The 104,804-nt window shown below is 71.4% G+C and carries 95 protein-coding genes, 7 tRNA genes and 1 other RNA gene (1 of these 103 cut by a window edge); 58 read left to right on the top strand and 45 right to left on the bottom strand.

What is annotated here, in order from left to right; genetic code table 11:
* On the bottom strand, nt 1-787 hold a 787-nt coding region (locus BM288_RS14025; RefSeq protein WP_177220401.1), incomplete at its 3' end, for a DUF222 domain-containing protein.
* Nucleotides 788-905: 118 nt separating this feature from the next.
* Here BM288_RS14025 and BM288_RS14020 point away from each other — a divergent pair.
* Nucleotides 906-978 (top strand) — tRNA-Asn (locus BM288_RS14020).
* A gap of 64 nt (nt 979-1,042) precedes the next feature.
* On the opposite strand, the gene BM288_RS14525 is transcribed toward BM288_RS14020, so the two are convergent.
* Both BM288_RS14525 and def read right to left on the bottom strand, forming a co-directional pair.
* Complete coding sequence (locus BM288_RS14525) at nt 1,043-1,201, bottom strand: hypothetical protein (protein ID WP_177220400.1); 159 nt, start codon at nt 1,199-1,201, stop codon at nt 1,043-1,045.
* Nucleotides 1,201-1,764: a peptide deformylase gene (def, locus tag BM288_RS14015; RefSeq protein WP_092919775.1), complete on the bottom strand. Its 564-nt coding sequence runs from the start codon at nt 1,762-1,764 to the stop codon at nt 1,201-1,203. Before def ends, BM288_RS14525 begins: the two co-directional genes overlap by 1 nt.
* 42 nt (nt 1,765-1,806) lie before the next feature.
* On the opposite strand from def, the gene BM288_RS14010 reads away from it, so the two are divergent.
* The 4 genes from BM288_RS14010 to BM288_RS13995 all read left to right on the top strand — a co-directional run bounded on the left by BM288_RS14010 (nt 1,807) and on the right by BM288_RS13995 (nt 4,901).
* Nucleotides 1,807-2,748 carry a DMT family transporter gene (locus tag BM288_RS14010; RefSeq protein WP_177220399.1) on the top strand — a complete coding sequence of 314 codons (942 nt, stop codon included), beginning with the start codon at nt 1,807-1,809 and terminating at the stop codon, nt 2,746-2,748.
* The gene (locus BM288_RS14005; protein ID WP_092919774.1) at nt 2,741-3,940 is read left to right on the top strand and encodes a glycosyltransferase; all 1,200 of its coding nucleotides are present in this window, start codon (nt 2,741-2,743) and stop codon (nt 3,938-3,940) included. Before BM288_RS14010 ends, BM288_RS14005 begins: the two co-directional genes overlap by 8 nt.
* A gap of 26 nt (nt 3,941-3,966) precedes the next feature.
* Nucleotides 3,967-4,040: transfer RNA gene (locus BM288_RS14000), tRNA-Ile, on the top strand.
* 36 nt (nt 4,041-4,076) lie between these two features.
* Nucleotides 4,077-4,901, top strand: coding sequence for a phosphatase PAP2 family protein (locus tag BM288_RS13995; RefSeq protein WP_092919773.1), 825 nt, complete (start codon nt 4,077-4,079; stop codon nt 4,899-4,901).
* Nucleotides 4,902-5,007: 106 nt separating this feature from the next.
* Here BM288_RS13995 and BM288_RS13990 read toward each other — a convergent pair whose 3' ends face one another.
* Nucleotides 5,008-6,192 carry a low temperature requirement protein A gene (locus BM288_RS13990; protein WP_177220398.1) on the bottom strand — a complete coding sequence of 395 codons (1,185 nt, stop codon included), beginning with the start codon at nt 6,190-6,192 and terminating at the stop codon, nt 5,008-5,010.
* Between the two features lie 75 nt (nt 6,193-6,267).
* On the opposite strand from BM288_RS13990, the gene BM288_RS13985 reads away from it, so the two are divergent.
* Nucleotides 6,268-7,350: an alanine racemase gene (locus BM288_RS13985; RefSeq protein WP_092919771.1), complete on the top strand. Its 1,083-nt coding sequence runs from the start codon at nt 6,268-6,270 to the stop codon at nt 7,348-7,350.
* A 37-nt stretch (nt 7,351-7,387) separates the two neighbouring features.
* Here the strand turns inward: BM288_RS13985 and BM288_RS13980 are convergent, their stop codons facing one another.
* Nucleotides 7,388-8,212, bottom strand: a complete 825-nt coding sequence (locus BM288_RS13980; protein WP_092919770.1) for an LLM class flavin-dependent oxidoreductase — start codon at nt 8,210-8,212, stop codon at nt 7,388-7,390.
* Nucleotides 8,213-8,277: 65 nt separating this feature from the next.
* On the opposite strand from BM288_RS13980, the gene BM288_RS13975 reads away from it, so the two are divergent.
* Both BM288_RS13975 and BM288_RS13970 read left to right on the top strand, forming a co-directional pair.
* Nucleotides 8,278-9,102, top strand: a complete 825-nt coding sequence (locus BM288_RS13975) for a DUF1684 domain-containing protein (protein WP_092919769.1) — start codon at nt 8,278-8,280, stop codon at nt 9,100-9,102.
* Nucleotides 9,103-9,196: 94 nt separating this feature from the next.
* Entirely contained in the window at nt 9,197-9,724 is a 528-nt protein-coding gene (locus BM288_RS13970; protein WP_092919768.1) for a DUF3145 family protein, read from the top strand.
* A 65-nt stretch (nt 9,725-9,789) separates the two neighbouring features.
* Here BM288_RS13970 and BM288_RS13965 read toward each other — a convergent pair whose 3' ends face one another.
* From BM288_RS13965 to aceE, 6 genes are all read right to left on the bottom strand, one after another.
* The gene (locus BM288_RS13965; protein WP_092919767.1) at nt 9,790-11,025 is read right to left on the bottom strand and encodes a beta-ketoacyl-[acyl-carrier-protein] synthase family protein; all 1,236 of its coding nucleotides are present in this window, start codon (nt 11,023-11,025) and stop codon (nt 9,790-9,792) included.
* Nucleotides 11,026-11,092: 67 nt separating this feature from the next.
* On the bottom strand, nt 11,093-11,341 hold the full coding sequence (locus BM288_RS13960) for an acyl carrier protein (protein WP_072313678.1): 249 nt from the start codon (nt 11,339-11,341) through the stop codon (nt 11,093-11,095).
* A gap of 36 nt (nt 11,342-11,377) precedes the next feature.
* Nucleotides 11,378-12,373, bottom strand: a complete 996-nt coding sequence (locus BM288_RS13955; RefSeq protein WP_092919766.1) for a beta-ketoacyl-ACP synthase III — start codon at nt 12,371-12,373, stop codon at nt 11,378-11,380.
* Nucleotides 12,370-13,290: an ACP S-malonyltransferase gene (locus BM288_RS13950; RefSeq protein ID WP_092919765.1), complete on the bottom strand. Its 921-nt coding sequence runs from the start codon at nt 13,288-13,290 to the stop codon at nt 12,370-12,372. Before BM288_RS13950 ends, BM288_RS13955 begins: the two co-directional genes overlap by 4 nt.
* A 5-nt stretch (nt 13,291-13,295) precedes the next feature.
* Nucleotides 13,296-14,477 carry a PucR family transcriptional regulator gene (locus BM288_RS13945; protein WP_318255595.1) on the bottom strand — a complete coding sequence of 394 codons (1,182 nt, stop codon included), beginning with the start codon at nt 14,475-14,477 and terminating at the stop codon, nt 13,296-13,298.
* An 85-nt stretch (nt 14,478-14,562) separates the two neighbouring features.
* Nucleotides 14,563-17,280 carry a pyruvate dehydrogenase (acetyl-transferring), homodimeric type gene (gene aceE / locus BM288_RS13940; RefSeq protein ID WP_092919761.1) on the bottom strand — a complete coding sequence of 906 codons (2,718 nt, stop codon included), beginning with the start codon at nt 17,278-17,280 and terminating at the stop codon, nt 14,563-14,565.
* 149 nt (nt 17,281-17,429) lie between these two features.
* Here aceE and BM288_RS13935 point away from each other — a divergent pair, with 149 nt between their 5' ends.
* Nucleotides 17,430-17,888, top strand: a complete 459-nt coding sequence (locus BM288_RS13935) for a peroxiredoxin (RefSeq protein WP_092919759.1) — start codon at nt 17,430-17,432, stop codon at nt 17,886-17,888.
* An 18-nt stretch (nt 17,889-17,906) separates the two neighbouring features.
* On the opposite strand, the gene BM288_RS13930 is transcribed toward BM288_RS13935, so the two are convergent.
* A tRNA-Val gene (locus tag BM288_RS13930) sits at nt 17,907-17,982 on the bottom strand.
* Between the two features lie 56 nt (nt 17,983-18,038).
* Here BM288_RS13930 and BM288_RS13925 point away from each other — a divergent pair.
* The 4 genes from BM288_RS13925 (at nt 18,039) to rnpB (ending at nt 21,159) form a co-directional block, all read left to right on the top strand.
* Nucleotides 18,039-18,875, top strand: a complete 837-nt coding sequence (locus tag BM288_RS13925; protein WP_092919757.1) for a Nif3-like dinuclear metal center hexameric protein — start codon at nt 18,039-18,041, stop codon at nt 18,873-18,875.
* The gene (locus BM288_RS13920) at nt 18,866-19,606 is read left to right on the top strand and encodes a zinc ribbon domain-containing protein (RefSeq protein WP_092919755.1); all 741 of its coding nucleotides are present in this window, start codon (nt 18,866-18,868) and stop codon (nt 19,604-19,606) included. The genes BM288_RS13925 and BM288_RS13920 overlap by 10 nt, the downstream gene beginning before the upstream one ends.
* Nucleotides 19,607-19,669: 63 nt before the next feature.
* Nucleotides 19,670-20,761 (top strand): GNAT family N-acetyltransferase, encoded by a 1,092-nt coding sequence (locus tag BM288_RS13915; protein ID WP_092919753.1) that lies wholly within the window; start codon nt 19,670-19,672, stop codon nt 20,759-20,761.
* 34 nt (nt 20,762-20,795) lie between these two features.
* Nucleotides 20,796-21,159, top strand: an RNA gene (gene rnpB, locus BM288_RS13910) — RNase P RNA component class A.
* Between the two features lie 60 nt (nt 21,160-21,219).
* Here the strand turns inward: rnpB and BM288_RS13905 are convergent.
* From BM288_RS13905 to map, 5 genes are all read right to left on the bottom strand, one after another.
* The gene (locus BM288_RS13905) at nt 21,220-23,196 is read right to left on the bottom strand and encodes a PTS fructose transporter subunit IIABC (protein ID WP_092919751.1); all 1,977 of its coding nucleotides are present in this window, start codon (nt 23,194-23,196) and stop codon (nt 21,220-21,222) included.
* Nucleotides 23,196-24,191: a 1-phosphofructokinase family hexose kinase gene (locus tag BM288_RS13900; protein ID WP_092919749.1), complete on the bottom strand. Its 996-nt coding sequence runs from the start codon at nt 24,189-24,191 to the stop codon at nt 23,196-23,198. The genes BM288_RS13905 and BM288_RS13900 overlap by 1 nt, the downstream gene beginning before the upstream one ends.
* Entirely contained in the window at nt 24,188-24,973 is a 786-nt protein-coding gene (locus tag BM288_RS13895; protein ID WP_092919747.1) for a DeoR/GlpR family DNA-binding transcription regulator, read from the bottom strand. Before BM288_RS13895 ends, BM288_RS13900 begins: the two co-directional genes overlap by 4 nt.
* A gap of 118 nt (nt 24,974-25,091) precedes the next feature.
* Nucleotides 25,092-25,847: a polyphosphate--glucose phosphotransferase gene (gene ppgK, locus BM288_RS13890; protein ID WP_092919745.1), complete on the bottom strand. Its 756-nt coding sequence runs from the start codon at nt 25,845-25,847 to the stop codon at nt 25,092-25,094.
* Between the two features lie 46 nt (nt 25,848-25,893).
* Nucleotides 25,894-26,763 carry a type I methionyl aminopeptidase gene (gene map / locus BM288_RS13885; RefSeq protein ID WP_092919743.1) on the bottom strand — a complete coding sequence of 290 codons (870 nt, stop codon included), beginning with the start codon at nt 26,761-26,763 and terminating at the stop codon, nt 25,894-25,896.
* A 98-nt stretch (nt 26,764-26,861) separates the two neighbouring features.
* Between map and BM288_RS13880 the strand changes: the two genes are divergently transcribed.
* Nucleotides 26,862-27,056: a hypothetical protein gene (locus BM288_RS13880; RefSeq protein ID WP_092919741.1), complete on the top strand. Its 195-nt coding sequence runs from the start codon at nt 26,862-26,864 to the stop codon at nt 27,054-27,056.
* 16 nt (nt 27,057-27,072) lie between these two features.
* Entirely contained in the window at nt 27,073-27,219 is a 147-nt protein-coding gene (locus BM288_RS14520) for a hypothetical protein (RefSeq protein ID WP_177220397.1), read from the top strand.
* Nucleotides 27,220-27,229: 10 nt separating this feature from the next.
* Here the strand turns inward: BM288_RS14520 and BM288_RS13875 are convergent, their stop codons facing one another.
* Nucleotides 27,230-27,751: a DUF1697 domain-containing protein gene (locus tag BM288_RS13875; RefSeq protein ID WP_177220396.1), complete on the bottom strand. Its 522-nt coding sequence runs from the start codon at nt 27,749-27,751 to the stop codon at nt 27,230-27,232.
* A 16-nt stretch (nt 27,752-27,767) separates the two neighbouring features.
* The gene (panB, locus tag BM288_RS13870) at nt 27,768-28,649 is read right to left on the bottom strand and encodes a 3-methyl-2-oxobutanoate hydroxymethyltransferase (RefSeq protein ID WP_092919737.1); all 882 of its coding nucleotides are present in this window, start codon (nt 28,647-28,649) and stop codon (nt 27,768-27,770) included.
* Between the two features lie 97 nt (nt 28,650-28,746).
* On the opposite strand from panB, the gene BM288_RS13865 reads away from it, so the two are divergent.
* Both BM288_RS13865 and BM288_RS13860 read left to right on the top strand, forming a co-directional pair.
* Nucleotides 28,747-30,078, top strand: a complete 1,332-nt coding sequence (locus BM288_RS13865; protein ID WP_092919735.1) for a glutamine synthetase family protein — start codon at nt 28,747-28,749, stop codon at nt 30,076-30,078.
* A 3-nt stretch (nt 30,079-30,081) separates the two neighbouring features.
* A complete protein-coding gene (locus BM288_RS13860; RefSeq protein ID WP_092919733.1) occupies nt 30,082-33,042 on the top strand; it encodes a bifunctional [glutamine synthetase] adenylyltransferase/[glutamine synthetase]-adenylyl-L-tyrosine phosphorylase in 2,961 nt (986 codons plus the stop codon).
* Nucleotides 33,043-33,168: 126 nt separating this feature from the next.
* Here BM288_RS13860 and glnA read toward each other — a convergent pair whose 3' ends face one another.
* Together glnA and BM288_RS13850 are read right to left on the bottom strand one after the other, a co-directional pair.
* Complete coding sequence (gene glnA, locus BM288_RS13855; protein ID WP_092919731.1) at nt 33,169-34,593, bottom strand: type I glutamate--ammonia ligase; 1,425 nt, start codon at nt 34,591-34,593, stop codon at nt 33,169-33,171.
* A gap of 109 nt (nt 34,594-34,702) precedes the next feature.
* Nucleotides 34,703-35,392 carry a DUF4191 domain-containing protein gene (locus BM288_RS13850; protein WP_092919729.1) on the bottom strand — a complete coding sequence of 230 codons (690 nt, stop codon included), beginning with the start codon at nt 35,390-35,392 and terminating at the stop codon, nt 34,703-34,705.
* A gap of 108 nt (nt 35,393-35,500) precedes the next feature.
* Here BM288_RS13850 and BM288_RS13845 point away from each other — a divergent pair, with 108 nt between their 5' ends.
* On the top strand, nt 35,501-36,838 hold the full coding sequence (locus BM288_RS13845) for a protein kinase family protein (protein ID WP_143103116.1): 1,338 nt from the start codon (nt 35,501-35,503) through the stop codon (nt 36,836-36,838).
* Here BM288_RS13845 and sucB read toward each other — a convergent pair.
* The 3 genes from sucB to BM288_RS13830 all read right to left on the bottom strand — a co-directional run bounded on the left by sucB (nt 36,835) and on the right by BM288_RS13830 (nt 41,729).
* Nucleotides 36,835-38,778: a 2-oxoglutarate dehydrogenase, E2 component, dihydrolipoamide succinyltransferase gene (gene sucB, locus BM288_RS13840; RefSeq protein ID WP_092919725.1), complete on the bottom strand. Its 1,944-nt coding sequence runs from the start codon at nt 38,776-38,778 to the stop codon at nt 36,835-36,837. The two genes, BM288_RS13845 and sucB, sit on opposite strands and share 4 nt — an antisense overlap.
* Nucleotides 38,779-38,800: 22 nt before the next feature.
* Nucleotides 38,801-40,174, bottom strand: a complete 1,374-nt coding sequence (lpdA, locus tag BM288_RS13835; RefSeq protein ID WP_092919723.1) for a dihydrolipoyl dehydrogenase — start codon at nt 40,172-40,174, stop codon at nt 38,801-38,803.
* 103 nt (nt 40,175-40,277) lie between these two features.
* The gene (locus BM288_RS13830; RefSeq protein WP_092919721.1) at nt 40,278-41,729 is read right to left on the bottom strand and encodes a leucyl aminopeptidase; all 1,452 of its coding nucleotides are present in this window, start codon (nt 41,727-41,729) and stop codon (nt 40,278-40,280) included.
* A gap of 45 nt (nt 41,730-41,774) precedes the next feature.
* Here BM288_RS13830 and BM288_RS13825 point away from each other — a divergent pair, with 45 nt between their 5' ends.
* From BM288_RS13825 to BM288_RS13815, 3 genes are all read left to right on the top strand, one after another.
* A complete protein-coding gene (locus tag BM288_RS13825; protein ID WP_092919719.1) occupies nt 41,775-42,695 on the top strand; it encodes a PAC2 family protein in 921 nt (306 codons plus the stop codon).
* Complete coding sequence (locus BM288_RS13820; RefSeq protein ID WP_092919717.1) at nt 42,692-44,020, top strand: MFS transporter; 1,329 nt, start codon at nt 42,692-42,694, stop codon at nt 44,018-44,020. The genes BM288_RS13825 and BM288_RS13820 overlap by 4 nt, the downstream gene beginning before the upstream one ends.
* A gap of 166 nt (nt 44,021-44,186) precedes the next feature.
* On the top strand, nt 44,187-45,713 hold the full coding sequence (locus BM288_RS13815; RefSeq protein WP_092919715.1) for an RNA polymerase sigma factor: 1,527 nt from the start codon (nt 44,187-44,189) through the stop codon (nt 45,711-45,713).
* A gap of 126 nt (nt 45,714-45,839) precedes the next feature.
* Here the strand turns inward: BM288_RS13815 and BM288_RS13810 are convergent, their stop codons facing one another.
* Nucleotides 45,840-46,061, bottom strand: coding sequence for a DUF7455 domain-containing protein (locus tag BM288_RS13810; protein ID WP_092919713.1), 222 nt, complete (start codon nt 46,059-46,061; stop codon nt 45,840-45,842).
* Between the two features lie 229 nt (nt 46,062-46,290).
* Here BM288_RS13810 and BM288_RS13805 point away from each other — a divergent pair, with 229 nt between their 5' ends.
* Complete coding sequence (locus BM288_RS13805; protein WP_092919711.1) at nt 46,291-48,384, top strand: DNA gyrase/topoisomerase IV subunit B; 2,094 nt, start codon at nt 46,291-46,293, stop codon at nt 48,382-48,384.
* Between the two features lie 149 nt (nt 48,385-48,533).
* On the opposite strand, the gene BM288_RS13800 is transcribed toward BM288_RS13805, so the two are convergent.
* A complete protein-coding gene (locus BM288_RS13800) occupies nt 48,534-50,984 on the bottom strand; it encodes a DNA gyrase/topoisomerase IV subunit A (RefSeq protein WP_092919709.1) in 2,451 nt (816 codons plus the stop codon).
* Between the two features lie 11 nt (nt 50,985-50,995).
* Between BM288_RS13800 and BM288_RS13795 the strand changes: the two genes are divergently transcribed.
* Entirely contained in the window at nt 50,996-52,093 is a 1,098-nt protein-coding gene (locus BM288_RS13795; protein ID WP_092919707.1) for an alkaline phosphatase family protein, read from the top strand.
* Nucleotides 52,094-52,278: 185 nt separating this feature from the next.
* Nucleotides 52,279-54,186, top strand: a complete 1,908-nt coding sequence (locus tag BM288_RS13790; RefSeq protein WP_092919705.1) for a hypothetical protein — start codon at nt 52,279-52,281, stop codon at nt 54,184-54,186.
* 242 nt (nt 54,187-54,428) lie between these two features.
* Here BM288_RS13790 and BM288_RS13785 read toward each other — a convergent pair whose 3' ends face one another.
* From BM288_RS13785 to sepH, 4 genes are all read right to left on the bottom strand, one after another.
* Nucleotides 54,429-55,550 carry an alcohol dehydrogenase catalytic domain-containing protein gene (locus BM288_RS13785; protein WP_092919703.1) on the bottom strand — a complete coding sequence of 374 codons (1,122 nt, stop codon included), beginning with the start codon at nt 55,548-55,550 and terminating at the stop codon, nt 54,429-54,431.
* On the bottom strand, nt 55,550-56,464 hold the full coding sequence (locus tag BM288_RS13780; RefSeq protein WP_092919702.1) for an NAD(P)-dependent oxidoreductase: 915 nt from the start codon (nt 56,462-56,464) through the stop codon (nt 55,550-55,552). The genes BM288_RS13785 and BM288_RS13780 overlap by 1 nt, the downstream gene beginning before the upstream one ends.
* Before the next feature lie 106 nt (nt 56,465-56,570).
* Complete coding sequence (locus tag BM288_RS13775) at nt 56,571-57,938, bottom strand: MFS transporter (protein WP_092919700.1); 1,368 nt, start codon at nt 57,936-57,938, stop codon at nt 56,571-56,573.
* Between the two features lie 137 nt (nt 57,939-58,075).
* The gene (gene sepH / locus BM288_RS13770; RefSeq protein WP_092919698.1) at nt 58,076-59,302 is read right to left on the bottom strand and encodes a septation protein SepH; all 1,227 of its coding nucleotides are present in this window, start codon (nt 59,300-59,302) and stop codon (nt 58,076-58,078) included.
* 233 nt (nt 59,303-59,535) lie between these two features.
* Between sepH and BM288_RS13765 the strand changes: the two genes are divergently transcribed.
* Nucleotides 59,536-59,823, top strand: coding sequence for a DUF4193 domain-containing protein (locus tag BM288_RS13765; RefSeq protein ID WP_092919696.1), 288 nt, complete (start codon nt 59,536-59,538; stop codon nt 59,821-59,823).
* Nucleotides 59,824-59,872: 49 nt separating this feature from the next.
* Here the strand turns inward: BM288_RS13765 and BM288_RS13760 are convergent, their stop codons facing one another.
* Complete coding sequence (locus BM288_RS13760) at nt 59,873-60,328, bottom strand: DUF3093 domain-containing protein (RefSeq protein WP_092919694.1); 456 nt, start codon at nt 60,326-60,328, stop codon at nt 59,873-59,875.
* Between the two features lie 69 nt (nt 60,329-60,397).
* Here BM288_RS13760 and dut point away from each other — a divergent pair, with 69 nt between their 5' ends.
* The 7 genes from dut (at nt 60,398) to dxs (ending at nt 70,241) form a co-directional block, all read left to right on the top strand.
* Nucleotides 60,398-60,850 (top strand): dUTP diphosphatase, encoded by a 453-nt coding sequence (gene dut / locus BM288_RS13755; RefSeq protein ID WP_092919692.1) that lies wholly within the window; start codon nt 60,398-60,400, stop codon nt 60,848-60,850.
* Nucleotides 60,847-61,443: a DUF3710 domain-containing protein gene (locus tag BM288_RS13750; RefSeq protein ID WP_092919690.1), complete on the top strand. Its 597-nt coding sequence runs from the start codon at nt 60,847-60,849 to the stop codon at nt 61,441-61,443. Before dut ends, BM288_RS13750 begins: the two co-directional genes overlap by 4 nt.
* Nucleotides 61,440-62,249: a DUF3159 domain-containing protein gene (locus BM288_RS13745; protein WP_092919688.1), complete on the top strand. Its 810-nt coding sequence runs from the start codon at nt 61,440-61,442 to the stop codon at nt 62,247-62,249. Before BM288_RS13750 ends, BM288_RS13745 begins: the two co-directional genes overlap by 4 nt.
* A 108-nt stretch (nt 62,250-62,357) precedes the next feature.
* Entirely contained in the window at nt 62,358-65,174 is a 2,817-nt protein-coding gene (locus tag BM288_RS13740; RefSeq protein WP_092919686.1) for an aconitate hydratase, read from the top strand.
* Nucleotides 65,175-65,283: 109 nt separating this feature from the next.
* Nucleotides 65,284-66,921 carry a helix-turn-helix domain-containing protein gene (locus tag BM288_RS13735; RefSeq protein ID WP_092919684.1) on the top strand — a complete coding sequence of 546 codons (1,638 nt, stop codon included), beginning with the start codon at nt 65,284-65,286 and terminating at the stop codon, nt 66,919-66,921.
* A 153-nt stretch (nt 66,922-67,074) separates the two neighbouring features.
* The gene (locus BM288_RS13730) at nt 67,075-68,211 is read left to right on the top strand and encodes a class I SAM-dependent methyltransferase (protein WP_092919682.1); all 1,137 of its coding nucleotides are present in this window, start codon (nt 67,075-67,077) and stop codon (nt 68,209-68,211) included.
* Nucleotides 68,212-68,276: 65 nt separating this feature from the next.
* Complete coding sequence (gene dxs / locus BM288_RS13725; protein WP_092919869.1) at nt 68,277-70,241, top strand: 1-deoxy-D-xylulose-5-phosphate synthase; 1,965 nt, start codon at nt 68,277-68,279, stop codon at nt 70,239-70,241.
* 6 nt (nt 70,242-70,247) lie between these two features.
* On the opposite strand, the gene BM288_RS13720 is transcribed toward dxs, so the two are convergent.
* Nucleotides 70,248-71,009 carry a GntR family transcriptional regulator gene (locus tag BM288_RS13720; protein ID WP_092919680.1) on the bottom strand — a complete coding sequence of 254 codons (762 nt, stop codon included), beginning with the start codon at nt 71,007-71,009 and terminating at the stop codon, nt 70,248-70,250.
* 224 nt (nt 71,010-71,233) lie between these two features.
* Here BM288_RS13720 and BM288_RS13715 point away from each other — a divergent pair, with 224 nt between their 5' ends.
* The 6 genes from BM288_RS13715 (at nt 71,234) to BM288_RS13690 (ending at nt 75,608) form a co-directional block, all read left to right on the top strand.
* Nucleotides 71,234-72,157: a transporter substrate-binding domain-containing protein gene (locus BM288_RS13715; RefSeq protein ID WP_092919678.1), complete on the top strand. Its 924-nt coding sequence runs from the start codon at nt 71,234-71,236 to the stop codon at nt 72,155-72,157.
* Between the two features lie 10 nt (nt 72,158-72,167).
* Nucleotides 72,168-72,887 (top strand): ectoine/hydroxyectoine ABC transporter permease subunit EhuC, encoded by a 720-nt coding sequence (gene ehuC / locus BM288_RS13710; protein ID WP_092919677.1) that lies wholly within the window; start codon nt 72,168-72,170, stop codon nt 72,885-72,887.
* Entirely contained in the window at nt 72,884-73,531 is a 648-nt protein-coding gene (gene ehuD, locus BM288_RS13705) for an ectoine/hydroxyectoine ABC transporter permease subunit EhuD (protein ID WP_092919675.1), read from the top strand. The genes ehuC and ehuD overlap by 4 nt, the downstream gene beginning before the upstream one ends.
* Complete coding sequence (gene ehuA, locus BM288_RS13700) at nt 73,515-74,312, top strand: ectoine/hydroxyectoine ABC transporter ATP-binding protein EhuA (RefSeq protein WP_092919673.1); 798 nt, start codon at nt 73,515-73,517, stop codon at nt 74,310-74,312. Before ehuD ends, ehuA begins: the two co-directional genes overlap by 17 nt.
* Nucleotides 74,313-74,385: 73 nt before the next feature.
* Complete coding sequence (locus BM288_RS13695) at nt 74,386-74,817, top strand: hypothetical protein (RefSeq protein ID WP_092919671.1); 432 nt, start codon at nt 74,386-74,388, stop codon at nt 74,815-74,817.
* A complete protein-coding gene (locus BM288_RS13690; protein ID WP_092919669.1) occupies nt 74,814-75,608 on the top strand; it encodes an ADP-dependent NAD(P)H-hydrate dehydratase in 795 nt (264 codons plus the stop codon). The genes BM288_RS13695 and BM288_RS13690 overlap by 4 nt, the downstream gene beginning before the upstream one ends.
* On the opposite strand, the gene BM288_RS13685 is transcribed toward BM288_RS13690, so the two are convergent.
* The 5 genes from BM288_RS13685 to BM288_RS13665 all read right to left on the bottom strand — a co-directional run bounded on the left by BM288_RS13685 (nt 75,598) and on the right by BM288_RS13665 (nt 82,385).
* Nucleotides 75,598-77,103: a DUF7059 domain-containing protein gene (locus tag BM288_RS13685; RefSeq protein WP_318255592.1), complete on the bottom strand. Its 1,506-nt coding sequence runs from the start codon at nt 77,101-77,103 to the stop codon at nt 75,598-75,600. The genes BM288_RS13690 and BM288_RS13685 overlap by 11 nt on opposite strands.
* Nucleotides 77,104-77,122: 19 nt before the next feature.
* Entirely contained in the window at nt 77,123-79,264 is a 2,142-nt protein-coding gene (locus tag BM288_RS13680; protein WP_092919667.1) for a 3-hydroxyacyl-CoA dehydrogenase NAD-binding domain-containing protein, read from the bottom strand.
* On the bottom strand, nt 79,264-80,469 hold the full coding sequence (locus BM288_RS13675) for a thiolase family protein (protein ID WP_318255604.1): 1,206 nt from the start codon (nt 80,467-80,469) through the stop codon (nt 79,264-79,266). The genes BM288_RS13680 and BM288_RS13675 overlap by 1 nt, the downstream gene beginning before the upstream one ends.
* Before the next feature lie 73 nt (nt 80,470-80,542).
* On the bottom strand, nt 80,543-81,796 hold the full coding sequence (locus BM288_RS13670) for a ribonuclease D (protein WP_404799726.1): 1,254 nt from the start codon (nt 81,794-81,796) through the stop codon (nt 80,543-80,545).
* Nucleotides 81,789-82,385, bottom strand: a complete 597-nt coding sequence (locus BM288_RS13665) for a DUF3000 domain-containing protein (protein ID WP_092919665.1) — start codon at nt 82,383-82,385, stop codon at nt 81,789-81,791. Before BM288_RS13665 ends, BM288_RS13670 begins: the two co-directional genes overlap by 8 nt.
* A gap of 22 nt (nt 82,386-82,407) precedes the next feature.
* On the opposite strand from BM288_RS13665, the gene BM288_RS13660 reads away from it, so the two are divergent.
* Nucleotides 82,408-83,586, top strand: a complete 1,179-nt coding sequence (locus tag BM288_RS13660) for an alpha/beta hydrolase family protein (protein WP_092919663.1) — start codon at nt 82,408-82,410, stop codon at nt 83,584-83,586.
* Nucleotides 83,587-83,647: 61 nt separating this feature from the next.
* Here BM288_RS13660 and BM288_RS13655 read toward each other — a convergent pair whose 3' ends face one another.
* Both BM288_RS13655 and BM288_RS13650 read right to left on the bottom strand, forming a co-directional pair.
* A complete protein-coding gene (locus BM288_RS13655) occupies nt 83,648-84,073 on the bottom strand; it encodes a SufE family protein (protein ID WP_092919660.1) in 426 nt (141 codons plus the stop codon).
* Nucleotides 84,070-84,960, bottom strand: coding sequence for a sulfurtransferase (locus BM288_RS13650; RefSeq protein ID WP_092919658.1), 891 nt, complete (start codon nt 84,958-84,960; stop codon nt 84,070-84,072). Before BM288_RS13650 ends, BM288_RS13655 begins: the two co-directional genes overlap by 4 nt.
* Nucleotides 84,961-85,080: 120 nt before the next feature.
* Here BM288_RS13650 and zapE point away from each other — a divergent pair, with 120 nt between their 5' ends.
* Nucleotides 85,081-86,085 (top strand): cell division protein ZapE, encoded by a 1,005-nt coding sequence (gene zapE / locus BM288_RS13645; RefSeq protein WP_092919656.1) that lies wholly within the window; start codon nt 85,081-85,083, stop codon nt 86,083-86,085.
* Here zapE and BM288_RS13640 read toward each other — a convergent pair whose 3' ends face one another.
* Nucleotides 86,086-87,294 (bottom strand): Na+/H+ antiporter NhaA, encoded by a 1,209-nt coding sequence (locus BM288_RS13640; protein WP_318255591.1) that lies wholly within the window; start codon nt 87,292-87,294, stop codon nt 86,086-86,088.
* A gap of 170 nt (nt 87,295-87,464) precedes the next feature.
* Between BM288_RS13640 and BM288_RS13635 the strand changes: the two genes are divergently transcribed.
* A complete protein-coding gene (locus BM288_RS13635) occupies nt 87,465-88,691 on the top strand; it encodes an ammonium transporter (protein WP_092919654.1) in 1,227 nt (408 codons plus the stop codon).
* 60 nt (nt 88,692-88,751) lie between these two features.
* Here the strand turns inward: BM288_RS13635 and BM288_RS13630 are convergent, their stop codons facing one another.
* Nucleotides 88,752-89,429 (bottom strand): SDR family NAD(P)-dependent oxidoreductase, encoded by a 678-nt coding sequence (locus BM288_RS13630; protein ID WP_092919652.1) that lies wholly within the window; start codon nt 89,427-89,429, stop codon nt 88,752-88,754.
* Nucleotides 89,430-89,485: 56 nt separating this feature from the next.
* Between BM288_RS13630 and BM288_RS13625 the strand changes: the two genes are divergently transcribed.
* On the top strand, nt 89,486-89,953 hold the full coding sequence (locus BM288_RS13625) for a hypothetical protein (protein WP_092919650.1): 468 nt from the start codon (nt 89,486-89,488) through the stop codon (nt 89,951-89,953).
* Between the two features lie 505 nt (nt 89,954-90,458).
* Here the strand turns inward: BM288_RS13625 and BM288_RS13615 are convergent.
* Nucleotides 90,459-90,531: transfer RNA gene (locus BM288_RS13615), tRNA-Val, on the bottom strand.
* A 146-nt stretch (nt 90,532-90,677) separates the two neighbouring features.
* On the opposite strand from BM288_RS13615, the gene BM288_RS13610 reads away from it, so the two are divergent.
* From BM288_RS13610 to BM288_RS13600, 3 genes are all read left to right on the top strand, one after another.
* Nucleotides 90,678-90,749: transfer RNA gene (locus BM288_RS13610), tRNA-Gly, on the top strand.
* 38 nt (nt 90,750-90,787) lie between these two features.
* Nucleotides 90,788-90,858: transfer RNA gene (locus BM288_RS13605), tRNA-Cys, on the top strand.
* A 14-nt stretch (nt 90,859-90,872) separates the two neighbouring features.
* Nucleotides 90,873-90,947 (top strand) — tRNA-Val (locus BM288_RS13600).
* A 61-nt stretch (nt 90,948-91,008) separates the two neighbouring features.
* On the opposite strand, the gene BM288_RS13595 is transcribed toward BM288_RS13600, so the two are convergent.
* Both BM288_RS13595 and BM288_RS13590 read right to left on the bottom strand, forming a co-directional pair.
* A complete protein-coding gene (locus BM288_RS13595; RefSeq protein ID WP_143103114.1) occupies nt 91,009-91,611 on the bottom strand; it encodes a hypothetical protein in 603 nt (200 codons plus the stop codon).
* Between the two features lie 51 nt (nt 91,612-91,662).
* Nucleotides 91,663-92,016, bottom strand: a complete 354-nt coding sequence (locus tag BM288_RS13590) for a hypothetical protein (protein ID WP_177220395.1) — start codon at nt 92,014-92,016, stop codon at nt 91,663-91,665.
* A 249-nt stretch (nt 92,017-92,265) separates the two neighbouring features.
* On the opposite strand from BM288_RS13590, the gene BM288_RS13585 reads away from it, so the two are divergent.
* The 9 genes from BM288_RS13585 to ruvC all read left to right on the top strand — a co-directional run bounded on the left by BM288_RS13585 (nt 92,266) and on the right by ruvC (nt 101,068).
* Complete coding sequence (locus tag BM288_RS13585; protein WP_092919859.1) at nt 92,266-93,720, top strand: protein adenylyltransferase SelO; 1,455 nt, start codon at nt 92,266-92,268, stop codon at nt 93,718-93,720.
* A gap of 138 nt (nt 93,721-93,858) precedes the next feature.
* Complete coding sequence (gene thrS / locus BM288_RS13580; RefSeq protein WP_318255602.1) at nt 93,859-95,784, top strand: threonine--tRNA ligase; 1,926 nt, start codon at nt 93,859-93,861, stop codon at nt 95,782-95,784.
* Between the two features lie 152 nt (nt 95,785-95,936).
* Complete coding sequence (locus BM288_RS13575; protein WP_092919857.1) at nt 95,937-96,455, top strand: HIT family protein; 519 nt, start codon at nt 95,937-95,939, stop codon at nt 96,453-96,455.
* Nucleotides 96,456-96,490: 35 nt separating this feature from the next.
* Nucleotides 96,491-97,381, top strand: coding sequence for a pyridoxal 5'-phosphate synthase lyase subunit PdxS (gene pdxS, locus BM288_RS13570; protein WP_092919640.1), 891 nt, complete (start codon nt 96,491-96,493; stop codon nt 97,379-97,381).
* Nucleotides 97,381-98,004, top strand: a complete 624-nt coding sequence (gene pdxT, locus BM288_RS13565; RefSeq protein ID WP_092919638.1) for a pyridoxal 5'-phosphate synthase glutaminase subunit PdxT — start codon at nt 97,381-97,383, stop codon at nt 98,002-98,004. Before pdxS ends, pdxT begins: the two co-directional genes overlap by 1 nt.
* Before the next feature lie 15 nt (nt 98,005-98,019).
* Nucleotides 98,020-98,955 carry a DMT family transporter gene (locus tag BM288_RS13560; RefSeq protein ID WP_092919636.1) on the top strand — a complete coding sequence of 312 codons (936 nt, stop codon included), beginning with the start codon at nt 98,020-98,022 and terminating at the stop codon, nt 98,953-98,955.
* A 91-nt stretch (nt 98,956-99,046) separates the two neighbouring features.
* A complete protein-coding gene (locus tag BM288_RS13555; protein ID WP_092919634.1) occupies nt 99,047-99,682 on the top strand; it encodes a hypothetical protein in 636 nt (211 codons plus the stop codon).
* Nucleotides 99,683-99,717: 35 nt separating this feature from the next.
* Nucleotides 99,718-100,485 (top strand): YebC/PmpR family DNA-binding transcriptional regulator, encoded by a 768-nt coding sequence (locus tag BM288_RS13550; protein WP_092919632.1) that lies wholly within the window; start codon nt 99,718-99,720, stop codon nt 100,483-100,485.
* A 4-nt stretch (nt 100,486-100,489) separates the two neighbouring features.
* Complete coding sequence (gene ruvC / locus BM288_RS13545; RefSeq protein WP_092919630.1) at nt 100,490-101,068, top strand: crossover junction endodeoxyribonuclease RuvC; 579 nt, start codon at nt 100,490-100,492, stop codon at nt 101,066-101,068.
* A 7-nt stretch (nt 101,069-101,075) separates the two neighbouring features.
* Here the strand turns inward: ruvC and BM288_RS13540 are convergent, their stop codons facing one another.
* On the bottom strand, nt 101,076-101,264 hold the full coding sequence (locus BM288_RS13540; RefSeq protein WP_143103113.1) for a hypothetical protein: 189 nt from the start codon (nt 101,262-101,264) through the stop codon (nt 101,076-101,078).
* Between the two features lie 108 nt (nt 101,265-101,372).
* Here BM288_RS13540 and ruvA point away from each other — a divergent pair, with 108 nt between their 5' ends.
* The 4 genes from ruvA to secD form a co-directional block, all read left to right on the top strand.
* A complete protein-coding gene (ruvA, locus tag BM288_RS13535) occupies nt 101,373-101,969 on the top strand; it encodes a Holliday junction branch migration protein RuvA (protein ID WP_092919626.1) in 597 nt (198 codons plus the stop codon).
* Complete coding sequence (gene ruvB / locus BM288_RS13530) at nt 101,966-102,994, top strand: Holliday junction branch migration DNA helicase RuvB (RefSeq protein ID WP_092919624.1); 1,029 nt, start codon at nt 101,966-101,968, stop codon at nt 102,992-102,994. The genes ruvA and ruvB overlap by 4 nt, the downstream gene beginning before the upstream one ends.
* Before the next feature lie 63 nt (nt 102,995-103,057).
* Complete coding sequence (locus BM288_RS13525; RefSeq protein WP_092919622.1) at nt 103,058-103,435, top strand: preprotein translocase subunit YajC; 378 nt, start codon at nt 103,058-103,060, stop codon at nt 103,433-103,435.
* Between the two features lie 3 nt (nt 103,436-103,438).
* Nucleotides 103,439-104,804, top strand: partial view of a protein translocase subunit SecD gene (gene secD / locus BM288_RS13520; protein WP_092919620.1) — the 5' portion only. It continues 302 nt past the right edge of the window; 1,366 of the gene's 1,668 nt are visible here — the first part of the coding sequence; it begins with the start codon at nt 103,439-103,441; its stop codon lies beyond the right edge, outside the window.

Here is a 104,804-nt window from a genome sequence, read left to right as displayed (position 1 = left end):
CCTCGCAGTCCTCGCCGCACCCGTCGCTGCAGCCGTCGTGGCCGTCGGTGCGGAAGGCGACCTTCACGCGCGGTCCCGACGTGGCATCGAGCACCGACTTCAGCAGCGAGCCGTCCTCGGCGGTGAAGTCGCCGCGGCAGGACCAGCCGCCATGCGCGGCCCGCCAGATGCGGAACGACCGCTCGGTGCGCTGCCGCTCGTCCGCCGGCAGCACCCCGTCCGGATCGATCGCCGCCACGTAGAGGCGCGCCTGATCGGCCAGCCGCTCGGGCACCAGCGGGAAGTCGGCATCGGTGGCGGCATCGACCAGCAGGCCCTCCGCCCACGCCAGCCGCTCCAGATCCGCACGGGGCGCCGCCGGCTCCAAGGTGCCGACGATCACGCGCGCCTGCGGGAGCGAGAGCGCCCCGTCATCGAGCGCGGCCGCCACCCGCGGATACTTGACCGCGATCTCGCCGCCGGTGAGCGACATCCCCTGGCTCGTCATCGCCGCCAACGAGAGCAACTGGTGCGCATCCCGGGTATGGATGCCGAACGACTGCGCGACCGCCTCCTTCGCGCTCCGACGCCCCATCGCGCGACAGATCTGCTGATCGGCCGGGCCCTTCGAGCGCTCATCGATCAGGCCCGCAAGCCGCACCTGCAGCGCATCCACGATCCGGGAGAGCGCTGCCGTGCCCTCCAGCACATCCTCGACCTCGACAACCGGCGCGGCCGCGAGCGAATCGATGCGATCGAGCACGGCACGCGCGGCTTCCACCGCTGCGCCCACCTGCTGCTCGGTCATCATCGACTCCGTCCGTTGCGACGAGAGTAGATGCGGCCACTGACATTGGACGCCGAGAGCCGCTCGATGTGACCCCGGCCCGTGAGTGATGCTACGATTGACGTCGCTCCTGCAGCGATCCTCGATAGCTCAATTGGCAGAGCAGCCGGCTGTTAACCGGCAGGTTGATGGTTCGAGTCCATCTCGGGGAGCGACCGGCCCTCACCCCTCGGGGTGGGGGCCTTTCCCATCCGCCGACCTGCCGACAAGCGTGCGCTACTCGCCGCCGTCCTCGAAGGCATCCGAACCACCCGCAGAGGGCTCGTAGATGGCTGCCTGTGGAGTGCCGGAGCCGACCGAGCCGACGAACGACTCGAACAGCTCGTGCGCGATCTTGACGTCGATGGACGTGCCGTCTAGGGAATCACCCGGCATCAGTCCTCGAGGTCGTCGACGCCCGGCATCCAGGACAGCCCGGGCACGCCCCACTTGTTCTTCTTGACCGCCTTCTGCACGCCCTTCGTGCCGAACGCATCCAGCCGGTCCGCGTAGAGGACGCCGTCCAGGTGGTCGTACTCATGCTGCAGGATGCGCGCGAGCCAGCCTGAGGCTTCGAGCTCGTAGTGCTCGCCGTGCTCGTCCTGTGCCCGCAGGATCGCCCGATCGCTGCGCTTGAGGGCGAAGCGCTCGCCCGGGATGGAGAGGCAGCCCTCCTCGTCCTCCTCGTCGGGGATCCCGAGCGGCGGGGGAGAGACCCACAGCTGCGGGTTTGCGGCCACCCCGCGCGTTCGCGTGCCTTCCGCATCCGTCCAGTCGTAGACGAACAGGCGCCGGCCGATGCCGATCTGGGGCGCTGCCAGGCCCACACCGGGCGCAGCCTCCATGGTCTCGAACATGTCGGCGACAAGGGTCGCGAGCTCGGCGTCGAACGCGACGACGGGCTCGGCGGCCTGGTGCAGCACGGGCTCACCGGTGATGCAGATGGGCAGAACAGTCATGTCCTCCAGGGTATCGATGACCGTGCAGAGTACTGTCTTCAAGTGCTCTTCACCGCGCTCGACGACCTGGCTGCTGAGATCTCTCTCACGCCGCTCCAGGCCCTCGGGATCCCGGTCGCCATCGTCGGCGCCATCTTCCTCTCGGTGGGCACGCAGTTCCAGCACCGCGGCGTCGGCCACTTCGAGGGCGGTGACCAGCGCGGCGCCCAGCTGGGCGGTTCAGCGGTGCTGCGGCTGCTGCGCAACCCGGCATGGGTGATCGGCACGCTGCTGCTGGGTCTCGCGATCGTCCTGCAGCTCGGAGCCCTCGCCCTCGCGCCGCTGATCGTCGTGCAGCCGCTCGGCGCCGTCGCGCTGGTCGTGACGGCCATCCTCAACTCGCGCCTCGCGAACATCCGGCTCGACCACCGCACGATCCGAGCGATCGTGACCTGCCTGGTCGGCATCGGCCTCTTCGTCACCGTCGCCGCGATCTTCGCGGTGGAGCGGCCGATCCAGGATCGTCAGCTGCTGACGGTCCTGTCGCTGCTGGTGGTGGCGCTGGTGGGGCTCGGCATCGTGTGGTGGATCTACCGCAGCCGGGCGAACGCCGTCTTCTACATCGTCTCCGCCGGGGTGCTCTACGGCTTCGTCGTGACGCTCTCGAAGATCGTGATCAACCGTATCATCTCCGGCAACTTCGACTGGCTGACGATCGTCTGCGGCGCAGCTCTGCTGGTCGCGATGCTGGTCGGCAGCTACGCCGTGCAGCTCGCACACGCCTCCGGCCCGCCCGATCTCGTCATCGCCGGCCTCACCGTGGTCGACCCGCTCGTGGCGGTCCTCATCGGCGTGACCGTGCTCGGCGAGGCCGCTGAGACGCCGCCATGGGCGATCATGGTGTTCGCCGCCGCCGGGGCACTCGCCGTCTGGGGCGTCCTCCAGCTCGCCAGGCACCACCCACAGATCCGGACGCTCGAGTCGTCCGAGGAGAACAATGACTGATCGCCCCCTGCGCATCCTGATCGCCACCGACACCTTCGCGCCCGACGTGAACGGGGCGGCGAAGTTCACCACCCGGCTCGCGGCCAGGCTGACCAAGCGCGGGCACGAGGTGCACGTGGTGGCGTCGTCCCTCGGCAGGGGCAAGCACGGCACCCGCGTCGAAGAGCATGAGGGTCAGCGCTTCAGCGTGCACCGCCTGCGGTCGATGCTCTACCCGGGCCACGAATGGCTGCGCTTCGCGCATCCCTGGCGGATGTTCGCGAACGCCGCGTCGCTCCTCGACGCGCTCCGGCCGGATGTCGTGCACTTCCAGTCGCACATCATCCTCGGCCGCGCCTTCTCGAGCGAGGCGAAGAAGCGTGGCATCCGCGTCGTCGGCACCAACCACCTCATGTTCGAGAACCTCATGGATCACTCGAACATCCCCGCCTTCCTGCAGCATCAGACGGTCGACCGGCTGTGGCAGGACGCCGCGACCGTGCTGAGTCGCTGCGACGTCGTCACGACGCCGACGCGGCGCAGCGCCGACTACCTCGAGCTGAAGACCGGGCTGCGCGACGTGCACGCGATCTCGTGCGGCCTGCCCGGCGACGAGTACAGCCCGAACCCGGAGCGCCAACGCGGTCGCATCGTGTTCGTCGGCCGCGTCACGAGCGAGAAGCGGCTCGAGACGCTCGTGCACGCCGTCGCCCAGCTGCCGCAGGATCTGCCGTGGCACCTCGACATCGTCGGCGGCGGCGACCAGATCGACGAGCTCGGAGCGCAGGCGCGCAAGCTGCACGTCGCCGACCGGGTGACGCTGACGGGCTTCGTCTCCGACGAGGAGCTGCGCCAGCGGCTGCGCTCCGCCGAGGTGTTCGCGATGCCGTCGACGGCAGAGCTGCAGTCGATCGCGACCATGGAGGCGATGGCGACCGGTCTGCCCGTGGTGGCCGCCGACGCCATGGCGCTGCCGCACCTGGTCACCGATGGCGTCAACGGCTGGCTCTTCCGGCCCGACGACGCGGCCGACCTCGCCGAGAAGCTCGAGCGCATCCTGCGCCTGAGCGATGAGCAGTACGCGCTGTATCAGCAGCACAGCCTGCAGATGGTCGCACCGCACGACATCGAGGCGACCATCACCGCGTTCGAGCGCATCTACCGCGGCGAGCACGTCGCTGATCCCGACACGCGCGTCGAGATCGCGGACTAGGCTCGATTCCCGGGCCGAAGGCCCACGGGGCGGTAGCTCAGCTGGTTAGAGCAGCGGACTCATAATCCGTCGGTCACGGGTTCAAGTCCCGTCCGCCCTACACATCTGCTTCATGGTCACGAGAGCGGGAAGACCAATGCCAAGCGATCGGACGCAGCCCGTGCACGGGCCCGCCGGCGAGCGCCAGCAGGACACCAGCGTCGGCTCGGTCGAGCTGACCCACTGGCGCAGCCGGCTCGGCCACCGCATGGCGCAGCTCGCGAAGTGGCTCGGCGAGGTCGTCACGCCCTACGGCACGCTGCTCATCACGCTCGCGGTCGGCGCGGCGATCGCCTTCGGCCTCAGCCTGCTGGCCGTCGAGGTCTACGACGCGGTCACCGACGAGGACGGCATCGCAGGCATCGACCGGCCGGTGCTCGACGCCATCCTCACCATCCGAAGCCCGGGGGCGGATGCGTTCATCACCGCGTTCACGGATCTCGCGGGCACCGTGGGCATGCCGCTCGTCGCGGTCGCGGCGCTCGTCATCCTCAGCATCCGTCGTCGCTCGTGGACGCCGACGGTGCTGATCGTCGCGACCGGCGCCGGCTCGCTGCTGATGACGGTCGCTGGCAAGCTGCTCATCGGCCGCGACCGCCCGCCGATCATCGATGCCGTGCCGCCCTACGAGGTCTCCGCCTCGTTCCCCAGCGGCCACACGCTCAACGCGGCGGCGATCCTGGGCGTCATCGCTTACCTGCTCATCCTCCGCCGGCTCACGACCTGGTCGCGGGTGCTCATCGTCGTGGTCGCCGTGGTGGCATCGCTGCTCGTGGCGGCCAGCCGCGTCTACCTCGGCCACCACTGGGTGACGGATGTGGTGGCCGGCTGGGCGCTCGGCGCGGCCTGGCTCGCACTGGTCATCACCGCGCATCGGCTCTACCTCACGTCGCGGCTCCGGCACGACCAGGCAGCCGCCTGAGCCGTCTCGGCTGCCGCTGCGCGGCACGTCCGCGCGGGTGCGCTCGGCTGCCGTGCGCGGAGCCGCCGGGTGCGCTCAGCCGCCGCTGCGGCGCCGCCAGGTGCCCTCAGCCGCCGCTGCGGCGCCGGCGACTGATGCGCTGCACGGTCTCCATGGCCGCCACGCCCACCAGCACGAGCGTCGCCGCAGCGCTCGTGCCGAGCGAGGTGAGCAGCGGTGACACGCAGCCGACGGCGATGAGCGCGAGCACGCCCACCGCCTGCGGGATGATCCAGCGGCGCTCGAGCAGCCGCCGGAACCAGCACGTGCCCACGAGGAACAGCAGCGGGCCTCCGACCACCGCGACGACCGCCGAGACGCTCTGCTCGTCGGGATGCGCCAGCACCTCCTTGTCGCCCACGCTGACGAGCACGATGCCGCCGATCACGAGCAGATGCACGTAGGTGTAGGCCGTGCGCGCGAGGCGCCCGGGCGCCTCCGAGGCGTCCATCGCCTCCGCGCCGATGCGCTCGCCGTGATCGAAGTAGATCCACCAGAGCGCGGCCGCGGTGCAGAACGCCAGCAGCATCGCGATGACCGCCTGCGGTGTGATCTCGAGGTCGACGAAGGCGAAGCCGGTCACCAGCAGCCCCTCGCCGAGCGCGATCAGCACGAACAGCGCCGAGCGCTCGGCGATGTGCGCGCCGGAGAGGTCCCAGCGGCCCATCTCGACCCGGCCCATCCGCGGCACCGGGAACCCGAGCCTGGTGCCCAGCAGCTCGATGCCGAGCGCGGCGGCCCACAGCGGCAGCTGGGCGGCCAGCGGCAGCAGCGCCCCGACGATCCAGAGCGCGCCGCCGGCCGCCGTCCAGACGAGCACGCGGGTGAAGTCCAGCGCCACCTCGCGATCCTCCCGCCGGGTCGCGAGCACGATGAAGCCCGTACGCCCGAGCTGCATGACGACGTACGCCGCGGCGAACACCCAAGCCCGCTCGCCGAAGGAATCGGCGATCGACACGCTCATCACGAGCGCCACCAGCGCGATCGCGATGACCGCGCCGCGCACCGGCAGCCTGATCGGGTCGAGCCAGTTGGTCACCCAGGTGGTCGCGACCCAGGCCCACCACAGCGCCGTCACCATGATGGTGCCCTCGAGCGCGCCCAGCGGGGTCTGGTGCTCGTAGAGATAGGCGGAGAGCTGGGTGAGCGCGAAGACGAAGACGAGGTCGAAGAACAGCTCGACGTAGGTCACGCGATCGGAGCGCGATGCGTCCGCGGGCCGGAGCAGGGCGTAGCGCGCGTCTGCGGTCATGCCAGATGATCGCACGTGCTGCGACATCGCCGCCGCACGGAGTGGCGCGCGCCGTACGCGGCCTAGCATCGAGCCATGGCTCTCAGCACGCCCTTCCTGGCGATCGACCTCGAGCGCATGCAGGCGAACATCGCTCGCGTCGCCGAGGCGGCCACCGCGCGCGGCATCGCGCTGCGCCCGCACGCGAAGACGCACAAGACGATCGAGATCGGGCGGATGCAGGTGGCGGCCGGCGCGCACGGCCTCACGGTGGCGACGGTGGGGGAGGCCGAGGTCTTCGCCGCGGCCGGGCTCGACGACCTGTGCATCGCCTACCCGCTCTGGATCGACGCGGACAAGGCCGCCAGGCTCAGCGCGCTCGCCGCGCGCGGTGCGGCGATCTCGGTCGGCGTCGACTCGCTCGAGGGCGTCGTCCGGCTTGTCCACGCGGGCCTCGCCGGCCGCGTCTCGGCGCGCGTGGAGGTCGATGCCGGCCATCACCGCTCCGGATGCGCTCCGGCAGCAGCAGGGGAAGTCGCCTCGGCCGCGGTGCAGGCGGGCGTCGACGTCGAGGGGGTCTTCTCGTTCCCCGGCCACGCCTACGCGCCCGAGGCGCGCGAGCGCGCGGCCCGCGACGAGGCGGATGCGCTCACGCGAGCTGCGGCGTCGCTGCGCGATGCCGGCGTCGAGCCGATGGTGATCTCCGGCGGGTCGACCCCCAGCCTCGCCGCTGCCCTCGAGATCGACTCACCGGTGAACGAGCTGCGCCCGGGCGTGACCGTCTTCGGCGACGCGCAGCAGTGGGAGCTCGGCTCAGCGCAGCCCGAGGAGATCGCCCTCACGTGCCATGCCACCGTCGTCTCGCACGCGGGCGGGCGGCTGGTGCTGGACGCCGGCTCGAAGGTGCTCGGCCCGGATCGCGCCACCTGGGCGAGCGGCCACGGGCGCTTGCTCGATCACCCCGAGGCGCGCGTCGTGCAGCTGAGCGAGCACCATGCGGTCGTCGAGCTGCCGAGCGGATCCCGTGCGCTGCCGGCGCTCGGCAGCGTTGTGCGCGTCGTGCCGAACCACGTCTGCATCGCGGTCAACATGGTCGACGAGCTGGTCGTCTACGACCGCGGCGACGACCGCGAGCCCGCGGCGCGCTGGCGGGTGGCGGCGCGCGGGCGCAACGCCTAGGCAGCAGGTGTCTCGGGCGCCCGCGGCAGCGAGCGGCTCAGGCGACCGCGGCGCCGATCGTCTCGGCGAGCCGCAGGATCCCGTCGCCGGCGTCGATCCGCCCGTCGCGGTCCATGGCGATCAGCCCCAGGCTCGTCACGCCCAGCGCACCGTACTCGGCCGCGAGCCGCGCGATCTCTGACGGCGACGCATCCGCCTGCACGCTCGCGAACAGCACGATCGCGTAGGGCAGGTCGAGACCGATCGCCGCGCGGGCCTCGCGCACGGTCGCGATCGCGGCCCTCGTCACCTCGAGCTGCTCCTCCGGTGCCGCGTCGCTCGTCAGCAGCACGCCGTCGCCGAGCTCGCCCGCGAGTGCCAGCGTCTTCGGCTTGACGCCGCCGATCAGCAGCGGCGGCACCTCGTGCGGCGGCCAGCGCAGCTGCACGCGATTGAGGTGCACGTAGCGGCCGTCGACGCTCAGCTCGTCGCCCGCGAGCAGCGTGCGCAGCGCGGTGGCGTGCTCGGTGAGCAGCGTGAGCGGCGATGCCTCGCGCACGCCGGCCTGCGCCATCCACTCGAGCACGCCGTGGCCGATGCCCGGCAGCAGCCTGCCGGGGAACATGCGCGCGATCGTGGCGATCTCCATCGCGGTCAGTGCGACGTTGCGCAGCGGCACCGGCAGCAGGCCGATGCCCACCCGGATGCGCTCGGTCGCGGCGAGCACGGCGGCCGCTGTCGAGGTGCCCGACTGCCCGAAGCAGTCCTCCCAGAGCCAGAGCTCGCCGACGCCGGCGGCATCGGCGGCGCGGGCGACATCGAGGAATCGCTCCGGCGCCTGATCGGGCGGGAGGACGAGGCCGAGGGCGGGGGAGGTCTGCATGGCACGACCGTACGCGAGGCCCCTGACGGCCGCTCCCACCCGGTGGTCCTCGGTAGACTCGGGGCATGATCGACTCTGCCGTGACCGCTCCCGCCGACGCCGCCATCGCGCAGCATGAGGCCTTCCGCCGCAAGCGCGACCAGAGCGTGCGCGCGCCCCAGGGGGCGCTCGCGCTGACGACCACCGCGTGGGTCTCGGAGGCCACCGAGGTCGAGGGTGTCGCGGGCAGCTGGGCGCCCTCGCCGACGGGCGACGGCCTGCAGGTGACGGCGGATGCGTCAGCCGAGATCGTCGTCGACGGCGAGACCGTCGACGGCACGGTGAGCGTCTACGCGCAGGAGTCGATGACGCCCAGCACGGTGCGCTTCGACGAGCGCCGCACGGCCTTCGTGATCGGCCCCGACTTCAAGGGCCGCTTCGCGCTGCGCGTGTGGGATGCGGAGGCGGCGACCGAGCGCGGCTTCGAGCAGATCACCGCCTTCGACTTCGATCCGGCGTGGCACGTGCAGGGCACCTACGAGCCGGTCGAGGGCGGCGTCGACTTCGAGTACGGCAAGTCGCAGGGCGGGTCGCTGCGCCGAGCGACGTCGCCCGGCACGATCCGCTTCGAGCACGAGGGCGAGCAGGTCGAGCTCGTCGCGCTGCCCGACGGCGACAGCCTGCAGATCGTCTTCGCCGACGCGACGACGGGCGAGGAGACCTACGACGTGGGGCGCTTCCTGTTCGTGCGCCCGCGGCACGACGGCACGGTCGACCTCGACTTCAACCGAGCCATCGTGCCGCCGTGCGCGATGAGCGACCAGTACAACTGCCCGCTGCCGCCGGCCGGCAACCGGCTCGCCTTCCCGATCCGCGCGGGGGAGCAGCGGCCGGTCTTTACAGGCGAATGACAGGCTTGTCACTCCCGCACGCCATGTGAGACACTCAGGGCGTCTCGAGCCCGGTTCGACCGATGGGGAAGTCGCATCGAACGAGGGAGAGACGATGACTGCTGCGAACACGCTCAGGCGACGCTCCGCCACCACCGCGGGGGTCGCCTGGATCCACGCGTCCCCGCGCGCGATGCGCACGCATCTGGAGTGGGCGATCGGCCAGGCCGTCGGCGACGCGCTGCGCTTCATCTGGCAGCCGCAGCCGGTCGAGCCGGGCATGGAGCGCACCGAGGTGCACTGGAGCGGCCCCGTCGGCACCGGTGCCGCGATCGCCTCCGCCCTCGCGGGCTGGCGCGACGTGCGGTTCGAGGTGACCGAGGATCCGACGCCCGGCAGCAACGGCATGCGCTGGATGCACACGCCGCGGCTCGGCATCAGCGCCCAGCGCATCGACGCCGCAGGCTCTCTCGTGGTGCCGGAGGAGCGCCTCCGCGGCGCCATCGAGGCCGCAGGGCCCGATGCCCGCGCGCTGCTCGCGGCGCTCGACGACGCCATGGGCGGCGCCTGGGATCGCGAGCTGGAGTCCTACCGGCACGCCTCCGACGGCTCGCCCGTCATCGCGCTGCACCGCGTCGGCTGACGCCGCCCCCCCCAGACCGCTGAGGCCCCCGCTGCGTACAGCGGGGGCCTCGGCTACGTGTCGGCTCAGACCGAGCGGATCGCCACCACCGCGTTGTGGCCGCCGAACCCGAACGAGTTCGACACGGCCAGCTGCGGTCCCTCGCCCAGCGGGATGGGGGTGCCGGAGATGCGCAGCGGCGCCTCCGGGTCCTGCTCGGTCACGTTGATGGTCGGGGGAGCGCTGCGCTCGTGCAGCGCGAGCACGGTGAAGGCCGCCTCGAGCGCACCCGTGCCGCCCAGCAGGTGGCCGTGCGCCGCCTTCGTCGCCGAGACCGGGATCTCGCTGATGCGGTCGCCGAAGATGCGGTGCAGCGCGCGCACCTCTGCCACGTCGCCGACGGGCGTGGAGGTGGCGTGCGCGTTGATGTGCGTGACGTCGTCGGCGCTGGCCTCCGCGTGCTCGAGCGCCAGCTGCACGGCACGGCTGGCGCCCAGGCCCTCTGGCTCTGGCGCGGTGATGTGGTGCGAGTCGGCGGTGACGCCGCCGCCGGCGAGCTCCGCGTAGATGCGGGCGCCGCGGGCGAGCGCGTGCTCCTCGGTCTCGAGCACGAGCGCGGCCGCGCCCTCGCCCATGACGAAGCCGTCGCGGGTGACGTCATAGGGGCGGGATGCGGTGGCCGGGTCGTCGTTGCGGCGCGAGAGCGCCTGCATGGACGAGAAGGAGGCGAGCGTGATGGGGTGGATCGCCGACTCGCTGCCGCCCGCGATCACGACGTCGGCGAGCCCCGCCTGCAGGTGCTCGAAGGCGTTCACGAGCGCCTCGGTGCTGGAGGCGCAGGCGGAGGCGACGGTGCGCGCGTAGGCGCGCGCCTGGAAGTGCATGGAGATGGCCGCGGATGGGCCGTTCGGCATCAGCATCGGCACGGTCATGGGCAGCACGCGGCGCGGGCCCTTCTCGCGCAGCGTGTCCCAGGCGTCGAGCAGGGTCCAGAGACCGCCGATGCCGGTGGAGAAGTCGACGCCGAGGCGCTCGGACGGCAGCTCGGGGGAGCCCGCGTCGGCGAACGCCTCCTTGGCCGCCACCAGCGCGAACTGGCTCGAGGGGTCGAGCCGCTTGGCCACCGGCCGCTCGAGCACCGTGTCGGGGCGCACCCTCGCCTGCGCGGCGAACGTCACCGGCAGCTCGTACTGCGCGACCCAGTCGTGCTCGAGCGTGCGCGCGCCGGACTCGCCGGCCAGCAGCGCCTCCCAGCTCTCGCGCATGGTGCCGCCCAGCGGCGACGACGCGCCCAGGCCGGTGATGACGATCTTCTTCGTCATGACTCTCCTCGCAGATGCCGCGTGCGGCCGGTCGCCCGGCCGCACGCGCGTTCGATGAACGTGGGGCTCAGGCCTGTGCGCCCGTGATGTAGTCGACGGCGTCCTGCACGGTCTTGAGGTTCTTGACCTCGTCGTCGGGGATCTTGACGTCGAACTTCTCCTCGGCGTTCACGACGATCGTCATCATCGAGATCGAGTCGATGTCGAGGTCGTCGGTGAACGACTTCTCGAGCTGCACGTTCTCGGTCGCGATGCCGGTCTCGTCGTTCACGAGGTCGGCGAGTCCGGCGAGGACCTCGTCCTTGGTGAATGCCATGGGGTGTCTCCTTCTGATGGATTGGACGGGTTGAGTCTAGGGGAGCACGACGACCTGGGCGCCGTACACGAGCCCGGCGCCGAACCCGATCTGCAGCGCGAGGCCACCCGAGAGCTCGGGCTGCTCCTCGAGCAGGCGGTGCATCGCGAGCGGGATCGAGGCGGCGGATGTGTTGCCCGTCGTCTCGATGTCGCGCGCGATCGCGACGGTGTCCGGCAGCTTCAGCTGCTTGGCGAACTCGTCGATGATGCGCATGTTGGCCTGGTGGGGGATGAAGGCGGCCAGGTCGCCCGGCTCGATGCCGGCGGCGTCGAGCGCCTCGCGGGCCTTCTTCGCCATCTCCCACACGGCCCAGCGGAAGACCGTCGGGCCGTCCTGCCGCAGCGTCGGCCAGGGCGCGCCGTCGCGCATGGAACCGAGCGTGTTGGTCATCCTGATGGTCTCCCAGTGGGAGCCGTCCGAGCCCCACACGGAGGGGCTGATGCCGGGCTCGTCCGCGGCGCCGACCACGACCGCGCCCGCGCCGTCGCCGAGCAGGAAGCTGATCGAGCGGTCGGTCGGGTCGACCACCTCCGAGAGCTTCTCGACGCCGACCACGAGCACGTGCTCGGCCATGCCGCTGCGCACGAGCGCGTCCGCCTGCGCGACGCCGTAGGCGTAGCCGGCGCACGCGGCCGAGATGTCGAAGGCGGGGGCAGGCGTGGCGCCGACGCGCTCGGTGAGCAGCGCCGCCATGGACGGCGTCTGCACCGTGTTGCTGATGGTCGAGACGATCACCGCGTCGAGCTGCGAGCCGTCGATGCCGGCGCGCTCGATGGCCTCCTTCGCGGCCCGCTCGGCGAGGTCGACCGCCTCGCTGCCGTCCGAGACGCGAGCGCGCGTGGCGATGCCGGTGCGCTGCCGGATCCACTCATCGGAGGAGTCGATCGGGCCGACGAGCTCGTCGTTGGGCACCAGGCGGTCGCCGCGCGCGGCACCCACCGAGAGGATGCGCGATCCGGCTCGAGTGGGAAGGCTCTTCAACGTCGTCATGCTGCCGCTCCGCTCTCCAGCAGCGCGACGGCTGCCTCCAGGTCGTCAGGGGTCGTGATGCCGACGGCGGGCACGCCGCGCAGGCCGCGCTTGGCGAGGCCGGTGAGCGCGCCGGCGGGCGCGAGCTCGACGATGCCGGTCACGCCGGCCTCGGCGAAACCGGCCATGCACAGGTCCCACCGCACGGGGCTCGAGACCTGGCCGACGATCAGCTCGAGGAACTCGGTGCCGGATGCGACCACGCCGCCGTCCCGGTTCGTCCAGAGCGTCGTGGTCGGGTCGGTCGTCGCCGTGGCGGCGGCCTGCGCGCGGAAGCGCTCGACGGCGGGCACCATGTAGTCGGTGTGGAAGGCTCCGGCGGTCTGCAGCGGGATGACGCGTGCGCGCTCGGGCGGAGCCTCGGCCAGCGCGGCGAGCGCGTCCAGCGCGCCGGCGACGACGATCTGGCCGCCGCCGTTGTAGTTCGCCGGCTGCAGGCCCAGCTCGGCCAGCCGCGCCTCGAGCGCCGCCTCATCGGCCCCGAGCACGGCGGCCATGCCCGTCGGGGTCTTGGCTGCCGCATCCGCCATCGCACGAGCGCGCTCGCCGACGAGCGCCATGGCATCCTCGGGCAGCAGCACGCCGGCGGCGACCGCGGCGGTGATCTCGCCCACCGAGTGCCCCGCGAAGCCGCTCGCGAGCGCTGCGCGGTCGCCGAGCGCGTCGAGCGTCAGGATGCCGGCGGCGACGATGAGCGGCTGCGCGACGAGCGTGTCGCGGATGGTGTCGGCGTCGGAGACGGTGCCGTGCTCCACCAGGTCGACGCCGGCGGCCTCGCTGAGCGAGCGGAGACGCTCCGGCACGCCGGGCAGCTCCAGCCAGGGAGCGAGGAAGCCGGGCTTCTGGGAACCCTGGCCGGGCGCGACGATGACGATCACGGGTCTCATCCTGCCACCGGGCCCTTGCCGCGCGGGGCATGACGGGTCGGCTGCGGCTGCCGCTGGGTGCGGTCGCGCGTGGCGTCCTGGACGGAGCCGAGGATGATCGCGGTGTGCAGCGCGAGGGCCTCGCGGGCGCCGGTGGCGTCCCAGCCGATGATCTCGCTGATGCGCTTGAGGCGGTAGCGCACCGTGTTCGGGTGCACGAACAGCTCGCGGGCCGTCGCCTCGAGCGAGCGGCCGGTGTCGAGGTAGCAGGCGAGCGTCGCGAGCAGGTCACTCGAGTGGTCGCGCAGCGGCTGGTAGATGCCGCGCACCAGATCGGTGCGGGCAAGCGGGTCGCCGGCCAGCGCACGCTCGGGCAGCAGGTCGTCGGCGCGCACCGGGCGCGGCGTGCGGCGCCACGCGTCAGCGACGGCGAAGCCCGCCAGCGCGGCCCTCGCGCTGCGCGCCGCCTCCACGACGCTGGGCACCGGCGGGCCGAGCACCAGGTGCCCCTCGCCGAAGCCCTCGGCGAGCTGCGCGGCGATGGCGAGGAAGTCGATCGGCTCGTGCTCGGGCGCCTCCGCGACCGGCTCGTCGGTGCTCGGCGCGGCCCGGCCGATCACGACCACCAGCCGGGTGCCCTGCACTCCGATCAGCACGTCGCATCCGGCATGCCTCGCCTTGCGGCGGATGACGTCGACGTCGACGGTGCGCGGCGCAAGGCCGACCAGCACGGCGCACTCGCCGCGCCCGTGCCAGCCGAGCGCGGCCGAGCGGCTGGGCAGCTCGTCGTCGTGCTCGCCGGTGAGGATGGAGTCGACCACGAGGGCCTCGAGCCGCGCATCCCACAGGCCGCGGGACTCGGCCGCGCGCGCGTAGACGTCGGCCGCGGCGAACGCGATCTCGCGCGAGTAGCGCAGGATCGGCTCGCGCATGGCGGGATCGGCGTCGCCGATGCGCTCCTCGAACACCGCCACGGTCGTGCGGATCAGCTGCAGCGTCTGCTGCAGGCTCACGCTGCGCAGCAGCTCCCTGGGCGCGGCCGCGAAGACATCCGCCGCGATCCAGGGCTGCGCCTCGGGATCCTCGTGCCAGGCGATGAATGAGGTGATGCCCGACTGCGCCACCAGGCCCACCGCGCTGCGCCGCGAGGGCGGCATCGTGCGGTACCAGGGGAGCCGGTCATCCAGCGCCCGGGTCACCTGAGTCGACAGGTCGCCGGAGATGCGCCGCAGCCACGCGAGCTGCTGCGGCTTCAGCTCCTCCTGCTCAGCCAGCGCCGGACCCCTACGCGTCGCCGCCGCCGGTGCCCGACTGGCCCGCGTTCACGTCGTGCAGGCTGTACTTGTCGATCGCCTGCATCACCATGCCCAGCGGCACCTTGCCCTGCTGCGCGAGCGCGTCGAGGGCGCGCACGACCACCGAGTGACTGTCGATGGTGAAGAACCGGCGGGCGGCCGAGCGCGTGTCGGAGAAGCCGAAGCCATCGGCGCCGAGCGTCGCGTAGTCGCCGGGCACCCACTCGCGGATCTGGTCCGGGACGGCGCGCATGTAGTCGGTCGTGGCCACGAACGGGCCCTCGGCCTCGGACAGGCGCTGCGTGACGTACGGCACCTTGGCGGGCTCCTGCGGGTTGAGGAAGTTGTGCTCGTCGGCGGCCAGGCCGTCGCGCCTCAGCTCGCTCCAGGAGGTGACCGACCAGATGTCGGCCGAGACGCCCCAGTCGCTGCCGAGCAGCTCCTGCGCGTGGTGCAGCCACGGCAGCGCGACGCCCGAGCCGAGCAGCTGCACCTTGAGCGGGTGGTGATCGCTGGTCGAGACGCGGTGGATGCCGCGCTGGATGCCCTCGACATCGACGTTCTCCGGCTCGGCCGGGTGCACGATCGGCTCGTTGTAGACCGTCATGTAGACGATGACGTTCTCCGGGCTCTCGCCGTACATGCGCTCGAGGCTGTGCTGCACCAGGTGCGCGATCTCGTAGCCGTAGGCCGGGTCGTACGCCAGCACGGACGGGTTGGTCGAGGCGAGCAGCGGCGAGTGGCCGTCGGCGTGCTGCAGCCCCTCACCCGTGAGCGTCGTGCGACCAGCGGTGGCACCGATGAGGAAGCCGCGCGTCATCTGGTCGGCGGCCGCCCAGATGGAGTCGCCGGTGCGCTGGAAGCCGAACATCGAGTAGAAGACGTAGATCGGGATGAGCGGCTCGCCGTGCGTCGAGTACGACGTGCCGGCGGCGGTGAACGCCGCGACCGCGCCTGCCTCGTTGATGCCGACGTGCACGATCTGGCCGTCGGGCGCCTCCCGGTACTTCAGCAGCAGGTCGCGGTCGACCGAGGTGTAGTTCTGGCCCTTGGGGTTGTAGATCTTCGCCGTCGGGAAGAACGCGTCGATGCCGAAGGTGCGCGCCTCGTCGGGGATGATCGGCACGATGCGCTCGCCCCAGCCCTTGTCGCGCAGCAGATCCTTGAGCAGCCGGACGAACGCCATGGTGGTGGCGATCTCCTGCTTGCCGGAGCCCTTCTTGGGCATCTCGTAGGACTTGTCCCCCGGCAGCGGGATGATCGTGTGCTTCGCCCTGCGCTCGGGCGTGAAGCCGCCCAGCTCGCGGCGGCGCTCGAGCATGTACTCGATCTCGGGCGAGTCGGCGCCGGGTTGGAAGTACGGCGGTCGGTACGGGTCGGCCTCGAGCTGCTTGTCGGAGATGTCGAGCTGCATCGAGTCACGGAACGACTTCAGGTCGTCGAGCGTGAGCTTCTTCATCTGGTGGGTCGCGTTGCGGCCCTCGAAGCTCTTGCCCAGCCCGTAGCCCTTGACGGTCTTCGCGATGATGACGGTCGGCTGGCCCTTGTGCTCGGTCGCGGCCTTGTACGCCGCGTAGACCTTGCGATAGTCGTGGCCGCCGCGCTTCAGCGCCCAGATCTCGTTGTCGCTCAGGTGCTTGACCATCTCGAGCGTGCGGGGGTCGCGGCCGAAGAAGTGCTCGCGGACGAACAGCCCGGATTCCGCCTTGTAGGTCTGGTAGTCGCCGTCGGGCGTGGCGTTCATGAGGTCGCGGAGCGCGCCCTCGTGGTCGTTCGCCAGCAGCGAGTCCCACTCGCGGCCCCAGACGACCTTGATGACGTTCCAGCCGGCGCCGCGGAAGAACGACTCCAGCTCCTGGATGATCTTGCCGTTGCCGCGCACCGGGCCGTCGAGGCGCTGGAGGTTGGCGTTGATGACGAAGTTCAGGTTGTCGAGGCCGTCGTTCGCGGCCAGCTGCAGCGCGCCGCGCGACTCGACCTCGTCCATCTCGCCGTCGCCCAGGAACGCCCACACCTGCGAGTCGGCGACATCCTTGATGCCGCGGTTGGCGAGGTAGCGGTTGGCCTGCGCCTGGTAGATCGCGTTGATCGGGCCGATGCCCATCGACACCGTCGGGAACTGCCAGAAGTCGGGCATCATGCGCGGGTGCGGGTAGGAGGGGATGCCGTTGGGCGCCTTCGACTTCTCCTGCCGGAAGGCGTCCATCTGCGTCTCGCTCAGGCGGCCCTCGAGGAACGCGCGTGCGTACATGCCGGGGGATGCGTGGCCCTGGTAGAAGATCTGGTCGCCGCCACCGGGGTGGTCGTAGCCGCGGAAGAAGTGGTTGAGGCCCACCTCGTACAGGGCGGCGGAGGAGGCGTAGGTCGAGATGTGGCCGCCCACGCCGATGCCGGGCGCCTGCGCGCGGTGCACCATGATCGCGGCGTTCCAGCGGATCCAGCGGCGGTAGGTGCGCTCGAGCTGCTCGTCGCCGGGGAACTCGGGCTCGTCCTCGGCCGCGATGGTGTTGAGGTAGTCGGTGGTCGGCACCATCGGCACGCCCAGGTGCAGCTCCTTCGAGCGCTTGAGCAGGCTCAGCATGATCTCCCGACCGCGCTGCGGACCGTGCGCCGCGACGAGCTGGTCGAGCGACTCCTGCCACTCAGCGGTCTCGCTCGGGTCTGCATCGTTGGTGTGGCCCGAGTAGGGGTCCTGGTCGTTCAGCACCGAAGCTCCTGACGTCGATCTGGAGGCGCGCCTGGGTGTCGGCGCCCGCAACCTCCACCATATCGACCGAGCCGTGCCCGCGAGGTCTCGCGGAGCGCACGCTCTGGCACGATGAGGATGCGGCGAGGCCGCTGGAGAGAAGAGGACGCATGGCACTGCAGATCGGCGACGAGGCACCCGACTTCACGCTCAGGGACCACACGGGTGAGGCGGTCACGCTCTCCGAGCTCCGCGGCCGCCCCGTGGTGCTGGTGTTCTACCCGGCGGCCTTCACCGGCCGCTGCACGGGCGAGCTGTGCTCGATCCGCGACGAGCTGGCCGACTTCCAGGGCGCGGAGGCGCAGGTGTACGGCGTCTCGGTCGACACCGCGGCCTCGCTCGGCGTCTTCCACGAGCAGGAGGGGCTCACGTTCCCGCTGCTGAGCGACTTCTGGCCGCACGGCGAGGTGGCGCAGGCCTACGACGCCTTCCTGCCCGAGCGCGGCGCGGCCACCCGTGCGACCTACGTCATCGACCGCGAGGGGCGCATCGCAGCGCACTTCCGCGTCAGTCCCTCCGAGTCGCGCGACATGGGTGCGTACCGCGAGGCGCTCGCGCAGCTGGCGTAGCGAGGCGCGAGCAGCCGGTGGTGGGCGGTGCCGGGCTCGAACCGGCGACCCCTTCGGTGTAAACGAAGTGCGCTACCAGCTGCGCCAACCGCCCGTGCACCATTCTGCCACCGGCCGGGACGAGCCTCGCGCATCCGTAGGATGGAGTGCATGACCAGCGTCGCCGATGTGCAGCTGGCGGTGGAGTCGCTCTGGCCCGCCGCCACCGCCGAGGACTGGGACGCCGTCGGGCTCGTCGCGGGCGATCCGGCCGACGAGGTGCAGCGCATCCTGCTCGCCGTCGACGCGGTCGGCGCGACCGCCGCCGAGGCTGTCGAGGTCGGCGCCGACCTGCTGCTCGTGCACCATCCGCTGCTGCTGCGCGGCGCCACGAGCGTCGCCGCCACCAACCCCGCTGGCCGCGTGATCACCCGGCTCGTGCGCGAGCGCGTCGCGCTGCTCGCGGCCCACACCAACGCCGACGCGGTCGACCGCGGCACGAGCGGCGAGCTGGCCTCGATGCTCGGCCTGGTCGATGCCGTGCCGATCGTCGTCAACCGGGTGGATGCGGCCAAGGGGCTCGGTCGGGTCGGCGACCTGCCTGCGCCCACGACGCTGGCGCAGCTGGTGCGACGGCTCGCCGAGCTGGTGCCCGCCGTCGCCGGCGGTCTGCGCGCCGCGGGCGCCCCCGAGCGGCAGGTGCGTCGCGTCGCCATCTGCGGCGGCGCGGGCGACTCGCTGCTGCGCGAGCGCGCCGTCACCGGCGCCGACGTCTACATCACGAGCGACCTGCGCCATCACCCGGCGTCCGACGCGAAGGAGCGGCACGCCGCAGGGGAGGGGCCGGCGCTCGTCGACGTCTCCCACTGGGCGAGCGAGTCGCTGTGGCTGCGGCCGGCCGCCGAGCAGCTGCGCGCTGCGCTGCCCGGCGTCGAGGTGCTGGTGAGCGAGATCAGGACAGACCCATGGGACTTCGCGGTCCCGCAGGAGGAGCAGGCATGGCACTGAAGGCGACCCCGAACGACCAGCGGCGACTGCTGACCCTGCAGGAGGCCGACACGCTGATCGTGCGCCTGCAGGGCAAGCTCAGGTCGCTGCCGCAGACGCAGCGCATCGAGGAGCTCGACACCGAGCTGTCGGCGCTGGATCGCACCGTGCTCGAGCGGCTCGGCGCGCACGACGACGCCACTGCGGAGGTCGCCCGCATCGAGAGCGACGTGCAGGTCGTCCGAGCGCGGCTGCAGCGCAACCGCGACCGACTCCCGACGATCACCGACGCCAAGACCGCGACGGCCACCGAGCACGAGAACGAGACGCTCGAGCGCCGCCAGGGCGACCTGGAGGATCTCGAGCTCGAGGCGATGCAGCAGCAGGAGGACGCGGCGACCGCGCTCGCCGAGGCGCGTCGCGAGGCGGAGACGGCGCGGGCCGAGCGCGACCGGCTGGCCGCCGAGCGCGAGCTCGTCGCCGCCGACCTCGAGCAGCAGCTGGAGGCCGCGCGCGGCGAGCGCGGCGAGCGTGCCGCCCAGGTGCCGGCCGATCTGCTGGCGCTCTACGATCGGCAGCGCGAGCGCTACGGCATCGGCGCGACGCTGCTGCAGCGTCGCACCTCGGTCGCCTCCGGCGTCGAGCTGACCGCGGCCGAGCTGCACGAGATCCGCCAGGCGGCCGATGAGGACGTGCTGCTCGACCCGAACTCCTCGGCCATCCTCGTGCGCACGGACGAGAGCGGCATCTAGCCCCACGCATCCGCCCGCCACCGGCGCCCTCGTCGTACGATCTTCAGCGGAGGGGGTGCGCCGATGGACGTGGTGGAGGTCGCCGATGAGGCCGCCCTCGCCGAGTTCATCCGCCTGGGCAGGGCGACCCACGAGGGCCGTGCGGTGCCGCTGCGAGAGCGCACGGTGCGCGCGTGGTTCCGCGGCACCTCGGCCCACCGGCACCCGATCACGCTGCTGCTCGCGCGCGACGACGACGGCAGGCCCGTCGGCCGCGCGATCGTGCACCGGGATGACCGCCTCGATGCCCGGCTCGGCACCCGCGCACTCGTCTTCGGCGCACTCGCGGCACCCGACGCATCCGTCCTCGACGCGCTGCTGGACGACATCGAGCGGCGCGCGGCCGCGGCGGGCGCGAGTGAGCTCTTCGGCCCCGCGCAGCTGCTGCCGAACCAGTCCGGCGGGCTCATCACTGCGGGCTTCGATGAGCGCGGCTTCCCCGACTCGCCGTGGAACCCGGAGTGGATGCCCTCGGCGTTCGAGGCGCGCGGCATGGAGCGCTGGTACGAGGGCGACACCTGGGTGGTCGAGGTGCTCGAGGGCGACGGTCCGAGCGTCGCAGAGCTCGACCGCGCCGGCATCCGCATCGACGAGGTGACGCGCTTCGGGCTCGCGCGCGGGCTGCGGGCGCTGCTGCCGCTGCTCAACGACTCCTTCGCCCAGCTGCCCTACTTCACGCCCTTCACGCGCGACGAGCTGCGGTCGCAGTTCGCGGGCCTGTGGCTGCTGCACGAGCCCGGCCTGTTCCTGATCGCGCGCGACGAGGAGGAGCAGCCGGTGGGGTTCGTCTTCGCGGTGCTCGACGCCACGCCCGTGCTGCAGGACTCCGGAGGCCGCTGGGGAGTCCGCGAGCGGTGGCGGTTCGTGCGGCACCGAAGCGAGCTGCGGTCGGATGCGGTGCTGGTCATCCAGGGTGCGCTGCCGGACGCGCAGGGCAAGGGCATCGTCACGCTGCTGAGCCGCCGCCTGCACGCGAACCTCGCCGACAGCGGCTGCGCGCGGCTGCGCTCGACGCATGTGGGGCGGCAGAATCCCAGCTCGGCCAGGCAGTTCTCGCGCTTCGGCGGCCGGCCGCTGCACGCGACGGCCTACTACCGCAAGCAGCTGCCGCGCTGAGCGGGCCGCTTGCCGGTATCCTGGATGCAGCGAATCGGTCGGCCAGGCGGTCGCGTCGCGGGGCTCCAGCTCCGCGCCGAGGAACGTCCGGGCTCCGCAGAGCAGGGCGGTGGATAACGTCCACCCGGGGCAACCCGCGAGAAAGTGCAACAGAGAGCAGGTCCACCTGCCAGGGCCTTCGGGCCCCGGCAGGCCAGGAGTGAAACGGTGGGGCAAGAGCCCACCAGCGCGGCGTGCGAGCGCCGCGGCTAGGCAAACCTCGCCCGGAGCAAGACCAGACAGCGGATCACGGGGCGGCTCGTCCCATCCGCGGGTAGGTCGCTAGAGGGCCGCAGCAATGCGTCCCGTAGAGAGATGACCGTCCACGACAGAACCCGGCGTATCGGCCGGCCGATTCGCCCGCACGACCGATCGCCCCGAGGCTCATGCCCGGGGCGATCGGTGTCGAGTGGATGCGTTCAGGCGGCCACGAGGGCGGGCTCGGCCTCCGCCGGCGTCGGCGCGCGACGCGCCCAGCGCTTGAGCGCGATGACCGCGAGCGCGGTCACGATCGTGCCGGCGATGATCGCGAGCGTGAACATCAGCAGGTTGCCGATCGCGAAGAAGACGAAGAAGCCGCCGTGCGGCGCCTGGCTGGTGACGCCTGCCGCCATCGAGATGGCACCGGTGGTCGCCGCGCCGAGGATCGATGCGGGGATGACGCGCAGCGGGTCGGCTGCGGCGAACGGGATCGCGCCCTCCGAGATGAACGAGGCGCCCAGCAGCCACGCGGCCTTGCCGTTCTGCTGCTCGGCGGTGGTGAACAGGCGCCGGTCGAGCGCTGTCGCGAGCGCCATGCCCAGCGGCGGCACCATCCCGGCTGCCATGACCGCGGCCATGATCATCCAGGGTGCGGGGTTCTCGGGCGAGCCGGCGCTGAGCCCCGCGACGGCGAAGCCATAGGCGACCTTGTTGATGGGGCCGCCGAGGTCGAAGGCCATCATCGTGCCCAGCAGCAGGCCGAGCAGCACGACGCCGGTGCCCGTGAGCGAGCTCAGCCAGTCGGTCAGGCCCACCATGAGCGCCGCGATCGGGCCGCCCAGCAGCATCACCATGAGGCCGGAGGCGAAGATCGAGGCGAGCAGCGGGATGATCACCACCGGCATCAGGCCGCGCAGCCACTGCGGCACCCGCCAGGTGCCGATCCACCAGGCAGCGAGACCGGCGAGCAGGCCGCCGACGAGTCCGCCGATGAAGCCGGCGCTCATGAGCAGCGCGACCGCACCGGCGACGAAGCCGGGTGCGATGCCGGGTCGGTCGGCGATCGCGTAGGCGATGTAGCCCGCGAGCGCCGGGACCAGGAACGCCATCGATGCGTTGCCGATCGAGAACAGCACCGCGCCCAGGTACTGGCCGAGGCCGCCCTCCGGCAGATCCCAGAGCGCATTCTGGACGATGACGTCTCCCGCGACATCCGTGATCTGGAAGCCGCCGAGCAGGAAGCCCAGCGCGATCAGGAGGCCGCCACCGGCGACGAACGGGATCATGTAGCTCACGCCGGTCAGCAGCGCGCGCTTGACCGAGCCGCCGATCGAGGTCGCGCCCGCCTGCGGCTGCGAGGCCTCGCCCGCGGCGTCACCGGCCAAGCGGGGGCCGGAGGGGTCGTCGGCGTAGCCGAGCGCCTCCGTGATGAGCGCGTCGGGCGCGTCGATGCCGCGCTTGACCGGCACCTGCACGTAGGGCTTGCCGGCGAAGCGGCCGCGTTCGCGCACGTCGACGTCGACCGCGAACACCACCGCGTCGGCTGCCGCGATCACCTCGGGGTCGAGGCGCTTCGTGCCGCTGGAGCCCTGCGTCTCGACCGTGACGCGCACGCCGGCGCGCTCGCCCGCCGCCTGCAGCGCATCCGCCGCCATGTAGGTGTGCGCGATGCCCGTCGGGCAGGCTGTGACCGCGACGATGCTGCGCGCGCCCTGCTCGAGTGCCGGCGCATCGGTCTCGTCCTTGTCGGCGACGACGCCCGCGACGAGGTCGACGACCTCCTGCGGCGAGGCGGCTGAGCGCAGCGCGCCGGTGAACTGCTCGTCGATGAGCGAGCCGGCCAGGCGCGACAGCACGGCGAGGTGCGTCTCGGCGGCCCCGTCGGGCGCCATGATCATGAACACCAGGTCGGCCGGTCCATCAGGGGCGCCGAAGTCGACCGGGGGGTCGAGCCGCGCGAAGGCGAGACTCGGCTCGCGGACCGCCGCCGACTTGCAGTGCGGGATCGCGATGCCGGCCCCCATGCCGGTGGGCGTGAGCGCCTCGCGCTCGAGCACGGCGTCGGCGAGCCCCTCGCCGTCGGCAACGCGGTCGGTGCGCGCGGCACGGGCGGCGAGCGAGCGGATCACCGCCTCCTTGTCGGCGCCGAGGTCGGCGTCGAGCGCGACGAGGTCGGTGGTGAGGATCTGGGGCATCAGTGCTCCTGTGGGTCGGCGGCGGCAGCCGCTGCGGTGGAAGGGATGTCGGTGGTGGTGACGGATGCGACGGCGACGCGGGCGGCGTCGGCGTCGGCAGGTGCGGGGAAGCCCGTGCCGGGCAGCGCGGCGGCGGCGGAGCCGTGCGCGACGGCCTGGCGGAGGCGGCCCGCGGCGTCATCGCCGCGGACGGCGGCGATGAGCCATCCCGCGAGGCTCGCGTCGCCTGCCCCGACGGTGGATCGCACCTCCGTCGGAGGCGGCACGGCGTGCAGCGCGTGCTCGGCGTCAGCCAGGATCGCGCCCGCTCCGCCGAGCGTCAGCAGCACGGTGCCGACGCCGCGCCCCACGAGTGCGCAGGCGGCTGCGGCTGCGTCATCCCGGTCTGCGATGGTGCCCGGTGCGAGGCCGAGCAGCTCCTCGAGCTCTTCGTCGTTCGGTTTGGCGAGGTCGATGCCACCCGCGGCGATGGCTGCTGCGAGCGGTGCGCCGGAGGTGTCGACGGCGATGCGGATCCCGGCGTGCGCCCCGCGCGCGGCACCGATCGCATCCACGATGATCTCGGGGCGGGCGCCCGTCGGCAGGGAGCCCGCGATCACGAGCCAGTCGGCGGCAGCGGCGTTCGCGCGCACCGCGTCGAGCATGGCCACCACGGCGCCCTCGTCGAGGGGTGCGCCGGGCTCGTTGATCTTCGTAGTGGTCCCGTCGGCCTCGGTGAGGGCGATGTTCGTGCGCACGGCTGCTTCCACCGGCACGCAGACGGCGTCGACGCCGTCGGCTGCGAGCATCCCGGCGAAGCGGTCGTCGGCTCCCGCCATCACGATCGCGCGAGCGGGCACGCCGGCAGCGGCGAGCACGCGGGCGACGTTGATGCCCTTGCCCGCAGCCACCTCGTCAGCGGCTGCAGCGGCGCGCTGCACGGCGCCGCGCTCGAGCCGCGACGGCAGCTCGACGGTGCGGTCGATGGAGGGATTGAGGGTGAGCGTGAGGATCATGCGACGAGCACCTCGGAGCCGGCCTCGGCGAGCGCCGCTGCCATCGCACCGTCGGGCGCGGCATCGGTGAGCAGCACGTCGAGCTGCTCGAGGGCGGCGAAGCGGCAGAGCGATGCGGCGCCGAGCTTCGAGCCGTCCGCGAGCAGCGCGACCCTGCGGCCGGCGGCGACGATCGCCATCTTGACCGCGGCCTCGTCGGGGTCGGGGGTGCTGGCACCGGTGCTGTCGAGGCCGTTCGTGCCGAGCACGACGACGTCGGGGCGCAGCGCGGCGATCGCGAGCACGGTCTGTGCGCCGACCGCGGCACCGGTGACGGCGCGGATGCGGCCGCCGATCGCGTGCACCTCGATCGAGGGATGTGCGGCGAGCAGCTGCGCGATCGCGGGGGAGTGCGTGGCGACCACGAGCCGGGGCGCCTGGGTGTGCGGCCAGGTGGCCACCAGTTCGGCGGCGAGGGCCGCGGTGGTCGTGCCCGCGTCGAGCAGCAGGCTGGTCGCGCCCGATGCCAGCAGTCGCTGGCAAGCGAGCCTGGCGATGCGGCGCTTGCCGTCGGCGTTCGCATCAGCGCGCTCGGCGACAGCGGTCTCGATCAGGCTGGAGCGGCTCGCGCTGACCGCACCGCCGTGCACGCGACGGGCGATGCCGGCGCTCTCCAGCGCGTCGAGGTCTCGGCGCACGGTCTCGGCCGTGATGCCGAGCGCCTGTGCGATCTCGGCCACGAGCACTCGGCCCTCGGTCTGGATGCGTGCGGCGATCTCGTCGCGGCGCTGCGTTGCGAGCATGGGTGCCTCCTCGTGAGCACGGTAGCAGGCAAACGCAGAGAAGCACAAGCAATCACAGATAAACCAAGAACGGTTGGTGCAGCGAGCCGCGCGTGCTCAGCCCGGGCCCGCGGGCGGGTCAGACGCCGCGCGCGAGCGCAGCGGCGCCGATGATGCCCGCGTTGTTGCGCAGCATCGCCGGCACGATAGGCGTCTTGAGGTCGAGCAGCGGCAGGAACAGCTCCGACGACTTCGAGACGCCGCCGCCGACCACGAAGAGGTCGGGCGAGAAGATGAACTCGAGGTGGCTGTAGTAGCGCTGCAGCCGCGCCGCCCACGCCTCCCAGCTCAGGCTCTCGCGCTCGCGCGCGCTGTTGGCGGCCTGCGACTCGGCGTTGTGGCCGTCGATCTCGAGGTGGCCGAGCTCGGCGTTGGGGATGAGCACGCCGTTGTAGATCAGCGCGCCGCCGATGCCCGTGCCGAGCGTCGTCATGATGACGAGCCCCGACGCATCCTTCGCGGCGCCGTAGTGGTCCTCGGCGAAGCCCGCGGCATCCGCGTCGTTCGCGAAGTGGATGTCGCGACCGAGCGCCTGCTCGAAGAGATGCTCGGCCTCGAGGCCGATCCACGCCTTCGACACGTTGGCGGCGCTCATGGTGCGGCCGTGGTGCACGATCGCCGGGAAGGTCACCCCGATCGGGGTGTCGTCGGCGACGCCGAGCCGGTCGACGAGCGCGACCACCGCGTCTCGGATCGCGTCCGGCTCGCCTCCCTCGGGCGTCGGCACCTTCACGCGATCGCTCAGCAGCTCGCCGCGCTTGACGTCGACGAGCGCCGCCTTGACGCCGGTTCCGCCGATGTCGACGCCGACCGCCTGGTTCTTCGACTTGCTCACGGCGTCGATCCTGCCACGGAATCGGTTCCGGACGAGGCGCGGGCCGTCAGGTCGAGGGCAGCGTGAGGATCTCGGCGCCGCCCTCACGCACCACGATCGTGTGCTCGAACTGCGCGGTGATCGAGCGATCCTTCGTCACGACCGTCCAGTCATCCGCCCACATCTCCCACTCGTGCGTGCCGAGCGTCAGCATCGGCTCGATCGTGAACACCATGCCCGGCACGATCTCGGCGTCGTAGCGGTCGGTGTCGTAGTGGGGGATGATCAGGCCCGAGTGGAACGAGGTGCCCACGCCGTGCCCGGTGAAGTCGCGCACGACGCCGTAGCCGAACCGCTTCGCGTACATCTCGATCGTGCGGCCGATCACGTTGACGCGCCTGCCCGGCAGTGCCGCCTTGATCGCGCGCCGCAGCGACTCCTCGGTGCGCGCCACCAGCTGCGTCACCTCGTCGCTCGCCTGCCCGGCGATGAACGTGCGGTTCGAGTCACCGTGCACGCCGTCCTTGTAGGCGGTGATGTCGATGTTGACGATGTCGCCCTCCGCGAGCACGGTGTCGTCGGGGATGCCGTGGCAGATGACCTCGTTGACGCTCGAGCAGACCGACTTGGGGAAGCCGCGGTAGCCGAGCGTCGAGGGGTAGGCGCCGTGGCTGGTGACGAAGTCGTGCCCGATGGCGTCGAGCTCGTCGGTGGTGATGCCGGGCCGTACGGCAGCGCCGACGGCGGCGATCGCGTCGGCCGCGATGGTGCCGGCGGCACGGATGCGCTCGATCGCCTCGTCGTCGTACACGTCGCCGCCGGTGTGCTTCGCGGGGCCCGCCTTGCCGACGTACTCGGGCCTGGTGATGGATGGGTCGACCCGGCGCAGCGGGCCGATGCGGCCCGGGAGAAGGTGACCTGAGGCGTCCTTGGGCATGTCCTCCATCCTAGGAGCGAGGCAGCGGCCGAGCCGCGGCGGCAGCGCCGAGCACGTTGTCGGGCGCTGCGCATCCGCTCGGCCTACACTGTGGCCTCATGAACGCTGCCGAGTACTGGTACAACCTCGAGACCGGTGTCGTCGAGGAGGGCATGGTCTCGCCCGGGTACGACCGGGCCGGGCCCTTCGCGACGCGCGATGAGGCCGCCCGCGCGCCCGAGATCATCAAGGAGCGCTCCCGCGCCTGGGCGGCGGAGGATGCCGCTGAGGAGGACTGGGGCAAGGACGATTGATGACATCGCTCGCGAGATGACGAGCGCGGCGCAGGATTTCGTCGACCTCGTTGTGCGGCTGGTCGCGGGATCGAGCGATGACGACTGGCTCGTGCTGTCGATCACCGAATCGGTTGTGCTGTGGCCAGCACTCGAACCGCCGGCCGGTGAGCGCGGCCGCTGAGCATGCCGGATCACGCCGCGGCGAGCACCTTCCGCAGCGTGCGCAGGTTGCGCGTCGTGACGCGGTCGTTCGCGGTGCGCTCGAGCGCCCTCGCGAACGGGCTGGTGAGCGTCGTGCCCTTCGGGTTCGACCAGTGCACGACGCCGGTGCCGCCGCGCTTGCCCGCCGCGATCGACTCGCCGGCGCCGGGCTCGAGCTGCGCGAGCTCGACGGCGACCCCTGGCTCGAGCTCGAACACCACGTAGGGCGTGTGCTCGTCGTCCTCGGCGTGGGGGTAGTCGGCGACGACATCGGCGAGCACGTCGATCGCGATTCCCAGCACCCGGATGCGCCTGCCGTACCGCGCTGCCAGCGCGGCCTCGGCGACCTCGGCCGCGGCCGACGCATCCGTCGCCGTGACCACGGCGTTGCCGCTGGCCAGCACGGTGGCCACCTCACCCATGCCCGCATCGGCGAGGAGTGCGCGCAGGTCGGCAGAGCGCACCGTGACGCCGCCGACGTTCACGCCCCGCAGCAGCAGCGCGATGCGCACGGTGCTCAGCCCCCGGCTACTCGTACTCGTGCTCTGGCGCCGGGTAGGCGCCACTGGCGACATCCTCGCGGAAGGCGACGGCGGCCGCCTCGAGCGTCCGCGCGAGCTGCGCGTACTGCTTGACGAACTTGGGGATGCGGCCGCTGGTCATGCCGGCCCAGTCGCTCCACACCAGCAGCTGGCCGTCGCAGTGCGGACCGGCGCCGACCGAGAGCGTCGGGATAGAGAGCGCCTCGGTGACGAGCTTGGCCGACTCGGAGGGCACCATCTCGAGCACCACCGCGAACGCGCCGGCCTCCTCGACCGCGCGCGCGTCGCGCAGCAGCTGCTCGGCACCCGCCTCGCCGCGGCCCTGGATGACGTGGCCGCCGAGGCCGTGCTCGGACTGGGGCGTGTAGCCGACGTGGCCCATGACGGGGATGCCGGCCTCGACGACGCGGCGGATCTGCTCCGCCGTGCGCTCGCCGCCCTCCATCTTCACTGCGTGTGCACCGGTCTCCTTCATGAAGCGGATCGCGGTGTGCAGCGCCTCGCGGGCGTTGACCTCGTAGGAGCCGAAGGGCATGTCGGCGACCACGAGCGCGCGCTTCGCGGCCCGCGCGACCGCGCGAGTGAGCGGGATGAGCTCGTCGACCGTCACCGGCAGGGTGGTGTCATAGCCGAAGACGGTGTTGCCGGCCGAGTCGCCCACCAGCAGGAAGTCGATGCCCGCGCTGTCGAACACCTGCGCGGAGAGGAAGTCGTAGCTCGTCAGCCCGACGATCTTCAGGCCGTCCTGCTTCGCCTTCTGGAAGTGCCGGATGCGCACGCGCTTCTGGGGCGCGCTCCCGCCGCCATAGGGCGCGGCGGCCTCCTGGGGCTCGCCGGGCGCGGTCTGAGCGCTGTCGCTGAATGCCATGCCACCGAGCCTAACCCGCGCCGCGCGGCGGACGGCTGCGCGCCTCGTTGCGTGCGGCGCGACCACTAGCCTGTGGGAAGGCGAGAGAGGGGCCGGGATGGACAAGCAGCAGGACTTCGTGCTTCGCACGATCGAGGAGCGCGGCGTCAAGTTCGTGCGGCTCTGGTTCACGGATGTGCTGGGCTCGCTCAAGTCCGTCGCGATCGCACCGGCTGAGGTCGAGGGCGCCTTCAGCGAGGGCATGGGCATCGACGGCTCGTCGATCGAGGGCCTCTCGCGCTCGTCGGAGGCGGATGTGATCGCCAAGGCCGACCCCTCGACCTTCCAGGTGCTGCCGTGGCGCGGCGAGACCGACCCCACGGCGCGCATGTTCTGCGACATCTACACGCCCGACGGGGAGCCCGCGGCAGCCGACCCCCGCAACGTGCTCAAGCGCACGCTCGCGAAGGCCGCCGATCGCGGCTTCAGCTTCTACACCCACCCCGAGTGCGAGTTCTACCTGCTGAAGTCGGCCGATGTGCGGCACCCTGAGCCGGTCGACCGCGCCGGCTACTTCGACAACGTGCCCGGCGGCACCGCGCACGACTTCCGCCGCGCATCCGTGCGCATGCTCGAAGACATCGGCATCTCGGTCGAGTTCAGCCACCACGAGGCCGGCCCCGGCCAGAACGAGATCGACCTGCGCTACGCCGACGCGCTCTCGACCGCCGACAACATCATGACCTTCCGCACGATCGTGAAGGAGGTCGCCATCTCCGAGGGCGTCTTCGCCACCTTCATGCCGAAGCCCTTCGAAGGGCAGCCCGGAAGCGGGATGCACACCCACATGTCGCTGTTCGAGGGCGAGCGCAACGCCTTCCACGACCCGAGCGGCAAGTACCAGCTCTCGAAGATGGGGCGCCAGTTCGTCGCCGGGCTGCTGCACCACGCGCCTGAGTTCACCGCCGTCACGAACCAGTTCGTCAACTCGTACAAGCGACTGTGGGCCGGCGATGAGGCGCCCAGCTTCGTCAGCTGGGGCCACAACAATCGCTCGGCGCTCGTGCGCGTGCCGCTGTCGAAGCCGAACAAGGCGCAGTCGGCCCGTGTCGAGTACCGCGGGCTCGACTCGGCGGCGAACCCCTACCTGGCGTTCTCGGTGCTGATGGCCGCCGGGCTCAAGGGCATCGAGGAGGGCTACGAGCTGCCCGACGAGGCGGTGGAGGACATCTGGCAGCTCTCCGACAAGGAGCGCCGCGCGCTCGGCTACACGCCACTGCCGACCAGCCTCGACGCGGCGCTGACCGCGATGGAGGAGTCGGAGCTCGTCGCCGAGACGCTGGGCGAGAAGGTCTTCTCGTTCTTCCTGCGCAACAAGCGCGAGGACTGGCGCAACTACCGCAACCAGGTCACCAGGGTCGAGCTCGAGTCGAACCTGCTCTCGCTCTGACGCATGCGCATCCCCTCGCCGCGGACGCGCCTGGCGCGCCTGGGGTATCGCGAGCCCGGCGCGGCCGAGGCCTGCCGGCAGGAGCTGCCTGAGGCGCTGCGGGGCCTGGTCGACGAGTGCGCCCGCACGGCTGATCCCGACACTGCGCTGCAGATGCTCGTGCGACTGGTGCGGGCCCATGGGGAGTCGACACAGGTCGATCTGACGGATGCGCTGGGTGACGACGCAGCGCGGACGTCGCTGCTGCGGGTGCTCGGGGGGTCGCAGGGCATCGCCGAGCACCTGGAGCGGCACCCGGAGGATCTCGACGTCGTCATGCGCCCGCAGGAGTCGGAGGGCGCGGCCGCCTATCGCGCGAGCCTGCTGGAGGCGGTGGGCGCGCAGCAGCAGGGGCGGGAGCCGCTCGCGGCGACGCTGCCCCACGCGGAGGCGGTCGCCGCGATGCGCGGCCGCTACCGCAGGCATCTGGCGGAGCTGGTCGCGTGGGACCTTGCGCTCGACGACCCGAAGGAGCGCGTCGACACCGTCTCGGCGGCGCTGGCCGATCTCGCCTCGGCCGCGCTCGAGGCGGGCATCGCCATCGCCCGCGCCGTCGCGCGCGAGCGCTTCGGCACCGTGGCCGATCGCGTGCAGCTGGCCGTGATCGGCATGGGCAAGACCGGCGCCCGCGAGCTCAACTACCTGAGCGACGTCGACGTCATCTGGGTGCACGGCGTGGCAGCCGGTGCTGAGGGCGACGACGAGCTCGACGAGAGCAGGGTGACGCAGATCGCCACGCTGCTCGCGCGCGAGACCACCGCGGCCTGCGAGCAGTACCAGGCCGCACCGCCGCTGTGGGAGGTCGACGCCAACCTGCGCCCGGAGGGCAAGGACGGCGCGCTCACCCGCACCCTCGCATCCCACGTCGCCTACTACGAGCGCTGGGCGAAGTCGTGGGAGTTCCAGGCGCTGCTGAAGGCGCGACCGATCGCCGGCGATGCCGAGCTGGGCGCCGCGTACGACGCGGCCGTGCGCTCGCTGGTGTGGGAGTCCTCCAGCCGCGACGGCTTCGTCGACTCGGTGCAGCGGATGCGCGAGCGGGTCACGGAGCACATCCCGGCAGACGAGGTGGGCCGGCAGCTGAAGCTCGGCCCCGGGGGTCTGCGCGACATCGAGTTCACGGTCCAGCTGCTGCAGCTCGTGCACGGCGCCGACGATCCCTCGCTGCGGCAGCGCGGCACGCTCGAGGCGCTCGACGCGCTTGCAGTCAGGGGGATCGTGGGCCGAACCGATCGCGACGAGTTCAGCGACCACTACCGCTTCCTGCGCGTGCTCGAGCACCGCATTCAGTTTTGGCGCATGCGCCGCACCCACCTGATGCCCGTGGACGACGACGAGCTGCGCAGGCTCGCCCGCACTGCCCGCATCGACAGCGCCGAGGAGCTGGTGGCGCAGTGGCAGGCCGTTCGGCGGGCGGTGCGCAGCCTGCACGAGCGCATCTTCTACCGCCCGCTGCTCGGCGCGGTCGCCTCGCTCGACCGCGACGACGTGCAGCTGACGCCCGAGGCTGCGCAGCGACGCCTGCAGGCATCGGGCTACGTCGATCCGAAGGGCGCGCTCGGCCACATCGCCGAGCTCACGGCCGGCCACTCCCGTCGCGCGCAGATCCAGCGGCTGCTGCTGCCGGTGCTGCTGGGCTGGTTCGCCGAGGGCGCGGTGCCAGACATGGGGCTGCTGGCGTTCCGGCGGCTCAGCGAGGCCCTGGGTGAGAGCCCCTGGTTCCTGCGCATGCTGCGCGACTCGCCTGTGGCGGCGCGCAGGCTCACGAATCTGCTCTCGTCGTCGCGGCTGATCGGCTCGCTCATGGAGCGCATCCCCGAGTCGGCCTCCTGGCTCGACGGCGACGAGCAGCTGCGGCCGCGATCGGAGGAGGCGATGCGCGGGGAGGCCGCGGCCGTGCTCACCCGGCACAAGGGAGACCCCGAGGCGCTGCAGCGGGCGCTGCGCGGCCTGCGCCGCCGCGAGCATCTGCGGGTGGCCATAGCCAGTGCCCTGCAGCGCATCGACGAGACGGGGGTCGGCGCTGCGCTCACCGCGATCGCCGCGGCGCTCGTCGACGCCGCCGTCACGCTCCACCGCCCTGAGGGGCTCGAGCTCGCCATCATCACCATGGGCCGCACCGGTGGCCGCGAGATCGGCTTCGGCAGCGACATCGACGTCATGCACGTCGCGCGCGGCGGCGACGACCCGGTCGCAGCCGCGACCACCGTGGTGCGCAAGGTGCAGGAGACGCTCAACGATCCGACGCTGCCGTTCGAGCTGGATGCTGGACTGCGACCCGAGGGGCGCCAGGGGCCGCTGGTGCGCACGGTGGACAGCTACCGCGCGTACTACGACCGCTGGTCGGAGCCCTGGGAGGCGCAGGCGCTGCTGCGCGCGCGGCCGTTCGCCGGTGATGCGGGCCTCGCGGATGAGTTGATGGCGATCATCGACGAGCTCCGGTACCCGGCAGAGTTCCCGGCCTCATCGGTGCGGGAGGTGCGCCGCATCAAGGCGCGCGTGGAAGCCGAGCGGCTGCCGCAGGCTGCCGATCGGCGCCGCCACCTGAAGCTCGGCGACGGGGCGCTCAGCGACGTCGAGTGGCTCGTGCAGCTGCTGCAGCTGCGCCACGCGGGGCACGAGGCGAGCCTGCGCACCACGTCGACGCTGGAGGCGCTCGCTGCGGCGGCCCGAGCCGATCTCATCTCCGAACCCGATGCGCAGGTGCTGCGCGATGCCTGGGTGCTGGCTACGCGCATCCGCAATGCTCTCGCGCTCGCGCGAGCCCGCTCGATCGATCTGCTGCCGGAGGACCGCGGCGAGCTCGAGGCCGTCGCCCGGCTGCTGGGCATGCCTGCCGGCTCCGCCGCCGCCCTGGAGGAGCGGTACCTCGCGGTCACCCGCCGGGCGCGCCGCGTCTTCGATCACCGCTTCTACGACGACTGAGATTCAACGGCCGTGCCGCACGCACGTGTCGAATATCTGCACATCGGTGCGGCATAGCCGTTGAGCCCGTAGGCACGACAGCGGGGCCGACGCCCCGAAGGATGCCGGCCCCGCTGAGGGTGCGCGTCAGACGCCGTAGTAGAGCTCGAATTCGTACGGGTGCGGCCGCAGCGCCATCGGCAGGATCTCGTGCTCGCGCTTGTAGGCGATCCAGGTGTCGATGAGGTCCTTGGTGAACACGTTGCCCGCGAGCAGGAACTCGTGGTCCTTCTCGAGCGCGACGAGCGCCTCCTCGAGCGTGCCCGGCACCTGCGGGATGTTCTTTGCCTCCTCGGGCGGCAGCTCGTACAGGTCCTTGTCGATCGGGTCGAGCGGCTCGATGCGGTTCTTGATGCCGTCGAGGCCCGCCATCATCTGCGCGGCGAAAGCGAGGTACGGGTTCGACGCGGCATCCGGCACGCGGAACTCGATGCGCTTGGCCTTCGGGTTGGAGCCCGTGATCGGGATGCGCACGGCAGCGGAGCGGTTGCCAGCCGAGTAGGCCAGGTTGACGGGCGCTTCGTAGCCCTTGACGAGGCGTCGGTAGGAGTTGATCGAAGGGTTCGTGAACGCCAGCACTGCCGGGCCGTGGGCGAGCAGTCCGCCGATGTACCAGCGAGCCGTGTCGGAGAGGTTGCCGTAGCCGTTCTCGTCGAAGAAGAGCGGCTTGCCGTCCAACCACAGCGACTGGTGGGTGTGCATGCCGGAGCCGTTGTCGCCGAACAGCGGCTTGGGCATGAAGGTGGCCGTCTGGCCCCACTGCTCCGCCGTGTTCTTGACGATGTACTTGAACGCCAGGATCTCATCCGCCGACTTCACCATGGTGTTGAAGCGGTAGTTGATCTCGGCCTGGCCGGCGGTGCCCACCTCGTGGTGGCTGCGCTCGACCTGCAGGCCGATCGCCTCGAGCTTCAGCACGATGTCGTCGCGCAGGTCGGCCTGCTTGTCGACGGGGGAGACCGGGAAGTAGCCGCCCTTGAAGGGGGTCTTGTTGCCCAGGTTGCCGCCCTCCTCGACGCGGCCGGAGTTCCAGGCCGCCTCCTCGGAGTCGATGGCGTAGAAGGAGCCCTCGGGCTTCACCTCGTAGCGGATGTCGTCGAAGATGTAGAACTCGGCCTCGGGCGCGAAGAACGCGGTGTCGGCGATGCCGGTCGAGGTCAGGTACTGCTCGGCCTTGTGCGCCACCTGGCGCGGGTCGCGGTGGTAGATCTCGCCCGTGCGCGGGTTGTAGATGTCGAAGATCATCACGAGCGTCTTCGCGTCGCGGAACGGGTCGATGTAGGCGGTCGTGACGTCGGGGATGAGCTGCATGTCCGACTCGTGGATGTTCGCGAAGCCGCGGATCGACGAGCCGTCGAAGAGCTGACCGACGCTGAAGAACTCCTCGTCGACGGTCGACGCGGGGATGTTGAAGTGCTGCTGCACACCCGGCAGGTCGGTGAAGCGGATGTCGAGGAAAGCCACCTCCTCGTCCTTGATGTAGGCGAGGACCTCGGAGGAATCCTTGAACATGGTGCTCCTTGACTTGGGCGTGCGGGTTGGCGGTCGGCGGTTGCCGTGACCTCGACGCTACGCGGGAGCCGTTGCCCGTCGGTGACGCCGATGTTTCGGCGGTGTTACATCAGCGCGGGCGCCCGGGCCGAACACGGCGGGGATCGATGCCCTTCGGGATGGGCAGGCTCGACTGGCCGAGCGAGGTGAGGCGGTTGGCGACCGCCATCACCTCTGCGCGGGCGAGCGTCTTCTTCAGGCGCCGCATGGTCTTGGTGAGCTTGCGCAGCTCGAGCGGCGAGTCGGGCCCGATCTCGATCACGTGGATGGGCACGTTCGGCACGATGCGCTTCACCTTGCGCTGCTCCTCGCCGAGGATGCGCGCGACGCGCTGCTGCGGGCCCTCGGCGATCAGCACGACACCGGGCTTGCCGACCGCCCGGTAGACCGCGTCCTGCGTCTTCGGGTTCACGGCCACCGGCATCTCGCTCGTGGTCCAGTTGCCGCGCAGGCCGCTCTTGAGCACCGAGCCGACCGCGCCCGGGCGACCTTCGATCTGGGCGAAGGCGATCTTCTCGGCGCGCCAGGTGAGCGTCATCATCATCAGCATCAGGCCGATGAGCACGCCGGAGACGATCCACAGGATCAGGAAGAGCACGTCCTGGCGGAAGACGATCGCCAGCACCGTGACGATGATGATGGGGCCGAAGAAGGCCAGCAGCATCAGCGGCAGCGCCCGCTTGTCGTGCTCTCGGGTCATCTTGAAGATGGACCACATCGTCTTGAGCCTGCCGGGCTCCTTCTCGGTGTCGCGTGCCATGCCATCAGGATACCGGGGTGATCGTGCTCCGCTCTCCACAGTCCGGCCCATCGCGCCCACCGCACTGCGCCCCAGGCTGGCATGGTCGCGCTCGTGGAGGAGCATGCAGTGACGATCGCGGCCCACCCGCTGGTGCGGGCGCTGCGCAGGGACGCCGAGCGCGAGGTCTGGGTGGCGGCGGATGCGTCCGGTGCGGGCGTCGAGGTGCACCGCAGCCTGGCAGGCGGTGAGGCAGCGCTCGCCCGCGAGGCGGAGGCACTGCTGGCGCTCGACCATCCTCATCTGGTCCCGATCCTCGACGTCGCGGTCGACGCGGGCACGGTGCTGGTGCGGCCGCTGCTGCAGCGGAACCTGGCCGACTGGCTGGTGCAGCGGCAGTCGCCGTCACCGGGCGAGGCGGTGACGGCGCTCGCGCCGATCGCGACCGCACTCGGCGCGCTGCACGCCTGCGGCGCGATCGCCGGCGGGTGCAGCGCGAGCGACATCCGGCTCGACCCGGACGGCGCTCCGCTGCTGATGGCCGAGGGCGCGTGCATCGAGACCGAGCGGGCGACGGATGCGTGGCGCGAGTCGAGCGAGGGCGTGGCGGCCGATGTCGCCGGCTGGCGGCAGCTCGCGCTGGCGGTGCTGGAGACGGCCGGCGCAGCGCTGCCGGATGCGGTGGAGGCCGCCCTCGGGCAGCGGCAGCTGGCAGCGGCGGGCGATGCGCTGCTGACGGCCTGGCCGGCGCTGCCGCTCGAGCTCGACGCCGCGGCGTCGCCGCCGTCCGATGCGCGGGTGCGGATGCGTCGCCGCGACCGGGCGGTCGGCGTCGACGCCGTCTGGGCTCGGCTCGCGCTGCTGACGGAGCTGCTCGCCGAGCGCGGCGGACCGCTGGTGCAGCGCGCGATGGCCGCGCTCTCGCTCGTGCGGCCGAGGTTCTGGGCGGTCGCCGGCGGTGGAGCTGCCGCCCTGACCGTCATGGCGGTGCTGCTGTCCCAAGCGGGCGCTGCGGATGCCGGTGCGATGGACGCCGATGCCGCACGCACCGACGCTGCGTCGGCCGCTGCGCCGGCGAGCGCTGCGCCCACTGACGCCGCAAGCACGAGCACTGCGCCCACGGAGACGTCGCCGACGGCCGCCGCACCCGCGGATCCCGCGCCGGCCGATACCGCGGCGCCGACCTCGGAGGGCGACCCGGTGGCGGGCGCGGCCGCGCTGCTGGCCGAGCGGGAGGCCTGCCTCGACGCGGGCGATGCGGCGTGCCTCGTCGCGCTGCACGATCCCGGTAGCCCCCAGCTGACGGTGGCGGACCCGTGGCGGATGCCTGATGACGGCACCCTGGAACTGGTGCAGCGGCTGGGCGACGCCTGGCTGCTGCGGGTCGTGTCCGAACGCGAACCGGCCTCGGTGCTCGTGATGAGCACCGAGGCCGGCTGGACGCTGCGCGACGCCTGGTCGGACTAGACCTCGAACTGTCCCGACTCGAGCCGGGCCTTGACCTGACCGAGGTAGCGGGCCGCGTCGGCGCCGTCGATGATGCGGTGGTCGTAGGAGAGGGCGAGGAACACCATCGAGCGGATGGCGATCGAGTCCTGACCATCGACCTGCACGACGACCGGGCGCTTCACGACCGTGCCGACGCCGAGGATGGCGCGCTGCGGCTGGAAGACCACGGGCGTGTCGAACAGCGCGCCGCGCGAACCGGTGTTGGTCAGCGTGAATGTGCCGCCGGCCAGCTCGTCGGGCTTGAGCTGGTTGTCGCGCGTGCGCTGGGCGAGGTCGGCGATCGAGGCGGTGAGCTCCTTGATGCTCTTCGCGCTCGCGTCGCGGATGACCGGGGTCAGCAGGCCGCGCTCGGTGTCCACCGCCATCGCGAGGTTCTCGGTCTCGGGGTAGGTGATCGTCTCGCCGTCGTCCGTGGCGTTGATGAGCGGGTGCGACTTCAGCGCCTGCACAGCGGCCTGCGTGAAGAACGGCAGGAAGGTCAGCTTGTTGCCGGTCTCCTCCTGGAAGGAGGCCTTGCTCGACTCGCGCAGCTGCGCGACCTTCGTCACGTCCACCTCGACGACGGTCGTGAGCTGGGCGAGCGTCTGCATCGACTCGACCGCGCGCTTGGCGACGACCTTGCGCAGGCGCGACATCGGTGCGGTGGTGCCGCGGAGCTCCGAGACCTCGACCTCAGTCGGGGCAGCGCTCGGCGCAGCGCCGCCGGCAGCAGCAGCCGGTGCGGCCTCGGCGGCCGAGAGCACGTCCTCCTTGCGGATGCGTCCGCCGACCCCCGTGCCGGTCAGCGTGCCGAGGTCAACGCCGCGCTCGTTCGCGAGCTTGCGCACGATCGGTGTGACGTACGCCGACGCCGAGCCGGCGGCAGGTGCCGTCGGAGCGGGCGCGGCCGGGGGAGCGGATGCGGCCGACTCGGCAGCCTTCGGAGCCTCGGCCTTGGGTGCCTCGGCCTTGGGTGCCTGGGCCTTGGGTGCTTCTGCCTTGGGCTCTTCAGCCTTCGGCTCCTCCGCAGCGGGCTCTGGGTCCTTCGCCGGAGCCGGCTGCTCGGTCGAAGGCGCGGCGGGCGCAGGCTGCTCGGCAGGAGTCGCGTCCTGCGCCTCGGCGGAGCCCTCCGAGTCGGCAGGGGCCGCGTCGGTCTTGGACTCGTCCGCGGCCGGTGCGGGCTCTGCGGCCGGAGCGCCGCCGACGCGGGCGATGACGGCGCCGACCTCGACGGTGTCATCCTCCTGCGCGAGGATCTCCGAGAGCGTGCCGGCGATCGGCGAGGGAACCTCGGTGTCGACCTTGTCGGTCGAGATCTCGACGATGGGCTCATCGACCGCGATCTCGTCGCCGACGGCCTTCAGCCAGCGGGTGATCGTGCCCTCGGTGACGCTCTCGCCGAGCTCGGGGAGCGTGATGTCCTGACCGTCGCCACCGGCGGCGGGTGCGGCATCGGCTTGCGGGGCAGCCTGCTCCTCCTGCGACGCGGTCTCCTCCTCCTTCGACGGCGAGTCCTGCGCCTCGGCGGCAGACTCCTCGTCGGCCTCCTGGTCGGGCTCGCTGTCGGTGCCGTCGGTCGCCGTCTCGGAAGCCGACTCGTCCTCGGCCGGCTCGGCGTTCGCGGGCGCCTGCTCGGCGGCAGCGTCCTCCTGCGCGGGCGCGTCGTCGGCAGCGGGCGCGTCGCCTGCATCGCCCACGCGGGCGATCACGGCGCCGACCTCGACGGTGTCGTCCTCGCCGACGAGCAGCTCGGTGATGGTGCCGGCGATCGGCGAGGGGACCTCGGTGTCGACCTTGTCGGTGGAGATCTCGACGATGGGCTCATCGACGGCGATCTCGTCGCCCACGGCCTTCAGCCAGCGGGTGATCGTGCCCTCGGTGACGCTCTCGCCGAGCTCGGGGAGCTTGATGTCAGTCATGGGTTGTCTCCTGTGGCGGTGATCAGATGGCGTGCAGGGGGGTGCCGGCGAGCTTCAGCATGGTCTCGCCGAGGGCCTCGTGCTGCGTCGGGTGCGCGTGGAGCAGCTGCGAGACGTCCTCCGGGTAGGCCTCCCAGTTGACGATCAGCTGGGCTTCGCCGACGAGCTCGCTGACACGGCGACCGATCATGTGCACGCCCACGACCGGGCCGTCCTTGAGCCGCACGGCCTTGACCGAGCCGGTCGTGCCGACGATCTCGCTCTTCGCGTTGCCGCCGAGCGAGTACTCGTAGCTCTCGACCTTGTCGTCGCCGAACTTCTCCTTGGCCTTGGCCTCGCTGTAGCCGACGGATGCGACCTCGGGGTCGGAGTAGGTGACCTTGGGGATGTTGATGTCCTCGACCATGCGCGGGTTCAGTCCGCCGATCTCCTCGGCGACGAAGATGCCCTGCTGGTAGCCGCGGTGCGCGAGCTGCAGGCCGGGGACGATGTCGCCGACGGCGTAGACGCCCTTGACGCTGGTCTCGAGGCGATCGTTCACGGTGACGAAGCCGCGATCCATCTCGATGCCCGCCTCCTCGTAGCCGAGGTTCGCGGTGACCGGGCCGCGGCCGACCGCGACCAGCAGCAGGTCGGCGTCGATGGTGTCACCGGTCTCGAGCGAGACATGCACGCCGGAGTCGTCCTGCGTGACGCCCGAGAACCGTGCGCCGAGCTTGAAGTCGATGCCGCGCTTCTTGTAGGCGCGCTCGAACTGCTTCGAGACCGACTCCTCCTCGTTGGCGACCAGGTGCGGCAGGCCCTCGATGATCGTGACCTCAGCGCCGAAGGCGCGCCAGACGCTCGCGAACTCGACGCCGATGACGCCGCCGCCGAGGATCGCGACGCGCTTGGGGATCCAGTCGAGCTGGAGCGCCTGCTCGCTCGTGATGACGTTGCCGGTGATCTCGAGCCCGGGCAGCGACTTCGCGTACGAGCCCGTCGCGAGCACGACGTTCTTGCCCGTGAGCGTCTGCGCGCCCACCTGCACGGTGGTGGCAGAGGTGAGCTTGCCCTCGCCGGCGAACATCTCGATGCCCTTGGCCTTGATCAGGCCCTGGATGCCCTTGAACTTCTTCGCGACGATGTTGTCGCGGAACGACGAGACGCCCGCGATGTCGATGCCCTTGAGCTCGGCGTCGACGCCGGCGTGCCCCGCGGCGCGCACCTCGTCAGCGACCTCGGCCGAGTGCAGCATCGCCTTCGTGGGCACGCAGCCGCGGTGCAGGCAGGTGCCACCGAGCTTGTCCTTCTCGACGATGGCGACGGTCTTGCCGAGCTGCACGGCGCGCAGCGCCACGGCGTAGCCCGCGCTGCCTCCACCCAGGACGACGATGTCAAAGCTCTGATCGGACACGCACTTGCTCCTTATGAGTCTTCGTTGCCGCGCCGGTGGGCGCAGCGGTGCACAGCAGTTCCTGCCAAGCCCAGCCTAGTCGGACGGGCTGAGCGCAATGGGGTCACTCGGTCGATCGGGACATCTTCGACAGCGTGCGCAGCAGCCCGCGCACCGCGACACCGGTCGAGCCCGAGGGGGTGTAGCCGAACGGCGAGCCCGTGTTGGTGGAGGGCCCCGCGATGTCGATGTGGGCCCACGGGATGGGCGCGCCGTCCCGCTCGCCCACGAACTCGTTCAGGAACGCCGCGGCCAGCAGCATGCCGCCCGCGCGGTTGCCGACCTTCGCATTCATGAGATCCGCGACGTCGGAGTCCAGCATCCCGATCATCTCCTCGGGGATGGGCATCGGCCACAGCTGCTCGCCGACCTCGCGCGATGCGCGCAGGACCGTGTCGACGAAGGCCTCGTCGTTGCCCATCACGCCGCTGACCCGGTTGCCGAGCGCGACCATCTGCGCGCCGGTGAGCGTGGCGACGTCGATGATCGCGTCGGGCTGCGCCTCGCTGGCGAGCACGAGACCGTCGGCCATCACCAGCCGGCCCTCCGCGTCCGTGTTCGTCACCTCGACGGTCTTGCCGCCCCGCATCGTGATGACGTCGTCCGGGCGCGTCGAGGTGGAGGAGACCAGGTTCTCTGCCAGGCACAGATGCGCCGTGATGCGGATGGGCAGCTGCAGCGCAGCGGCGGCGACGGTGACGGCGTAGACGGTCGCGGCGCCGCTCATGTCGTACTTCATGTGCTGCATCGATGCGGCCGGCTTCAGCGACAGGCCGCCCGAGTCGAACGTGATGCCCTTGCCGACCAGCACGACGTGGCGGGTGGCGTTCTCGGGCGTGTGCTCGACCGTGACCAGGCGCGGCGGGCGGCTCGAGCCCTGCCCGACGCCGACGATGCCGCCGAAGCCCTCGCGGCGCAGTCGGTCCTCGTCGCGCACGACCACGCTGAGCCCGGTCGTGGCGGCCTCCGCGACGACCCGGTCGGCGAAGTCGACGGGGCTGAGCAGGTTGGGCGGGGTGTTGGAGAGGTCGCGGGTGGTCCAGACCGCCTGCGCGGCGATGCCCGCGCTCTGCACGGTGTAGGGGGAGACGTCTGCCTCGCCGGCCACCACCGCGATCTCGCACACGACCGGATCGCCCTCGGCGCGGCGGCGGTGCTCGTAGCGGTAGGCCCCCATGGCTGCTCCCTCGAGCACGGCCTGCACCTCGGCGCCGGTCGTCACGGGCAGCGAGATCGCGAGCGAGGGGACGTCGCGCAGCGAGCGGACGGCGGCGCCGGCGACCTCGCGCAGCCGGTCGGCGGTGACCGTGTCGCCGAGGCCGACGAAGGCGATCCTCTTGCCGTCGACGACGGCGCGGGTGACCTGCTCGCGCTTGCCGGTGATGCCGAGCGCGGTCAGCAGCTCGGGGTCGAAGCCGGGGGCCGAGGGCGTCTCGCCGGCGAGCACGCCGTGCACGATCAGCTCGGCGGTCGCGTCGTCGTGGCTGGCGATGATGGAGAGTGCGGGGATGGGCATAGGTCACGAGGATACCGGCGTCCGGCGGCTCAGTAGGCTGGGTGGGTGTTCGATCCCCACGAGCTGACGCTTCCCCTCGAGGACCTCGAGTCCGTGCCGCGAGGTCTCGATCTCGTGATCGCGATCCACGGCTTCGTGGATGCAGGTGCCGCTGCAGAGGCGGCCGCGGCGGCGATCCTGGACACGCTGCCGTACCGCGGCATCGTCGAGTTCGACACCGATCTGCTGATCGATCACCGATCCCGTCGCCCGCGCATCCTCTTCAACGAGGACCGGATCGACGAGTACCTGCCGCACTCGCTGACGCTGCTGCAGGTCGAGGACGATGCCGGCAAGCCCTTCCTGCTGCTCACGGGACCCGAGCCCGACTGGATGTGGGAGCGGTTCACGGATGCGCTGCTCGAGCTGCACGAGCAGCTCGCGGTGGCGACCACGACGATCATCACGTCCATCGGCATGCCGGTGCCGCACACGCGGCCGCTCGTCTCGACCGTCTCCGGCAACCGCTCCGAGCTGATCGAGCAGTACTCGGCCTGGCGGCCGGTCTCGTCCGTGCCGGCATCGGTCATCCACCGCATCGAGCACCGGCTGCACGAGATCGCCCCCGTCACCACCTTCACGGTGCTGGTGCCCCACTACGTCGGCGAGTCCGGCTCGGCCGGGCCGGCGCTCGCCGCGCTCGAGGGCGTCACGAGCGCCACCTCCCTGGCGTTCCGCACTGAGGAGCTGCGGCAGGCCGATCGCGAGTTCCAGCAGCTCGTCGCGCAGCAGATGGAGACGAACGAGGAGCTGCAGCGGATCGTGCGCACGCTCGAGGCCCGCTACGACGCCTTCATGGCGCAGTCGTCCGTGCGCTCGCCGCTCACGGACGAGGACGGCACCCTGCCCAGCGCAGACGAGATCGCGGACGAGCTCGAGCGCTACCTGCGGCAGCAGCGGCGGCCGGGCTCGGATCCGATCGGATGAACAGCCCCCGCTCCTGGCTCGTCTGGGGCGCCGGTGCTCTCGCCTACATCATCGCCATCCTGCACCGCTCCTCGCTCGGGGTCGCCGGGCCCGATGCCGCCGAGCGCTTCGAGGTGCAGGCGACGCTGCTGGCCACGCTCGGTGCCGTGCAGATCGGCGTCTACGCCGCCATGCAGGTGCCGGTCGGCGTGCTGCTCGACCGGTACGGCCCGCGCGTGCTCATCGCCTCCGGCGCCATCACGATGGCGGGTGGCCAGGTGCTCGTCGCACTCGCCGAGGAATTGCCCTTCGCGGTGGTCGGCCGCATCCTCATCGGCATCGGAGACGCGGCGACCTTCATCTCGGTGATCCGCCTGCAATCAGGCTGGTTCCGCGGCCCGATCGTCGCGCAGATGTCGCAGTGGACCGCCGTCGGCGGGCAGTTCGGTCAGCTGGCATCGGCCGTGCCGTTCGTCTGGCTGCTGCAGCAGATCGGCTGGACGCTCTCGTTCGGCACCCTGGCCATCCTCGGCGTCGTCGCCTTCGTGCTGGTGCTGCTGCTGGTGTTCGACGCGCCCCCCGGCGGTGCTCCGGCGACCGGCTCGATCGACGTGCCGGAGGGCTGGTGGCCGCGGCTGAAGTCCGCCTTCCGTCAGCCGGGCACGCGGCTGGGCTTCTGGACGCACTTCTCGCTGCTGGCATCCACGAACGTGTTCATGCTGCTGTGGGGCTTCCCGATGCTGGTCGACGGCCTCGGCTACTCGACCACCGCAGCCGCCGGGCTGATGTCGGTCGTGGTGGTCACCGGCATGGTTGTCGGTCCCATCGTGGGGATCGCCACCGCCCGGTTCCCGCTGCGCCGCTCGACGCTGGTGCTGTGCATCGTCGCGCTCGTGATGGCGACGTGGGTCACCGTGCTGCTGTGGCCAGGGCATCCGCCGGCCTGGCTGGTGCTGACCCTCGTGATCGTGCTCGGCATCGCCGGGCCGGGCTCGACGGTCGGCTTCGACTTCGCGCGCACCTTCAACCCGCTGCGCATCCTGGGCTCTGCCAACGGCATCGTCAACATCGGTGGGTTCCTGGCCTCGTTCGCGATCATGCCCGCCATCGGCATCCTGCTCGACATCGTCCACTCGATCCGCACCTCCGCGGGCGAGCAGGTCGACCTCTACGACTGGGAGGGCTTCCGCATCGCTCTCTCGTCGCAGCTGGTGCTGCTGGCGCTCGGCTTCGCGATGGTGGTGCGGATGCGTCGCATCACCCGCTCGAGGCTGCGCGAGGAGGGCATCGAGGTCGGCCCGATCTGGGCCGCGATCGCCCAGTGGATGCGCGGCAGGAAGCGCTGAGGCGGCGAATCGCGCTGGCTGGGAATGCCTATGCCATACGCGGCGCTATACTGTCAAGACCGACCCAGTCGAATCCGGCGCCAGCCGCGGGACTTGACTTGGGTCATTCGACTGCCCTCAGTCCGACCGCACTGGGTCGGGGCGCCCGAGACCGACCGGAGGACGCATGCCAGCCAAGGGAACCACCACGACGTCGAGTCGCAGCACCGCCAAGGCCGCCGCCGAGGCTGAGCCCGCGGCGACGTCGGCCGAGAAGGCGCCTGCGAAGAAGGCGCCTGTGAAGAAGCCGGCGGCGACGAAGTCCGCTGCCGCGACGACGAAGGCGGCCGCGACCAAGGCGACGCCTGCAGCGAAGGCCACCGCGGCGAAGGCGCCTGCGAAGACGGCCGCCGCGAAGACCACCGCCGCCAAGACGACGGCCGCGAAGGCGACGGCAGCGAAGACCGCCGCCGCGAAGACGGCGGCAGCGAAGACGACGGCAGCCGCCAAGACCACCGCTGCCAAGAAGACCGCCGCTGCGAAGGCAGCGCCGGCCGGCACGAGCGCAGCCGCGAAGGCTGCGGCCGAGGCCGCGAAGGCGCCGGCCGCCAAGAAGGCCGCTGCGAAGCGCCCGACCACGCGCCGAAAGGCCGCCGCGGTGGAGGAGCCTGAGACCGTCGAGCCCACCGGCGAGGCAGAGCCCGAGGAGGACGAGGAGAAGGTCCACGTCGAGAAGCTCCCGACCGGCGCGCTGCGCCTCTCGGGCGACGACGACGAGCCCGCTCCGACGCAGATCACCGGCGCCACGGCCGACCCGGTCAAGGACTACCTCAAGCAGATCGGCAAGGTCGCGCTGCTGAACGCCGAGCAGGAGGTCGACCTCGCCATGCGCATCGAGGCCGGCCTGTTCGCCGAGGAGAAGCTCTCGGTGGAGGGCGACGAGCTCGAGTGGCAGCTCAAGCGCGACCTCACCCGCATCGCCCGCGACGGGCAGCGCGCCAAGAGCCACCTGCTGGGCGCCAACCTGCGCCTGGTCGTCTCGCTCGCGAAGCGCTACACCGGCCGCGGCATGCAGTTCCTGGATCTCATCCAGGAGGGCAACCTGGGCCTGATCCGTGCGGTCGAGAAGTTCGACTACACCAAGGGCTTCAAGTTCTCGACCTACGCCACCTGGTGGATCCGTCAGGCGATCACCCGCGCCATGGCCGACCAGGCGCGCACGATCCGCATCCCCGTGCACATGGTCGAGGTCATCAACAAGCTCGCCCGCGTGCAGCGCCAGATGCTGCAGGACCTCGGCCGCGAGCCGAGTCCCGAGGAGCTGGCGCGCGAGCTCGACATGACCCCCGAGAAGGTCATCGAGGTGCAGAAGTACGGCCGCGAGCCCATCTCGCTGCACACCCCGCTCGGCGAGGACGGCGACAGCGAGTTCGGCGACCTGATCGAGGACACCGAGGCGGTCGTGCCCGCCGACGCGGTCGGCTTCACGATGCTGCAGCGTCAGCTCGAGTCGCTGCTCGACTCGCTCTCCGAGCGCGAGGCGGGCGTGATCCGCATGCGCTTCGGCCTCGGCGACGGCATGCCGAAGACCCTCGACCAGATCGGCGACACCTTCGGGGTCACGCGCGAGCGCATCCGCCAGATCGAGTCGAAGACGATGGCGAAGCTGCGCCACCCCTCGCGCTCGCAGCAGCTGCGCGACTACCTGGAGTGATCCGCACGCGTCACTGAACGCCGCGCGAGGCCGTCCCGATCGGGGCGGCCTCGCTGCATGTGCGGCGCCGACACGACGAAGCGGCCCGCCCATCGAGGGGCGGGCCGCTTGCTGGTCGTGCTCGGGTCAGCGCTCGTTGAGCTTCTCCGACTCGTCGTGCCACACCTTCGCGAGCGGCTGGAGGGCCTCACGGTGCTTCGCGGCGTGGTGTGCGCAGAAGAGCAGCGTGCCGCTGTCCATGGTCGCTCGGATGTACGCCTGGGCGCCGCAGCTGTCGCAGCGGTCGAGCCCGTTCAGCGGCGCGCTGGCGTCGTCGACCTCGAGCGTCGTGGTCTGGGTGTCGTTCACGGTGCCCTCCTTGCTTCGTCCTTCGCACCATGGTCGCATGCCCACCCGGCAGTTCGCCGCCGATCCGGGGGTGGTTCGCCAGCGGCGCAACCCTGCAGCGCGCCGCGTGGCCTGCGCCAGCACGGGATGCGGCGGCCGTAGGCTGGCAGGCGCGCTCGCAGCGGCACGGTGCTTCCCGCCCGTGCATCCCGGGCGCGTCACGGCCATCGGGCGTGACCGGCAAGACAGGATGGAGGATCGGTTGGCAAGCGCGGCATCCGACTACTCGGCACGGCACCTGACCGTCCTCGAGGGCCTCGAGGCGGTGCGCAAGCGGCCCGGCATGTACATCGGCTCGACCGACTCGCGCGGGCTCATGCACTGCCTGTGGGAGATCATCGACAACTCGGTCGACGAGGCGCTCGGCGGCTTCGGCTCCGAGATCTCGGTGGTGCTGCATGCCGACGGCTCCGTCGAGGTCGCCGACCGCGCCCGCGGCCTGCCCATCGACGTCGAGCCCCGCACTGGCTTGACCGGCGTCGAGGTGATCTTCACGAAGCTGCACGCCGGCGGCAAGTTCGGCGGCGGCGCCTACAAGTCCTCCGGCGGCCTGCACGGCGTCGGCGCCTCGGTCGTGAACGCGCTCTCGGCGCGCCTCGATGTCGAGGTCGACCGCGACGGCGCGACCTGGGCGATGTCGTTCCACCGCGGCGAGCCCGGCGAGTTCCTCGACCAGGGGGAGCCGTCGCCGGATGCGACCTTCGTGCCGTTCACGGATGCGTCCAGGTTGCGCAAGGTGGGCAAGGTCAAGAAGGGCGTGACCGGCACCCGCGTGCGCTACTGGGCCGACCCGCAGGTGTTCACCAAGGGCGCGGAGTTCCTCGCCGACGAGCTCGCCCGCCGTGCCCGCCAGACGGCCTTCCTGGTGCCGGGTCTCGGCATCCAGATCATCGACGAGCGCGGCGACGAGCGCGCCGTGCACCAGTTCAAGTACGACGGCGGCATCGCCGAGTTCGCCGAGTACCTGGCGCCGGATCCTGCGCTCACCGCGACCTGGCGGCTGACCGGCGAGGGCGACTTCCAGGAGACCATCCCCGTCCTCGACGAGGAGACCGGCCACATGGTCACCCGCGAGGTCGACCGCACGTGCGAGGTCGACATCGCGCTGCGCTGGGGCACCGGCTACGACACCGTCGTGCAGACCTTCGTCAACATCATCGCCACGCCCAAGGGCGGCTCGCACCTGGCCGGCTTCGAGCAGTCGCTGCTGAAGCTCATCCGCGACCAGGTGGCCGCGAACGCGCGCAAGCTGAAGGCCGGCAACGACAAGGTCGAGAAGGACGACGCCCTCGCGGGCCTGACCGCCGTCGTCACCGTGCGCCTGCCGGAGCCGCAGTTCGAGGGCCAGACGAAGGAGGTGCTCGGCACGCCCGCCGTGCGCCAGATCGTCGCCCAGGTGGTGCAGCGCGAGCTGGGCGCCATCCTGAAGTCGTCCAAGCGCGACGAGAAGGCCCAGGCCGGGCAGCTGCTCGAGAAGGTCGTGAGCGAGATGAAGGCGCGCCTGTCCGCGCGCTCGCTCAAGGAGACCGCGCGCCGCAAGAGCGCACTCGAGTCGTCATCGCTGCCCGTGAAGCTCGTCGACTGCCGATCGAACGACGTCGCCCAGACCGAGCTGTTCATCGTCGAGGGCGACAGCGCCCTCGGCACCGCCAAGCCCGCGCGCGACAGCGAGTTCCAGGCCATCCTGCCCATCCGCGGCAAGATCCTGAACGTGCAGAAGGCCTCGGTCGGCGACATGCTCGGCAACGCCGAGTGCGCGGCGATCATCCAGTCGATCGGTGCCGGCTCCGGGCGCTCGTTCGACCTCTCCGCCGCGCGCTACGGCAAGGTGATCATGCTCTCCGACGCCGACGTCGACGGCGCGCACATCCGCACCCTGCTGCTCACCCTCATCCACCGCTACATGCGCCCCCTGATCGAGGAGGGGCGCGTGTTCGCGGCCGTGCCTCCGCTGCATCGCGTGCTCGTCAAGCACCGCGGCAAGCCCGACGAGGCGATCTACACCTACTCCGACGCCGAGCTGCACCGCGTGCTGGCGAAGCTGAAGAAGGCCGGCAAGTCCTGGCACGAGCCGCCGCAGCGCTACAAGGGCCTGGGCGAGATGGATGCCGACCAGCTGGCCGAGACGACCATGGACCGCTCGCGGCGCACGCTGCGGCGCGTCACGATCAGCGACGCCGAGAAGGCGACCGAGATCTTCGAGCTGCTGATGGGCAACGACGTCGCCCCGCGCCGCGAGCTGATCGTCACCAACCAGGTCGACCGCGAGCGCATCGACGCCTGAGCGGCAGCCCGCCCGCCGCGCGCCGATCGAGTCCGCCCGCCGGCCCGTGTGCAGCGACCGGTGGAGTTCCGTCTGACCGGTGCTGGCGCAACGAGCCCTGTCGGAAGCAGCTCCACCGGTCGCGCCACGACGGCGGGTGCCCAGTCCGGCTAGGCGCCCAGCTGCGACCCGACCGCGCCGATCGCACCGTCGATGGACACCCCGGAGCCGGCGCGCGCCGCTCCGCCGGGCGGCAGCTGGCGCTGCGAGCCATCGGCGCCGACCGCTATCGGCGAGGGCCCCACCCAGGCGAGCGAGAGCCCGACCTCGCCCTTCAGCAGCCGGTGCGCCTGCACGCCGCCGGTGCCGCGGCCCTTGGGCGGGAACTCCGCGAGGTCGGAGACCTTGACCCGCGGCTCGTCGAGCCCGGCAAGCGTCTCGGCGGCAGCGGTGACGGTGACGACCTGCGCGCCCTCGTCCACGACGCCCGCGAACGTCACCGACGCATCCGCCTTGAGCCCGATGCCCTTCATGCCGGCGGCGCCCGCACCCTGCGGGTTCACCTGCGCGGCCGGGAAGCGCAGCAGTTGCGCATCGCTGGTGACCAGCACGATCCAGTCCTCGTCCGGAGCGGGCGCGATGCCGACCACCCGGTCGCCGTCCTTGAGTGAGATGAGGCTCTCGCGGTCGCGGTCGCGCAGCTCGGTGGGCTTGACGCGCTTCACGCTGCCCTTCGCGGTGGCCACGAGCCACGGGGTCTCGCTCGCGAGATCGATGAGCGCGACCGGCTCTTCGCCGCGCTCGAACGCGCCGAGCTCGCGCACCTTGATGCCGGCCGTCAAGCCGACGGATGCGGGAGGCACGCTGGGCAGGTCGGCCGGCGTCAGGCGCAGCACGGCCCCGCTCGAGGTGACGATGCCGAAGGTGCCGCGGGTGGTGGTGCCGACGACCGAGCGGATGGCGTCGTGGCGGCTGCGCCGTGAAGGCACGGGGATGGGCTCGTCGCCGTCGACGCGCACGACGCGGCCGGTCGCCGACAGCAGCACGCGCGTGGGCGCATCCGCGATCTCGAGGCTGGCGGCGAGCTTGGCGGCCGAGGCGCGCCCGGTGGTGGGCTGGCCGTTGCCGTTGGTGAGCAGCGTGCGGCGCGGCGTGCCGAAGCGCTCGGCGACCTCGTCCAGCTCGTCGGCGACCACCGTGTGCAGCGCCGCCTCGGAGCCTAGGATGCGCTCGAGCTCCGCGATCTGCGCCTTCAGCTCGTCGCGCTCGGCCTCGAGCTCGATGCGGCTGAACTTCGTCAGCCGCCGCAGCCGCAGCTCGAGGATGTACTCGGCCTGCGCCTCGGAGAGGTCGAAGATGCCCTGCAGCCGCCCGCGCGCCTGCTCGGAGTCGTCCGAGGAGCGGATGACCTGGATGACCTCGTCGATGTCGAGGATGGCGATCAGCAGCCCCTCGACCAGGTGCAGCCGGTAGCGCTTCTTCGCCAGCCGGAACTCGCTGCGCCGGCGCACCACCGAGACGCGGTGGTCGAGGTAGACCCGCAGCAGCTGCCCCAGGCCGAGTGTCTCGGGCTTGCCCTCGACGAGCGCCACGTTGTTGATCGAGAAGCCGTCCTCGAGCGGCGTGAAGCGGTAGAGCTGCTGCAGCACCGCCTCGGGGTCGAAGCCGGTCTTGATGCCGATCACGAGCCGGAGGCCGTGCTTGCGGTCGGTGAAGTCCTGCACGTCGGAGAGCCCCTGCAGCTTCTTCGACTGCACGCCGTCCTTGATCTTCTCGATCAGTCGCTCCGGGCCCACCTGGTAGGGCAGCTCGGTGACGATGATCTGCGTCTTGCGGCCCTGCCGCTCGATCGAGGTGCGCGCGCGGGTCTTGAACGAGCCGCGGCCCGTCTCGTAGGCATCCTTGATGCCGTCGAGACCGACGATGACGCCGCCGCCTGGCAGATCGGGGCCGGGCACGTGCCGCATGAGGTCGGTGACGGATGCGTCGGGGTGCGCGAGCAGGTGCTTGGCCGCCTGGATCACCTCGATGAGGTTGTGGGGCGCCATGTTCGTCGCCATGCCCACGGCGATGCCGCTCGCGCCGTTGACGAGCAGGTTCGGGTAGGAGGCCGGCAGCACGTCGGGCTGCTGGTAGGAGTTGTCGTAGTTGGGCACGAAGTCGACGACGTCCTCGTCGAGGCCCTCCGTGAGGGAGAGGCCGGCTGCGGCCAGGCGCGCCTCGGTGTAGCGGGCTGCGGCGGGGCCATCGTCGAGCGAGCCGAAGTTGCCGTGCCCGTCGATGAGCGGCAGCCGCAGGCTGAACGGCTGCGCCAGGCGCACGAGCGCGTCGTAGATCGCGGTGTCGCCGTGCGGGTGCAGCTTGCCCATCACGTCGCCGACGACGCGGGCGCTCTTCACATGGCCCTTCTCGGGGCGCAGTCCCATCTCGGACATCTGGAAGAGGATGCGCCGCTGCACGGGCTTGAGGCCGTCGCGGGCGTCCGGCAGGGCGCGTGCGTAGATGACGGAGTACGCGTACTCGAGGAACGAGTCCTGCATCTCGGCAGCGACGTCGATGTCGTCGATGCGCTCGGCGGACTCGGCGTTCCCGGATGCGGGAGGGGCAGGTGTGGCAGTCATAGGCTGAAGGAATGCTACCGACCAGGGCGCCCGGATCCCGGAGCCTTGCCGACGTTCTGCGCAGCTCGTCGCTGGCGATGCGCGGCGAGCCCAACGCCCTCTCGCTGCCTGCCGTGCAGAGCGCGGCCGTACTGCTCGTCGACGGCCTCGGCGCCGCCCAGCTCGGTCAGCGCGCGGGGCACGCGCGCACCCTTGCGACGGCGCCCGGCGGATCGCTCGATGCCGGCTTCCCCTCCACCACCGCGGTGGCGCTGGCGAGCCTCACGACCGGCGCGCTGGCCGGCGAGCACGGCATTGTCGGCTACGACGCGCTCGTGCCCGGGGTGGGTGTGCGCAACCAGCTGCGCGACTGGGGCGGCCCGATGGACCCGGATGTCTGGCAGCGCCTCCCGACGCTGCTCGAGCAGACCCCCTCGATCGTCATCGGCGAGCAGAAGCACGCCGACAGCGGGTTCACGCGGGCGGTGCTGCGTGGGGGCGAGTTCCGCGGGGGGCGCTCGGTGGCCGACCGCTTCGCCATCGCCGCTGACGCCGTCCGCGAGCGCGCGCTCGTCTACCTCTACGTGCCCGAGCTCGACCGCGCCGGCCATGAGCACGGCTGGCAGAGCGACCGCTGGATCGACGCCCTCGAGCAACTCGACGGCCACGTCCGCGCGCTCGCCGATGCGCTGCCGCGCCAGGCGGGTCTCATCGTCACCGCCGATCACGGCATGGTCGACGTCGACGCATCCGCCCACCTCATCGTGCCGCCGCAGCTGCTCGAGGCCGTTGCGCACGTGGCGGGGGAGCCGCGGTGCCTGCAGCTGCACCTGTCGGCCGAGGCGCAGGCCGAGGGCACGACGGCGGATGCGCTGGCGCACCACTGGCGGGCATGGCTCGGCGATGCGGCGTGGGTCGCCACGAGGCAGCAGGTGGTCGACGCCGGCTGGTTGGGGGCGCTGCACCCAGAGGTCGCGCCGCGCGTGGGCGACGTGCTCGTCGCGGCGCGCGGACGGCGGGCGATCTACGTCGACGAGCTCGACAAGGCCCGCGGCATGATCGGCCAGCACGGGTCGCTGACGCCCGAGGAGCTGCGGGTGCCGCTGCGCCGCTTCGGCGCCTTCGCCTGAGCTCGGCGGGGCGCGCATGACGACAGTCAGAAGGCGCGTCCTGAGCGAGCGTACGAGCGCCGGTGCGCCCGTCCTATGGCGCTCTTGACAGCGCTGCACGGCAGGAAGATGCTTGCCCCACCGACGGCGATCTCGCAGCCGGTTCGACTCGGGTCACGGCGAGCTCCGGCACTCAGGAGGATCCCGTGCGCACCACCGCGTCCCGCTCTCTGCTCGCCGGGCTCGTCTCGGCGCTCCTCGTCGCGACCGTGGCTGTCGCACCTGCCGCCGCCGAGGATCCGCCGCCGTCCTGGACGACGGTCCCCGGCACCGCCGTCGATGTCGACGGCCTCCAGATTGCCTTCGAGACCGCGGCAGTGCCGATGAACCCGTGGGGCCTCCACCCCTCCGGTGTCGACCCGGTTCCATACCTGCGCCCGGTCGGCGTGAACGCCTCCGACCGGACTCGCTGGATCGGATTCGGCATGGACATCGCGCAGCAGGGCATCGTGGAGCCCCTGTGGGAGGCCGAGTCGTGGGGCTTGGCCGGCGACGAGTCCGCCGAGCTCACAGACGTCTTCTCGGTGGAGCTCGCGCCGGGCGCGCCGCTGCAGTCCTCGCTGCTGATCGAGGAGGGTGTCCCGAGCTGGTCGGGCCGCACGTTCCAGATCTTCGAGCTCTCCGGGCCGCCGGAGAGCGGGCCCAGCCTGAGCCTGCTCACGACCACCACCGACCCGGGACGGTTCGTGCCCGTGCATCTGGACATCGCGACAGAGCAGGGCATTCCGGAGGTCGGGCGGGCCCTCGAAGTGACGAGCACCGGAGCGAGCGCCGACCTCTTCCCGGGGGTCGCCGCGACGGTCGCGGGCGATGGCCTCGTCGCAGGCGAGCAGCTCGAGCTCTGGCTCGCGCCGGGCATGGACGGGTTCTTCCTGCTCCTGCTCGGCGGCACGCTGCCCGCGGGTGCTGTGCAGGTCGGCACCGCGACGGTGGCCTCGGACGGCACGCTCCGGGCCGACATCACGATCCCTGCCGGCACCGCGCTCGGGCGCTACCAGCTCGCCGCCGGCGTGCCGGGCGAGCGGTACTGGCCAGCCGGCAGCCGGCGCGACTTCACCATCACCGAGCCCGATGCCACGAGCGACGAGGAGACACCGAGCGACGGCACGCCGTTCACGATCCCGCTCACGTCGACGGCGGTCACCTTCACCTTCCCGGTGGGCGCCGGTGCGGGCACGACGACCGCCGCGGTCACGGCGACCGGCCCAGATCCGTCAGGCTTCACGCTCGCGTCGAACCCGCCGCTCTACTACCACCTGTCGACGACCTCCGAGATCGACGGTGTGGTCGAGGTCTGCATCGTGTACGACGAGACGGCGCTCCCGGGAGACCCGCCGCGCCTCTACCACCACACGCCCGCAGGCAGCGGCGGCTACACCTGGCAGGACATCACGACGTCGAGGATCCCGGGTCGGGTGTGCGGCGAGACGGACTCCTTCTCGGCGTTCGTGCTCGGCATCCCGCTGCACGACGGCTCGACACATGCGCCTGCGCGCGCGGTGCTCAGCAGCGACAACGGCCACGACACGGGTCTGCGGGACGGCGACTACACGGTGTCGGTCGACCTCTGGTGGGGCGAGAACGCCAGTTCCGTGCGCCTGCTGGAGGACGGCGTCGCCATCGCCGAGCAGCAGCTCGTGCGCGGCACTCCCCGGGCGCAGCACGCCGAGTTCCCGATCACCGGACTCAGCAACGGCAATCGCGTGTACACCGCCGAGCTCAGCAACTCCACCGGCACCACCACGACGCATCCGCTCACCGTGCGCGTCACCGACGCCAACCCCGCCCGTCCGGCGCTCTCGGCGACGACGCCCAGGAATGGCACCTTCACGCTCACGGCCGACCTGTGGTGGGGCACCAACGCGACGAGCGCCCAGTTCACCGAGAACGGCGTGCCCATCGGCGCGCCGATGCCGCTCGTCGCGAACACGCCGGAGGCACAGTCGGTCAGCGTCACGCTCACGCGACCGCCGGGCCAGCGCAGCTACGCAGTCGCCTTCAGCAACGCGGCGGGCTCCACCTGGAGCGCGCTGCGCACCGTGCGCGTCCGGTAGCCCGTCCGAAGCCGCCGGAGTGCTCCAGCGCTCACCGGGGGTTCAGCGAAGCGCGCCAGGATGGCAGCAGGCGGCATCGTCCGCAAGGGAAGGAGCGCACCGTGCGCAAGTGGCTCATCACGACCGTGGCGACGGCAGTCGTCGGCTTCATCATCAAGCGCCTGACCGAGAGCGACGCAGATCGCTCAGCGCGTCAGAAGCAGCGTCGGCGCTGAGCGCCTGCAAGGAGGCTCCCGTGAGCGTCAGTCGAACCGCACGACCTGCCGGATCGCCTTGCCGTCGGCCAGGGTGTCGAGCGCCTCGTTGAGCTGCTCGAGCCCGATTTCGCTCGTCACCAGCGCCTCCACTGGCAACCGCCCCTCACGCCACAGCTGCTCGTAGCGGGGGATGTCGCGCGACGGCACTGCCGAGCCCAGGTAGGAGCCGATCACCGTTCGAGCCTCCGCGGTGAGCGTCAGCGGCGACAGCGACGACCGGGCATCCGGATGCGGCAGGCCGACGGTCACGGTCGTCCCGCCCGGCGCGGTCAGGGCGAAGGCGGTCTCGAACGCCTGGGGATGGCCGGCGGCCTCGATCACCACAGGTGCCCGCAGACCCTGCTCGAGCGCCTCGTCGGGGGAGAGCGCGAGGTGGGCGCCCAGCTCGCGTGCCGTGTCGAGCTTGGAGGGCACCGCATCCACCCCGATGACCCTGCCGAGCCCCAGCGACGCCGCCGCCAGCAGGGCGGCCATGCCGACGCCGCCGAGACCCACGATCACGATGTCGTCGCCCTCGACGGGCTTGCCGGCGTTGACGACCGCGCCGCCGCCGGTGAGCATCGCGCAGCCGAGCACGGCCGCGACCTGCGGCGGCACGTCGGCGCCGACCGGCACCACCGAGCGGCGATCGAGCACGGCGTGGGTGGCGAAGGCGGAGACGCCCAGGTGGTGGTGCACCTCGGTGCGCTCGCCATCGTCGGCCACCTCATGCAGGCGCCGCCCGCCGCCGAGCAGCTCGCCCGCGCCGTTGGAGGCGCTGCCGCGCTCACAGGGGAGCCGGCCGTCGGTGGCGCACGCCGCGCACTCGCCGCAGCGCGGCAGGAAGGTCGTCACGACGCGATCGCCGACGGCCACATCGTCGACGCCCTCGCCGAGCGCCTCGACGATGCCGGCGGCCTCGTGGCCGAGCAGCATCGGCACCGGACGGGGACGTGCGCCCTCGACGACAGAGAGGTCGCTGTGGCACAGGCCCGCGGCCTCGATGCGGATGCGCAGCTCGCCGGGACCGGGGTCGTCGAGCTCGAGCTCGACCAGCTCGAGCGGCCGCGACTGCGCGAAGGGGCGCTCGGCGCCGATCGCGCGCAGGACGGCGCCGCGGATGCGCATCAGCTGCCGTCCCAGCCCTCGACCGTGCCGTCCGGGCTCGCCTCGCGCACCACCAGGGTGCAGTCCTTGCCGCCGAAGCCCTCGTCGAGCAGCCGCTGCAGCTGGTCGCGGATGAGCGTGGCGGCGGGCACCTTGACGCCCGCGGCCTCGGCGCCCGCGACGGCGAGCGTGACGTCCTTGTGGGCGAGCATGGCGGAGAAGGAAGCGTCGAAGTTCTGGTTGGCGGCGGCGCCCGGCACGACGCCCGGCACCGGGTACCAGGTGCGCACCGCCCACGAGTCGCCGGAGGAGACGCGCGCGACGTCGAAGAACGCCTTGGGGTCGAGCCCGAGCTGGTGGGCGAGCTGCGAGCCCTCGGACATCGCGAGGATCGAGACGCCGAGCATCATGTTGTTGACGAGCTTCGCCGCGATGCCGTGCGTGGCCTCGCCGACCGCGAGCACGCTGCCCGCCATGGGCGTCACGATCGCCTTGGCGTCTGCGACGTCGGGGTCGTTGCCGCCGAGCATGAAGGCGAGGGTGCCGGCTTCGGCGCCCTGCGTGCCGCCGGAGACGGGGGAGTCGACGAAGCGGAAGCCGCGCGCCTCGGCCTCGTCGTGGCACCAGCGCGAGGTGTCGAGGTCGACCGTGGATGTGTCGAGGATGAGGGTGTTCGGGGCGGCGTGGTCGAAGACGCCGTCCGTGTCGGCGAGCACCGAGCGCACGTGCTCGCCCTTCGGGAGGCTGAGGATGACGACCTCCGCGCCGGCCACCGCCTCGCCGATCGAGTCGACGGCCGTGACGCCGTGCTGCGCGGCGCCTGCTCGCAGGGCCTCGACGACGTCGTAGCCCTTCACCTCGTGTCCGGCGGAGACCAGGTGGGAGGACATGCGGCTGCCCATGTTGCCGAGCCCGATCCAGGCGATTGACGTCATCGTCGATTCCTTCCGAAGGTGTGGCTCCCACGCTATCCGGTGGGAGCGAGGGCGGGCGGCGAGATCGCGCTCGCCGCCCGTCCCGTTCAGGGCCTTGATCGGCCGATCAGACGGTGCCCTTCTCCTCCAGCACGCGGCGACGGTCCTCGTCGTCGACGTCGTGCAAGGAGATGCCCTTGGTCTCCTTGAGCGCGAACACCGCGATGAGCGTGATCACGCATGCCGCCAGCAGGTACAGCGCCACCGGGATGTGGCTCTCGAACTGCCGCAGCAGCGCCGTGGCAATGATGGGAGCGAGCGAGCCCGCGACGATCGAGGTGACCTGGTAGCCGAGCGAGACACCCGAGTAGCGCATGCGCGTCGGGAAGATCTCGGCCATGATCGCCGGCTGGCCGGCGTACATGAGGGCGTGGAAGAACAGGCCGAGGATGATGCCGAGCAGGATGATCACGTCGTTGCCGGTCTGGAACAGCGGGAAGGCGATGAACCCCCACGAGGCGCCGGTGATCGCGCCAGCCAAGTAGACCGGTCGGCGTCCGACGGTGTCGACGAAGCGGCCGACCAGCGGCACGAAGATCATGTGCGCGATGTGCGCGATCGCCATCAGGCCGAGGATGCGGGTCACGTCGTACTGCATCGCGGTGACCAGGTAGGTGATCGAGAAGACCACCACCAGGTAGTAGAGGATGTTCTCCGCGAAGCGCAGGCCCATGGCCGTCAGCACGCCCTTGGGGTAGCGCTTCAGCACCTCGAGCACGCCGTAGCCCTGCGACTTCGAGCCCGCGACCTCGTCCTTGACCTGCTGGAAGATCGGCGCGTCCTCGATACGGGTGCGGATGTAGTAGCCGATCGCGACGATGACGACAGAGATCCAGAAGGCGATGCGCCAGCCCCAGCTGAGGAACGCCTCGTCGGAGAGCGTCCACTGCAGGATCAGCAGCGCGACCGTTGCGAGCAGGTTGCCGATCGGCACCGCCGCCTGCGGGAACGACGACCAGAAGCCGCGCTCCTTGTTGGGCGCGTGCTCGGCGACCAGCAGCACGCCGCCGCCCCACTCGCCGCCCACCGCGAAGCCCTGGAAGAAGCGCAGGATGACCAGCAGCGCCGGTGCCCAGTAGCCGATCTGATCGAACGTGGGCAGGCAGCCCATCAGGAACGTCGAGACGCCGACCAGGATGATCGCGAGCTGCAGCAGCTTCTTGCGCCCGAACTTGTCACCGAAGTGGCCGAAGACGATGCCGCCCAGCGGGCGTGCGATGAAGCCGACCGCGTAGGTGAGGAACGCGCTGATGATCGGCGCGTACGGGTCATCGCTGGGCGGGAAGAACAGGACGTTGAAGACGATCGTCGCGGCGGTGGCATACAGGAAGAACTCGTACCACTCGACGACGGTGCCTGCCATCGCGGCGGTGACGACCTTGCCGAGCCCCTGGCGGGTGTTGTCTCTCGACGGGTCGGTGACGGACTGGGTCATGCCTACCTCCTTGTAGGTGCACGGGACGTGCCGTCGAGCAACCTAACATGACGAAAGGTTCATGTCTGCATTTCGCCTCAGGAAACGCTGAAGCGGGAGCGTGCCATGGCACCCTCCCGCTCCGGCGGTCCTCGTCGTCAGTCGTCGCTGCGCGAGCCGAAGACGATCTCATCCCAGCTGGGCATCGCCGCACGCGAGCCGCGCTTGCGGCCGGCGACCGGCCCCGTGCCGGTGGCGCGCTGCGGGCGCTGCTCCTCGGGGGTGGGCGCCGGCGGTGCCGCGTCGGCGGTGTCGGGCTCGACCTCGAACAGGCTCGGCTCGTTCTCAGCCGTGCGCAGCGTCGCCTCGCGCTCGCTGCGACGGCGGCGCAGGGCATCGAGCAGCTCTGCTGTGTGGTTGGGCTGCGCAGCGGCGGCAGGGCGGTTGATCGCTGCGTGCTGCACGTCCTCGGGCTGGCTGCCCACCTCGCCGCCGCGACGGCGCAGCCACGGGTTGTCGGCCTTCGTGGGCTCCTGCTGTCGGCCCGTGCCGGGCGTCTCGGAGGGCGCCGGCACGGAGGAGCTCTCGACGGCGTCCTCCAGTCCGACGCCCGGCTCGACCGGCTCGGGGGCAGGGCGAGCGGTGCCGCGCTGGATGCGGAAGGCATCGGAGTGGAAGCGGCCGGTGTCGCGCTGCGCCGCGCGCTGCGCGATCGGGGGCGCGTCGTCAGTGGGGGTCGGAGCCGAGTCCGGCGCCGTGGCGGCGGCATCGGGGGCCGCGGGACGCTGCTGCCGGTCGATCGCCCGCAGCCGTGGCACGAGCACGCTCGTCGCGTCGCCGGTCTGGCTGAGCGAGGTGGCCTCCTTGCCGCGCGGCGTCAGCGTCGCCTTCTTGGGCTCGTAGCCCCAGACGGCCTCGTGCTGGATCGCCTCCGTCGTGAAGCGCAGGCGCACCGTCCAGGCACCGCCTTCGGCGTCCTTCCAGGCCGCCCACGTCCGATCGGATGCGCGCAGGTCGCTCAGCCGCTCGTCGATCGCGGCGCCGAAGGTCGTCTCGCCCGCGAGTGGGTCGATGTCGCCGGATGCGACCGGGATCGAGAGGGCGGAGTCGAGCACGTGACTGCGCTCGGCCACCACGGGGCCCTCGAAGCGCTCGACGTAGGCGAGCTCCTCGCCGGTCGCCGAGGCGACCTCCTCGGCGGTCATGCCGCCGCGGATGAGCGCCTGGATGTCGCGCGGGCGGGCCTTGCGCTCCCGGTGGGGGATCGCGGCCGCCGGCTTGCGGTGCTCGGGCAGGGCGTCGACGGGCACGCGGAAGCGCTCGCCGGACGCGGACTCGAGGATGAGCACGTCGTCCTCGACGCCGATGACGCTCAGCTGCTGCATGATTCGTCGGTCCTTCCTGGCCAGATCTCGGATTGCGACAGCATCCCACGCGGACCGTCGCCGGAGCGGGAATGGGGCGGGCGCGCCGTGCGTTCCATGCGGTGCAGCACACCGGGCTGCCCAGCAACCTGTAGACGCACAGCCGCGCTCGGATATCTGATTTGCCTCAGATGCCGCTTTCGTGCAGAATGTGCGCCGACGCCGCCCACCTACCCCCAGCAAGGAAATGCCAGATGGCCACCGATTACGACGCCCCGCGCAAGACCGACGACGAGAACGAGTCGATCGAGGCGCTCAAGGAGCGAGTGCCGTCGAAGAGCGTCGCGACTGACGACGACGCCGACAACCCCGGCAGCTTCGACCTCTCCGCAGCCGACCTCGCCGACGTCGAGCTCGACGTCGTCGTGCTGCCCCCGCAGGAGCACGAGTTCACCTGCGTGAGCTGCTTCCTGGTGAAGGACCGTCTGCAGTTCGACCACGAGACCAAGCTCGGGCCCATCTGCGCCGAGTGCGCCTCCTGAGCCGGTCCGGCACCGAGCCAGTCCTGCGCTGAGCCGCTGACGCGCCGCGTCAGCGGCTCTTCTGCGCTGCCTCGATGGCGGCGGCGAGACGCTCCGGCCGGCGAGTGCTCATCACCCAGGCGGGTGTGGGGTCCTCCTCATCGATCACCGGTACGCGCACCAGCGAGGTGATCCACGGCGAGACGACGTGATGGTCTGCCGGATCCCAGCCCGCTCGCAGCGCGACCTTCGCGTCCGGGCCCAGCAGCGCATCCGCCGTGCCGAGCTCGTGGACGCCGATGCGGGCCTTGCCCGCACGCAGCTGCCCGTCGCGCAGCTCGATGCGGGGCGCGCCGAGCCAGAGCGCCAGCACGATCGCGGTGTACAGGCCGACGGCGACGATGATGCCGGTCACGATGCTCACGGGCAGGAACACCAGCAGCGCGGCGGGCACGATGAGCAGCAGGACGGCGAGCAGCCACCACGGCGGCACGAGCCGCTCGCGGTGCGAGGGGACGGATTCCATGCCTCCATCATCCCGTGTCGGCGAAGCCGGGTTCGCCGCGGGTGCGGTGCTCGGCTAGCCTCGACTGCGATGAAGCAGGTCGAGATCCTCATCACCGGAACGCCGGTGCCCGCCTACGCGCACCCGGGGGACGCCGGTGCCGACATGCACGCCGCAGAGGCGGTGACGCTCGAGCCCGGGCAGCGCGCGCTGGTCGGCACGGGCATCGCGATCGCCCTGCCGGACGGCTACGCCGGCTTCGTGCACCCGCGCAGCGGCCTCGCCGCCAAGCACGGGATCACGATCGTGAACGCGCCGGGCACCGTGGACGCGGGCTACCGGGGCGAGATCAAGGTCAATCTGCTCAACACCGGCAGCGAGCCGCACCGCATCGAGGTGGGCGACCGCATCGCGCAGCTGATCGTGCAGCGCGTCGAGCGCGTCCGGTTCATCGAGGTCGAGCGGCTGCCGGGATCGGATCGAGGCGAGCGCGGGCACGGATCCACCGGCCACGGCGCCGCTCCAGAGGGGACAGCACGATGACGGAGACCACTGACGGCGGTCAGCTGCACGACGACGAGGAGCTGGTCGAGAAGAGCGCACCGACCGACCGCGCCGAGGTCGGTCCGCTCGACGAGTCCGAAGCGCCCGTGCGTCCCTACGTCGATCTCGGCGGCCTGCGCATCGTGCCACGGCCCGGGATGCAGATGCGCCTGGAGGTCGAGGAGAAGACGAAGCGGATCGTCGCGGTCACGCTCGAGCACGAGGGCTCGACCGTGCAGCTGCAGCCCTTTGCCGCACCGCGCAGCGAGGGCATCTGGGCGCCGGTGCGCGAGGTGCTGCGCGCCCAGCTCGAGCGCCAGGGCGCCACGGTCGAGGAAGCCCAGGGGCTGCTCGGCCCTGAGCTGCGGGCGCGCCTGCAGTCCGGGCCGGACGGCGCTCCGCGTGCCGTGCGCATCATCGGCGTCGACGGTCCGCGCTGGATGCTGCAGGGCCTGATCGGCGGCCAGGCCGCGATCGATGACACGAAGGCTGCGGCCGCGATCGAGCTGTTCCGCTCGACGGTGGTCTGCCGGGGGGCGGAGCCGATGCCGCCTCGCGAGCTCATCGCGCTCCGCGCCCCGAAGTCGGCGTGACGGCGGTGGGGGAGTCGGGCGACAGCGAGTCCCGCGAGCGAGACCCGCACGACGAGCCTGAGTCGGAGCAGCGACGTGAGCCGTCGTTCGCCGACCAGGTCGGCGGCGTGATCCGCGGCTCGAAGCTCGGCCAGCTCGACCCGACCGCGAAGCCGAGCGCGCGCGCGCTGATCGAGGCGATGGGCGGCGTCCGCGGCCTCATCGAGTCGCTGCTGCCCGGCATCGTCTTCCTGGTGCTGTACGCGACGACGAAGAGCGTCTGGCTGTCGGTGCTCGTGCCTCTGGTCATCTCGATCGGCTTCGTCGCCTGGCGCGTGCTGCAGAGGGGGCAGCCCGTGCTCGCCTTCGCCGGCCTCATCGGCGTCGGCATCTCGGCCGCGGTGGCGCTGTTCACCGGCCAGGGCGAGGACAACTTCCTCTGGGGCTTCACGGTCAACACGGTGGTCGTGCTGGTGCTGCTGACCAGCATGCTGCTGCGGCGACCGCTCGTCGGCGTGATCGCCGGCGCGCTCACCGCGACGCCGCACGCCTGGCGCACCGAGCGCGCCAAGCGCACCGTCGCCTGGCAGTCGACGACCCTCTGGCTGATCGTCATCGGCGCCCGTCTCGCGGTGCAGGTGCCGCTGTACTTCGCCGCCGAGCAGGGGACCGCAGGGGCGGTCGAGCTGCTCGCCGGCGCCAAGATCCTGATGGGCGTGCCGCTCTACCTCGCGACCCTCTGGGTGACGTGGCTCATGGTGCGCACCGTGCTCGAGACTCCGGACGCAGACACGCCCGCGGGAACGCCGGAGCCGGGAACGCGCTAAGATATCTTGACGTCAAGATAACTCGCTTCGAGCCCGCCCACGGCGACGGCCCGAGGCATACACTCGAGGCGCATCCAGCGCATCCCGTGAGACTGCTAAGGAGTCACCATGGCGAATCCGAACAGCTTTGACAGCAAGAGCTCGCTGTCGGTCGGAGGCACCGACTACACGCTCTACCGAATCGACAAGGTGGCAGGGCATGAGCGCCTGCCGTTCAGCCTCAAGGTGCTGCTGGAGAACCTGCTGCGCACCGAGGACGGCGCGAACGTCACGAAGCAGCAGATCGAGGCGCTCGGGGCGTGGGATGCGTCGGCCGAGCCCAACGTCGAGATCCAGTTCACGCCCGCGCGCGTCGTGCTCCAGGACTTCACCGGCGTGCCCTGCATCGTCGACCTCGCGACCATGCGCGAGGCCGTGGCCGAGCTGGGCGGCAACGCGAGCCAGATCAACCCCCTCGCACCCGTCGAGCTCGTGATCGACCACTCCGTGATCGCCGACCTGTTCGGCACGCCGGATGCCTTCGAGCGGAACGTCGAGATCGAGTACCAGCGCAACGGCGAGCGCTACCAGTTCCTGCGCTGGGGCCAGACGGCGTTCGACGACTTCAAGGTCGTCCCGCCGGGCACCGGCATCGTCCACCAGGTCAACATCGAGAACCTCGCGAAGGTCACCTACGCCCGCGAGTTCGACGGCGAGCTGACCGCCTACCCCGACACCGTCGTCGGCACCGACTCGCACACCACGATGGTCAACGGCCTCGGCGTGCTCGGCTGGGGCGTCGGCGGCATCGAGGCCGAGGCGGCCATGCTCGGCCAGCCCGTCTCGATGCTCATCCCGCGCGTGGTCGGCTTCAAGCTCACGGGCGAGATCGCCACCGGTGTGACGGCGACGGATGTGGTGCTCACCATCACCGAGCTGCTGCGCAAGCACGGGGTGGTCGGCAAGTTCGTCGAGTTCTACGGCACCGGCGTCGGCGCCGTGCCGCTCGCCAACCGCGCGACCATCGGCAACATGAGCCCCGAGTTCGGCTCGACGGCCGCGATCTTCCCGGTCGACGACGTCACGCTCGACTACCTGCGGCTCACGGGACGCGACGAGCAGCAGGTCGCGCTCGTCGAGGCCTACGCCAAGCAGCAGGGCCTCTGGCACGACCCCGCGGTCGAGCCGGAGTTCTCCGAGTACCTCGAGCTCGACCTCAGCACGGTCGTGCCCTCGATCGCCGGCCCGAAGCGCCCGCAGGATCGCATCGAGCTGTCGCTGGCGAAGTCGCAGTTCTCGAAGGACATCGTCGACTACGCCTCGGCCTCGACGTCGACGGACATCGTCGACCTCGAGTCCAAGCACTCCTTCCCGGCGTCCGACCCCGGTGCCGTGCCCGGCGAAGAGGACGACGACACCCGCGAGGTGCACATCAACAGCGGCATTCCCGCGGAGCTCTCGAAGCCGGTCCAGGTCACGAACGCCGCAGGCGAGACCTACACGCTCGACAATGGCGCGGTCACCATCGCCGCCATCACCTCGTGCACCAACACGTCGAACCCGTCTGTCATGCTCGCGGCCGGCCTGCTTGCCCGCAAGGCGGTCGAGCACGGCCTCAAGGCCAAGCCGTGGGTCAAGACGACGCTCGCGCCCGGATCGAAGGTCGTCACCGACTACTACGACAAGTCGGGCCTGACCAAGGACCTCGACGAACTCGGCTTCTACACGGTCGGCTACGGCTGCACGACGTGCATCGGCAACTCCGGACCCCTCATCGAGGAGGTCTCGACCGCGGTCAACGAGCACGATCTCGCCGTCACGGCCGTGCTCTCGGGCAACCGCAACTTCGAGGGGCGCATCAACCCCGACGTGAAGATGAACTACCTCGCGTCGCCGCCCCTCGTGATCGCCTACTCGCTCGCCGGCACGATGGACTTCGATTTCGAGAACCAGCCGCTGGGCAAGGGCAAGGACGGCCAGGACGTCTTCCTCGCCGACATCTGGCCCTCGGCCGATGAGGTGCAGTCGACGATCGACTCGTCGATCGACACCGAGATGTTCGTCAAGCAGTACGGCGCCGTGTTCGACGGCGACGAGCGCTGGCAGAGCCTGCCCACGCCCGACGGCGACATCTTCGAGTGGGATGCCGAGTCGACCTACGTCCGGAAGCCCCCGTACTTCGAGGGCATGACGATGGAGCTCACGCCCATCGCCGACATCCAGGGCGCCCGCGTGCTCGCAGCCCTCGGCGACTCGGTCACCACCGACCACATCTCGCCGGCCGGCGCGATCAAGGCCGACAGCCCGGCCGGTCGCTACCTGACCGAGCACGGCGTCGAGCGCAAGGACTTCAACTCCTACGGCTCGCGTCGCGGCAACCACGAGATCATGATCCGCGGCACGTTCGCGAACATCCGCCTGAAGAACCAGCTCCTCGACGGCGTGGAGGGCGGCTTCACCCGCGACTTCACGACCACCGACGGCGCGCAGGCGGCGATTTACGACGCATCCGTCAACTACCAGGCGCAGGGCACCCCGCTCGTCGTGCTGGGCGGCAAGGAGTACGGCTCGGGTTCGAGCCGCGACTGGGCCGCCAAGGGCACGAACCTGCTGGGCGTCACCGCCGTCATCACCGAGTCGTTCGAGCGCATCCACCGCTCCAACCTCATCGGCATGGGTGTCGTGCCGCTGCAGTTCCCTGCAGGGGAGTCGTGGCAGTCGCTGGGCCTCGACGGCACCGAGAGCATCTCGATCTCGGGCCTCACGGAGCTCAACGAGGGCCGCACGCCCAAGACGGTGCACGTGGTCGCCGAGCCGACCGAGCACAGCCCCGAGGGCAAGCAGACGGTCGAGTTCGACGCAATCGTGCGCATCGACACCCCTGGAGAGGCCGACTACTACCGCCACGGCGGCATCCTCCAGTACGTGCTCCGCTCGCTGGTCTGAGCCAGCAGCGCCGCGCGGCCCCGCTCTCCTCGGAGGCGGGGCCGTTCGGCGTCTCCAGCGTGAGCGCGGGTGTCTGCCGCGGCGCCCGATCGCGGCAATACGCTGGAGCATGGCCGACCGCGCGGTGCTCATCGACGCCGGGCGGCGCTGCATCACCGCCGGTGACTGGGGCGCTGCGCTCGAGCACCTGAGCGCCGCGCAGGCGCTCGGCACGCTGGAATCCGACGACCTCGAGCTGCTCGCCCGCAGCATGTGGATGCTGGGCCGGGTCGTCGAGTCCCTGCCGGTGTCGGAGGAGGCCTACCGGCGGCTGCTCGCCGACGGGCGGCGCGTCGACGGGGCGATGTCGGCGCTGCGGATCAGCCTGCTGTGGTTCACCCGCGGCGACGAGACGGTCGGTCGCGCGTGGCTCGCGCGTGCGCGCCGCATCCTGGGCGACGAGCCCGATTCGCCGACCCACGCTTACCTCGCTTACCTGGAGGTCACGGTCGGCATGGCCGAGAGTGCCGAGAGCTGGGCGCCGTCCTCCGTGCAGCGGCTCGACGAGCTCGCCCGACGATTCCCCGAACCCGCCGTCGAGGCGCTGAGCCTGGCGGTCGCGGGCCTGGCAGAGCTGCAGGCGGGGAGGGTTCGGCGGGGCTTCGCGCTGCTCGACGAGGCGATGCTGCCGGTGCTGGCCGAGCAGGTGCCGGAGGAGTGGGCGGGCGACATCTACTGCACCACGATCCACATCAGCAGCCAGATCGCCGACTTCCGCCGCATGGAGGGCTGGACCGCCGCCATGGAGCGATGGTGCTCGCGCTTCGGCAGCGAGTCGATCTACACCGGCATCTGTCGCGTGCACCGGCTCGAGCTGCGCTGGGCGCAGGGCGCCTGGGCCGATGCGGAGGAGCGCATCGCCCGGCAGAGCGCCGACCTCGCCCTCGGCGATCCGTTCGTCGCGGGGGCCGGCTTCACGCAGCTGGGTGAGATGCGGCGGATGCGCGGCGACGTCGAGGGCGCGCGACAGGCGTTCGCGAGGGCGCGAGAGGTAGGCATCGATCCGCAGCCCGGCCCGGCCATGCTCGAGCTCCACGTCGGCGACGTGGAGGCGGCTCGCGCGGCCATCGCCGACGCCTTGGCAGCGCGGGGCGGCGCGGCACGCGTGCGGCTGCTGCGAGCGGCCGTGGAGATCGCCGTCGCCGCCGGTGCGCACGCCGATGCCGCAGCGCTGGCGTCGGAGCTGCAGGAGGGAGCGGAGCGCTACGACAGCGAGGGCTTCCGCGCATGGTCGGAGCACGCGCACGGGATGGTCGCGCTCGCCCGCGGCGAGCTCAGCGCGGCGCTGGCGACGCTGCGCGCTGCCGAGACGATGTTCCGCCGACTGCGGCAGCCGTTCGAGACGGCACGGATGCTCGCGCTGATCGCGCGCACGCACGAGGCGGCGGGGCAGCCGCAGCCGGCGGCCGCAGCGCAGGAGCAGGCGCACGAGATCCTGCAGCGGCTGGGAGCCGTGCCCATCGCGTCAGACGCTGCAGACGACGGGGCGGATGGGGCGGGTCACGGCGCGCGCATCGGCCCGCTCACCGCTCGGGAGACCGAGGTGCTCGCGCGAGTCGCGCTCGGTGACAGCAACCGCGACGTCGCGGCGCAGCTGTTCATCAGCGAGAAGACCGTCGGCAGGCATCTGGCGAACATCTATCTCAAGCTCGGCGTCGGCACGCGCACCGCGGCGGCAGCCTGGTGGCACGAGCGCACCCGCGGCTGAGGCCGCACTCCGCCCTGCAGGTCGCCGTACACACCCTCTGCACATCGACGGCGCAGACCTGCATGATTCGCCCGATGCGGGTGCTCGGCACCTCGCCGTAGCTTCGGCACGACGGCAGCACCGGGCTGCCGCTGGCTCGAAGGAGAGCACCGCATGACCATCATCGAGCAGGCGGAGTCCGCTGCCGCTGCCAGCGACGCCGCGTCGCCCACCGATCACGAGAGCGCGGTCGACGCGTTCGCCGATCGCATGCTGCAGTCGGCTCTCGCCACCACCGACCTCTTCGCCGCCTACCTCGGAGACCGGCTGGGCTGGTACCGCGATCTTGCCGCGCACGGCGCCAGCACCGCGGCCGAGCTCGCCGAGCGCACCGGCACCTCGAGCCGCTACGCGCGCGAATGGCTCGAGCAGCAGGCCGTGAGCGGTGTGCTGCGGCTCGAGGGCCGGGCGGACGGCACCGCCGCCGCGCGGCGCTTCCGGCTGCCCGTCGCCGCCGCGGAGGTGCTGACCGACGCGACGAGCCTCGCCTTCCTCGGCCCGCTGCCGCGCTTGTTCGCCGCCGTCGGACCGCAGCTGCCCGCGCTGCTCAACGCGTACCGCACGGGCGGGGGCGTCAGCTGGGCGCAGCTCGGCGAGGACGCTCGCGAGGCGCAGGCCGATCTCAACCGGCCGTGGTTCGGCCGGCTGCCGGAGGCGCTGGTCGCCGTGCCGACGATCGATGCGGTGCTGCGCGAGCCGCGTGCCCGCATCGCGGATGTCGGCACCGGCGAGGGCTGGTCCGCGATCGCGCTCGCCCGGGCATACCCGCTGCTGTGCGTCGAGGGCTTCGACGTCGACGCGCCGTCCATCGCAGCCGCTCGCCAGCACGCGCGCGCCGCGGGCGTCGACGACCGGGTCTTCTTCCACCTCGCCGACGGCGCCGAGCTCGCCGAGCACGGCGACTTCGATGCCGTCTTCGCGTTCGAGTGCCTGCACGACATGCCGCAGCCGGTCGAGGTGCTGACCGCGATGCGCGAGGCGGTGCGCCCGGGAGGGCCGGTGGTGATCATGGACGAGGCGGTGGCCGAAGAGCTGCAAGCACCCGGCACCGAGGTCGAGCGGCTGATGTACGGCTTCAGCCTGCTGGTCTGCCTGCCCGACGGCCTCGCGCATCCGTCCAGCGTCGGCACCGGCACGGTCATGCGGCCCTCGGTCCTGCGCCGGTATGCGCGCGAAGCGGGATTCGCCGGCGTCGATGTCCTGCCGATCGAGGACTTCGGCTTCTTCCGCTTCTACTCGCTCACGCGATGAGCATCGGCCGGCCCGCCGCGCAGGCGGGGGCCGGCAGATCGCCGGAGGACTACGATGGTCTGATCATGGCGATCCTCGAGCAGATCACGGGCCCGCGGGACCTGGACCGGCTCTCGAACGCCGAGCTCGTCGAGCTGGCTGCCGAGATCCGGTCCTTCCTGATCCGCGAAGTCGCTCGCACCGGCGGGCATCTCGGACCCAATCTGGGTGTGGTCGAGCTGACGGTCGCGATGCACCGCGTCTTCCGCTCGCCGCGCGACGCCTTCGTCTTCGACACCGGCCACCAGTCCTACGTGCACAAGCTGCTCACCGGGCGGCAGGACTTCTCGCGGCTGCGCCAGAAGGGCGGCCTCGCCGGCTACCCGCAGCGCGCCGAGAGCGAGCACGACATCGTCGAGTCGAGCCACGCATCCTCGTCCCTGTCCTGGGCCGACGGCATCAGCCGGGCGTTCGACATCACCGGCCAGCACGACCGCTCGGTGGTCGCGGTCGTCGGCGACGGGGCGCTCACGGGCGGCATGACGTGGGAGGCGCTGAACAACATCTCCGACGACAACCGTCGCAGGCTCGTGATCGTCGTCAACGACAACGGTCGCTCCTACGCGCCGACCATCGGCGGCATGGCCCGCTTCCTCAACGGGGTGCGCACGCAGCGCTCGTACCGCACGCTGCGCGGCACCTCCGAGCGGGCCTTCTCGAAGCTCGGCCACCCGGGTCGCGCCATCTACCGCGGCGTGCGCGGTGCCACGCATGGCTTCCTGTCGCGCTTCGTGAACAACGAGGCGCTCTACTCGAACCTCGACATCAAGTACCTGGGGCCGATCGACGGCCACGACCTCGATGCGCTCCAGGAGGCGCTGACGCAGGCGCGCGACTACGGCTCACCCGTGATCGTGCACGTCATCACGCAGAAGGGGCAGGGCTTCGACCCGGCCGTCAACGACGTGGCAGACCAGTTCCACGCGGTCGGGCAGATCGACCCGGAGACGGGTGAGGCCATCGCGAGCGCGGGCCGGCCGTCGTGGACCTCGGTGTTCGCCGACGAGCTCGTTTCGATCGCGCGGGGGGACGACCGCATCGTCGGCATCACGGCGGCCATGCTGCGCCCCACCGGGCTCGACCGGCTCGCCGCGCTGGACGCCTCCCGCGTGCTCGACGTCGGCATCGCCGAGCAGCACGCCGTCACCACCGCTGCCGGCCTCGCGTACGGCGGCCTGCACCCCGTCGTGGCGATCTACGCGACCTTCGTCAACCGCGCGTTCGACCAGGTGCTGATGGACGTCGCGCTGCACAAGGCGGGCGTGACCTTCGTGCTTGACCGCGCAGGCGTGACCGGTCCGGACGGACCCAGCCACCACGGCATGTGGGATCTGGCGCTGCTGCAGTTCGTGCCGGGCATCCGGCTGGCGGCCCCGCGCGATGCCGTTCGCCTCGAGGAGGAGCTGCGCGAGGCCGTGGCCGTTGACGACGCGCCCACCGTCATCCGCTACCCGAAGGGCTCGGTGCCGAACCAGCTCGACGCCGTGCGGCGAACCTCTGACGGCGTCGACGTGCTGCTGGAGGCGCCGCACCGCGACGTGCTCATCATCGCGATCGGCACGTTCGCGCATCTTGCGATGGATGTCGCGCAGCGTGTGCAGGCGCAGGGCATCGGCGTGACGGTGGTCGACCCGCGCTGGGTCGTGCCCGTGGCAGGTTCCGTGGTCGAGCTCGCGCGCGACCACCGCATCGTCATCACGCTGGAGGACGGCGTGCGCGTCGGTGGCATCGGGACGCGCATCCGTCAGGAGCTGCGGGCGGCCGGCGTCGACACCGCCGTCGACGAGCTCGGCCTGCCGGATGCGTTCATCGACCATGCCGAGCGCGGCGAGATCCTCGAGGAGTTCGGTCTGTCGGCGCAGACCATCGCGCGCAACATCGTGCAGCAGGTGCTGGGCACCGGTCGGTTGCCGCTCGCCCGTTCGCTGCCGGGGGAGCGCGAGCTGCGTCTCGATCAGCCGGCCCCGGCGCAGCCGCCGGTCGGCGACTGACGCGACTCAGCCGGCCGAATCGCCGCCCAACCGGTCCGGATCGATCGGCTGCAGGCTCGGCGGCGCCAGCTCGCGCTCGATCATCTCGACATCGGTGGATTCACCCGTCAGCCGCTTGGTCGCGTCGTCGAGCTGCTGCGTGATCGCCGCCACCGCGGCGGCCGCATCGCCCGCCGCCAACGCGTCGAGGAGCGCGCGGTATGTGGGGGAGACCGTGCGCCGGACCGCATAGCCCTCTGGTGCGCTCAGGCTCGCGATGCGCGTCTCGATCGCGAGCGTGGCCATGTAGTGCGACAGCCGTCGATTGCCCGCGGTGTCGACGAGCAGCTGGTGGAAGGCGAGATCGGCGTCGCCGATCGCGAGGGCGTCGTCGTGCTCACTCACGCGTTCCAGCTCTGCCAGCGCCGCCTCGAGGCCGTCGAGCGCGGGCGCGGCTGCCGCGATGCGGCGCACCGCCTGGCTCTCGATCGCGATGCGGGCCTCGTTGAGGTCGGGCACATGCTCGGGCGCGATCACGCTCACTCGCAGCCCGCGACCCGGCACCGATGCGAGCAGCCCCTCCTGCACGAGTCGCTGCGCGGCCTCGCGGAACGGGCTCCGGCTGACACCGAGCTGCGTGGCTGTCTCGACCTCGCCGAGGGCGGAGCCCACCGGCAGAGCGCCGGAGAAGATCGCCGCGCGAAGCTCGGCGGCGATGAGGTCGACCGTCGATGGGCGGGCGACGCGCAGCACCGAGCCCTGCCGTGCGTGGCCGCTCGTGACGCTCATGCTGCTCCTCTGCTGGTCTCCCGCAGCGAGGCCGCGGCGTGATCATTGTCGCGCCTCGCGGTCGCGTTCCTCGGCATCGCCGAGGCTGGTCGATCGTAACGTTTCTGTATCGCTGTCGACAATCTGCGGCTCTGCGCTTCTGCGTGCCGACACCCGTGCATAGTGTGGATGGTGGCGCTCGCCCGACGGCGCGCTCGCACCTGCCGACAGCGAAGGAGACCACCATGAGCACACGACGAGGAATCGGACGAAGCGGACTGGCTGCGATCGGGGTGGTGGCACTCGGACTGACGGGATGCGCCGCCGGCGGCGAGGCGGACGGCGAGAGCGCCGCGCCCAGCGAGGGCGCCGACGGCTCGGCCAGCACGCTCGCGGCGGCGCAGGAGTCCGGCACGATCACGCTCGCCGTCGCCGATGAGCGGCCCTACTCGTGGGTCGAGGGCGGCGAGCCGATGGGGGCGACGATCGCCATGCACGAGGAGATCTTCGGCAACCTCGGCATCGACGACATCGAGGTCGTCGAGGTCGACTGGAACTCGCTCATCCCGGGCCTCAACGCGGGCCGCTTCGACGCGGTCAGCGCCGGCATGTCGATCCTGCCCGAGCGCTGCGCCGAGGCGTCCTTCAGCGATCCCGAGATCATGTACACGACGGCGCTGATGGTGCCGGAGGGCAACCCGCAGGGTCTGAGCGACCTGCAGTCGGTGCTCGACTCCGACGAGGACGTCCAGCTCGCGGTGCTCAACGGCGGCATCGAGTCCGGCTACGCGGACGACCTCGGCATCGAGAACACGGTGCCGGTCGACAACGCGCAGAGCGGCATGGACCTGGTGACCAACGGTCGCGCAGACGCGTTCGCCATGACGGCCATCTCCCTGAACTGGATGGCCGACAACAGCGATGCGCCAGTCGAGGTCACGGACGCGTTCGTGGCGGTCATCGACGGTGTGGAGCAGATCGGCGCCGGCTCGACCGTCTTCCGCCAGGGGGACACCGAGCTGCTCGAGGCCTACAACGCCGAGCTCGCGAACATCACGGGCGAGGTCGACAGCTACATGAGCCTCGTCGGCGAGTACGGCTTCACCGAGGAGAACCTGCCGCCCGCCGACCTGACGACCGAGCAGCTCTGCGCGGGCGAGCTCTCCTGAGCGCCCCGCGGTGAACGATGATCTCTCCGCCCTCTGGGCGGCGATCCCGCAGGTCCTGGAGGGCATGGGGATCACGGTCACCCTGACGGTGCTCGGCTCCGCACTGGCCTTCGTGGTCGCGGTGGTCTTCGGGCTGATGGCGAGGTCGCGCACGCTGGTCGTGCGCGGCTTCGCCCGGGTCGTGATCGAGTTCTTCCGCGGCACGTCGCTCGTCGTGCAGCTCTACCTGTTCTTCTTCGTGCTGCCGCAGCTCGGTTGGGAGATGTCGCCGATCACTGCCGGCGTGCTCGCATTCGGCCTGAACTACGGCGCCTACGGTGCCGAAGTGGTCCGCGGCTCGATCGCGGCCGTGCCGGCCGGCCAGTGGGAGGCGTCGACGGCGCTCAGCCTGAGCCCGGTGCACCGCATGCGGCGCATCATCATCCCGCAGGCGTGGGCGCTGATGATCCCGTCGCTGAACAACCTGCTCATCCAGCTGCTGAAGGGCACCGCGATCGTCGGCTTCATCACACTGTTCGATCTCACGGTCGCGCTCGACAAGCTGCGCATCGCCACCGACCTGTTCTTCGCCTACGGCTTCGGGCTCGTGCTGTACTTCGTGCTCGCCTACATCCTCACCCTCGGCATGAACGCGCTGGAGGTGCGCGCCAAGCATCGCCTCGGCCAGGGCGAGTCGCTGCGGGAGGCGCTGAGCTTCCGCACGCCCGACGCGCGGGGGAGTGTCGCATGAGCTGGAACTGGGACCATGTCTGGGATTCGCTGCCGTTCCTGCTCGAGGGCTTCGTGCAGGTCACGCTGCTGGTCACGGTCGTCAGCAGCGCGATCGCCGCGGTGCTCGGTCTGCTCATCGCGATCGCCAGGCGGACGGCTCCCGCACCCATCGCGGCGCTGCTGACGTTCGTCGTCAACTTCATCCGCATGACGCCGATCGTCGTGCAGCTCGTGTTCGCCTACTTCGCCTTCCTCGCGCTCGATGCGCTCACGGTCGGCATCCTCGTGTTCGGCGTGCACTACGCCACCTACATGGCCGAGGTGTACCGCGCCGGCATCGACTCGGTGCCCAAGGGACAGTGGGAGGCGACGACGGCGCTGAGCATGTCGCGCAGCAGGACCTGGCGCGCGGTGATCATGCCGCAGGCGATCCGGGCGACGCTGCCGGCGCTGGGCAACTACGTCATCTCGATGTTCAAGGACACCCCGTTCCTCATCGCCATCACCGTCGCCGACATGGTCAGCAACGCCTTGGAGTACGGCGGCGACCACTTCCGATACGTCGAGGTGATCGTGCTGGCCGGCGTGCTGTTCCTGATCGCCAGCTACCCCACTTCGCTCGCCATCCGCAAACTGGAGGAACGCATTGCCTTCACCACATGACCTCGACCCGTCCACGCCCGCCATCCGCTTCGAGGGCGTCGAGAAGCGCTTCGGCGACAACGTCGTGCTGCAGGGCCTCGACTTCGAGGTCGCCCGCGGCGATCGTGTCACCCTCATCGGGCCCAGCGGGTCGGGCAAGACGACGATCCTCCGGCTCGTGATGACCCTCGAGGAGGCGAACGAGGGCTACATCTTCATCGACGGCGAGCCGCTCACGCACACCCGCGAGGGCGGCAAGCGGGTCGCGCTCAAGGAGCGGCACCGCAACGAGATGCGCAAGCGCATCGGCATGGTCTTCCAGCAGTTCAACCTCTTCCCCAACATGACGGTGATGGAGAACCTGATCGAGGCGCCCGTCCATGTGCTCGGACTGTCGAAGGCGGATGCGGTGGAACGGGGCCGCGAGCTGCTCGCGCGGGTCGGCCTGGTCGGCAAGGAGGACGCGCACCCGAGCTCGCTCTCCGGCGGCCAGCAGCAGCGCGTCGCGATCGCTCGGGCACTGGCGATGGATCCCGAGATCCTGCTGCTCGACGAGGTGACGAGCGCGCTCGATCCGGAGATCGTCGGCGAGGTGCTCGAGATCCTTCGCGATGTCGCGCGCACGACCGACATCACGATGCTGATCGTCACCCACGAGATGCACTTCGCGCGCGACGTCTCGAACCGCGTGATGATGTTCGACGGCGGCCGCGTCATCGAGCAGGGCGACCCTGAGACGATCTTCACCGCCCCGACACAAGAGCGCACGAAGTCCTTCCTGTCGGCGGTGCTGGGCGCCTGATCGTCGAGCGGCTCTCCACAGCGAGCGCCTGGCGTCGCCCGGGCAGGGCGACGGATGCGGTTGGCTCCGCGGCATGGACGACAACACACTGGGTGATGACAGGCTGGGCGATGACACGTTGGGCGACGACACGCTGGGCGATGCCACGCTGCAGGCGGTGGCGGCGCTCGTGCAGCACGGCATCGTGGCGCGGCTCTGGATCTTCCTGATCGAACCGGACGGCACGATGCACCGCGATCTGCAGCAGGTCGACAGCATCCCGACCTCACCCGACGCCTACGCCGTGCTGGCGTTGCGCGGCATCCTCGGCCATCTGCTCGACGGGGATCAGGAGGTCGTGTTCGTGATCGAGCGGCCCGCCGGGCCGACGCCGAGCCCCGACGACTGGGCGTGGCACGACGCCATCGTGCGGGCCGTGCGCGGCATCCCTGTGCCGCTGCGCGGCGTGCTGCTCGCGCACTCGGAGGGCGTCGACGCCATGCGGCCGCGTACATTGGCGGCATGACGTGGCTGAGGGTGCCGGGCGCCGACGACGACAAGCGCTCGATGGGCGTGCTCGGCGTCGTCACCGGCTCGGAGCGCTACCCGGGCGCGGCGGTGCTGGGTGTCGAGGCGGCGTGGCGCACCGGCATCGGCTACGTGCGGCTGTGGGCGCCGCGGCGCGTGCAGGACCTCGTGCTCGCGCGACGCCCCGAGACCGTGTGCCACGCGATGGACGAGACCTCGGGGAGCGTCGACGCCTGGCTGCTGGGCTCTGGGCAGGATGCGCGCGAGCGCGATCCCGCGCTGCGGGCGCTGCTGCTCGAGGCGCTCGGCAGCGGCGCGCCGTGCATCGTGGACGCCGGTGCGCTCGATCTCGTGCGGGGCCACGCGGGCCCGACGGTGATCACGCCGCACGAGGGCGAGCTCATGCGGCTGCTCGGGCTGCGCCAGCGCCCGTTCGATCGCGCCGCTGGCGCCGCGCGGATCGCGGCCGAGCTCGACGCGGTCGTGGTGGCGAAGGGTGCGCCCACGCACGTCGTGGCACCGGGTGGCGCGGCTGTCTCGCTCGAGGCACGCACGCACCGGCTTGCGACGGCGGGCACCGGCGATGTGCTCGCCGGCGTGCTCGGTGCGCTGGTGGCCGGCAGCGCGGCGTTCGCCGCCGCCGGCGACTCGCTCGCGTCGATGGCGACCGAGGCCGTCGAGCTGCACGGCGAGGCGGCCGGCATGGCGGCCGCCGATGGGCGCCCGATCACCGCGCTCGACCTCGCCGAGCAGCTGCCCGCGGCAGTGGCGGACCGGCTCAGTCGCTGACCGCGCGCAGGAAGCCGGTCAGCACCAGCTCGCGCACGCGGGGCAGGAGATCGGCGGCGAGGATCCGCTCGTCGACCTCCAGCAGGGAGGCGATCGCCCCGATCAGCTGCCCGATCGAGAGCTCGCCGTCGCACGCCCCGACGAGCGCCGCCAGCGCGGTGTCGACCGAGAGCGTGCGCGCGAGCGCACCGCCCTGCCGCAGCTCGATCACGTTCGGGCCAGCCGCCCCCGGGAGCTGGTGCCGCGCCTCCGTCACATCCTCGGCCGTCAGGAGATGCTCGCGCTTCAGCGCCTCGTCGTCGAGCGTCGCGAGCCAGGCGGCGTCGCCGAAGGCCCCGGCCAGGTGCGCTCCCGCGTGCTCGAGCTGCACCGCCTGCCCGAGGCGCTCGAACCGCGACAGGCTGACGCCGCCCCCCGCACCCGGTCGATGCAGGGCCAGCCAGCCCATGCCCACCGCGGTCACGCCACGGGCGTCGAAGTCGTCGAGCCAGGCGTCCATGAGGCCGTCGTGCTCGGTGTCGCGGGGGATCGTGCCGCCGTCGCGCAGCCAGAGCTCTGCGTAGCGCACGGGATCGAGAGAGTCGCGCTCGATCGCCCACGCATCGAGACCATCGCACCAGCCGCGCATGCGCTCGAGCCCAGCAGCCCCCGCGAGCGTCTCCCAGTTGCCGAGCAGTCGTGCGTGACCGTCCGGAGCGAGGTGCCCGTGCAGACCGGCGACGACCGCGGCCATGAGCGCATCGCCCGCGGCGCCTCCGTCACGGTACTCGTAGGCCGGCACGCCCTCCGCGCGCGGGGTGATGACGAACGGCGGGTTCGACGCGATCAGCTCGAACCGCTCACCGGCGACCGGCTCGAACAGCGAGCCGAGCCGCGTCTCGATGCCGTCGACGCCGTTCAGCAGCGCCGTGAGCTCGGTGAACCGCAGCGCCCGCTCGGAGATGTCGGTCGCGACGACGCGCTGCGCGACCCGGCGCAGGTGGAGGGCGATGACGCCGCAGCCGGTGCCCAGATCGAGCGCCGATGCGGCCGCCACCGGCGGCAGCAGCGCCGCGAGCGTCCTGGCGGCACCGCCGACGCCGAGCACATGATCGGGCCGCAGCGGCCACACGCCCGCGAGCTCGTCGAGGTCGCTCGCGATCCACCACTCGCCCGCGCCCAGCGCGTCGCGGTAGGCGTAGGGGCGGATCGCCACCAGGGGCATGACGCTCTCGCCGCGATGCTCGGCGATGCCGAGCGCGACTGCGCCGTCGACGCCCAGGGCCGGCAGCGCATCCGCCATCTCCTGCACGGTGACGGCGTCGCCGAGCCAGAAGGCGCGCAGCAGCGTCGCCAGCGGTCCCGGCTGCCGCAGCGCCGCCCGCCGCGCGGGCTGAGCCACCATGCGTGTCAGCGCGGCGTCGGCATCCGCGCCCACCAGCGCGAGGACGCCCCCGCTCGTGAAGCTCGCAGCTGCGAGATCACGGGCGAGGGCGTCGACGAGAGCACGGTGCACCGTGCCAGTCTGCCGGATCTCAGGCCTTCGGGCCCTCGATGCGCGGCTCGTGGAAGGTACCGCCGAAGACCCGCTCCGAGGCCCCGACCCGGTCGAGGTACGGCGTGATGCCGCCCATCTGGAAAGGCCAGCCCGCACCCAGGATCATGCACAGGTCGATGTCCTCGGCCGCCTCGACCACGTCAGCGTCGAGCATGCGCTTGATCTCGTCGGCCAGGCCGTCCTCGATGCGCAGGCGCAACTCGTCCACCGTCAGCGGCTTCGCGTCGGTCGGCGTGTGCTTCGCGACGATCTTGCGAGCACGCTTGTCGATGCCCTTCGGCTCGCCCTTCGCGTCCTTCTCGAGCAGGATGCCGGCCTCGGCGAGCTCGTGCAGCGCCTTCGACTCGAAGAAGCGGTCGGGAGCGGCCGCGTGGTGGGTGTCGAGCACGTGCGCGCCGACCTTGAGCCCGACCAGGTCGAGCAGCACGAACGGGTCCATCGGGAAGCCGAACGCGCGCTGCGCCTCGACGACATCCTCGAAGGGGGTGCCCTGCTCGACCGCGTGCATCGCCTCGCCGAGCAGCTTGGCGAGGATGCGGTTGACCACGAACCCCGGGGTGTCGCGGGTGATGACGGCGTTCTTCTTCAGGTCCTTCGCGACGCGCATCGCGGTCGCGAGGGTCGCGTCGTCGGTCGTCGGGGTCTTGACGACCTCGATGAGCGGCATGACCGCGACCGGGTTGAAGAAGTGGAAGCCCACCAGTCGCTCGGGGTGCTGGAGCGCTGAGCCCATCGCCTCGATGGAGAGACCGGAGGTGTTGGTCGCGAGCACCGCCTCGGGGCTCAGGTGCGGCTCGATCTCGCGGAAGACCTGCTGCTTGACGCCCAGCTCTTCGAAGACGGCCTCGATCACCCAGTCGCAGTCGGCGAAGTCGGCCTTGTCGACCGTGCCGGAGATGAGCGCCTTGAGGCGCTGCTGCTCGTCGGTCGAGACGCGGCCCTTGTCCGCGAGCTTGTCGATCTCGCCGTGGATGCCCGCGACGGCCTTGTCGACGCGGCCCTGGTCGAGGTCGGTGATCACGACGGGCACCTGCAGGCGGCGCACGAACAGCAGCGCGAACTGGCTGGCCATCAGTCCAGCGCCGATGATGCCGACCTTCGAGACCGGCTTCGCGAGCGCCTCGTCCGGGGCGCCGGCGGGGCGCTTGGCGCGCTTCTGCACCAGGTCGAAGGCGTAGATCGAAGCGGCGAACTGGTCGCCGGGGATGAGCTCCGCCAGCGCGGCGTCCTCGGCGGCGAAGCCGGCCTTGCGGTCGTTCTTCTTCGCCAGCTCCATGATGTCGAGCGCGCGGTAGGGCGCGAGCGGCACGGTGCCGAGCTTCTTCTCCAGCGTGTCGCGGGCGATCTTCAGCGCGATCGGCCATTTGACGGTGCGCTCGAGCGTGCCGGGCGTGTGCGGGCGGTCGACCTTCGTGCCGCCCAGCACCGCGTCGGCCCAGGCGAGCGATGACTCGAGGTAGTTCGCGGGGCCGAACATGACATCGGCGATGCCCAGCTCGAGCGCCTCCGAGGGCTTCAGCACGCGGTTCTGCTTCAGCGGGTTCTCGATGACGACCTTGAGCGCGCGCTCGATGCCGATCAGGTTCGGCAGGATGGTCGCGCCGCCCCAGCCCGGCACCAGTCCGAGGAAGGTCTCCGGCAGCGCCACCGCGGGCGCTGCTGCGTTGATCGTGCGGTAGTCGGCGTGCAGCGCGATCTCGAGCCCGCCGCCGAGGGCGAGCCCGTTGATGAAGACGAACGTCGGGACGGGTGCCCCGTGCAGCAGGCCAAGCACGCGGTGGCCGAGCTTCGGCAGCTCAGCGGCCGTCGCGCGGTCGGGCAGATCGCCGACGTTGGACAGATCGGCTCCGGCAGCCAGGAAGTAGGGCTTGCCCGTGACGGCGATCGCGTCGATCTCGCCCTTCGCCGCGCGAGCGCGCTGCGCCTCGATCACGTCGCCGTACTCGAACAGCGTCGCCGGACCGAGCGTCGACGGGCGGGTGTGGTCGCGCCCGTTGTCGAGCGTCACGAGGGCGACCGTCCTGCCCGACGGCAGCGAGATGTCGCGCACGTGGCTGTGCGTCACGACCTCGTCGAACTCGACTGCTGCGAGCAGCGGGAACTCGTCGCGGATGGCCATCAGTTGCCCTTTCCGTAGCGCTTGTGGTGGGGGTTCTCCCAGACGACGGTGCCGCCCTGGCCGAGCCCGACGCACATCGCGGTGACGCCGTAGCGCACGTCCGGGCGCTGCTCGAACTGGCGGGCGAGCTGCACCATCAGGCGCACACCGGAGGAGGCGAGCGGGTGGCCGATCGCGATCGCGCCGCCCCAGGGGTTGATGCGCGCGTCATCGTCGTCGATCCCGAAGTGGTCGGTGAACGAGAGGATCTGCACCGCGAAGGCCTCGTTGAGCTCGAACAGGCCGATGTCGTCGATCGACAGGCCGGCCTTGCGCAGCGCCTTCTCGGTCGAGGGGATCGGGCCGATGCCCATGATGTCGGGCTCGACGCCCGCGAAGGCGAACGAGACCATCCGCATCTTGGTGCTCAGGCCGAGCTCCTTGGCGGCGGAGGCAGAGGCGATGATCGACATCGTCGCGCCGTCATTGAGACCGGATGCGTTGCCGGCCGTCACGCGGCCGTGCTCGCGGAACGGGGTCTTCAGGCCCGCGAGCCCCTCCATGGTGGTCTCGGGGCGCGGAGCCTCATCGGCGGTCGCCAGGCCCCAGCCTGCGGCGGACTGCGTCGCGACCGGGATGAGGTCGGGCTGGATGTTGCCGGCCGCGAGCGCTGCGGCGTACTTCTGCTGCGAGCGCAGCGCGTAGCGGTCGGAGCGCTCCTTGGTGAGCTGCGGGAAGCGGTCGTGGATGCGCTCGGCGGTCTTGCCCATGTTCAGCGCATCCATCGAGACGAGCTTCTCGGCGACGAAGCGCGGGTTGGGGTCGGCGTCCTGCCCCATCGGGTGCCGGCCCATGTGCTCAACGCCGCCGGCGATCGCGACGTCGTAGGCGCCGAAGGCCACGCCGCCGCCGACCGCGGCGACCGCGGTCATCGCGCCGGCGCACATGCGGTCGATCGCGTAGCCGGGCACGGTCACCGGCAGTCCCGCGAGCATGCCGACGGTGCGGCCGAGCGTCAGGCCCTGGTCGCCGGTCTGCGAGGTGGCCGCGATGGCCACGTCGTCGATGCGGTCGAGCGGCAGATTCGGATTCCGCTCGAGCAGCCCGGTGAGCGCCTTGACCGCGAGGTCGTCAGCGCGGGTCTGCCAGTACATGCCCTTCTCGCCCGCACGCCCGAATGGGGTGCGGACGCCGTCCACGAACACGACGTCGTCGTTGGCCACGATGCCTCCTGATTGGGGTGGTTGCGGCACCAGTGTAGAAAGGGCGCGCAGCGGCCCGCCGTGCGGTTGCCGCTTCCTACGAGTCGGCGTCCGGCGGCTCCGTGGGGACTTGGTCCGCCTCTACAAACGCGGCAGCGATCCTCTGTGCGGTCGCGGCAATCTGCCAGGGGCGCGCGTCGCGCTCGCGCAGCACCTCGGCGACCGACTCCGCCGTCGGCGAGGTCGGCTCCCAGGCCACCCGGCGCAGGGTGTCGGGCATCAGCAAGTTCTCCGACGGCATGGCGAGCTCGTCGGCGACCGCCTGCACGGCTGCGCGCGCAGCCTTCAGGCGCGCGTCGGCCTCTGGCCTCCGGTTCTTCCAGAACCGCGGGGGCGGCGGCTCGTCCGATCGCACCCGCAGCTGCGGCGGATCCTCGCTCGCGCGGCCGCGCTCGATGGCGGCCCACCAGCGATCGAGCTCGGAGCGGCTGGCACGGCCCGAGAAGTCGCGTCGGGCCGCGAGCCGGCCCTTCGAGTCGACGTCCGCGGTGACCGCGGCCATCAGCGAGCGGTCCGGCACCAGCCGGCCCGGTGCGGTGTCGGTGGCGCTGGCGAGCTCGTCGCGGGCCAGCCACAGCTCGCGGGCGACGGCGAGCTGGCGACGATCACGGATGGTATGGATTCCCGAGAGGCGGCGCCAGGGCTCTGCGGGTGCGGGCTTCGGCCGACGCTCCAGCGCGTAGGCGAACTCCTGCTCGGCGAGCTCCTGCTTGCCCTGCAGGGCGAGCTCGGCAGCCAGCGCGTCTCGCGCGTCCGGCAGCACCTCCACGTCGAGCGCGGCATACTCCAGCCAGGCGGGCGGGATGGGCCGGGTCGACCAGTCGGCTGCGCCGTGCTCCTTGCGCAGGTGCAGGCCGACGAGCCGCTCGGTGACGGCCGCCAGGCCGACGCGCTCGAAGCCCGCGAGCCGAGCGCCGAGCTCGGTGTCGAACAGGCTGGCCGGCTCGAGGCCCACCTCTCGCAGGCAGGGGAGGTCCTGGCTGGCGGCGTGGATGATCCACTCCTCGCCGCCGATCGCCTCCTGCAGCAGGGACAGGTCGTCGAAGGCGGTGGGGTCGACGAGCACTGTGCCGGCACCCCGTCGGTACAGCTGGACGAGGTAGGCGCGGGCGGAGTACCGGAACCCGTTCGCACGCTCGGCATCGACCGCCACCGGACCCGTGCCGTGGTGCAGGCGCTCGGCCGCGGCCGCGAGGGCATCGGCCTCGACGATCACGGCGAGCGGGCCCTGCGCCTTCGCCTCGGGCAGCACGACCTCGGGCGCTTCCGGCCCGGCCTCCGGCTCAGCCACGGGTGCGTCGCTGTGCATCGAGACCGGCGGCACCGGGCTGCACGGGCAGTCCGGCGATCGCGCAGAGCAGGTCGGTCCATGCCGTCAGATGGGCACCGAAGTCGCGGCCGGTCGGCGTCCACGAGGCGCGCAGCTCGATCTGCGCGCCCTCGCTCTGCGCGGCCAGCTCGCCGAAGCCGCTGGAGAGGATCTTCGTCGCCGTGCCGGATTCCGAGTGGTATTCGGCATGCCGCTGCTCGAGCGCCTCGAGCAGGTAGGTCCACGTGACCTCGGCGAGGAACTGGTCGGCGGCGATCTCGGGATCCTGCGAGGCCTGCGTGAAGCTGACGATGCGGAAGTCGCCTCCCCATGCCTCCGGCTCCTCGGGATCGTGCATCAGGATGAAGCGACCGGTGCCGATGTCGGAGTCGTGGCCGTGCACGGGGACGCCGACGTCTGCCGCGATCGCGAACGAGAACGGCGCGATCCGGCCGGGCGCCGGGATCTCGCGCACCGACAGCTCGCTGCGCAGGTCAGCCCGTCGCAGCTGGTCGACGGCAGCGCGGAACGCCTCCGGCTCGGGGGCGGGTGCTGCACTGCTCGTGTCCACCCGGCAAGACTACGATTCCCCTGTGACCACCGAAGTGAGGCGCGCCGCCGCAGCGGAGCGGCGCGGTGGACGGCTGGCGCTGATCGCCGGCGGCGTGGTGGTGGGCGGCGCGGCACTGGCGGTGACCGGCGCCTCCGCACTGCTCGCGTCGAGGCTCGTGACGCCGCCGCGCAACCCGCCTGATGACATCACCGTGCTGGGCGTCGACGAGCACGGCGTCCGGCTGGGCCGCACGCCCGACACCGGCCTGCCCGGCGTCTATGCGCTGTGGGTGGGCGAGCAGCTCGCAGTGGTGGGCGGAGTGGTCAGCGAGGACGCGCACAGCGTGACCCGCGCGGTCGATGCGCGCTCGCGCGCACTGCTCGACGGTGTCGCCTCCGCGCGCTGGTCGGGCTACGCCGTCTTCAAGCCGAGCCAGGTGAGCGACGAGGTCGAGCGCGTCGACGTTCCCACGGAGTTCGGCCCTGCGCCGGCGTGGATCATGGGGGACCAGGACGCGACGACCTGGTGCGTGCAGGTGCACGGCCGTGGCGTCACCCGGCGCGAGACGATCCGTGCCGCACCGATCTACCTCGAGCGCGGCATCCCGGTCATGGCGGTCTCCTATCGCAACGACACCGAGGCGCCGCCCAATCGGCACGGCAAGTACCGGCTCGGGCTCGACGAGTGGCGCGACGTCGAGGACGCGATCGACGTCGCGCTCTCCCGCGGCGCTGAGCGCATCGTGCTGCAGGGGTGGTCGATGGGCGGGCAGATCGCGCTGCAGGTCGCGCGCCGGTCACGGCACCGAAGGCGCATCGTCGGTCTCGTGCTCGATTCGCCCGTGGTCGGGTGGCGTCCCACGCTCCAGCTGCAGGTGGCGCTCGTGCGGATGCCCGCATGGCTCGTCGACACCGCGGTCGGGCTGCTGGGATCGCCGGCGTCGGTGCTCAGCGGCAGCCGCAGTCTCGACTTCGACGAGCTCGACAACGTGCTGCACGCGGATGCGCTGTCGCAGCCCATCCTGCTGCTGCACTCGGCCGACGACGGCTACGTGCCGCCGGATGCGTCGCGGGCGCTCGCAGACGCCCGACCTGATCTCGTCGAGTACCGCGAGTGGACCACCGCGCGGCACACGAAGCTCTGGAACCTCGATCGGGCGCGCTACGAGCACCAGGTGCGCGGCTGGCTGGATGACCGCGGGATCACGGCGTTCTCGTGACCTCGGCCTGAGACGGCCCTCGGCGCTGGCGTCGCGACATCGACCCGAAAGGGTCGATGCCCTAAGCGCCAGCGCGCTCGCGGATCTGCCGCTGGATGCGGCCGAGCATGCCGACCATGCCGCGCAGGCGCAGCGGCGAGACCACCCGGTCGAGCCCCAGCTGGCGCGGGTAGTCGCTCGGCACGGCGAGGGCCTCGTCGACGCTCGCGCCCTCGAGCCCCTGCGCCAGGATGGAGGCGAAGCCGCGCGTGGTCGGCGCCTCCTCCGGGGCGGTCGCGTGCACGTGCACCTGCTCGTCGACCTCGACGAACAGGAAGACGGGCGATTGGCACTCGGCGACCCGCTCCAGCAGGTCGGGGTGCTCCGCGTAGCGCTCGGGCAGCGGGGGCAGCTCGTCGGCGAACTCCAGCAGCAGCTGCAGGCGGTCCCGCTCCTCCATCGCGTGGAAGTCGTCGACCGTCTGCTGCAGGGCGGCGGTGAGCGTCATCGGCGGGGTGCCTCTCCCGGCTCGTCACCGGTGGTGATCGGCACGCCGACCAGCGAGCCCCACTCCGTCCAGGAGCCGTCGTAGTTGCGCACGTTCGGCAGGCCGAGCAGATGCGTGAGCACGAACCAGGTGTGGCTGGAGCGTTCGCCGATGCGGCAGTACGCGATCACGTCGTCGGCATCGCGCAGGCCTGCGCCGTCGAGGTAGATCGACTCGAGCTCCTCCCTCGGTCGGAAGGTGCCGTCCTCGCCCACCGCCTTGCCCCAGGGCACGCTCGCCGCGGTGGGGATGTGGCCGGCGCGCAGCGCGCCCTCCTCGGGGTAGGCGGGGGCGGTGGTGCGCAGCCCCGAGTACTCCTCGGGACTGCGGACGTCCACGAGCGGCTTGCCGAAGTGCGCGAGCACGTCGTCACGGAAGGCGCGCAGCGTGCGGTCGTCGCGCTCGACCACCGGGTAGTCGACCGCCGTGGGCCGGGCGGGCTCGCGGGTGAGCTCGCGACCCTCGGCGATCCACAGGTCGCGGCCGCCGTCCATGATGCGGGTGTTGTCGTGGCCGTAGAGGGCGAACACCCACAGCGCGTACGTCGCCCACCAGTTCGCCTTGTCGCCGTAGAACACCACGGTCGTGTCGCGGCCGATGCCGTGCTTGCCGAGCAGCTCGGCGAAGGCCTCGGGGGAGACGTAGTCGCGCCGCACCGGGTCGTTGAGGTCGACGTGCCAGTCGATCTTCACGGCCCCCGGGATGTGCCCGACCTCGTACAGCAGCACGTCCTCGTCAGACTCCACGATCACGATGCTCGGGTCGTCGAGGTGCGCGGCGACCCACTCGGTGGTGACCACGCGCTCGGGTGCGGCGTAGGCGTTGATGCGTGCTTCGGACTCGGGCACGGGGGCTCCTTCTGCTGCGGCAGCGGGGTGAGAGGCAGCCTCAAGTAGGCTCTGACCAGGCAAACGCCATCCTCCCACCGAATCTTCCAGGGGCGCCGCCGCGCCCGCCAAGGAGTCCGCATGCCAGCACCGATCTCGCTCGTCGAGCGCAGCCCAGAGGTGAGCGCCGAGCAGATCGTGGCGAGCCTCGTCCCGCCGCCCCAGTTCGACGGCGCGACGTTCGAGTCCTACCGCCCCGACCCCGCGCATCCGTCGCAGACCGAGGCGCTGGAGCGGATGCAGGAGCTCGTGACGGCGTGGACCTCGCCCAGGCGTGGGGGCCTGTTCAAGAAGAAGGCGCCGGAGGTCAAGCCCGGCATCTACCTGGACGGCGGCTTCGGCGTGGGCAAGACGCACCTGCTCGCCGCGCTCTGGAAGGCGATGCCCGGGCCGAAGCGCTTCGGCACCTTCATCGAGTACACGGCGCTCGTGGGCGCGCTCGGCTACGCCGAGACGGTGCGGCAGCTGCAGGGCTCGAGCATCATCTGCATCGACGAGTTCGAGCTGGACGACCCGGGCGACACGATGGTGATGACCCGACTGCTGGGCGAGCTGGTGGCGAGCGGGACGAAGCTGGCGGCGACCAGCAACACGCCGCCGAACGCGCTCGGCGAGGGGCGCTTCGCCGCCTCCGACTTCCTGCGCGAGATCCAGGCGATCGCCGACCGGTTCCAGATCATGCGCATCGACGGCGACGACTACCGGCAGCGCGACATCAGCGGCAGCGCACCGACGGTCGAGCCCGACGAGCTGGAGCCGGCACTGGCCGGATTCGAGGGGATGGTGGCGCTGGACGACTTCGACGCGCTCGTCGCGCACCTGGCCCACGTGCACCCCTCGCGCTACGTGGGGCTCGTGCGCGACGTGGACGCGCTCGGCCTGCGCGAGGTGCGCGTGCTGCACGACCAGAACGACGCGCTGCGCTTCGTGGCGCTGGTCGACCGCCTCTACGACGCGCAGGTCGCCATCCGCGCGAGCGGCACGACGCTGTCGTCGGTCTTCAGCGAGGAGATGCTCGGCGGCGGGTACCGCAAGAAGTACCTGCGTGCCATCTCGCGCCTGGTCGCGCTGGCCAACGAGCGGTAGTCAGCGCTCGGAGTCCGTGCGGCGCGCGTACTCCTCGGCATCCCTCGTCGTGATCTCGGTCGTGTCCACCGGCGGGTAGCGGCGGCTGAGCACTGCCACGTAGACCGCGCCGAGCACCGCGGAGATGAGCGAGCCGGCGAGCACGCCGAGCGTGCCCTCGACGATGAGCTCCTCGGCGGTGCGGTGCGCGAGCTCGTTCATCAGCAGCGCCACGGTGAAGCCGATGCCCGCGAGCAGGCCGATGCCGATCAGCTCTGTGAGCTTGACGCGCTCGAGCTTCGGCACCCGCAGCGCTGCCTGACCGATCAGGCCGGCGATGGTGACGCCGAAGAGCTTGCCGACCGGCAGCGCGATGACGATCGCCCAGAACACCGGGCTGAGCTCGCCCAGCGGCACCTGCGGGATGGCGACCGAGGCGGCGGTGAAAGCGAACACCGGCAGCACGATGCCGTTGGAGAACGGCTCGAGCTTCTCGCGAGCCGACTCGGCGGGAGCGGGCGCCAGGACCAGGCCCAGCAGCACGCCCGCGATCGTCGCGTGGATGCCGCTCATCGCGACCAGCCACCAGGTGATCAGCGCGACCGCCAGCAGCGCGATGCGCAGCGGCCAGCTGCCGCGCTTGCCGCGGTAGATGCGGCCGAGCAGCCAGAACGCTGCGACGCCCACCGCCGCGAGCAGCAGGTACTGGATCTCGAGCTTCTCGGTGAAGAAGACCGCGATGAAGAAGATGCCGACCAGGTCGTCGATCACCGCGAGCGCCAGCAGCAGCGCCCGCACGTTCGTCGGCAGCCGGCGGCCGAACAGCGCGAGCACGCCGAGGGCGAAGGCGATGTCGGTGGCCGTCGGGATCGGCCAGCCCTGCGCGCCGTCGGCGCCGGCGACGTTGAAGTAGATGATCGCGGGCAGCGCCACGCCGCCGATGGCGGCGATCGTCGGCACAGCCGCCTTCGAGACCGAGTTCAGGTCGCCCTGCGTGAACTCGTAGCGCAGCTCGATCGCGACCACGAAGAAGAAGACCACCAGCAGCCCGTCGGTGACCCAGTGGGCGAACGAGAGGTCGAGGCCGAAGATCGTGAACGGCAGGTGCGCGTGCTTGATCGCGTCGAGCCCGGGGCCGAGGCCGGTGTTCGCGATGACGATGCCGATGATCGCGGCACCCAGCAGGAGCATCGCCGAGACTTGCGGGTTCCGGATCCACGACAGCTTCATAGGGGCCATCCTCCCATTCCGCCCCATGCCGCCGGCGCGGCCGTGCAACCTGCACGAAACACGGCAGCCGCATCCGTAACCGACCCGAAACGCGGGCAGCACCGGCACCGAAACGCGCCGGGAGGATGCTCGGGCTGTCCCGTCGCAATCACCCACTCAAGGAGCTCCCAATGGATGCAGGCAGCATGGCCTTCGGCATCGTGGCGACAGCGCTCGTGCTGTTCATGACGCCAGGACTCGCGTTCTTCTACGGCGGGCTCGTGCGCGCCAAGAGCGTGATCAGCATGATGATGATGTCGTTCGGCGCGATCGGTCTCGTCGGCACGCTGTGGATCCTCTACGGCTACAACATGTCGGCGGTCGACTCGCCGCTCGACTTCTCAGGAAATCCCTTCAGCGACCTCGGGCTCGCCGCCATGGCCGCCGGCGAGAGCGCCAACACCGATTTCATCGGCGTCGCGTACGGCTCGACCTTCGCCATCATCACGATCGCGCTCATCTCCGGCGCGATCGCCGACCGAGCGAAGTTCGGCGCCTGGATGCTCTTCGCGGGCGCCTTCGCCACACTCGGGTACTTCCCGATCGCGGCGTGGGTGTGGGGCGGCGGCTGGGCCTACTCGCTCGGCGAGCTGCTGGGCCTGCCGGCGGTCATCGACTACGCCGGCGGCACCGCGGTGCACATCAACGCCGGCGCCGCGGCCCTCGCGCTGACGATCGTGCTGGGCAAGCGGCTCGACTTCACCAAGGGCGCCCACAAGCCCCACAACGTGCCGTTCGTGATCCTGGGCGCGAGCATCCTGTGGTTCGGATGGTTCGGCTTCAACGTGGGTGCGGAGTGGCTGAACGGGCTCGAGGGCGCTGGGCTCATCACGCTCAACACCGTGGGGGCGACCGCCGCGGCGATCTGCGCCTGGCTACTGGTGGAGAAGCTCAAGGACGGCAAGCCCACGTCGGTGGGCGCGGCCTCGGGTGCCGTCGCCGGCCTCGTCGCCATCACCCCGGCGTGCGCGAACCTCACCCCGGGCTGGGCGCTGCTGCTGGGCGCGCTCTCCGGTGCGCTGTGCGCCCTGGCGGTCGAGCTGAAGTGGCGGCTGGGCTTCGACGACTCGCTCGACGTGGTCGGCATCCACCTCGTCGGCGGCATGCTCGGCACCATCTACCTGGGCTTCTTCGCGAACGACACCGGGCTGCTCCTCGGCGGAGGCATCGGCCAGCTGCTCGTGCAGCTCATCGCATCCGTGGGCGTCATGATCTACGCCTTCGTGGCGGCGTTCGTGATCGGCTTCGCGATCGAGAAGACGATCGGCTTCCGCGTCACGAGCGAGGACGAGCTGGCCGGCGTCGACCGGGTCGTGCACGGCGAGGACGCGTACGAGTACGAGCTCGAGCGCGTCTGAGCCGCGAGGCTCGCGTGAGTCGAGGGAGGGCCGGTGCGCGCACCGGCCCTCTTCTCGTGCTCAGAGCGCGACCGCGCCGCGGAAGCGGTGGCCGCTGGCGATCGACTCGCTCGAGACCGCCAGCCTGGGGGAGAGCAGCATGACGACCAGGTCGGCGACCTGCTGCGGGGTCGATTCGCCGGGCTTGCCGGGCGCGACGTCACGCGTGGCGGATGCGCTGACCGGGCCGGGGTTGACGACGTTGACGCTGACCCCGGTGCCGGCGAGCTCGTCGGCGAGGCTCTCCGCCGCGATGATGAGTGCCGCATTGCGCACCGCGGCGGTGATGTTGCCTGTCAGCAGCGCGTTCTGACCGCTCAGTCCCACGATGCGGCCGGAGCCGGCCTCGCGCATGTGGGGGATGACGGCGTTGGCGATGCGCAGGAAGGTCAGCGCCTTGCCGTCGATCGCCTGCGCGACCTGCTCGGGGTCGCTCGCGCGCGCCGGATCGAGGGTCTGGGCCGCAGGTGCGGCGGCGACCACGAGCGCGTCGATGCGGCCGTGCTGCTCGAGCAGGTGATCGATCGCCGACGCGACCGAGGCGTCGTCGGCGCCGTCCAGCCGCACATCCGCTCCCTCGCCGCGCGCAGCCGTGACGACGGTCGCTCCCTCCGCACGGGCGGTGGCGGCCACGGCGCCGCCGATGAGGCCGGTGCCGCCGACGATGAGGATGACGTGATCGGTGAGCTGCAGATCCATGCGTCCACCGTATGCCGGCCCTGGCGCGAGCGCATGAGCGATGCGAGGGTGGCAGCATGTCGCGCGTCGATCAGCTGCTCTCCCGCCGGTCGCTCGTGCTCGGCATCGCCGGCGGCATGCGCTCGCTCACGCCGTTGGCGGTCGTCGCGCTCACACCGGGTGCCGTGCCGCCGTGGCCGCTCCTGGAGCGCCCGTGGGGCAAGGCGGCGCTGGTCGCGCTGGCGGTCGGGGAGCTGGTGGGCGACAAGCTGGCGGCGACGCCATCGCGGCTCTCGCCCCCGGCGCTCGTGGGCCGCATCGGCGCTGCGGCGCTCGCGGGCGCGGCACTCGGTGCAGGCACCGGCCGGCGCGGTGCCGTCGCCCGCGCGGCGGGCGTTGCCGCCGCCGGGGCGCTGCTGGGCGCGGTCGGAGGCTACTGGGGCCGGCGCGGCATCGTGGAGGGCACCGGCATGCCCGATCCGGCGGTCGCACTGCTCGAGGATGCGGCGGCGATCGCGCTGAGCCGCGCGGCCGCGACGCGCTGACGGGTGTTGGGGCGTGCCGCTGAGGTCTGGTGCCCCGATCGCGCCCGGGGTACCGTGCTCCGCGAGCGGGCTGCCTGGCTCGCAGGGAGGAGCGATCATGCACGAGAACCACCCGGAGACGTCGGGCGACCGAGAATCGGCGCGCGGTCACGCGGAGCACATCGCGGCACTCACCTCGTGCGCGGAGGCATGCCGCCGATGCGCAGACGCAGACCGCCGCGAAGGCATGGACGACTGCGCGGCATCCTGCGAGAGCTGCGCGGACGTGTGCGAGGCGACCGTCCGAGTGCTCAAGCGAGGCGGTCTCTCGAGCGACGCGGTCGCCGCACTGCTCACCGCCTGCGCGGCGGTGTGCCGATCGTGCGCCGCGGAATGCCGGAAGCACGATGCGGAGCACTGCCGCGAGTGCGCGGAGGCCTGCGAGCGCTGCGCCGAGGCGTGCGAGCGCGCGTAGCGGCAGAGCATGCGGAAGGGGCCGGCATCTCGCGATGCCGGCCCCTGTCGGTGGGCGATGCGGGACTCGAACCCACGACCTCTTCCGTGTGAAGGAAGCGCGCTACCAACTGCGCCAATCGCCCGTGCCGCTGCGATGCGGACCGCATAAGTCTGCCACATCCGGTGACCGCCTCGTGACCGGAGCGACCGATCAGCGACACGTCGAGCGGCGATTTGGCATGCACAGGATCGGTAGGTATAGTCGTCCAAGTGCTCAGTGATGAGCCCCGCGGATGTGGCGCAGTGGTAGCGCATCACCTTGCCAAGGTGAGGGTCGCGAGTTCGAATCTCGTCATCCGCTCGAGAGCAATCTCATAGGAGAGCAATCTCACACCACCTGGTGGGGTGGCCGAGTGGTGAGGCAACGGCCTGCAAAGCCGTGTACGCGGGTTCGAATCCCGTCTCCACCTCGAGCACCCCGCAAGGGCGATTGGCGCAGCGGTAGCGCGCTTCCCTGACACGGAAGAGGTCACTGGTTCGAACCCAGTATCGCCCACCAGAGCAGAACCCCCGGATCGAGACCGGGGGTTTTCGCATGTCCGGGGACGGGGCGAGGCGGCTCAGGGCCGAGGATGAGCCCTGCCCGTCCCGTCGTCATTGAAGCCGAAGCTCCGCAGCTCCGTCGGCGAGAGGTGCCGCAGCGTGCGAACGTATCCGGACGGCAAGCTGCCGTGGAGGAACGACCAGAGGATGGCGGCCGCGTGCTGCGCATCGAACAGCTCAGCGTCGTGCAGCGGCCGGTCCCCGTCAGGGCTGGGCGGATAGTCGGTCGGACGGAGACCGCGGAAGACCCGACGCGCGAAGTCCTGGGGTGTGCCGTCATGCACCTCGACGATGAACATCGGCGGCTCGTCCGCCTCCGAGACCCGCACGACCTGCCCCGAGCGAGCCTGCGGCGCCGAACTGCCGAGCGCGGTGCCGAACGCATGGACCCGCAGGGCCTCCAGCAGCTGTGCCAGATGCGCAGCGTCGTGCACTTCCGTACCGTCCGGCGGGCTCCACAGCACGACGCCCTCCGGCAACTGGGGAGGCACCGGAGCAGGGCCGGGGTCGGGCGCGGGCTCGTCGTGTGCGTGCCGAGCCATCCAGACGTCGAGCTGGAAGAGATCGGTGGGCGACGCCCAGTCGTCACCGGACTGCCCGGCCGTCGTGTCCTCTGCCATGTGCTCCTCCGTCTCGCTCCGCATGCTCCCGCAACCCACTGACGCCGGGCGTTACGCGCAGGCCCAAGTCGTGATCGCGTCGCAGCGGTCGACGTGCCAGCCGGGGGATCCGAACCGATCGAAGCCGGTCGTGCTGTGCAGCGCGATCGACGACCCGCCCGTCTCGACGATCGCGAAGTAGACGATCGGGTCACCCTCGGTCGTCGGCGTCGACCACGCGAGCAGCGCGGCCTCCTGCGCTTCGAGCGCGGCATCGATGCAGGCGATCGCAATCGCCGGCAGCTCCTCGCCCTGGTCGAGCACGAGCTCGCCGCACGTCGCCCGTGCGCCGACCGCATCCGGAGCGTCGTCGAGCGCCCGCGCAGCGGTGATCGCGCCGGCCTGCGGTGTACCGGGGGGATGCACCTGGACGTCGGCATCGGACGTCGGCGCTGTCGGACCCGCGCTGGCGCAGCCGGCCAGGGCCAACCCGCACGCGATCGCGCTCAGAGCCAGTCTCGTGCGTGCCATGCCGAGATCGTCGCACGCGCCGGCCGAATGCGGCGGGTCACCGGCTGCGATGCGCATCGACCCGCTCGGGCTCGGTGGCCTCGGGGCCACGGAAGGCCCACGCCAAGGGTGCGCGAGTAGCCTGCCGCTGTGACCGCGACGCCCATGCTCAGGGTCGACCTCGACGACCGCTTCGCTCGCGAGCTGCCGGAGCTCGCGGTCGCCTGGCGCGCCGAGGAGGCGAAGGATGCGCAGCTCCTCGTGCTCAACGCGCCGCTCGCGACCGAGCTCGGTCTCGACCCCGCTGCGCTGCGCTCCGCCGAGGGCATCCGCTTCCTGACGGGCACCGCGGTGCCCGAGGGGGCGGCTCCGGTGTCGCAGGCCTACGCCGGGCATCAGTTCGGCGCCTACTCGCCGCTGCTCGGCGACGGCCGGGCGCTGCTGCTCGGTGAGCTCGTGGACGCGGGCGGCGCACTGCGCGACCTGCACCTCAAGGGATCGGGACGCACGCCCTTCGCTCGCGGCGGCGACGGTCTTGCCGCGGTGGGGCCGATGCTGCGCGAGCACGTCGTGAGCGAGTCGATGCACGCGCTCGGCATCCCCACGACGCGCTCGCTCGCCGTCGTCGCGACCGGTCGCTTCGTGCGCCGGGAGGAGGGATGGCTGCCCGGTGCCGTGCTCGCCCGCGTGGCGAGCAGCCACCTGCGGGTCGGCACCTTCCAGCTCGCGCGCTCGATGGGCGACGTCGCGCTCCTGCGGCGGCTCGCCGACCACGCGATCGCCCGGCACGCGCCGCGCGCTGCCGAGGCGGGGCATCCCTACCTCGCGCTGCTCCACGCCGTCATCTCGGCGCAAGCAGCCCTCGTCGCGCGGTGGATGCTCGTGGGATTCGTGCACGGCGTCATGAACACCGACAACATGACGATCTCGGGCGAGACGATCGACTACGGCCCGTGCGCCTTCATGGAGGGCTACGACCCGGAGACGGCGTTCAGCTCGATCGACGATCGCGGGCGATACGCCTACGGCAAGCAGCCGGCCATTGCCGAGTGGAACCTGGCTCGGCTCGCCGAGGCCATGCTGCCGCTGCTCGCCGACGACCAGCAGCGGGCACTCGAGCTCGCCGTCGAGGCGCTCGGGGCGTTCGCGCCGCAGTACCGCGAGGCCTGGTCGGCGGGCATGCGGGCGAAGCTGGGCCTGCGTGGCGACGTCGACGACGAGTCCGCGACGGTCGTCGTCGACGAGATCCTCGCCCTGCTCGAATCGGGACGGGTGGATCTCACCTCGTGCTTCCGAGGTCTCAGCTCGGTCGCCCGCGGTCTCGACGGATCGACTCGCGACCTCTTCGCGCACCGCGCGGCGTTCGACGCGTGGGCGCAGCGCTGGCTCGCGCTCGGCCCGGATGCCGACGCGATGGATCGCGTGAACCCCGCCTACGTGCCGCGCAACCACCTCGTCGAGGAGGCGCTCGCCGCCGCGGTCGACGGCGACCTCGTCCCGCTCGAGCGGCTCACCGAGGCCCTGCGGCGTCCCTTCGACGAACGCGAGGGCCTCGAGCGCTATGCGGCCCCGGGCCCGGAGCGCAGCTTCCGCGACTACCGCACCTACTGCGGCACCTGACCCGGGTGCGACGCCTCCCGCGGCTCGCAGCGTGGCTCGGCGCGCCGGGGCGACCGCGCGGCGACGGCATCGCGACGCGCCTACGATGGACTGGTGACCACCGGATTCGATCTCTTCACCGACCGTGCCGTCGTCGCCATGCGCGTCGACGGTGAGCTGCAGGATCTCGCGCGCGAGCTGACCGAGACGCAGACGGTTGAGTCGGGCGCGGTCGAGCCGGTGACGATCGACAGCCCCGACGGCCTCGACATCCTGCGCCACTCGGCCGCCCACGTGCTCGCGCAGGCCGTGCAACGCGTCAACCCCGAGGCGAAGCTCGGCATCGGCCCGCCCATCCAGGACGGCTTCTACTACGACTTCGACGTCGCCGAGGCGTTCTCGAGCGACGAGCTGAAGGCGCTCGAGAAGGAGATGCAGCGCATCGTCAAGGCGGGCCAGCGCTTCGTGCGCCGCGTCGTCACGGACGACGAGGCCCGAGCCGAGCTCGCCGACGAGCCCTACAAGCTCGAGCTCATCGGGCTCAAGGGCGGCGCGGCGGCTGCCGCGGAAGGCGCATCCGTCGAAGTGGGAGCGGGCGAGCTCACCATCTACGACAACGTCGACCCGAAGACGGGCGAGGTGCAGTGGAAGGATCTCTGCCGCGGCCCGCACTTGCCCTCGACCCGCCTGATCCAGAACGGCTTCGCCCTCACCCGCGTCGCCGGCGCCTACTGGCGCGGCAAGACCGACCAGCCGCAGCTGCAGCGCATCTACGGCACCGCGTGGCCCACGAAGGACGAGCTGCGCGCGTACCAGCAGCGCCTCGAGGAAGCCGCCAAGCGCGACCACCGCAAGCTCGGCCGCGAGCTCGACCTCTTCTCGTTCCCCGACGAGATCGGCTCGGGCCTGTCGGTGTGGCACCCGCGCGGCGGCATCGTCCGCGGCGAGATGGAGCAGCACGCCCGCCGCCGCCACATCGAGCAGGGCTACAGCTACGTCTACACGCCCCACATCACCAAGCGCGACCTGTTCGAGACCTCGAACCACCTGGTGACCTACGCCGACGGCATCTGGCCGCCCATCCACATGGATGAGGAGCGCGATGACGAGGGCAACGTCACCAAGCAGGGCGTCGACTACTACCTGAAGCCGATGAACTGCCCGATGCACATCCTCATCTACAAGGAGCGCTCGCGCAGCTACCGCGACCTGCCGCTGCGGCTGGCCGAGAACGGCACGGTCTACCGCAACGAGCTCTCGGGCGCCCTGCACGGGCTCACGCGCGTGCGGGGCTTCACGCAGGACGACGCGCACCTGTTCGTCACTCCCGAGCAGCTCGAGGAGGAGACCACGAACGTCCTCGAGTTCGTGCTCTCGCTGCTGAGCGACTTCGGCCTCACCGACTTCCGCCTCGAGCTGTCGATGCGCGACGACGAGAAGTCGAAGTGGATCGGCGACGAGGCCATCTGGGAGACGGCGACGGATGCGCTGCGGCGCGTTGCGAAGGCGTCCGGGCTCGAGGTGACGGAGGAGCCGGGCGAGGCCGCCTTCTACGGGCCGAAGATCGACCTGAAGGTGACCGACGCCATCGGCCGCTCATGGCAGCTCTCGACCGTGCAGCTCGACTTCAACCTGCCGGAGCGCTTCGATCTCGAGTACACGGCACCGGACGGCTCGAAGCAGCGCCCGATCATGATCCACCGCGCGCTGTTCGGCTCGATCGAGCGCTTCTTCGCCATCCTGCTCGAGCACTACGCGGGTGCTTTCCCTGTCTGGCTCGCGCCGGTGCAGGTCGTGGGCGTGCCGGTGGCCGAGGACTTCGCCGACTACCTGGACGAGATCGCCGCGCAGCTGCGCGCACGGGGCGTGCGCGTCGAGGTCGACCGCTCGGACGAGCGGATGCAGAAGAAGATCCGCAGCCACACGCTCGCGAAGGTGCCCTTCCAGCTCATCGCCGGCGCGACCGACCGGGAGGCGGGCAGCGTCTCCTTCCGGTTCCGCGACGGCACGCAGGACAACGGCGTGCCGGTCGACGAGGCCATCGCGCGCATCGTGGAGGCCATCGAGACGAAGGCGCACGTGTGACGGAGGAGAGCCACCGCCACGGCGACGACCCAGCCCTCGACGAGCCGGCGGAGCGCGCCGCGGTGCGCCGCGACGCGCTGCCGGCCTTCGAGCCCGCTCCTGAGCCGGAGGCGCCGCTGGTCGCCGAGCACGCGTGGGGCGCCCCGACGCAGATGTCGAGCGAGCTGCCGGGCGTGCCCGATCACTTCCAGCGGCTCTGGACCCCCTACCGGATGGTCTACATCCAGCAGGGCCAGATGCCGGAGGAGCATGCCTGCCCGTTCTGCCGCGCGCCCGAGCTCAGCGACGACCAGGGACTGATCGTCGCGCGCGGCGAGACCTGCTTCGTGCTGCTGAACCTCTACCCGTACAACACCGGCCACATGATGGTCTGCCCCTACCGGCACGTGGGCATGTACGACCAGGCGACCACCGAGGAGGTCGCCGAGATGGCGGTGCTGACGCAGACCGCCATGCGCGTGCTCTCGCAGCTCACGCGCTGCCAGGGCTTCAACATCGGCATGAACCAGGGCCGCATCGCCGGCGCCGGCATCGCCGACCACCTGCACCAGCACATCGTCCCGCGATGGAGCCTGGACTCGAACTTCTTCCCGATCATCGCGAAGACGAAGGCGCTGCCCATCCTGCTGGAGGACATGCGCCAGGACATCCAAGCGGCATGGCCGGCCTGATACGCCAGCCGCACGCCATTCACGAGAGACACATCATGACCGAGAACACCACCGGCTCCGCACGCGTCAAGCGCGGTCTCGCCGAGATGCTGAAGGGCGGCGTCATCATGGACGTCGTCACCCCCGAGCAGGCACGCATCGCCGAGGACGCCGGCGCCGTCGCCGTCATGGCGCTCGAGCGCGTCCCCGCCGACATCCGCGCGCAGGGCGGCGTCGCCCGCATGTCCGACCCCGACCTGATCGACGCGATCAAGGCCGAGGTGTCGATCCCGGTGATGGCGAAGGCCCGCATCGGCCACTTCGTCGAGGCCCAGGTCCTCGAGGCGCTCGAGGTCGACTACATCGACGAGTCCGAGGTGCTCAGCCCCGCCGACTACGTCAACCACATCGACAAGTGGCCCTTCACGGTGCCGTTCGTCTGCGGTGCCACCAACCTGGGCGAGGCGCTGCGCCGCATCACCGAGGGCGCGGCGATGATCCGCTCGAAGGGCGAGGCCGGCACCGGCGACGTCTCCGAGGCGACCAAGCACATCCGCACGATCAGCGGCGAGATCCGCCGCCTGCAGTCGCTGTCCAAGGACGAGCTGTTCGTCGCCGCCAAGGAGCTGCAGGCGCCGTACGAGCTGGTCGCCGAGGTCGCCGAGCGCGGCTCGCTGCCCGTGGTGCTCTTCGTCGCCGGCGGGGTCGCGACCCCCGCGGACGCGGCGATGATGATGCAGCTGGGCGCCGACGGCGTCTTCGTCGGCTCCGGCATCTTCAAGTCCGGCCAGCCCGAGGCGCGCGCCGCGGCGATCGTCAAGGCGGTGGCCGCGTTCGAAGATCCGAAGGCGATCGCGGATGCCTCCAGGGGGCTGGGTGAGGCGATGGTCGGCATCAACGTGGCCGACCTGCCCGCGCCCCACCGCCTCGCAGAGCGCGGCTGGTAGTGGACTCCGGCCGGCGCGGCACAGGGGAGCGCCCCGGTCGCGTCGGCGTCCTCGCCCTGCAGGGCGACGTGCGCGAGCACGTCGCCGTGCTCGAGTCGCTGGGCGCCGAGGTGTCGCTGGTGCGCGGCCCCGCGCAGCTCGCCGAGGTCGATGGCCTCGTGCTGCCCGGCGGCGAGTCCAGCGTGATCGACAAGCTCGCGCGGCTGTTCGGCCTGCGCGAGCCGATCATCGAGCGCATCGGCTCGGGGCTGCCCGTCTTCGGCACCTGCGCCGGTCTCATCCTGCTGGCCGACCGCATCATCGACGGCCTGCCGACGCAGCTGCCCTTCGGCGGCATGGACGTCGACGTGCGGCGCAACGCCTTCGGCAGCCAGGTCGATTCGTTCGAGTCGATGCTCGACGTGCCGCAGCTGGGGGAGCCGCCCGTGCACGCGACCTTCATCCGGGCGCCGGTCGTCGAGCGCGTGGGCGAGGGCGTGCGGGTGCTGGCGCGCGTCGACGACCGCGTCGTGGCCGTCGAGCAGGGCGTGCTGCTGGGCACCTCGTTCCACCCGGAGGTCGATGGCGAGACGCGCTTCCACCGCCGCTTCCTCGAGCACGTCGCGCATGTCAGCGGCTCGTGATCTGATGCTCCGGTGATGAGCGCGCTCAGTCGAGTCCCGTGGCAGGCCATGTGGATCGCGCTCGCCATCATCTGGGGCTCGTCATTCCTGCTGATGAAGCTGGGGCTCGAGTCGTTGCACCCGATGCAGATCGCCACCCTGCGCATCGGCATCGCGGCGATCACGCTCGCGCTGCTCGCCGCGGCCACCCGCACCCGCATGCCGAAGGACGGCAGGACGTGGGGCCTGCTGGCGATCTGCTCGTTCTTCCTCACCGCGCTGCCCTTCACGGCGTTCGTCGTCGCCGAGACGCGCATCTCGTCGGCCGCAGCCGGGCTCGGCAGCGCGATCACGCCGGTCGCGACGGTGCTGTTCGCGCTGCTGCTGCTGCCGAGCGACCGCCTGACCCCGCGCAAGCTGGCCGCCGTGCTGCTCGGCCTGCTCGGGGTGGTGCTCATCGCGCAGCCGTGGTCGTCTGTCGCCGGGCCCGATCTGCTCGGGTTCGGCATCGCCGTGCTCGGCGGCGCCTCGTACGGCGTCGGCTGGACGCTGAACCGGCGGCTGCTGGCGCACACCGAGGTGCCGGGCATCGCGCACCCGACGGCGCTCATGATCACCGGCCTGCCGATGGCCCTGGTGGCGCTCGTCACCTGGAGCCTCCTCGAGGGATGGTCGCCGGTCGCCGTGCACGGTGACCTCGCGAGCCTGCCGCTGGCGCTGCTGGCCGTCATCGCGCTCGGCGCCATCGGCACCGGCGTCGCCTACATCCTGCAGTTCGAGGTGGTGCGCGCCGTCGGACCGACCGTCTCCGCCACCGTCACCTACCTGATCCCCGTGGTCGCCGTCACCCTCGGCGTGCTGGTGCTGGGGGAGCAGCTCGGCCTCTGGCAGCTGCTCGGCGCGGCGATCGTCATCGGCGCCGGCATCCTCGTCGGGCAGCGGCCGAAGACGAAGGTCGTCGCGCCCGCCTGAGCCCGCCCGACCGGTCTGGCCCGACTGGCCCGACTGGTCGCCTGAGCCTGCCTGGCCCGGCTGAGGCCCCGCAGCCTGCTTGAATCGGCACGTGCAGCTCTACTCCCGCAGACCGGGCCAGGCCACCTGGCAGGCGATCGGCGACCTCGTCGCCATCGGCACCGTCGTCGTCGCCGTCTGGATCTCGCAGCAGGTGCGCGGTGCGATCGCCTCGCTCGGCGGCTTCGGCACGCGGGTCGAGGATGCCGGCACCGGCTTCTCGACCACCCTGATGGATGCGGGCGAGGCGCTCGCGCAGGTGCCCCTGGTCGGGGAGGGGATCGCGCAGCCCTTCGTGGACGCGTCCGGATCCGCCGACGACCTGGCGGCGGCCGGCACCGCGCTGCGCGGTGCGATCGAGACGCTCGCGGCCACCGTGGGCACGGCACTGTGGCTGCTGCCGGCGCTCCTGGTGGTGCTCATCTGGTGCATCCCGCGGCTGCGATTCGCGCTGCGCGCCGGGGCGAGCAGGCGGCTGGCCGCCACGCACGAGGGTCGCGAGCTGCTGGCGCTGCGGGCGCTCGTCGGCCAGCCGGCCTCCCGGCTGCTCGCCTCGGTGCAGGATCCGGTCGCCGCCTTCCGGCGCGGCGACGAGGCCGCGCTGCGGGCGCTCGCCGCACTCGAGCTCCGGTCCTCAGGCGTCGCCCCGCCCCGCGCCCGCGCGGAGGGCACGACCTCCTCGGCGTAGGATGGGTGGCCCGACGTCACCGACCAGGAAGCACCATGTCCGGACACTCCAAGTGGGCGACGACCAAGCACAAGAAGGCCGTCATCGACGCCAAGCGTGCCAAGTCGTTCGCGAAGCTCATCAAGAACATCGAGGTCGCCGCCAAGATCGGCGGCGCCGACATGGCAGGCAACCCGACGCTCGTCGACGCCGTGCAGAAGGCGAAGAAGACGAGCGTCCCCAACGACAACATCGACCGCGCGGTCAAGCGCGGCGCCGGGCTCACAGGCGAGTCCATCGAGTACGCGACCATCATGTACGAGGGCTACGGGGCGAACGGCGTCGCACTCATGGTCGAGTGCCTCACCGACAACAAAAACCGGGCCGCCGCTGAGGTGCGCACGGCGATGACCCGCAACGGCGGCACCATGGCAGACCCGGGCTCGGTCGCCTACAACTTCAGCCGCAAAGGCGTCGTCTCGGTCACGAAGACCGATGAGGTCACCGAGGACGACATCCTGCTGGCCGTGCTCGACGCCGGTGCCGAGGAGGTCACCGATCAGGGCGGCGGCTTCGAGATCCTCTCCGAGGCGAGCGACGTCGTGGCCGTGCGCACGGCGCTGCAGGAGGCGGGCATCGACTACGACTCGGCGGATGTCGAGTTCGTGCCGAACCTCAAGGTCGAGGTCGACGCAGACACGGCTCGCAAGGTCTTCCGGCTGATCGATGCGCTCGAGGACAGCGACGACGTGCAGAACGTCTACGCCAACTTCGAGATCCCGGCAGAGGTGCAGGCGCAGCTCGACGAAGACGACGACGAGTAGCGCCGTGGCGGCGTCGGTCCGGGTGCTCGGCGTCGACCCGGGCCTGACGCGCTGCGGCGTCGGTGTGGTCGACATCGCCCACCGCACGCCGAGCCTGGTGCACGTCGAGGTGCTGCGCTCCGACGCCGGTGAACCGATCGAGCAGCGGCTGCTGCGCATCGCGCGCGGCGTGGAGGCGGCGATCGACGCGCACCGGCCCGACGCCATCGCGCTCGAGCGGGTGTTCGCGCAGGCCAACCTGCGCAGCGTCATGGGCGTCGCGCAGATCTCCGGCATCGTGCTGCGCGCTGCCGCCGAGCGGCAGATCCCCATCGCGCTGCTCACGCCCACCGAGGTGAAGGCGTCCGTCACCGGCTACGGCGCCGCCGACAAGCGCCAGGTGGGCGAGATGGTGCGGCGGCTGCTGCGGCTGGAGGCGGCTCCGAAGCCCGCCGACGCGGCCGACGCCCTGGCGATCGCGATCGCCGAGGGCTGGCGCGCTCGCGTGCCGGGAGGTGGGGCTGCGGCGGTCACCGCGACGCCGGCCCAGCGCGCGTGGGCGGCAGCCGAAGCGGCGGCGAAGAGCGGCCGGCTGCGACGCTAGCTGCCCGTCAGCGGGTGCGGCTGCGGCGGTGCTCGCGCATGCCGAACTCGGCGGCGAGCCAGACCGAGAAGCACAGCACGCCCAGACCCGCGAGGAACATCAGCGCCTCGTATCCGGGGGTATCGAACGAGTACCCCATCAGCACGAGGCCGCCGACGAAGAGGATCATCGTCAGGATCAGGCGGATGACGTTCATGAGCACTCCGTATCGAGCGGGTCTGGGACCTCTCGAACCTATCAGAGCGAGCCCTGCTGCTCGGCGCGGCAGACCGTGCGATTCCGTGCCGCCGCCTAGGCTGAGCTGGTGATCTCCAGGCTCGACGGCACCGTCCTCTCCGCCCGCGGTCAGCGGCTGGTGATCGGCGTCGGCGGCATCGGGTACGCGGTCGCGGTGACGCCGCCGGTCTCGCTCGCCGCCCGCATCGGCACCGAGATCGCGCTGCACACCCACCTGGTCGTGCGCGAGGACGAGCTCTCGCTCTACGGCTTCGAGACCGAGGCGGAGCTCGAGGTCTTCGAGCTGCTCATCGGCGTGTCGGGTGTGGGCCCGAAGTCGGCGCTCGGCGTGCTGGCGCATCTGACCCCCGACGAGCTCGCCCGCGCGGTCGAGGGCGAGGACGAGAAGGCGTTCAAGGCGGTCAGCGGCATCGGGCCGAAGACCGCCAAGCTGCTCATCCTGCAGCTGAGCGGCAAGCTCGCCGCGCCGGCCGCCGCTGCGACGGCGAAGGGTTCGGATGCGCGGGCCGACGTGCTCACGGCCCTCACCGGTCTCGGGTGGTCCGACCGCACCGCGAACGATGCGATCGAGCGCGCAGCGGTCGCGGCGCCCGACGCCGTCGGCTCGACCGGCATGCTGCTGCGCGCCGCGCTCGCCATCCTCGGTCCCGGAGCGCGGTCGTGACCGACCCCCTGATCGATCCCGGCGCATCCGCGGACGAACTGGCCTTCGAGGGCGCCCTGCGCCCCACCAGTCTCGCCGAGTTCGTCGGCCAGCCGAAGGTGAAGGGGCAGCTCGAGGTGCTGCTGCAGGCCGCGAGGCTGCAGGATCGCGCACCCGACCACATCCTGCTGGCCGGTCCGCCCGGGCTCGGCAAGACCACGCTCGCGACCATCATCGGCGCGGAGACCGGCCGGCCCATCCGCTACTCGTCCGGCCCGGCGATCCAGCATGCGGGCGACCTCGCCGCCGTGCTGTCGGCGCTCGTGCCGGGCGAGGTGCTCTTCATCGACGAGATCCACCGCATGTCGCGCGCCGCGGAGGAGATGCTCTACCTCGCGATGGAGGACTTCCGCGTCGACATCATGGTCGGCAAGGGCGCGGGTGCCTCGTCGATCCCGCTCGAGCTCGCACCGTTCACGCTCGTCGGCGCGACCACCCGCTCGGGCATGCTGCCGGCCCCGCTGCGCGACCGGTTCGGGTTCACCGCGCATCTGGAGTTCTACGAGACCGGTGACCTGGAGCGCGTGCTGGCGCGCTCCTCCAGGCTGATGGAGCTCGCGATCGAGCCCTCGGCGCTCGCCGAGCTCGCCGGCCGGTCCCGCGGCACGCCGCGCATCGCGAACCGGCTGCTGCGCCGGGTGCGCGACTGGCTGCTGGTGCACGCCGGCTCGAGCGACCTGGACGGCGTGCGCGCGGCGCTGGAGCTGTACGACGTCGACGAGGCGGGACTCGACCGCATCGACCGCGCGGTGCTGCACACCATCGCCCACCGCTTCGCGGGTGGCCCGGTGGGCCTGTCCACGCTGGCGGCGGCGATCGGGGAGGAGGCGGACACGATCGAGTCGGTGGTGGAGCCCTTCCTGGTGCGCGAGGGCCTGATCGGCCGCACACCGCGGGGTCGCGTCGCCACCCCGTCGGGCATGCGGCACGCTCGCGCCGACACGGCGCCCGGCTACAGCGGGGAGACCACGCTCGACGGGGTATGATCGTCTCTTGGTCGTGCCCGCAGCTGCGCTCGACGAATCACCCCTGAGAGGCTCTTCCCCACGATGCTGTTCCTGCAGACCGCCGCCCCCGCCCAGCAAGGGTTCACGTTCGACCCGCTGACGATCATCATGCTGGTGGTGCTCGCGGCGATGATCTTCTTCATGTTCCGCAGCAACAAGAAGCGCAAGGCGCAGGCCGCCGAGCTGCAGGAGAAGATGGTCCCCGGCTCCGAGGTGATGCTGAACTTCGGCCTCTTCGGCGAGCTGCGCGAGATCGACGAGGAGCGCAACGAGGCGCTCGTCGAGATCGCGCCCGGCACCATCGTGCGCGTGCACCGCCAGACGCTGGCCCGCGTGGTCGAGGACCACCCGGCCGACGCCGAGGTCGTCGAGGATCGCGCGGACGACGCAGGCGACGCAGACCCTCGCGACCGCGCCTGACCCGTGGCAAAGGCTAGGACCAGGGGCGCACGCGCCCTCATCTGGCTCGGCGTCCTGATCGTCGGGCTCGTCGGCGCGAACTTCGCCGCCGTGTCGTTCGACCAGGACGGCTCGGCATCGTGGACGCCGCAGCTCGCGCTCGACCTCGAGGGCGGCACGCAGATCGTGCTCGAGCCGCGCCTCGCAGAGGGCGCCTCCATCTCGCAGGAGCAGCTCGAGCAGGCGGTCGCGATCATCCGCCAGCGCGTCGACGCCTCCGGCATCTCGGAGACCGAGATCACCACGCAGGGCGGCCGCAACATCGTCGTGGCACTGCCTGGCGAGCCCGACGCCCAGACCATGCAGCGCATCCAGGCGAGCGCCAAGATGGAGTTCCGCCCGGTGCTGGCCTCCGCGCCGGCGAACCCCCCGGGCTCGACGCCCGCGCCGGTCGAGACCGACCCGGCAGCAGAGCCGACGGCCGAGCCCGAGAACGCCTGGGATCAGGCGTGGATCACGCCCGCGCTGCAGTCCGAGTTCTCGGCGTTCATGTGCTCGGATGTCGACCCCACTGAGATCGCCGACCCCGAGCAGCCGCTCATCACCTGCTCGAGCGACGGCACCGCCCGCTTCATCCTGGGCCCGGTCGCGGTCGACGGCTCGAGCATCGCCGACGCCTCGGTGTCCGCGGCGACCAACTCGCAGGGCCAGGCGACCGGCGGCTGGGGAGTCAACCTCGAGCTCAGCGGCGAGGGCCCGGCGAACTTCGAGGCCGTCACGCGCGCCATCACCGGCCTGCCGGAGCCGACCAACCAGTTCGCGGTCGTGCTCGACGCGGCGGTGCTCATGCCGATCACCTCGAACGCCATCATCACCGATGGCAACGCGCAGATCACCGGCGGCTTCTCGCAAGAGGGTGCGCAGAGCCTCGCCGACCAGCTGCGCTTCGGCGCGCTGCCCGTGAGCTTCCAGGTGCAGTCGAACGAGACCATCTCGCCCACGCTGGGCGCGAACCAGCTGCAGGCTGGCCTGATCGCCGGCCTCATCGGCCTGCTGCTCGTCGTCGCGTACTCGGTGCTGCAGTACCGGGCGCTCGGTGTCGTGGTGATCTTCTCGCTCGCCGTTGCCGCGGTGCTCAGCTACCTCGTCGTCACCTTCCTCTCCAGCACTGAGGGCTACCGGCTCTCGCTGGCAGGCATCGCGGGCCTCGTGATCTCCATCGGCATCACGGCCGACTCGTTCATCGTGTACTTCGAGCGCATCCGCGACGAGCTGCGCGAGGGCAAGCACCTGACGACGGCGCTGGAGACGGGGTGGAAGCGCGCCTTCCGCACGATCCTGGTCTCGGATGCGGTGAGCTTCCTCGCCGCCGTGATCCTGTTCCTGCTCT

Source organism: Agrococcus baldri, assembly GCA_900114805.1.
Taxonomy (GTDB): Bacteria; Actinomycetota; Actinomycetes; order Actinomycetales; family Microbacteriaceae; genus Agrococcus; species Agrococcus baldri.
The sequence above is the reverse complement of the archived record's forward strand: the minus strand, read 5'-3'. Positions and strand labels throughout refer to the sequence as shown.

Bases quoted from the DNA above. Each gene is read 5' to 3' on its own strand.
- BM288_RS14525 (WP_177220400.1), bottom strand. From the start codon at position 1,201: ATGCCGGGTGATTCCCTAGACGGCACGTCCATCGACGTCAAGATCGCG.
- def (WP_092919775.1), bottom strand. From the start codon at position 1,764: ATGACTGTTCTGCCCATCTGCATCACCGGTGAGCCCGTGCTGCACCAG.
- BM288_RS14005 (WP_092919774.1), top strand. From the start codon at position 2,741: ATGACTGATCGCCCCCTGCGCATCCTGATCGCCACCGACACCTTCGCG.
- BM288_RS13995 (WP_092919773.1), top strand. From the start codon at position 4,077: ATGCCAAGCGATCGGACGCAGCCCGTGCACGGGCCCGCCGGCGAGCGC.
- BM288_RS13990 (WP_177220398.1), bottom strand. From the start codon at position 6,192: ATGACCGCAGACGCGCGCTACGCCCTGCTCCGGCCCGCGGACGCATCG.
- BM288_RS13985 (WP_092919771.1), top strand. From the start codon at position 6,268: ATGGCTCTCAGCACGCCCTTCCTGGCGATCGACCTCGAGCGCATGCAG.
- BM288_RS13980 (WP_092919770.1), bottom strand. From the start codon at position 8,212: ATGCAGACCTCCCCCGCCCTCGGCCTCGTCCTCCCGCCCGATCAGGCG.
- BM288_RS13975 (WP_092919769.1), top strand. From the start codon at position 8,278: ATGATCGACTCTGCCGTGACCGCTCCCGCCGACGCCGCCATCGCGCAG.
- BM288_RS13970 (WP_092919768.1), top strand. From the start codon at position 9,197: ATGACTGCTGCGAACACGCTCAGGCGACGCTCCGCCACCACCGCGGGG.
- BM288_RS13965 (WP_092919767.1), bottom strand. From the start codon at position 11,025: ATGACGAAGAAGATCGTCATCACCGGCCTGGGCGCGTCGTCGCCGCTG.
- BM288_RS13960 (WP_072313678.1), bottom strand. From the start codon at position 11,341: ATGGCATTCACCAAGGACGAGGTCCTCGCCGGACTCGCCGACCTCGTG.
- BM288_RS13955 (WP_092919766.1), bottom strand. From the start codon at position 12,373: ATGACGACGTTGAAGAGCCTTCCCACTCGAGCCGGATCGCGCATCCTC.
- BM288_RS13935 (WP_092919759.1), top strand. From the start codon at position 17,430: ATGGCACTGCAGATCGGCGACGAGGCACCCGACTTCACGCTCAGGGAC.
- BM288_RS13925 (WP_092919757.1), top strand. From the start codon at position 18,039: ATGACCAGCGTCGCCGATGTGCAGCTGGCGGTGGAGTCGCTCTGGCCC.
- BM288_RS13920 (WP_092919755.1), top strand. From the start codon at position 18,866: ATGGCACTGAAGGCGACCCCGAACGACCAGCGGCGACTGCTGACCCTG.
- BM288_RS13915 (WP_092919753.1), top strand. From the start codon at position 19,670: ATGGACGTGGTGGAGGTCGCCGATGAGGCCGCCCTCGCCGAGTTCATC.
- BM288_RS13905 (WP_092919751.1), bottom strand. From the start codon at position 23,196: ATGCCCCAGATCCTCACCACCGACCTCGTCGCGCTCGACGCCGACCTC.
- BM288_RS13900 (WP_092919749.1), bottom strand. From the start codon at position 24,191: ATGATCCTCACGCTCACCCTCAATCCCTCCATCGACCGCACCGTCGAG.
- BM288_RS13895 (WP_092919747.1), bottom strand. From the start codon at position 24,973: ATGCTCGCAACGCAGCGCCGCGACGAGATCGCCGCACGCATCCAGACC.
- map (WP_092919743.1), bottom strand. From the start codon at position 26,763: ATGCCCAAGGACGCCTCAGGTCACCTTCTCCCGGGCCGCATCGGCCCG.
- BM288_RS13880 (WP_092919741.1), top strand. From the start codon at position 26,862: ATGAACGCTGCCGAGTACTGGTACAACCTCGAGACCGGTGTCGTCGAG.
- BM288_RS14520 (WP_177220397.1), top strand. From the start codon at position 27,073: ATGACGAGCGCGGCGCAGGATTTCGTCGACCTCGTTGTGCGGCTGGTC.
- panB (WP_092919737.1), bottom strand. From the start codon at position 28,649: ATGGCATTCAGCGACAGCGCTCAGACCGCGCCCGGCGAGCCCCAGGAG.
- BM288_RS13865 (WP_092919735.1), top strand. From the start codon at position 28,747: ATGGACAAGCAGCAGGACTTCGTGCTTCGCACGATCGAGGAGCGCGGC.
- BM288_RS13860 (WP_092919733.1), top strand. From the start codon at position 30,082: ATGCGCATCCCCTCGCCGCGGACGCGCCTGGCGCGCCTGGGGTATCGC.
- glnA (WP_092919731.1), bottom strand. From the start codon at position 34,593: ATGTTCAAGGATTCCTCCGAGGTCCTCGCCTACATCAAGGACGAGGAG.
- BM288_RS13850 (WP_092919729.1), bottom strand. From the start codon at position 35,392: ATGGCACGCGACACCGAGAAGGAGCCCGGCAGGCTCAAGACGATGTGG.
- sucB (WP_092919725.1), bottom strand. From the start codon at position 38,778: ATGACTGACATCAAGCTCCCCGAGCTCGGCGAGAGCGTCACCGAGGGC.
- BM288_RS13830 (WP_092919721.1), bottom strand. From the start codon at position 41,729: ATGCCCATCCCCGCACTCTCCATCATCGCCAGCCACGACGACGCGACC.
- BM288_RS13820 (WP_092919717.1), top strand. From the start codon at position 42,692: ATGAACAGCCCCCGCTCCTGGCTCGTCTGGGGCGCCGGTGCTCTCGCC.
- BM288_RS13815 (WP_092919715.1), top strand. From the start codon at position 44,187: ATGCCAGCCAAGGGAACCACCACGACGTCGAGTCGCAGCACCGCCAAG.
- BM288_RS13805 (WP_092919711.1), top strand. From the start codon at position 46,291: ATGGAGGATCGGTTGGCAAGCGCGGCATCCGACTACTCGGCACGGCAC.
- BM288_RS13800 (WP_092919709.1), bottom strand. From the start codon at position 50,984: ATGACTGCCACACCTGCCCCTCCCGCATCCGGGAACGCCGAGTCCGCC.
- BM288_RS13795 (WP_092919707.1), top strand. From the start codon at position 50,996: ATGCTACCGACCAGGGCGCCCGGATCCCGGAGCCTTGCCGACGTTCTG.
- BM288_RS13785 (WP_092919703.1), bottom strand. From the start codon at position 55,550: ATGCGCATCCGCGGCGCCGTCCTGCGCGCGATCGGCGCCGAGCGCCCC.
- BM288_RS13780 (WP_092919702.1), bottom strand. From the start codon at position 56,464: ATGACGTCAATCGCCTGGATCGGGCTCGGCAACATGGGCAGCCGCATG.
- BM288_RS13775 (WP_092919700.1), bottom strand. From the start codon at position 57,938: ATGACCCAGTCCGTCACCGACCCGTCGAGAGACAACACCCGCCAGGGG.
- sepH (WP_092919698.1), bottom strand. From the start codon at position 59,302: ATGCAGCAGCTGAGCGTCATCGGCGTCGAGGACGACGTGCTCATCCTC.
- BM288_RS13765 (WP_092919696.1), top strand. From the start codon at position 59,536: ATGGCCACCGATTACGACGCCCCGCGCAAGACCGACGACGAGAACGAG.
- BM288_RS13760 (WP_092919694.1), bottom strand. From the start codon at position 60,328: ATGGAATCCGTCCCCTCGCACCGCGAGCGGCTCGTGCCGCCGTGGTGG.
- dut (WP_092919692.1), top strand. From the start codon at position 60,398: ATGAAGCAGGTCGAGATCCTCATCACCGGAACGCCGGTGCCCGCCTAC.
- BM288_RS13750 (WP_092919690.1), top strand. From the start codon at position 60,847: ATGACGGAGACCACTGACGGCGGTCAGCTGCACGACGACGAGGAGCTG.
- BM288_RS13740 (WP_092919686.1), top strand. From the start codon at position 62,358: ATGGCGAATCCGAACAGCTTTGACAGCAAGAGCTCGCTGTCGGTCGGA.
- BM288_RS13735 (WP_092919684.1), top strand. From the start codon at position 65,284: ATGGCCGACCGCGCGGTGCTCATCGACGCCGGGCGGCGCTGCATCACC.
- BM288_RS13730 (WP_092919682.1), top strand. From the start codon at position 67,075: ATGACCATCATCGAGCAGGCGGAGTCCGCTGCCGCTGCCAGCGACGCC.
- dxs (WP_092919869.1), top strand. From the start codon at position 68,277: ATGGCGATCCTCGAGCAGATCACGGGCCCGCGGGACCTGGACCGGCTC.
- BM288_RS13720 (WP_092919680.1), bottom strand. From the start codon at position 71,009: ATGAGCGTCACGAGCGGCCACGCACGGCAGGGCTCGGTGCTGCGCGTC.
- BM288_RS13715 (WP_092919678.1), top strand. From the start codon at position 71,234: ATGAGCACACGACGAGGAATCGGACGAAGCGGACTGGCTGCGATCGGG.
- ehuD (WP_092919675.1), top strand. From the start codon at position 72,884: ATGAGCTGGAACTGGGACCATGTCTGGGATTCGCTGCCGTTCCTGCTC.
- BM288_RS13695 (WP_092919671.1), top strand. From the start codon at position 74,386: ATGGACGACAACACACTGGGTGATGACAGGCTGGGCGATGACACGTTG.
- BM288_RS13690 (WP_092919669.1), top strand. From the start codon at position 74,814: ATGACGTGGCTGAGGGTGCCGGGCGCCGACGACGACAAGCGCTCGATG.
- BM288_RS13680 (WP_092919667.1), bottom strand. From the start codon at position 79,264: ATGGCCATCCGCGACGAGTTCCCGCTGCTCGCAGCAGTCGAGTTCGAC.
- BM288_RS13655 (WP_092919660.1), bottom strand. From the start codon at position 84,073: ATGACGCTCACCGCCGCCCTGCAGCAGACGGTCGACGACTTCCACGCG.
- zapE (WP_092919656.1), top strand. From the start codon at position 85,081: ATGCCAGCACCGATCTCGCTCGTCGAGCGCAGCCCAGAGGTGAGCGCC.
- BM288_RS13640 (WP_318255591.1), bottom strand. From the start codon at position 87,294: ATGAAGCTGTCGTGGATCCGGAACCCGCAAGTCTCGGCGATGCTCCTG.
- BM288_RS13635 (WP_092919654.1), top strand. From the start codon at position 87,465: ATGGATGCAGGCAGCATGGCCTTCGGCATCGTGGCGACAGCGCTCGTG.
- BM288_RS13630 (WP_092919652.1), bottom strand. From the start codon at position 89,429: ATGGATCTGCAGCTCACCGATCACGTCATCCTCATCGTCGGCGGCACC.
- BM288_RS13625 (WP_092919650.1), top strand. From the start codon at position 89,486: ATGTCGCGCGTCGATCAGCTGCTCTCCCGCCGGTCGCTCGTGCTCGGC.
- BM288_RS13595 (WP_143103114.1), bottom strand. From the start codon at position 91,611: ATGGCAGAGGACACGACGGCCGGGCAGTCCGGTGACGACTGGGCGTCG.
- BM288_RS13585 (WP_092919859.1), top strand. From the start codon at position 92,266: ATGCTCAGGGTCGACCTCGACGACCGCTTCGCTCGCGAGCTGCCGGAG.
- thrS (WP_318255602.1), top strand. From the start codon at position 93,859: ATGCGCGTCGACGGTGAGCTGCAGGATCTCGCGCGCGAGCTGACCGAG.
- BM288_RS13575 (WP_092919857.1), top strand. From the start codon at position 95,937: ATGTCGAGCGAGCTGCCGGGCGTGCCCGATCACTTCCAGCGGCTCTGG.
- pdxS (WP_092919640.1), top strand. From the start codon at position 96,491: ATGACCGAGAACACCACCGGCTCCGCACGCGTCAAGCGCGGTCTCGCC.
- BM288_RS13560 (WP_092919636.1), top strand. From the start codon at position 98,020: ATGAGCGCGCTCAGTCGAGTCCCGTGGCAGGCCATGTGGATCGCGCTC.
- BM288_RS13550 (WP_092919632.1), top strand. From the start codon at position 99,718: ATGTCCGGACACTCCAAGTGGGCGACGACCAAGCACAAGAAGGCCGTC.
- BM288_RS13540 (WP_143103113.1), bottom strand. From the start codon at position 101,264: ATGAACGTCATCCGCCTGATCCTGACGATGATCCTCTTCGTCGGCGGC.
- BM288_RS13525 (WP_092919622.1), top strand. From the start codon at position 103,058: ATGCTGTTCCTGCAGACCGCCGCCCCCGCCCAGCAAGGGTTCACGTTC.